This is a genomic window from Alteromonas sp. Cnat2-8, assembly GCF_022348355.1.
Classification (GTDB): Bacteria; Pseudomonadota; Gammaproteobacteria; order Enterobacterales; family Alteromonadaceae; genus Alteromonas; species Alteromonas macleodii.
This window is the reverse complement of record NZ_JAKREX010000008.1, coordinates 57672-168831: the sequence shown is the minus strand read 5'-3', so window position 1 is coordinate 168831 and position 111160 is coordinate 57672. Positions and strand designations below refer to the sequence as shown.

At 44.7% G+C, this 111160-nt stretch carries 100 protein-coding genes (1 of these 100 running past the window's edge); 37 read left to right on the top strand and 63 right to left on the bottom strand.

Annotated features, from left to right (window positions below; translation table 11 throughout):
- Nucleotides 1-513 precede the first annotated feature (513 nt).
- Nucleotides 514-978, top strand: a complete 465-nt coding sequence (locus MHN00_RS19810) for an RNA-binding protein (protein ID WP_014950707.1) — start codon at nt 514-516, stop codon at nt 976-978.
- Between the two features lie 79 nt (nt 979-1057).
- Here MHN00_RS19810 and MHN00_RS19805 read toward each other — a convergent pair whose 3' ends face one another.
- A complete protein-coding gene (locus tag MHN00_RS19805) occupies nt 1058-2371 on the bottom strand; it encodes a DUF5610 domain-containing protein (RefSeq protein WP_239302155.1) in 1314 nt (437 codons plus the stop codon).
- A gap of 175 nt (nt 2372-2546) precedes the next feature.
- On the opposite strand from MHN00_RS19805, the gene trmA reads away from it, so the two are divergent.
- On the top strand, nt 2547-3644 hold the full coding sequence (trmA, locus tag MHN00_RS19800; protein WP_239302154.1) for a tRNA (uridine(54)-C5)-methyltransferase TrmA: 1098 nt from the start codon (nt 2547-2549) through the stop codon (nt 3642-3644).
- 120 nt (nt 3645-3764) lie between these two features.
- Here trmA and fabR read toward each other — a convergent pair whose 3' ends face one another.
- Nucleotides 3765-4361 carry an HTH-type transcriptional repressor FabR gene (gene fabR, locus MHN00_RS19795; RefSeq protein WP_014977408.1) on the bottom strand — a complete coding sequence of 199 codons (597 nt, stop codon included), beginning with the start codon at nt 4359-4361 and terminating at the stop codon, nt 3765-3767.
- A 341-nt stretch (nt 4362-4702) separates the two neighbouring features.
- On the opposite strand from fabR, the gene MHN00_RS19790 reads away from it, so the two are divergent.
- Both MHN00_RS19790 and sthA read left to right on the top strand, forming a co-directional pair.
- Nucleotides 4703-5830: a fatty acid desaturase gene (locus MHN00_RS19790; RefSeq protein ID WP_014950711.1), complete on the top strand. Its 1128-nt coding sequence runs from the start codon at nt 4703-4705 to the stop codon at nt 5828-5830.
- 179 nt (nt 5831-6009) lie between these two features.
- On the top strand, nt 6010-7431 hold the full coding sequence (sthA, locus tag MHN00_RS19785; protein WP_014950712.1) for a Si-specific NAD(P)(+) transhydrogenase: 1422 nt from the start codon (nt 6010-6012) through the stop codon (nt 7429-7431).
- 56 nt (nt 7432-7487) lie between these two features.
- On the opposite strand, the gene MHN00_RS19780 is transcribed toward sthA, so the two are convergent.
- Nucleotides 7488-7793, bottom strand: coding sequence for a hypothetical protein (locus MHN00_RS19780; protein ID WP_014950713.1), 306 nt, complete (start codon nt 7791-7793; stop codon nt 7488-7490).
- Nucleotides 7794-7907: 114 nt separating this feature from the next.
- Between MHN00_RS19780 and MHN00_RS19775 the strand changes: the two genes are divergently transcribed.
- Nucleotides 7908-8486: a uracil-DNA glycosylase family protein gene (locus MHN00_RS19775; protein WP_239302153.1), complete on the top strand. Its 579-nt coding sequence runs from the start codon at nt 7908-7910 to the stop codon at nt 8484-8486.
- Here the strand turns inward: MHN00_RS19775 and MHN00_RS19770 are convergent.
- A complete protein-coding gene (locus MHN00_RS19770) occupies nt 8483-10708 on the bottom strand; it encodes an EAL domain-containing protein (protein ID WP_014950715.1) in 2226 nt (741 codons plus the stop codon). The genes MHN00_RS19775 and MHN00_RS19770 overlap by 4 nt on opposite strands.
- 202 nt (nt 10709-10910) lie before the next feature.
- Between MHN00_RS19770 and MHN00_RS19765 the strand changes: the two genes are divergently transcribed.
- A complete protein-coding gene (locus tag MHN00_RS19765; protein WP_239302152.1) occupies nt 10911-11747 on the top strand; it encodes a TIGR03899 family protein in 837 nt (278 codons plus the stop codon).
- Here the strand turns inward: MHN00_RS19765 and MHN00_RS19760 are convergent.
- The 10 genes from MHN00_RS19760 to dusA form a co-directional block, all read right to left on the bottom strand.
- On the bottom strand, nt 11744-12490 hold the full coding sequence (locus MHN00_RS19760) for a phosphoadenylyl-sulfate reductase (protein WP_239302151.1): 747 nt from the start codon (nt 12488-12490) through the stop codon (nt 11744-11746). The two genes, MHN00_RS19765 and MHN00_RS19760, sit on opposite strands and share 4 nt — an antisense overlap.
- Nucleotides 12480-14201 carry an assimilatory sulfite reductase (NADPH) hemoprotein subunit gene (gene cysI, locus MHN00_RS19755; protein WP_039227383.1) on the bottom strand — a complete coding sequence of 574 codons (1722 nt, stop codon included), beginning with the start codon at nt 14199-14201 and terminating at the stop codon, nt 12480-12482. Before cysI ends, MHN00_RS19760 begins: the two co-directional genes overlap by 11 nt.
- Nucleotides 14201-16024 carry an assimilatory sulfite reductase (NADPH) flavoprotein subunit gene (locus MHN00_RS19750; protein ID WP_014950719.1) on the bottom strand — a complete coding sequence of 608 codons (1824 nt, stop codon included), beginning with the start codon at nt 16022-16024 and terminating at the stop codon, nt 14201-14203. Before MHN00_RS19750 ends, cysI begins: the two co-directional genes overlap by 1 nt.
- Before the next feature lie 199 nt (nt 16025-16223).
- Nucleotides 16224-16979 (bottom strand): TIGR04219 family outer membrane beta-barrel protein, encoded by a 756-nt coding sequence (locus MHN00_RS19745; RefSeq protein ID WP_014950720.1) that lies wholly within the window; start codon nt 16977-16979, stop codon nt 16224-16226.
- Between the two features lie 3 nt (nt 16980-16982).
- Nucleotides 16983-17975, bottom strand: a complete 993-nt coding sequence (locus MHN00_RS19740; protein ID WP_014950721.1) for a DUF2333 family protein — start codon at nt 17973-17975, stop codon at nt 16983-16985.
- Between the two features lie 154 nt (nt 17976-18129).
- The gene (locus MHN00_RS19735) at nt 18130-18492 is read right to left on the bottom strand and encodes a hypothetical protein (RefSeq protein ID WP_156078831.1); all 363 of its coding nucleotides are present in this window, start codon (nt 18490-18492) and stop codon (nt 18130-18132) included.
- Complete coding sequence (locus MHN00_RS19730; protein ID WP_014950723.1) at nt 18492-18692, bottom strand: PspC domain-containing protein; 201 nt, start codon at nt 18690-18692, stop codon at nt 18492-18494. The genes MHN00_RS19735 and MHN00_RS19730 overlap by 1 nt, the downstream gene beginning before the upstream one ends.
- 61 nt (nt 18693-18753) lie before the next feature.
- Complete coding sequence (gene pspA / locus MHN00_RS19725; protein ID WP_014950724.1) at nt 18754-19422, bottom strand: phage shock protein PspA; 669 nt, start codon at nt 19420-19422, stop codon at nt 18754-18756.
- A 332-nt stretch (nt 19423-19754) separates the two neighbouring features.
- Nucleotides 19755-20042, bottom strand: a complete 288-nt coding sequence (locus MHN00_RS19720; RefSeq protein WP_239302150.1) for a hypothetical protein — start codon at nt 20040-20042, stop codon at nt 19755-19757.
- A gap of 192 nt (nt 20043-20234) precedes the next feature.
- Nucleotides 20235-21269, bottom strand: a complete 1035-nt coding sequence (gene dusA, locus MHN00_RS19715; protein ID WP_156078832.1) for a tRNA dihydrouridine(20/20a) synthase DusA — start codon at nt 21267-21269, stop codon at nt 20235-20237.
- A 354-nt stretch (nt 21270-21623) separates the two neighbouring features.
- Here dusA and MHN00_RS19710 point away from each other — a divergent pair, with 354 nt between their 5' ends.
- From MHN00_RS19710 to MHN00_RS19695, 4 genes are read left to right on the top strand one after another with little or no spacing between them, the layout of a single operon-like run.
- Nucleotides 21624-22175 (top strand): hypothetical protein, encoded by a 552-nt coding sequence (locus MHN00_RS19710; protein ID WP_014950727.1) that lies wholly within the window; start codon nt 21624-21626, stop codon nt 22173-22175.
- A gap of 3 nt (nt 22176-22178) precedes the next feature.
- Nucleotides 22179-23945 carry an OmpA family protein gene (locus tag MHN00_RS19705; RefSeq protein ID WP_239302149.1) on the top strand — a complete coding sequence of 589 codons (1767 nt, stop codon included), beginning with the start codon at nt 22179-22181 and terminating at the stop codon, nt 23943-23945.
- 12 nt (nt 23946-23957) lie between these two features.
- Entirely contained in the window at nt 23958-24443 is a 486-nt protein-coding gene (locus MHN00_RS19700) for a Rab family GTPase (protein WP_014950729.1), read from the top strand.
- 9 nt (nt 24444-24452) lie between these two features.
- Nucleotides 24453-26573 carry an EAL domain-containing protein gene (locus tag MHN00_RS19695; protein WP_014950730.1) on the top strand — a complete coding sequence of 707 codons (2121 nt, stop codon included), beginning with the start codon at nt 24453-24455 and terminating at the stop codon, nt 26571-26573.
- 77 nt (nt 26574-26650) lie between these two features.
- On the opposite strand, the gene fghA is transcribed toward MHN00_RS19695, so the two are convergent.
- Nucleotides 26651-27493, bottom strand: coding sequence for an S-formylglutathione hydrolase (fghA, locus tag MHN00_RS19690; RefSeq protein ID WP_014950731.1), 843 nt, complete (start codon nt 27491-27493; stop codon nt 26651-26653).
- Nucleotides 27494-27606: 113 nt separating this feature from the next.
- Between fghA and MHN00_RS19685 the strand changes: the two genes are divergently transcribed.
- Genes MHN00_RS19685 through MHN00_RS19675 form a run of 3 tightly spaced genes read left to right on the top strand, consistent with a single transcriptional unit; the run spans nt 27607 to nt 30752 of the window.
- On the top strand, nt 27607-28521 hold the full coding sequence (locus MHN00_RS19685) for an acyltransferase (protein WP_039227390.1): 915 nt from the start codon (nt 27607-27609) through the stop codon (nt 28519-28521).
- Entirely contained in the window at nt 28518-29411 is an 894-nt protein-coding gene (locus tag MHN00_RS19680) for an acyltransferase (protein WP_239302148.1), read from the top strand. The genes MHN00_RS19685 and MHN00_RS19680 overlap by 4 nt, the downstream gene beginning before the upstream one ends.
- Before the next feature lie 3 nt (nt 29412-29414).
- Nucleotides 29415-30752 (top strand): mechanosensitive ion channel domain-containing protein, encoded by a 1338-nt coding sequence (locus MHN00_RS19675; protein WP_239302147.1) that lies wholly within the window; start codon nt 29415-29417, stop codon nt 30750-30752.
- Nucleotides 30753-30827: 75 nt separating this feature from the next.
- Here the strand turns inward: MHN00_RS19675 and MHN00_RS19670 are convergent, their stop codons facing one another.
- The gene (locus MHN00_RS19670; RefSeq protein WP_014977423.1) at nt 30828-31019 is read right to left on the bottom strand and encodes a hypothetical protein; all 192 of its coding nucleotides are present in this window, start codon (nt 31017-31019) and stop codon (nt 30828-30830) included.
- A gap of 346 nt (nt 31020-31365) precedes the next feature.
- Between MHN00_RS19670 and MHN00_RS19665 the strand changes: the two genes are divergently transcribed.
- Nucleotides 31366-32196: a DUF2884 family protein gene (locus MHN00_RS19665; RefSeq protein WP_014950736.1), complete on the top strand. Its 831-nt coding sequence runs from the start codon at nt 31366-31368 to the stop codon at nt 32194-32196.
- A 166-nt stretch (nt 32197-32362) separates the two neighbouring features.
- The gene (locus MHN00_RS19660) at nt 32363-33175 is read left to right on the top strand and encodes an NAD-dependent epimerase/dehydratase family protein (protein ID WP_239302145.1); all 813 of its coding nucleotides are present in this window, start codon (nt 32363-32365) and stop codon (nt 33173-33175) included.
- 114 nt (nt 33176-33289) lie between these two features.
- Here the strand turns inward: MHN00_RS19660 and MHN00_RS19655 are convergent, their stop codons facing one another.
- The 3 genes from MHN00_RS19655 to MHN00_RS19645 all read right to left on the bottom strand — a co-directional run bounded on the left by MHN00_RS19655 (nt 33290) and on the right by MHN00_RS19645 (nt 36133).
- Entirely contained in the window at nt 33290-34711 is a 1422-nt protein-coding gene (locus MHN00_RS19655; protein ID WP_014950738.1) for a sodium-dependent transporter, read from the bottom strand.
- A gap of 311 nt (nt 34712-35022) precedes the next feature.
- Nucleotides 35023-35748 (bottom strand): SDR family NAD(P)-dependent oxidoreductase, encoded by a 726-nt coding sequence (locus tag MHN00_RS19650; RefSeq protein WP_014950739.1) that lies wholly within the window; start codon nt 35746-35748, stop codon nt 35023-35025.
- Nucleotides 35738-36133, bottom strand: a complete 396-nt coding sequence (locus MHN00_RS19645) for a DUF393 domain-containing protein (RefSeq protein WP_014977428.1) — start codon at nt 36131-36133, stop codon at nt 35738-35740. The genes MHN00_RS19650 and MHN00_RS19645 overlap by 11 nt, the downstream gene beginning before the upstream one ends.
- 224 nt (nt 36134-36357) lie before the next feature.
- Between MHN00_RS19645 and msrA the strand changes: the two genes are divergently transcribed.
- The gene (gene msrA, locus MHN00_RS19640; protein ID WP_239302143.1) at nt 36358-36903 is read left to right on the top strand and encodes a peptide-methionine (S)-S-oxide reductase MsrA; all 546 of its coding nucleotides are present in this window, start codon (nt 36358-36360) and stop codon (nt 36901-36903) included.
- 101 nt (nt 36904-37004) lie between these two features.
- Here msrA and MHN00_RS19635 read toward each other — a convergent pair whose 3' ends face one another.
- Nucleotides 37005-38126, bottom strand: coding sequence for a hypothetical protein (locus MHN00_RS19635; protein WP_239302141.1), 1122 nt, complete (start codon nt 38124-38126; stop codon nt 37005-37007).
- 271 nt (nt 38127-38397) lie between these two features.
- Here MHN00_RS19635 and MHN00_RS19630 point away from each other — a divergent pair, with 271 nt between their 5' ends.
- The 5 genes from MHN00_RS19630 to MHN00_RS19610 all read left to right on the top strand — a co-directional run bounded on the left by MHN00_RS19630 (nt 38398) and on the right by MHN00_RS19610 (nt 43778).
- Nucleotides 38398-40263 (top strand): alkaline phosphatase family protein, encoded by a 1866-nt coding sequence (locus MHN00_RS19630; RefSeq protein ID WP_239302139.1) that lies wholly within the window; start codon nt 38398-38400, stop codon nt 40261-40263.
- A gap of 17 nt (nt 40264-40280) precedes the next feature.
- Nucleotides 40281-40817 (top strand): flavodoxin FldB, encoded by a 537-nt coding sequence (fldB, locus tag MHN00_RS19625; RefSeq protein ID WP_014950744.1) that lies wholly within the window; start codon nt 40281-40283, stop codon nt 40815-40817.
- 25 nt (nt 40818-40842) lie between these two features.
- On the top strand, nt 40843-41631 hold the full coding sequence (locus MHN00_RS19620; RefSeq protein WP_014950745.1) for a CLCA_X family protein: 789 nt from the start codon (nt 40843-40845) through the stop codon (nt 41629-41631).
- Between the two features lie 142 nt (nt 41632-41773).
- The gene (locus MHN00_RS19615; protein ID WP_014950746.1) at nt 41774-42184 is read left to right on the top strand and encodes a biopolymer transporter ExbD; all 411 of its coding nucleotides are present in this window, start codon (nt 41774-41776) and stop codon (nt 42182-42184) included.
- Nucleotides 42185-42365: 181 nt separating this feature from the next.
- Nucleotides 42366-43778, top strand: a complete 1413-nt coding sequence (locus MHN00_RS19610; protein WP_014977432.1) for a collagen-binding domain-containing protein — start codon at nt 42366-42368, stop codon at nt 43776-43778.
- Nucleotides 43779-43817: 39 nt separating this feature from the next.
- Here MHN00_RS19610 and MHN00_RS19605 read toward each other — a convergent pair whose 3' ends face one another.
- From MHN00_RS19605 to MHN00_RS19570, 8 genes are all read right to left on the bottom strand, one after another.
- Nucleotides 43818-46241 carry a cellulose synthase subunit BcsC-related outer membrane protein gene (locus tag MHN00_RS19605; RefSeq protein ID WP_239302137.1) on the bottom strand — a complete coding sequence of 808 codons (2424 nt, stop codon included), beginning with the start codon at nt 46239-46241 and terminating at the stop codon, nt 43818-43820.
- Nucleotides 46238-47308: a glycosyl hydrolase family 8 gene (locus tag MHN00_RS19600; protein ID WP_230633762.1), complete on the bottom strand. Its 1071-nt coding sequence runs from the start codon at nt 47306-47308 to the stop codon at nt 46238-46240. Before MHN00_RS19600 ends, MHN00_RS19605 begins: the two co-directional genes overlap by 4 nt.
- A gap of 29 nt (nt 47309-47337) precedes the next feature.
- Nucleotides 47338-49614 carry a cellulose biosynthesis cyclic di-GMP-binding regulatory protein BcsB gene (locus tag MHN00_RS19595; protein WP_239302135.1) on the bottom strand — a complete coding sequence of 759 codons (2277 nt, stop codon included), beginning with the start codon at nt 49612-49614 and terminating at the stop codon, nt 47338-47340.
- The gene (gene bcsA, locus MHN00_RS19590) at nt 49611-51836 is read right to left on the bottom strand and encodes a UDP-forming cellulose synthase catalytic subunit (protein WP_014950751.1); all 2226 of its coding nucleotides are present in this window, start codon (nt 51834-51836) and stop codon (nt 49611-49613) included. Before bcsA ends, MHN00_RS19595 begins: the two co-directional genes overlap by 4 nt.
- Complete coding sequence (locus tag MHN00_RS19585; protein ID WP_014950752.1) at nt 51814-52386, bottom strand: hypothetical protein; 573 nt, start codon at nt 52384-52386, stop codon at nt 51814-51816. The genes bcsA and MHN00_RS19585 overlap by 23 nt, the downstream gene beginning before the upstream one ends.
- 294 nt (nt 52387-52680) lie before the next feature.
- Nucleotides 52681-53169, bottom strand: coding sequence for a YgjV family protein (locus MHN00_RS19580; protein ID WP_014977436.1), 489 nt, complete (start codon nt 53167-53169; stop codon nt 52681-52683).
- Between the two features lie 13 nt (nt 53170-53182).
- Entirely contained in the window at nt 53183-54001 is an 819-nt protein-coding gene (locus MHN00_RS19575) for a methyltransferase (protein ID WP_239302133.1), read from the bottom strand.
- 140 nt (nt 54002-54141) lie between these two features.
- Nucleotides 54142-54765, bottom strand: coding sequence for an NAD(P)H-binding protein (locus tag MHN00_RS19570; protein WP_014950755.1), 624 nt, complete (start codon nt 54763-54765; stop codon nt 54142-54144).
- 70 nt (nt 54766-54835) lie between these two features.
- Between MHN00_RS19570 and MHN00_RS19565 the strand changes: the two genes are divergently transcribed.
- Complete coding sequence (locus tag MHN00_RS19565; RefSeq protein WP_239302131.1) at nt 54836-57049, top strand: S9 family peptidase; 2214 nt, start codon at nt 54836-54838, stop codon at nt 57047-57049.
- 235 nt (nt 57050-57284) lie between these two features.
- Here MHN00_RS19565 and MHN00_RS19560 read toward each other — a convergent pair whose 3' ends face one another.
- Both MHN00_RS19560 and MHN00_RS19555 read right to left on the bottom strand, forming a co-directional pair.
- A complete protein-coding gene (locus tag MHN00_RS19560; RefSeq protein WP_014950757.1) occupies nt 57285-57659 on the bottom strand; it encodes a PH domain-containing protein in 375 nt (124 codons plus the stop codon).
- Nucleotides 57660-57670: 11 nt separating this feature from the next.
- On the bottom strand, nt 57671-60649 hold the full coding sequence (locus MHN00_RS19555) for a bifunctional diguanylate cyclase/phosphodiesterase (protein WP_239302129.1): 2979 nt from the start codon (nt 60647-60649) through the stop codon (nt 57671-57673).
- Nucleotides 60650-60844: 195 nt separating this feature from the next.
- Between MHN00_RS19555 and MHN00_RS19550 the strand changes: the two genes are divergently transcribed.
- The 4 genes from MHN00_RS19550 (at nt 60845) to MHN00_RS19535 (ending at nt 65767) form a co-directional block, all read left to right on the top strand.
- Nucleotides 60845-61885 carry a serine/threonine dehydratase gene (locus MHN00_RS19550; protein WP_014980344.1) on the top strand — a complete coding sequence of 347 codons (1041 nt, stop codon included), beginning with the start codon at nt 60845-60847 and terminating at the stop codon, nt 61883-61885.
- A gap of 97 nt (nt 61886-61982) precedes the next feature.
- Nucleotides 61983-63683, top strand: coding sequence for an amidohydrolase (locus MHN00_RS19545; RefSeq protein WP_239302127.1), 1701 nt, complete (start codon nt 61983-61985; stop codon nt 63681-63683).
- The gene (locus MHN00_RS19540; RefSeq protein ID WP_239302125.1) at nt 63680-65122 is read left to right on the top strand and encodes an APC family permease; all 1443 of its coding nucleotides are present in this window, start codon (nt 63680-63682) and stop codon (nt 65120-65122) included. Before MHN00_RS19545 ends, MHN00_RS19540 begins: the two co-directional genes overlap by 4 nt.
- 3 nt (nt 65123-65125) lie before the next feature.
- Complete coding sequence (locus MHN00_RS19535) at nt 65126-65767, top strand: MBL fold metallo-hydrolase (RefSeq protein ID WP_239302123.1); 642 nt, start codon at nt 65126-65128, stop codon at nt 65765-65767.
- Between the two features lie 122 nt (nt 65768-65889).
- On the opposite strand, the gene MHN00_RS19530 is transcribed toward MHN00_RS19535, so the two are convergent.
- On the bottom strand, nt 65890-66405 hold the full coding sequence (locus tag MHN00_RS19530) for a lactoylglutathione lyase family protein (RefSeq protein ID WP_014950763.1): 516 nt from the start codon (nt 66403-66405) through the stop codon (nt 65890-65892).
- Nucleotides 66406-66572: 167 nt separating this feature from the next.
- On the opposite strand from MHN00_RS19530, the gene MHN00_RS19525 reads away from it, so the two are divergent.
- Nucleotides 66573-67571, top strand: a complete 999-nt coding sequence (locus tag MHN00_RS19525; RefSeq protein ID WP_239302121.1) for a LysR family transcriptional regulator — start codon at nt 66573-66575, stop codon at nt 67569-67571.
- 237 nt (nt 67572-67808) lie between these two features.
- On the opposite strand, the gene MHN00_RS19520 is transcribed toward MHN00_RS19525, so the two are convergent.
- Nucleotides 67809-68642, bottom strand: a complete 834-nt coding sequence (locus MHN00_RS19520; protein WP_069944984.1) for a class II glutamine amidotransferase — start codon at nt 68640-68642, stop codon at nt 67809-67811.
- A 435-nt stretch (nt 68643-69077) separates the two neighbouring features.
- Between MHN00_RS19520 and MHN00_RS19515 the strand changes: the two genes are divergently transcribed.
- Nucleotides 69078-69938 carry a hypothetical protein gene (locus MHN00_RS19515; RefSeq protein WP_239302119.1) on the top strand — a complete coding sequence of 287 codons (861 nt, stop codon included), beginning with the start codon at nt 69078-69080 and terminating at the stop codon, nt 69936-69938.
- A gap of 18 nt (nt 69939-69956) precedes the next feature.
- Here MHN00_RS19515 and MHN00_RS19510 read toward each other — a convergent pair whose 3' ends face one another.
- The 4 genes from MHN00_RS19510 to MHN00_RS19495 all read right to left on the bottom strand — a co-directional run bounded on the left by MHN00_RS19510 (nt 69957) and on the right by MHN00_RS19495 (nt 73097).
- The gene (locus MHN00_RS19510; RefSeq protein ID WP_239302118.1) at nt 69957-71048 is read right to left on the bottom strand and encodes a hypothetical protein; all 1092 of its coding nucleotides are present in this window, start codon (nt 71046-71048) and stop codon (nt 69957-69959) included.
- Nucleotides 71049-71221: 173 nt separating this feature from the next.
- Complete coding sequence (yiaA, locus tag MHN00_RS19505) at nt 71222-71692, bottom strand: inner membrane protein YiaA (RefSeq protein ID WP_239302117.1); 471 nt, start codon at nt 71690-71692, stop codon at nt 71222-71224.
- Nucleotides 71676-72512 (bottom strand): DUF2145 domain-containing protein, encoded by an 837-nt coding sequence (locus MHN00_RS19500; RefSeq protein WP_239302116.1) that lies wholly within the window; start codon nt 72510-72512, stop codon nt 71676-71678. Before MHN00_RS19500 ends, yiaA begins: the two co-directional genes overlap by 17 nt.
- Nucleotides 72513-72686: 174 nt before the next feature.
- Nucleotides 72687-73097: a hypothetical protein gene (locus MHN00_RS19495; protein WP_101565926.1), complete on the bottom strand. Its 411-nt coding sequence runs from the start codon at nt 73095-73097 to the stop codon at nt 72687-72689.
- A gap of 131 nt (nt 73098-73228) precedes the next feature.
- Between MHN00_RS19495 and MHN00_RS19490 the strand changes: the two genes are divergently transcribed.
- Nucleotides 73229-73963: a helix-turn-helix domain-containing protein gene (locus MHN00_RS19490; RefSeq protein WP_239240230.1), complete on the top strand. Its 735-nt coding sequence runs from the start codon at nt 73229-73231 to the stop codon at nt 73961-73963.
- A gap of 127 nt (nt 73964-74090) precedes the next feature.
- Here MHN00_RS19490 and MHN00_RS19485 read toward each other — a convergent pair whose 3' ends face one another.
- The 9 genes from MHN00_RS19485 to rutA form a co-directional block, all read right to left on the bottom strand.
- On the bottom strand, nt 74091-75593 hold the full coding sequence (locus MHN00_RS19485; protein WP_239302115.1) for an NCS1 family nucleobase:cation symporter-1: 1503 nt from the start codon (nt 75591-75593) through the stop codon (nt 74091-74093).
- Between the two features lie 345 nt (nt 75594-75938).
- Nucleotides 75939-78257, bottom strand: coding sequence for a TonB-dependent receptor (locus tag MHN00_RS19480; RefSeq protein WP_239302114.1), 2319 nt, complete (start codon nt 78255-78257; stop codon nt 75939-75941).
- A 311-nt stretch (nt 78258-78568) separates the two neighbouring features.
- Entirely contained in the window at nt 78569-80059 is a 1491-nt protein-coding gene (locus MHN00_RS19475; protein ID WP_239302113.1) for a CoA-acylating methylmalonate-semialdehyde dehydrogenase, read from the bottom strand.
- Between the two features lie 19 nt (nt 80060-80078).
- Nucleotides 80079-80609: a flavin reductase gene (locus tag MHN00_RS19470; protein WP_239302112.1), complete on the bottom strand. Its 531-nt coding sequence runs from the start codon at nt 80607-80609 to the stop codon at nt 80079-80081.
- A 22-nt stretch (nt 80610-80631) separates the two neighbouring features.
- Nucleotides 80632-81252 carry a malonic semialdehyde reductase gene (locus MHN00_RS19465; RefSeq protein WP_239302111.1) on the bottom strand — a complete coding sequence of 207 codons (621 nt, stop codon included), beginning with the start codon at nt 81250-81252 and terminating at the stop codon, nt 80632-80634.
- A gap of 176 nt (nt 81253-81428) precedes the next feature.
- Nucleotides 81429-82265 (bottom strand): pyrimidine utilization protein D, encoded by an 837-nt coding sequence (gene rutD, locus MHN00_RS19460; protein ID WP_239302110.1) that lies wholly within the window; start codon nt 82263-82265, stop codon nt 81429-81431.
- Nucleotides 82266-82323: 58 nt separating this feature from the next.
- A complete protein-coding gene (gene rutC, locus MHN00_RS19455; RefSeq protein WP_014950778.1) occupies nt 82324-82707 on the bottom strand; it encodes a pyrimidine utilization protein C in 384 nt (127 codons plus the stop codon).
- A gap of 131 nt (nt 82708-82838) precedes the next feature.
- The gene (rutB, locus tag MHN00_RS19450) at nt 82839-83573 is read right to left on the bottom strand and encodes a pyrimidine utilization protein B (protein ID WP_239302108.1); all 735 of its coding nucleotides are present in this window, start codon (nt 83571-83573) and stop codon (nt 82839-82841) included.
- Complete coding sequence (rutA, locus tag MHN00_RS19445) at nt 83573-84661, bottom strand: pyrimidine utilization protein A (protein WP_014950780.1); 1089 nt, start codon at nt 84659-84661, stop codon at nt 83573-83575. The genes rutB and rutA overlap by 1 nt, the downstream gene beginning before the upstream one ends.
- Before the next feature lie 309 nt (nt 84662-84970).
- On the opposite strand from rutA, the gene rutR reads away from it, so the two are divergent.
- The gene (gene rutR / locus MHN00_RS19440; protein WP_014950781.1) at nt 84971-85645 is read left to right on the top strand and encodes an HTH-type transcriptional regulator RutR; all 675 of its coding nucleotides are present in this window, start codon (nt 84971-84973) and stop codon (nt 85643-85645) included.
- Nucleotides 85646-85732: 87 nt separating this feature from the next.
- On the opposite strand, the gene MHN00_RS19435 is transcribed toward rutR, so the two are convergent.
- Nucleotides 85733-86404, bottom strand: a complete 672-nt coding sequence (locus MHN00_RS19435) for a Crp/Fnr family transcriptional regulator (RefSeq protein WP_014977456.1) — start codon at nt 86402-86404, stop codon at nt 85733-85735.
- A gap of 87 nt (nt 86405-86491) precedes the next feature.
- On the opposite strand from MHN00_RS19435, the gene MHN00_RS19430 reads away from it, so the two are divergent.
- Entirely contained in the window at nt 86492-87397 is a 906-nt protein-coding gene (locus MHN00_RS19430; protein WP_075177923.1) for a sterol desaturase family protein, read from the top strand.
- Nucleotides 87398-87466: 69 nt separating this feature from the next.
- Complete coding sequence (locus MHN00_RS19425) at nt 87467-87706, top strand: VF530 family protein (RefSeq protein WP_014950784.1); 240 nt, start codon at nt 87467-87469, stop codon at nt 87704-87706.
- A gap of 74 nt (nt 87707-87780) precedes the next feature.
- On the opposite strand, the gene MHN00_RS19420 is transcribed toward MHN00_RS19425, so the two are convergent.
- Nucleotides 87781-89121 carry a gluconate:H+ symporter gene (locus MHN00_RS19420; protein WP_239302106.1) on the bottom strand — a complete coding sequence of 447 codons (1341 nt, stop codon included), beginning with the start codon at nt 89119-89121 and terminating at the stop codon, nt 87781-87783.
- Nucleotides 89122-89381: 260 nt separating this feature from the next.
- Here MHN00_RS19420 and MHN00_RS19415 point away from each other — a divergent pair, with 260 nt between their 5' ends.
- A complete protein-coding gene (locus MHN00_RS19415) occupies nt 89382-89900 on the top strand; it encodes a gluconokinase (RefSeq protein WP_039216382.1) in 519 nt (172 codons plus the stop codon).
- 68 nt (nt 89901-89968) lie between these two features.
- A complete protein-coding gene (locus MHN00_RS19410; RefSeq protein WP_239302104.1) occupies nt 89969-90976 on the top strand; it encodes a LacI family DNA-binding transcriptional regulator in 1008 nt (335 codons plus the stop codon).
- Between the two features lie 178 nt (nt 90977-91154).
- Here the strand turns inward: MHN00_RS19410 and MHN00_RS19405 are convergent, their stop codons facing one another.
- The 13 genes from MHN00_RS19405 to MHN00_RS19345 all read right to left on the bottom strand — a co-directional run bounded on the left by MHN00_RS19405 (nt 91155) and on the right by MHN00_RS19345 (nt 103748).
- Nucleotides 91155-92045, bottom strand: coding sequence for an MBL fold metallo-hydrolase (locus tag MHN00_RS19405; RefSeq protein WP_014950788.1), 891 nt, complete (start codon nt 92043-92045; stop codon nt 91155-91157).
- A 63-nt stretch (nt 92046-92108) separates the two neighbouring features.
- A complete protein-coding gene (locus MHN00_RS19400) occupies nt 92109-92357 on the bottom strand; it encodes a DUF1653 domain-containing protein (protein ID WP_168534390.1) in 249 nt (82 codons plus the stop codon).
- A 218-nt stretch (nt 92358-92575) separates the two neighbouring features.
- Complete coding sequence (gene dinB / locus MHN00_RS19395) at nt 92576-93649, bottom strand: DNA polymerase IV (protein ID WP_014950790.1); 1074 nt, start codon at nt 93647-93649, stop codon at nt 92576-92578.
- Between the two features lie 273 nt (nt 93650-93922).
- A complete protein-coding gene (nqrM, locus tag MHN00_RS19390; RefSeq protein ID WP_014950791.1) occupies nt 93923-94156 on the bottom strand; it encodes a (Na+)-NQR maturation NqrM in 234 nt (77 codons plus the stop codon).
- A 9-nt stretch (nt 94157-94165) separates the two neighbouring features.
- Nucleotides 94166-95191 carry an FAD:protein FMN transferase gene (locus tag MHN00_RS19385; RefSeq protein WP_014950792.1) on the bottom strand — a complete coding sequence of 342 codons (1026 nt, stop codon included), beginning with the start codon at nt 95189-95191 and terminating at the stop codon, nt 94166-94168.
- A 137-nt stretch (nt 95192-95328) separates the two neighbouring features.
- Complete coding sequence (gene nqrF, locus MHN00_RS19380) at nt 95329-96561, bottom strand: NADH:ubiquinone reductase (Na(+)-transporting) subunit F (RefSeq protein ID WP_014950793.1); 1233 nt, start codon at nt 96559-96561, stop codon at nt 95329-95331.
- 20 nt (nt 96562-96581) lie between these two features.
- Entirely contained in the window at nt 96582-97190 is a 609-nt protein-coding gene (gene nqrE / locus MHN00_RS19375; protein ID WP_014950794.1) for an NADH:ubiquinone reductase (Na(+)-transporting) subunit E, read from the bottom strand.
- Nucleotides 97191-97193: 3 nt separating this feature from the next.
- On the bottom strand, nt 97194-97826 hold the full coding sequence (locus MHN00_RS19370; RefSeq protein ID WP_014950795.1) for an NADH:ubiquinone reductase (Na(+)-transporting) subunit D: 633 nt from the start codon (nt 97824-97826) through the stop codon (nt 97194-97196).
- A gap of 10 nt (nt 97827-97836) precedes the next feature.
- Complete coding sequence (locus tag MHN00_RS19365) at nt 97837-98601, bottom strand: Na(+)-translocating NADH-quinone reductase subunit C (RefSeq protein WP_014950796.1); 765 nt, start codon at nt 98599-98601, stop codon at nt 97837-97839.
- Nucleotides 98591-99793: an NADH:ubiquinone reductase (Na(+)-transporting) subunit B gene (locus MHN00_RS19360; RefSeq protein WP_239302102.1), complete on the bottom strand. Its 1203-nt coding sequence runs from the start codon at nt 99791-99793 to the stop codon at nt 98591-98593. Before MHN00_RS19360 ends, MHN00_RS19365 begins: the two co-directional genes overlap by 11 nt.
- 3 nt (nt 99794-99796) lie before the next feature.
- The gene (locus tag MHN00_RS19355; RefSeq protein ID WP_239240204.1) at nt 99797-101137 is read right to left on the bottom strand and encodes a Na(+)-translocating NADH-quinone reductase subunit A; all 1341 of its coding nucleotides are present in this window, start codon (nt 101135-101137) and stop codon (nt 99797-99799) included.
- Between the two features lie 512 nt (nt 101138-101649).
- Nucleotides 101650-102828: an enoyl-ACP reductase FabV gene (fabV, locus tag MHN00_RS19350; protein ID WP_014950799.1), complete on the bottom strand. Its 1179-nt coding sequence runs from the start codon at nt 102826-102828 to the stop codon at nt 101650-101652.
- A 299-nt stretch (nt 102829-103127) separates the two neighbouring features.
- Nucleotides 103128-103748, bottom strand: a complete 621-nt coding sequence (locus MHN00_RS19345; protein WP_014950800.1) for an FKBP-type peptidyl-prolyl cis-trans isomerase — start codon at nt 103746-103748, stop codon at nt 103128-103130.
- A gap of 233 nt (nt 103749-103981) precedes the next feature.
- Between MHN00_RS19345 and ppc the strand changes: the two genes are divergently transcribed.
- On the top strand, nt 103982-106603 hold the full coding sequence (gene ppc / locus MHN00_RS19340) for a phosphoenolpyruvate carboxylase (RefSeq protein ID WP_039216389.1): 2622 nt from the start codon (nt 103982-103984) through the stop codon (nt 106601-106603).
- 63 nt (nt 106604-106666) lie between these two features.
- Here the strand turns inward: ppc and MHN00_RS19335 are convergent, their stop codons facing one another.
- Nucleotides 106667-107698 (bottom strand): alpha/beta fold hydrolase, encoded by a 1032-nt coding sequence (locus tag MHN00_RS19335; RefSeq protein WP_239302100.1) that lies wholly within the window; start codon nt 107696-107698, stop codon nt 106667-106669.
- 133 nt (nt 107699-107831) lie between these two features.
- On the opposite strand from MHN00_RS19335, the gene MHN00_RS19330 reads away from it, so the two are divergent.
- The gene (locus MHN00_RS19330) at nt 107832-108644 is read left to right on the top strand and encodes a hypothetical protein (protein WP_239302099.1); all 813 of its coding nucleotides are present in this window, start codon (nt 107832-107834) and stop codon (nt 108642-108644) included.
- 259 nt (nt 108645-108903) lie between these two features.
- On the opposite strand, the gene mdh is transcribed toward MHN00_RS19330, so the two are convergent.
- Nucleotides 108904-109842 carry a malate dehydrogenase gene (gene mdh / locus MHN00_RS19325; protein WP_014950802.1) on the bottom strand — a complete coding sequence of 313 codons (939 nt, stop codon included), beginning with the start codon at nt 109840-109842 and terminating at the stop codon, nt 108904-108906.
- Between the two features lie 236 nt (nt 109843-110078).
- Between mdh and argR the strand changes: the two genes are divergently transcribed.
- A complete protein-coding gene (argR, locus tag MHN00_RS19320; protein ID WP_025253953.1) occupies nt 110079-110543 on the top strand; it encodes a transcriptional regulator ArgR in 465 nt (154 codons plus the stop codon).
- An 84-nt stretch (nt 110544-110627) separates the two neighbouring features.
- Here argR and MHN00_RS19315 read toward each other — a convergent pair whose 3' ends face one another.
- A protein-coding gene (locus tag MHN00_RS19315) for a type 1 glutamine amidotransferase domain-containing protein (protein ID WP_202941856.1) crosses the window boundary here: on the bottom strand, nt 110628-111160 show its 3' portion. 151 nt of this gene lie beyond the right edge of the window; only the last 533 of its 684 coding nucleotides appear in the window; its start codon lies beyond the right edge, outside the window; the stop codon is at nt 110628-110630.

Below are 111160 nucleotides of genomic sequence, written 5' to 3'. Positions count from 1 at the left end.
GCCAGCGTTCAATCTGAGCCATGATCAAACTCTTCAATTAAATATATCGAAATATGAATCGTCGTTGTGACACTCTTAACGAGTGCCCACACAGATTGTCTTGTCTAAATTTTTAAAGAACATTCACCAGAAGCCGTTGCTTCTTAGTGACCCACCCTGTTCGAGTGAGGTGCGCATTTTACATCGTTTGTTTTCGATGTCAACCATGTTTTTAAACTTTTTATTTGTTTGAAAACTTGGTTTCGCACTTGTTGCTGAGTTGGCTTTGTTTTTCTCGAAGCCCCCTCAGAACGTGGAGCGCATTATAGATACCTCTTGTGAAAGATCAACACTTAAATTGGATTTTTTTGCTTTTTAAGCCACTTTTGGTGTTAACCGCTCATTTCTGCATCATTTCTAGCGACTCAATCCATCTTTAGACTAGTTTTTTCACATTTTATTGTTCAATTTGTTACAAATGAGTAAACTATATACAGCCTCCAACACCATAATAAACAATAGAAAGGTAGGTATATGAAAGTAGGCTTTATTCAATGCGCTGTTATTAGCGCTATTTTTGCAATTGCAGGTTACTTGTTATTTTCTTCTGCTAGTTTAAACGTCCATGTTCCACTGACCGTCTCAGCAGCTCTGCTGATCAGCGGTATCGTTACTCCTTGGCTAGCGTCTCTTATTCAAAGTCCATCTTCCTCAGATGCCAGAGCACATTCTAATGACGGATCAGTAGAAACTTTATATGTGGGTAATTTGCCTTATAGAGCAAACGAGAACGCAGTAAAGGAATACTTCAGTAGCTTTATTGAAGTACAGTCGGTTCGCTTAATGAAGGATCGTAAAACTGGAAAAAGAAAAGGATACGGTTTTATCGAAGTTGTAACTGACGACTTAAACAGCGTAATCGATAAAACTAACGACTCAATCTTCCAGGAACGAACCCTAAAAGTTCGCCCTGCAAAGGACAAAGTCGAACACGCATAATTTTGTGAGTACGGTTTATAGGCTATAAAAAAGCCCGGTTAGCTTTCGCTACCGGGCTTTTATATTAGTAAATAGTTAGTTATTCACTTGTCTCAGCAGATTGAGGAAGTCCATTAAGTAACGTTTGATTAAAAGCGTGAAACCTATTTATAGCAGATACAAGATCTGGCACCTGCACGTCTTTGATCTCATTAATCAACCCACCTATTAAGGTATTATAGTCTTCGTTACTTTCTAACGTACTTTCGGCATTAGCAAAAGTATCCATCATCTTTTCTAGATATTGCGCTATAGGGCTAACCACATTTCCAAACTTCGAATTATCGCTTTTGTCTTCATTGTAATGTTGGATGTTCTCATACGTCTTTAGTACTTCGGTCTGTGTTGTTCTATTTAACTGTAACGCGTAGCCAACTAACTCTTTATCGTCAAAGCCTAAACTTAACGCTTCTTCAAATGCTTTGTCGATGTCACCACTGTAAAAGGTGTCGGCGAGATCCTGAACTTGACCAACCAAATCAGCTATCGACTCTAACTCATCTTCATCAAGCTCGCCTTTCAATGAAAAGCTAATACCGCTTCGCTCATAGTATTGGTACGAAGTTTGTTGTTGGTATGACGCTGAAAAATTGTTTTCGCCTTGCTCGCCACTACCGCCTGATTGCTCCTGAGATGCCTGCGCTTGGAAATTAAGTTGTTGAGACGCTTGGAACGAGCGAAGACTCTCAAAACTAAAACTCACTTCGTCGCCATCTTTAGTTCGAATCAGCAAGCTTCCGCTTTTCTCATCCGATGCAGCTACCGCGTTTAAGGACGAAAGCGTTACAGCGTTCGGCTGCTGGCGACCAAATATGTCAGTTTCCAGATCGTTTATTCCTGTATCGATGAGATCGCGGCTTTTTGTCATCCCTTGCTCAATCTCTTCATTCATAAAACCAGCGAGGTCTTTTTCAGCCATAGCGAATCCACGGCTTACGCCTTCTCTCGCTTGGCTAAATAAGCCATTAAGCTTTTCTTCGCTGGCACCACCGTTTGCCGCACCTCTAATGACGCCACCTACGAACTTAAGTACGTTTCTGGCAACTTTTTCAAAGTCGAACAAACTGTTCGACTTATCTTCAATGGTTTTCTCTTTGGCTTCTTGTGGCTTTTGGCCATCTATAACTAACGCTTGGTTAAGACTACTACTTACCACACGTAAGCCGATGCTAGTTTGGCTACTGGAAACAGATACTGATGCCGCTTGTTGTTTAGAAAACTCAGCCGCTTGCTGCAATCCGTCTTGCTGTAACTGCTTTTTCAACATTTCGTTCGGGTGAACTGATGCCTTTTGATCTGCTTTTTGATCGACCTTCTGGTCGCCCATAAAAGCCTTAATTTGACCCACGTTCATAATTTGATCCTCACTATCCTCAATCTTATTATCGGCAAAGAATCAGTATTGTTTAATTTTAATACAGCTTTTTTACTAGTTCGTTCCTAATAATAATGCAGAAGTAGATAGAGCTTGTTGCAGTTATTTTATAAGGGACTACAATTCGCGACCTCAATATTGAATGGAGAATTTTATGACCGCGACCGAACAACAACGCTATCAAGCTCAGTTGGACGAAAAAGTAGAACGTCTTACTGCGTTACTTTCTCCGTTCAATGCGCCTGACTTAACCGTATTTCCATCGCAACCAACGCACTACCGTATGCGCGCCGAATTTAGAGTATGGCATGAAGGCGATGATTTGTTTCACATCATGTTCAACCAGGAAACAAAAGAAAAGTACCGCGTAGATAGCTTTCCTCCTGCTTGTAAAGCAATAAACGATGCTATGGCGCTGTTGCTTGAAGAAGTAAGACCAAATGAAGTGCTAAGAAAGAAGCTTTTTCAAATCGATTATCTTTCTGCACTATCTGGCGAGCTTGTCATCAGCCTTTTATACCATCGTCAACTAGATGAGAAGTGGCAAGAGGCTGCAAAAGAATTAAAGGCGAAACTCGAGGCTCACTTTCCGATAGTAAACATCATCGGCCGTGCGAGAAAACAAAAGCTTATTATCGACAACGATTTTGTTATTGAGCGCTTACCCGTTAATGGCAAAGAATTCATATTTAAGCATATCGAAAATAGCTTCACTCAGCCCAATGCCGAAGTGAACTGTAGCATGATTGAATGGGCACTAGATTGCGTAAAGCCGCTCTCTGGCGATTTACTGGAGATGTATTGCGGTGCAGGTAACTTCTCACTGCCGCTAGCGCTTCACTTCGATAATGTTGTGGGGACCGAAATAGCCAAGCCCTCTGTACAAGCTGCGCAGTTTAATATTGAACAAAATCAGCTTAATAATGTGAAGATCGTAAGACTCGCCGCTGAAGAATTCACTCAGGCTATGAAAGGTGAACGTACGTTTAGTCGCTTAGAAGGCATTGATCTAAGTACATATAATTTCACAACTGTATTGGTCGATCCACCAAGAGCTGGGTTGGATGAAGACTCGCTTAGAATGATTCAGGATTACGATAATATCGTGTATATCTCGTGTAACCCTGAAACGTTGGCGCAAAATCTTGAGCTTTTAAGTGAAACTCACGACGTTGCTCAATCAGCACTATTCGATCAATTCCCGTTTACTCATCACATTGAGGCTGGCGTTTTACTTACACGCAAAAGCTAGTTTTGGTACAAATTGACAAGGCCTTTGGAGTCACAAAGGCCTATGAAGACGTATTAAAATAAGGTGGCTTTGATTAGAGCAAACGATGTGGACTTAAAAGGCCAATCGCCACTAATTCAATTATACGCTTTTTTGCGTTGCACCTACTTGAACGAAGCGAAGCTGTGCTTTCACTCTCTCACCAATTTCGCGGCGAAGCTTATCATCAGCTTCTAGTGCTTCAGCACCTGCACTGAATACGAGCCTAACCATAGCATCAGCTTGAAGCTGCGCGCATGCGTATTCTACGCCCTGCTGTTCAATAATGTAGTCGGTCAACTCGTCGATGAAGTGTTGAATCTCTCTAAATACTGCCAACCGATAAGCCGACGACGTACCAGTATGCTCGCGTAATAATAAACGAAATACGTTTGTATTTGCCGCAATAAATTCCATGAAGGTTTCAACAGAAGTATGTATTACGCCACCTCCAGAGGCTATACGCCGCCTTGCCTGACGCATAAGCTGCCGCAATGCTAAACCGGCTTCATCCACCAGCGTTAAACCTAATTCGTCCATATCTTTGAAGTGTCGATAAAAAGACGTAGGTGCTATACCTGCCTCTCGGGCAACTTCACGCAAGCTGATTGCCGATAAGCTGCGGTTTTCATCGAGCAAAGAAAACGCAGCATGAATGATATTTTGGCGGGTTTTTAATTTCTGTTCTTGTCGACTCACATTCGCACCATAGGTTGATTAGCTCTGAACGGCTTGATGATTTTTAGCGCTTGGGGTTGAAGCCCTTACGTCATCTGTATAGCCATTAACGCAATCAAACTTCGTACATCAAAGACTAGCATGTGTAGTTTATCGCAACACACACCAGTGGGGAAAGAGAAACAGAATCATCTCTTTTATAAACAAGCATTAAGCAGAAAAAGCCACAATTAACGAGCGCTTCAGCGTAGCTTTACTATAATTAAACTTTACACATGTAAGCAGAACTAATCTGGGTTTTGCTTGCCTGAAGCCTCGTAAAACGATAAATTAGCGAACAGTTGTAAGCCAAGTTGTATAAAATGAAAAAACCTCCTCTTATCCTTACTAATGTGCTGGTATTTATTATATCTGGCGCAATTGCGTTTATTGGTGTGCCGCTATGGGTGGCGTATCAAGGCATCGATTGGGCAGAAATCGGTGCGGCTATATTTCTATTTTACTTTACCGGTATGTCTATAACTGCCGGCTACCACCGCTTATGGTCGCATAAAACTTACGACGCCAATGTGGTTGTTCGTGTGATCCTTGCGATTGGTGGCGCTATGGCGCTGCAAAATAGTATTTTGCACTGGTCGTCAGATCATCGCGTTCATCATCGTCATGTTGATGATAACGACAAAGACCCCTACTCTGCGAAGAAAGGGCTTTGGTTTGCGCATATCGGCTGGATGTTGCGTGAGTATCAGGCCAAACGTTACGATGACTACAGTAACTGTAAAGATCTTCAAAAAGATAAAGTGGTGATGTGGCAGCATAACTACTATTTGCCCATCGTGCTGGCGGCCAACTTTGGTATCACAGGTCTTCTGGGCTATTTAAATGGTGACGTATTAGGCATGATCTTGGTAGCCGGTGTACTTCGCTTGGTGCTAGTGCATCACGTAACCTTCTTTATCAATTCTCTTGCTCATTTTTGGGGTAGCCAACCTTACACCGATAAGAACACAGCACGAGATAACGGTATTCTTGCGTTTTTTACCTTTGGTGAAGGTTATCACAATTACCATCACATCTTTGAGTACGACTATCGTAATGGCATTCGCTGGTATCAGTTTGATCCTACAAAATGGCTTATTAAGGGATTATCACTGGTAGGACTGACATCCAACCTTCGCAAAGTGCCAGAAGAGCGCATCGAGAAAGCGTTAGCAGCAATGCAGCTGCAAAGAGCAAGTGAAAAAGTATCGCTACTGCCTAATGCTGAAGAAATGATGCATACCATTCAAGAAGAATACGACTTGTTAATGCAGCGCATGAGTGAATACTACGCCACGAAAAAACGTGTTATGCGCGTTAAACAACGCACCCTAAAGCGCAGTATCGAAGGGCTTGAGCTTGCATACAAGTACAAAGAGCTGAAACACGCATTTGCTGTACAGAAAGAGAAATGGACACAGTTACATAGTTTGTCATTGCAAATGGCGTAAATTAACGCCCTCTTTTATACGTTTGAACGCTAAAAACCACATAAGTGTCTGCTTATGTGGTTTTTTTTTATTCTATAGTTGGATAAGGTCGTTATACTAAAACCAGAATCATTCATTTTGTATTACGGCTAACCTAGTGGTGACATCGCATTACAAAAGTAACAACATGGGAAAGTAAGATGGCAACGAAGCAAAAAACCAAAGCCCCGTCGTATCATTACGACGCTATCGTTATTGGCACAGGTCCTGGTGGAGAAGGCGTTGCAATGCAGCTTGCCAAAGCCGGAAAAAAAGTGGCGGTTGTTGAGCGCTACGAGGCAGTGGGAGGGGGCTGTACCCATTGGGGAACCATTCCATCGAAAGCGCTTCGTCACTCAGTAAGTCGTCTTATTGAATATAACTCTTCTCCCTTGTTTGCCGACAACCACTTAAGTAAGAGTCTTACGTTTTCTGACATCATGCGCCATGCTAGCGGTGTGGTAAAAAGCCAAACTCGACTTCGCTCTTCTTTCTACGACAGAAATCGTGTGACGCTATTTCACGGCGAAGCCAGTTTCGTAGATGCGCATACGTTAGAGATAACCCGTAAAGATGGCTCTAAAGATACTGTCACTGCAGGCCAAATTGCTATTGCCACAGGGTCGCGTCCTTATTGTCCTAAAGACATCGACTTTAATCACCCGCGTATTTATAACTCAGACACTATCCTATCTTTAGATCACGATCCCAAATCAATAATTATCTATGGCGCTGGGGTCATTGGCTCTGAATATGCCAGTATTTTCAGAGGACTAGGCGTAAAAGTTGACCTCGTTAACATGCGCGATCGCTTACTGTCATTTCTTGATGACGAGATATCAGACGCACTCAGTTATCACCTGTGGAACAATGGCGTACTCATCCGGCACAATGAGGCCTATTCTTCGGTTGAAGCTACCGATGACTCGGTTATTTTAAACTTAGAGTCGGGCAAGCGTATGCGCGCAGATTGTCTCTTGTTTGCTAACGGAAGAACGGGTAATACAGATACACTTAAACTCGAGAATATTGGTTTAAAAGCCGATGGCAGAGGCCAACTCAAGGTTAACGAAAATTATCAAACTGACGTAGACAATGTATTTGCAGTCGGCGATGTCATTGGCTATCCAAGTTTAGCATCTGCGGCTTATAACCAAGGTCGCTTTGCCGCTGAAGCTATGCTTGGCATAAAAACACATTCGGCATTGGTAGAAGATATTCCGTCAGGCATATACACCATCCCAGAAATAAGTTCTGTTGGTAAAACAGAGCAAGAGCTTACTGCAGCAAAAGTGCCTTATGAAGTGGGAAGAGCTCAGTTCAAACATTTGGCCAGAGCCCAAATCGCGTCAACGCAGACAGGAAGTCTGAAAATCTTGTTTCATCGCGAAACTAAAGAAATCTTGGGCATTCATTGTTTCGGTGAACGTGCCTCCGAGATTGTTCACATCGGCCAAGCGATCATGCAGCAAAAGGGCGAAGGCAATACCATAGATTACTTCGTTAACACTACGTTTAACTATCCAACCATGGCAGAAGCTTATCGAGTTGCTGCTATTAATGGACTTAATAGAATTTTCTAACGGACACAAAAAAGCCGGCGAGATTGTCGCCGGCTTAATATGCGTTAACTAAGAAATTAGTTACGGTTCGCAGCAAGCGCGTTAAGCGAATCTTTATGTGCTACGATGTCGATGTGCATATTTTCTTGATCGAACGTCATTGTTGCAATGGCGTAGTCACCCTGACTATCGCTTGCAATGTCGATCAACTTTGCTTGTGCATCACGGAAACGAATGTTATTGCCGATTTTGTCAGACATACATTGGTTATTCATTTCGAATGTTTTCGCATCCATGCAATCGAAAAGCTGGTTATCACCAGATTCCGCATGCGCAATACCAAAGGCCGCTGATAGAGCTAGGGTTAGTACTACTTTACGCATGTTTCTTCTCCTGTGTTACAGTCTACTACTGTCACTATTAAACATACTGTATATACATAAGATAGTCAAACTGAGATCATAGTTTTGTGACAAAAGTATGACAAAGAGAAATATTTGGAGAAAAATGTGAAAGGCCACGATGCACTGGTGGTTAAAGCGAGAAATTGTAGACTGTGTGCCCCTCACCTACCGCATCAACCCAACCCCATATTTAGCACTGCACCATCAACTAAAGTGCTTATTATTGGGCAAGCACCGGGGTTGAAAGCTCATGAACGCAACATTGCGTTTGATGATCCCAGCGGAGATCGGTTACGCGATTGGTTGTCTGTCTCGAGAGAGACCTTTTATAACCCTAGCTTAATTTCGGTGCTGCCAATGGGCTTCTGCTTTCCAGGTTATAAAAATGGAGCCGATGCCCCGCCAAGAAAAGAATGTGCTCCCGCTTGGCATAATGACTTTCTTCTTCATTTAAAACCTAAAGTAACGCTTTACGTGGGACGTTACTCGCAACAGTATTATTTACCGCAACACAAAACGTTAACTGAAGCTGTACGCAGTCCGACTGAAACACATTTCGTACTGCCCCACCCGTCAGGAAGAAACAACAGGTGGCTCGCTAAAAACCCTTGGTTTGAATTAGATATCCTTCCCAAGTTGCGAGACACTGTCGAATCTGTATTAAAAGTTTAGTCGTGCTCTTCAAGAAACGCTAAAAGCGCATCGAACGGCATAGGCTTCGCGTACAAGTAGCCCTGTGCTTCGTCACATCCAAGCTTTATCATGTAACTCGCCTGCTCTCTTTTTTCTACGCCTTCGGCGATAGTCAATAAGCCTAGCTTGTTACCCAAAGTCACAATGGTCTCAGCAAGCACTGCGCTTGCACCCGGTTTAATGTCTTTGACAAAAGAACGATCGACCTTCAATCGATCTAACGGAAGCTGCTGTAGATAACTCATGGAGGAAAAGCCTGTTCCAAAGTCATCAATGGCTATTTTCACCCCAAATTCTTTTAACGAACGCAATGCATCTATTACAATTTGCGGCTCATCCATCACCACGCTTTCTGTTATTTCTAGCTCTAACAGGCTTGGGTCGCAGTTGGCGTTAGATAGTGCCTGCTTAACTTTTTCTACAAATAACCTGTCACGGAACTGCGGAATAGAGATGTTAACGGCAACTCTTAGATGGCCGTAGCCTTTTTCTTTCAATTCCTGGAGACGACGGCATGATTCTTCTAATACCCATTCACCGATATCAACGATAAGGCCTGAATACTCAGCTAGTGGCACAAATACGGCGGGAGAAATATATCCCCCTTCACCATTGGGCCAGCGTAGTAAGCCTTCCATGCCAACAACTTTTTCATTCAGTAAGTCCACTTGCGGCTGAAACCACAGTTCCAGCTTTCTTGCTGCAAAGTCACTTCGGAGTTGGCGAATCATATCTAGGCGCCAAGTCGTCTGATCTTCAATATCTTTGGCGTAATATTCGAAGTTATCTGTTAGATTTTTCTTAGCACGGTTTAACGCAATATTCGTGCGCTTTAAAATCTCAATGCCGATGTGACGTTTATTGTCTAACTTGCACAATCCAAGTGTTATATTCACCGGAAGGGTGTGATCACCTACCTGAAATGAAGATTGGAAAATGTTGTTAATGGACTTGGGGCATACCAAATCGTCAGGACCAATAAGACCAAATACATCAGCACCTATGCGGCCTTTTTTCACTATGCTGTCGAAAGAAGATTGAAAGCGATCGCTAATAGCTCGCAACAATTCGTTGCCAACTTCTTGCCCTAAACCATCATTTATATCGGAAAAGTGATTTACGTCGATAAGGGCTACGCTATAGTTTTCTCCGGCAAACAAATGAGGTTTATCGAGCATATTGATAAACTCATTGCGGTTTGGCAGACGGGTTAACCAGTCTCTGAACGCCGCATTTCTCAATTCATGGAAAAGATTAACGTTTTCGTATCCCACTGAAATACTGGATAGAAAAACCTCAAGCAAGTGCTTGTCTAGCTCACTAATCTCGTGGGTTTGTCGAACAAATACGGCAGCTTCAAAACCAGCGCGGCTGATATACAGCACAGAGCAACTGGGCTCAAAAATGTGCTTTTTAAGACGTAGGCACCGACTAATGTTTTCTTCAATTTCAAGGTTTTTAAGCGTGAACACAGGCTGGTTTATAAATTTCGCATACTCACCCGCAGCGCCAAGCACGTAAACCTCTTCGTCCTCTCGATCTAGCAAAGAACCCGCTCTCGCGCATAATAAACCTTCGGAGTCTAAACCAATAAGCGAACTGATTTGGGTAACTACACCTTCGCAAAACTCTTTCACCGAATGTTCTTCAAACAAGTTGGCTGAAGAGGTGATTATTTTTTCTAAACCAGCACGGCTTTGACTAATCGTTACAATTTGCTGATAAGAGCGTAGTGAGGAAATGATAGTAGTTAGTAATTTGGCGCGAGTAAGTTCTGTTTTGGTTTTATAGTCATTGATATCGTAAACTTTAATGACTTGCTCTTCAGGCGCGTAGCCGGGCTGGCCCGTACGTAAGATAATTCGAGGTTCTACTAACTTCATGTCCTCGCGGATGTATTTAACAACATCAAAACCCGCGTCATCAGTCTCCATAACGACATCAAGTAAAATTATGGCAATGCTGTTGCCATATTCGTGCAGCATTTCTTTGGCTTGTTTTGCTGAATAAGCGTGGATGAAGTTTAATTTGCGATCGTTTACGATGAGATCAGATAGCGCGAGACGCGTTACGGTGTGAATCTCTTCATCGTCATCGACAATAAGAATGTTCCAGTCTTTGCCCAATAAGGTTTGCTCTTCAACTGAACCATCATCATCTAAAAAAATTAATTCGTCGTTATCGTAATCCATTGCCGACATTACCGCTCATTTCCTCGATACAAACAAAACAAGAATGCGCTACTCATTGTATTAAGGCAACGATTACATTGATAAATGGGTTACGCAATGCAATAGTGCTCTCATGTTACATTCGATCATTTAAGCATTTATGAAGATTACATCCCAGCACTTTTCCCCTGAGGTAAAAAAACCACAGGAAACGGAAGAGAAGACTGTAAAGGTGACAGCCGAATCGCCTGCGGCTGAAAAAGCGACCAGCAACGCAGTGAAAACCGATGCTAGTCGCCAACGCATGCTTTCCTGGTTTGCCAGAGTGGGTATAAGCCCCTCTATGATGTCCCCTGATCCTAAAAAGCAAAAGCATGCACTAGAAAGAAGAAAACAAATATTAGAAACCCAAAAAGCGAGCAATCTTCAAGCTGTATTAAATATAGCATTAAATGTGACGATCAACGAACAAACTAGTGATAATCTTGATCCCGACTGGTTTTTCGCATTTAGTACCATGGCTGAGGAAATTTACAGCCCGCCCATGCAGGAATTATGGGGAAAGATTTTTGCCGTTGAGGTGGCTCGCCCGGGCAGTTTTTCCCTTCGTACATTGCAGCTATTAAAGACGCTAACGCATAGGGATGCACAAGTATTCAATAAGGCTGTGAATGTTGCGAGTAGAAGAAATAACGATGCGGTCCCGCGTATTCTTGTGGGGTATCACAAACGCAAAGGCTTGCTTTCACTATTGAGACGCCCTGTTCCTGAGCAAATTAACTTAGCCAACGTAGGGTTGAGTTACCCTGATCTGTTGTCTTTGCAAGAGATGAAGTTGATTTATACCAGCGAAATTGAAAGCGCCGAATACGATGAAGGTCAGCAAGTAACCTGGCGATGCGTAAATGAAAATATTTCATTAACCAGTAAAACGTCGGGGGTTGCTTTGGTGTATTACAAGTTCACTTCGGTCGGCAGTGAGCTGTATAAATTAGTGACTAAGTCGCCTAATGAAGTGTATTTAACCAGCATTAAGTCGGTGTTAGGCGAGGTATTTAACGTAAGTTAAATACCGTCACCAAACTCGTGCAATCCACACTCACGTTTCAAACCAAAGAAGCGCGTGTCTTGCTCACTCATTCCTTCTTGGAGCGACTGCGTGGTATGCCAATCACCGATGGATACATACCCTTGCTCCCAAAGCGGATGATAAGACAAGTCGTTATCTTTCAGGTAGTAATGTAAGTCTTTGTTGCTCCAATCAATGATCGGGTAAAGTTTAAACTGCTGCCCTACTTTTTGTAGAACTGGAAGCTTTCCCCTGGTATCTGATTGGCTTCTACGCAAACCTGCAAACCACGTACCTGCTTTCAGGTCACGTAAGGCGCGCTGCATTGGCTCAACTTTGTTCATCTTATTGTATTTCTCAATACCTTCGATGCCTTGTTCCCAAAGTCTGCCAAAGCGCGCTTCCTGCCACGCAGAAGACATCTCTGCGCTGTACACATGCAAATTTAAATTGAGCTTTTCTACAATTTCATCAATAAACTTATATGTCTCAGGAAAAAGATAGCCTGTGTCGGTAAGCACAACAGGAATATCCGGTTGTGCTTGGGTAAGCATATGCAGCATAACCGCCGATTGTGCTCCAAAGCTTGAAGACACAATATGAGTATCAGGCAAGTTGTCCAGCGCCCAAGCTACTCGCTCCTGCGCTGTCATTTTCTCTAACGTTTCATTGATATCAGCAAGGGCTTCCTTACTGATATCAAGCGTTAGTGGTTGCTGCTTAATCGCTGTATTATTCGTCATAGAAATCCCGTGCGGAGTCTACTACTGGTTTTACAACACCAGCGCGAACAACATAATCACCAAAGGCTTCACCCGCTTCACGATCTTTGGCCCACTGGCCAAACAGTGAATCTAGTTCTGCCATGATTTCCTGTTCGCTTATGTTTTCTCGATACATACGTGGAATACGTGTACCTTCTCGGTTTCCACCCAAATGCAAATTGTATTTGCCTGGGCCCTTACCTACTAAGCCAACCTCAGACAACATCGCGCGACCACAGCCATTCGGGCAGCCTGTTACACGGAAGATTACGCTGTCTTCTTCCAATCCGTGTTTGGCAAGCAAACCTTCTAATTCCGTAACGGCATCTGGCAAGTAGCGCTCAGCTTCTGCCATGGCTAACGGACAGGTTGGCAATGCAACACAGGCCATTGAGTCAAGTCGCTGGTTAGAAATCGATGGCGCTATTAAGCCATGTTCGCGGGCTAATGCTTCAATTTTGTCTTTGTCTTGCGGCGCTACACCGGCAATGATCAAATTCTGGTTTGCCGTTAAGCGGAAATCACCTTTGTGGATCTTCGCAATTTCGGCACAGCCTGTTTTTAGCGTTTTACCTGGGTAATCTAAAATACGGCCATTCTCAATAAATACGGTCAGGTGATATTTGCCGTCAATACCTTCAACCCAGCCAAAGCGATCGCCACGTCCCGTAAATTCATACGCACGGCTGTCTTGGAAAGTCACGCCTGCGCGTTTTTCAACTTCAGCCTTAAAGTTGTCTACCCCAACACGCTCTAACGTATATTTGGTTTTCGCGTTCTTACGATTAACACGGTTCCCCCAATCACGCTGAGTTGTTACAACCGCTGCGGCAACGTCTAGCGTGTTTTCAAGCGGAATAAATCCGAAATCAGAGGCTTTACGCGGGTACGTGCTCTTGTCGCCGTGAGTCATTGCAAGACCACCACCGACAAGTACGTTAAAGCCAACTAGCTGTCCATTTTCAGCAATCGCAACAAAGTTAAGATCATTCGCGTGAACATCTACATCGTTTTGCGGAGGAATCACCACCGTCGTTTTAAACTTACGCGGTAAATAGTTATCACCCAAAATAGGCTCTACAGGCTTTTCAGTCGTTTCGACTTTTTCACCGTCTAACCAAATTTCAGCATACGCGCGGGTTTTAGGTAGTAAGTGTTCACTTATTTTCTTCGCCCATTCAAATGCCTGAAGGTGAAGCTCAGATTCAACCGGATTTGACGTACATAGTACGTTTCGGTTTACATCGCCTGCCGTAGCAATAGAGTCAATGCCTACCTTGTTTAGCATTTGGTGCATGGACTTAATCTTAGGCTTTAACACACCGTGAAACTGGAAAGTTTGACGGGTTGTTAAACGAATGCTGCCGTACATGGTGTGATCGGCTGCAAACTTATCAATCGCTAACCATTGGTCAGGCGTAATAACACCACCAGGTAAACGGGCACGCAACATCACATTGTGAAGCGGCTCAAGTTTCTGCTTTGCACGCTCAGCGCGAATATCACGATCGTCTTGTTGGTACATACCGTGAAAGCGAATAAGCTGGAAATTATCAGCGGTGAAACCACCAGTAAGATCATCTTTAAGATCGGTAGTGATGGTGCCACGCAAATTATTACTTTCACGCTTTAAACGCTCGTTGTCAGCCAGTTTGCCCTCAACGATAAATGGTGATTTTTCGTTACTCATTAATAGACATCCTTCTGATAACGTTTCGCTTTACGTAACTCTACAACATAGGCTTTTGCATCGGCTTCAGATTTACCGCCGTGCTCTTGCACAATACTAATTAGGGCGTTCTCTACATCTTTCGCCATATGCATTGCATCGCCACACACATAGAAGTGTGCGCCCTGCTCTAGCCATTCATACACCTCTTTACCGTTTTCTAGTAAACGGTGCTGAACATATACTTTTTCTTCTTGGTCACGAGAAAATGCCAGCGTAATTTTGTCTAGCAGGCCTTCTTTAACGTAGCCTTGCCATTCCACTTGATATAGAAAATCTTGCGTGAAATGTGGGTTGCCAAAGAACAACCAGTTTTTGCCTTCTGCGCCTTGTACGTCACGCTCTTGCATGAACGATCTAAACGGTGCAATACCCGTACCCGGGCCGACCATGATCACTGGCGTATTTGGATCAGCGGGCAAACGGAAGTTATCGTTACTTTCTACGAACACTTCTACGTCGCCATTTTCTTCTAGATATTCACACAAAAAGCCAGATGCGCCGCCTTGATGACGATGTCCAAACGCTTCATAGTCAACGTGAGCTACGGTTAAATGTACTTCTTCTTCCACTTCGGCTTGGCTTGATGCTATCGAGTACAAGCGAGGCGTTAGCGGTCGTAAAGCATCTACAAGCTGCTGTTCAGACAACTTACCCGGATGGTCGCGCACAATATCAATAATTTGACGTTCGGCCATGTAGGTACGCAGCTGCGCTTTATCTTCCATCAATGTAGCCAATGATTCAGAGCCTGTCGCCTCTTGATATGACTTAATGAAATTAGGGTAACTTAAGGTTAATTCAAGCTTCGACGTTAATGCTTCGGTGAGTGACATGGTCGCGTCAGCCACAGACACTTCTGTATTGCCGTTTAGTGATAAGATACTAATAAGCTCCGACACTAGAGATGCTGCATTTTTAAACCATACACCAAGCGCATCACCTGGCTTATAGGTAATTCCGCTATCTTCAAGGCTTATTTCAATATGGCGTATATCTTTAACAGAATCACGACCTGTGATTTTTTGTGCGTCAATTAAGGTCGCTTTAAACGGCGCTTTCTTGGTGTAAGTTTGCGCTGCTACACCCTGCACTGCCGCGCCAGTTTGCGCCGCTACCGCTGCTTGCGGAGCTGCACTAAAATCGTCTTTTAGCGAGTCGATGAGCTTGCTCAGCCATGCTTCGGCTTCCGCTTCATAATCAACGTCGCAGTCCAGACGCTCTACAATAGCTTTACCGCCAAGCTTACCTAAGCGTTCATCAAAGTCTTTACCCGTTTGGCAGAAAAACTCGTAACTACTGTCACCTAAACCCAAAACTGCGTATTTGGTATCAGCAAGCTTCGGGGCTTTTTTGCCAGCCAAGAATTCATGTAGCTCAATAGCATCGTCTGGTGCATCACCTTCACCATGGGTACTAACAAATACCGCAACGTGAGTTTCTGCTTTCAAGTTACGTGGCTTGTAATCTGCCATGCTAACCAGCTTGCTATTAAAGCCCGCTTCTTCTGCTTTCGCTTGACACTGCGCTGCAACACCTTTTGCATTACCGGTTTGTGAACCGTACAAAATAGTAAGCGTTGGCGCGTCACCCGCTACTGCAGGAGTGCCTTGCATCATTGGTGCAACCGAACCACCTTGTGCAGCAGCCATGCCCGCAGCATAACCACTTACCCAAGTAAGTTGATCACGATTTAAGCCTGCAATGGCTTGCGTTATTGCATTCCACTGCTGTTCGTTTAATACCGCGCCTGGCGCTGAGTTCGAATTAGAATCTTGTGACATAGTCTTTTAGCCTTTTATCAATGGCGCTAAGGCTAACGGCTTTCTTCAAGAAGAGAAAAGAATAAATGAAACTTTTTTATTACTGAAAGTGCTAATGACTGTGCGAATAGGTAATAACACAATTGAATTTGGGCGAGAAGCAACAAAAAAGGGCGAGGCTGCAATCGCAGCCTCGCCCTTTAAAATCCGTATTTGAGGCTTAGAAGTGAAGTTCTAGCCCTGCGAATACACCATCGAATTCCATATCAGCGTACACATCATCAAGGTCTTCAATATCTACCGTTACATTTCTGTAACCCACCTGAAGCGTCATATCAACCGCTAAACTTTCAATAAACGAGTACTGAATTGCAGCTTGATAATCACTAAGCTCATGGTCGTCGAACGACAAATAGCTTCCTTCAAAGTATGCTGATAAACCAGTAAACGGTAAACCTAGCTGAACCTTCGAGTAGGCCATTGGAACAATACCAGAGAACTCTGCAGATCCGCTTGTGTCACTCGCTCTATCCACAACGAACAGTGCGCCGTCGATGTACTTTGCATTAACACCTAAGTCAAAGCTCACTAGATCGTTATCGAATAACTCGTAGTACAAAATGAAATCTGTAGCATCAAGCTCTACATCTGTATTAACCGTGGTGCTTTCAGTAAATAACTCACCGTCGAAAGTGAATTCAGACTGAAGCGTTGTGGTGCCCGAGTTATCTAATGTCGTGTGATTTACTTTTACATTAGGTAAAAACGGTACAGGATGCTCAAAGGCAATGTATAGCGCCGTATTGGTCTCATCATCAAAGTTAAAGTCAGCGGTGTTGTTGCTATCAGCAAAACCGCCCTGCGTGTCGGTTTGCCATACTTGGGCTCCAACATATACGCCTGCGATAGTGTCTGCATGAGATGAAACTGAAACTAATGCGCATCCCAATGCGGCAGCTATAAGACCCTTTTTCATTAATTATCCTTGATTAAGAAGTTCTGAAAGTTCAATTAAAGCAGCGTTTGCACGAGAAATATAGTTTGCCATTACCAAAGAATGGTTCGCTAACATGCCAAATCCACTACCATTTAAAATCATTGGACTGAATACCGACTGCTGTGTCGCTTCCAGTTCACGAATAATTTGCTGAAGACTAACCAATGCATTCTTATCTTCCAATACGTCGTAAAATTCAATTTCCACGGCTTTTAGAAAGTGAAGTAAAGCCCACGTAGCACCGCGTGCCTCATAGAAATTATCGTCTAGTTTCCACCAACTCGTTTTAACTACACGCTGGCTGGCTACAGGAGAAGACTGCTTCGCATTCGAGTCACCCGCCAGATCAGTGTTCAATCTAGCCGATCCTACGCTGGCACTAAGTCTTTGTGAATAACTGCCCAACCGTTTTTCTACCTGTTTCAACCATTCGCGCAAGTTGTCTGCGCGAGTATAAAACTGACTGTCGGTGTTTCGGGTATTCGCTAGCTCGTCACGGTATTTTTTTAGAAGCTCTATACCGTCAGAGTAACTCGATTCAGAAGAAGGCAACGCCCAGCTTTTGTGATCCATATTAAACTTAGGGTGAGCTTTTGTAAGGTATGGATTTTCAATAGATTGGGATTGAGAGCGGCTGAAGTCTTTACGCATAGAGAGTGCAAGGTCTCGCACCATTTCCAGCGCACCGAATTCCCATGCGGGCATGTTATCTAAAAAGATGCCAGGAGGCGTAATGTCGTTAGAAAGATATCCACCAGGCTTATCAAGTAAGGTTTCCGACACATCAATCATGGTTGTTGTTAATGTGTAACCCGCAATATTAGTTGGATTCTCAACAGGCGAGTTTTGCTTTAAACGTTGTCTAACATCAAACGTGTCTGGGGATAGGCTCCAATACCATCCTATTAGCCAGAAAAGTAAAACTATCACTACAGCGACAATCGCTATCCGTTTTGAGTTAATAGATTGTCTCATATAACACCAACCTTCCTTTTAAATAACAAATAGCCGACGGAGGTCAGCTATTTGTAGTCTTAATACTATGTGAAAAATGCGAAACCTTTGTGACGGTCGTCTTTATATCACCATCTTTTACTACGTTAACACAACTTAAATAAAATTATGATGATTATACATCATGGTGCATATTTCGGTCATTTTGCTGCTTATAAGCGGCAGAGTTTCGATTTTTCAAAGCATATAGCGCTATCGCGATAAGTATAATTGGCCAAAATGCACTTACTCCCACCACTAATAATGCTAAAAATCCTGCGCCTAGCGCTAAAAGAATTGTGCCCATAACGCTTACAGCAACAACAAAACCAACGATAGCGAGGACTACGCCGACTAGCGATAACACTGCTACGTTTTCCCAAGGACTTAGCAATTCATCTGACATGATTAAGTGCATACCCAACCAGCTATCTACTAAGCTGCCTAAACAATTCACCAAAATAATGGCGATGACCAATGCAATCAGAAAGTTTTTCATTACACTAATCTCGGTAATAAGATAACGGCTGCAATATAAGCCACTAGCGTAATAGGTGTAGCGATGAACAAGCCTGCTACAGCTGCCGCTCTAACCCATACTGCATCTATATCAAAATAACGTGCAACTCCTGCACACACACCTGAAATGATTCCAGAATCAAGGTCTCTATAAATTCGTTTTTGTGATGGTACTTTCATCATCTTCTCCAAAAATGCTTACTTCGATATCTACAATGCGGGCTGCGGCTCTCAAGGTCGCCTACGCGACCTTCTTCTTCTTAAGTTCAGCCAATTCCTTTTCGATAGCTTCATCTGCTTCCATTGCATCGAACTCGGCCTGCAGTGACGTTGCTTCATTCGACTTTGTTAGGTCGTACGCATCAACTTGCGCTTCTAGATGATCAATGCGCTGCTCGTAACTCTCAAAGCGCATCATGGCATCATCAATTTTTCCTTCGTGATCAGCTTGCTTCACTTTTAAGCGTGTTTGCGCTGAATGCTTGCGTTGAACCAGCGTTTTTTGCTTGGCTTTTGCTTCGGCTAACTTACTGTTCAGACGCGCAGTATCGCCTTGGATTTTTTCGATACTTTCTGCAATATGCGCTTCTTGTTCTTCAAGAGAAGCTAGCTTTGCAACATACTTTTGTTTTTCGATTAGTGCGGCTTTAGCCAATGACTCTTTGTCATTATTCATTGCGATCTGTGCTTTGTGCTGCCACCCTTCCACTTCTTTGTTTGCTGATGCCATATGGCGTGCAAGGGTTTTCTGCTGAGCAATAAAGCGCGCTGCATCAGTGCGAACCTCAACTAAGGTTTCTTCCATTTCTTGAATAATCAAACGAATGATTTTTTCAGGATCTTCCGCTTTATCTAACATTGCGTTGATGTTTGCTTGAACAATATCGTTAATGCGCGAAAACATACCCATGATTATTTCTCCGTTAAAAGTAGTGTTGTGGTTTCCAGCACTTATTCTTAGTTACGCTGACCGCTGGTTACCGCTGACTGAGTTCTCCTCAACACTCTAACTATTACAATCACCGTGCCATTTATTTAAAGCACTGTTTTCAAAGGACTTTAATTTAATTCCGGAAATCACCAACTGTTCAACAAGCGACCAAATACAATTTTTTAGCGTATTTAACCAATAGATTTGTTAATTTGACCAACCCTGTTTTTTGCGTTTTTAATGTCTAAGTCACTGTGCTACACGCACAAAAAAAGCGCCTTTCGGCGCTTTTGCTATATACCAATATCGAATTAGTCGGCATCTTGTTCTGTAGAACTACCTTCAGACGGGGTAGCAACAACTAAATCAGTCACGCTGACCTTACTACTTCCGCGCATTTCTTGTGGGCTTAGCTCAAAGTGATACGTTGCGTTTGCTACTGCTTGGTACACGTCAGCCTTAATTTCCTGTGATGTGGTAGCCACTGCGTTTGAAACCACATTAGTTAAAAACGTTTGAAGCACTGACTCTTCTGCATTTGCTACGCTGCTTGCCATGCTTGCTGTCAGTAAAGTTGCTGCGATTAGTGAAGTTTTCATAATTTCCCTCTGAAGTTAGTCAGTGCAACAACAAGCCGTTGTTGCGATACTTAGAGGATTGCGAGAGCTGTGCCAACTCCTTTAAAAACACTTAAGGCATTGATATATATAAATTTAAATAAAAAAGCTCGCGAGACAGCGAGCTTTTAAGAATTGAACAAATATTAAACTTTGGTCAAAATTACTAAATCGTTAGTCTTTTTGACTATTAAACGCAGCGACTTCCTTTTGTGCACTTTCTACAGCGTCTAGCGCATTTAGCAGCAGATTGGGATCTGGATTTTTTCCTGTTCCATTTTGGCTTAAGTATCTACGCCAAATACGTCCACCCGCTTGCCCTTGATAAAGACCCAAAATATGCCGAGCTGCATGCCAGGGTTTGAAATAGGGATCGTCTTGGCGCTCAATATACTGCTGCATTTTCAGCACAATTTCTCGGCGTGATATACTCTGAGCTTCAGTATCTCCGAAAATCTCTTTATCTACGGTAGCCATAATGTAAGGATTGGCGTAAACCTCACGCCCTACCATAACGCCATCAACAAGTTCTAGCTGTTGCTGGGTTTCTTCTAGCGTTTTAACCCCACCATTTATGCTAATAGATAATTCAGGGCGAGCCTGTTTCAGTCTATGAACCCGCGGATAGTTTAACGGCGGAATTTCGCGATTTTCTTTTGGGCTCAATCCCTGTAGCCACGCTTTCCTTGCGTGAACAATAAAGGTATCGCATCCGGCATCTGCCACGGTATCGATGAAACGAGCGAAGTCTTCATCTTCGTCCATATCATCAATGCCAATACGGCACTTTACCGTAACGGGAATATCTACCGCAGCCTGCATGGCTTTGACACAACTTGCTACCACCTCTGGCTGGGCCATCAAGCAGGCACCGAAGCTACCGTTCTTAACTCGATCACTCGGACAACCTACGTTTATGTTAATTTCATCATAACCGCGCGCTTGTGATAGCTCAGCACACTTGGCCATGTCAGACGGATCGCTTCCGCCCAGTTGAACAGCAACAGGGTGTTCCTCTTGGTTGTAACCCAGATAGTCACCCTTGCCGTAAATGATCGCGCCTGTGGTTACCATTTCTGTATAGAGAAGTGTGTGCTTAGACATTAATCGTAAAAAGTAGCGACAATGGCGGTCTGTCCAATCCAGCATTGGAGCGACAGAGAATTTACGATTTAGCGGAGTGATAGACACGACAGGAACCTCAGACACAGTTATTACTTATATACCTCGCGTACGCGCGAGCGGCGTATAGTACCTATGTTCAATAAAAAAACAATGTCGCTTGCCATTATTTGATAGGCCTATTCCAGCCTTAAAAAACAGCTCAAATCGTAGAACGCATAAGTAAATCTTCATAGATTATTCAACTTACTGAAAAGATGGCGTTTTTTGTATAAGGATTTTTGTAGGTATTTGCCACTATTATGCTTTTAGCGTATTTCAAAGTTCACGATTAGCGGCTATTGTATAAAGTAATAATCATAATTATTAGCACAGACAAAAATGTGATTGCAGCTCATTAGCGTGTTCAACGCAAAGAACTGCGCCTTCCGGAGACATTTTATGGCGGACAAGAAGCCGAAGGATCAGCAAGCGCAAGACGTAACTCAAACTGAAGGCGCGCCCAAACCAGCAGACGAACTTGCTCAACTTAGAGAAATTTTGTTTGGTCAAACAAACCGTGCATTCCGTGCAGATCTTTCTGCGTTGGAGTCACGGGTCAACGACAGCTTCTCTAAACTGAATACGCATCTTGATAATCAGTTTAACGATATACGTAAGCTTATTGACCAACAGATCACAGAATTATCGAATCAGTTGGCCAGTGCTAACGACAACCACAGTAACGTGCAAGAGCAACTTCAAAACACCACTGACAAATTGCAAAGTGAATTGGAGATAGCGGAAACTGCTGCAAAGAATGACAACGATGCATTGGAAGCTCATGTGGTTAAAGAACTAGAGTCGCTTGATAATTTATTTAGTAAGCGTCACCAAGAGCTGCTAGAGAAGCTTCAGCAGGTAACCAGTGAGCTTTCAGAAAGTAAAACCGATAGAAAAACGTTGGCAAACTTACTTTCGACTATGGCCACCAACCTCGCTACAGATCATTAATTAATGACTGAAAAAGTGCCGCCGTCGGAGCTATCTGACAACTCTCTAGACAAAGTCAGAGAGCTACTCATTGGAAGGGACGATAAGTTCGTTCAAGAAAAGTTGAATCGCGATGCAAAAGGCATCGTGACAAACGTCGTTTCTGAAGCGCTCTTTGAACGCGAAACAAAGGACGGCTCGGTTAACAAAGTACTTGTTCCTCTTGTAGAGAAGTCGCTTCACCGCTCTATAGAAGCTAATAGCGACAAGATTGTTGGTACACTTTATCCCTTGGTTGGCACGCTTGTAAGAAAGGCGGTATCTTCATTTCTTGTTGAGTTTGTCGAGCGCACTAACGCGCTTATCGAAAACAGCTTAAGTCCCAAAAGCGTATCTTGGCGATTCAAAGCTTGGCAGTCCGGAGTCAGGTATTCTGAATTTGTCGCATCTCAAATTTACCAATACCAAGTCCAACAGCTGCTGGTCATTCATCGAGAGACCGGCACGCTACTTCACAGCATTTCTTCAGATCCTGATAAAGAAAAAGACGCAGACTTAATTTCGTCAATGCTAGTGGCCATTAATGACTTTGTGGCAGATGCGTTTGGCGTTACCAGTACCGAGTCAGAAAACGAGCTCGGCGAAATAAAAACGGAAGACTTTACGCTGCTAATAAAAATTGGGCCACAAGCGCTGCTTGTTGCTGCGGTTACGGGCAGTATTCCTCCAGAGGTACGCGGAAAACTTCAACAGGCGTTGGAAGACTTTCATCAGTTCTATCAACAACCGTTGCTCACTTATGAAGGTGACAATGCGCCCTTCGACGGTTGCGAAACCATTCTTTCAGACTGCTTAATAAGCGAAAGAAAAGAGGGGGAAGGAAAAAAATCAAACCGATTAATAGGTGCGCTAGTGCTTCTGGTGATTTTTTTCGCACTTGCAGTGCTGTCTTTTATGCGTTTGTCGCTAAGCATCTTAAAAAGCGACTTGCACGAGCTTCCCCCTCCACCTGGCATCATAGTAACTGATACTTATGTTTCCAATGGGAATGTGCACGCTAAAGTCCTTCGCGACCCAGTCGCTACCAGCATCGAACAATGGTTTAGCGATAATAACATCGATGCAGAAAGAGTTACTGTTATTGAAGAACCCTTTGTTTCTTTAAAACCAAGTGTGGTTGAACGCAAACTTGAAAAGCTCGTGAGCGACTATCCACTCAGCGAATCAGAAAGCCTATTAATTAAAAAAGGTGATGACCATAGCTTTGTTATTTCAGGAACCGTATTCACCCCAACCGCAATTAACTTTACTCAGCAAATAAACGCTATTCCTGGTATTTCGACAGTTAACGTTGATACCACCGCGCTAAACGTCAAAGCAGCCTATCAAATTGACAATGCTGAGCTCCAGAAGGCCGCATTGAACCGACTAGTTAATAAGGTTTCCTCACAAAATGTACTTTTTGCTACTAACCAAGAAGCGCTTTCTGAAGTACAGTTAGCAAAATTAGAACCTCTGGCAAACGACATAAAACAATTGTTAACCCTTGCTGACAAGACAAAAACTGTTGTCAGTATTGTTGTGATGGGTGCCAGTGATAATTCAGGCTCAAGCGCACGAAATCGCGCATTGAGTCAAAAACGAGCAGATAATGTTGTGAATTCATTAATTTCACTTGGCGTAGAAAGTGATATTCTTATACCTGTAAGCTTAGGAGAGCTACCATTGCAGAAAGCATCAATGGGGCGTTCAGTCATGTTAAACGTTTTAATATCCAGTGGGCAGCAGTAAGGAAGCTTTGCAGTGATACAGAAAAAAGTATGTATTTTAGGGCCCACTGGTGTTGGCAAAACAAGCCTGATAAAACAGTTCGTTGAAGGTATTTTCTCCGAAAAATACAAGACCACTATTGGCGTAAAAATAGACAAGAAACAAGTCAATAAAGACGGACGCGGCGTTCAGCTTCTACTTTGGGATTTAGAAGGTATCGACAGATACTGTGGCTTCAACCCTCGCTACCTTCGCGGCGCAAGCGCCTACATTATTGTAGTTGACCAAACTCGGTCTCAATCCTTGCTTGAAGGCATGGAAATTCTAGAACTCGCACGCGAACACTACCCCGATATCCCCGCATTTTTTGTTGTAAATAAAACCGATCTCCCCACAAGTTGGCACTGGAGTGAGGAAGAACTCAATTCTTACGCTCAAAAATTCGCTTCACTAACGAAGACCAGCGCAAAGACCGGTGAAAATGTAGAGAATTTATTCAGTACAATTGCGTTTTGGTAGGAGATTGCCATGGATATTCATTTATTAAATGCATTAGGCATTACTAACTGCGCGCTATTTAGGTGTAACTCCGAAAGCGACATTGAATGCTTAACGCCAGAACTTCCATGGCTAGCAAATGTTGTGACGATTGACGAAAACAACAAACTGCAAAAGAAGCATATCCCCTCCATTTTTTTAGACGACTTTTTTCTCGATGCCGACGAGGTATGGAAAGGCGAAACGTCATTTACACTTTCATCTGGCTTTTGGACGGAGCACAATGAGAGCCAAGTACTTCGCTTAGAAGCATTGGCAATCAATAGCGAATCGGGTTCTCGCTATCTGGTCGTTAAAAACGTAGAAGAGCAATTTGACGAAAAACGTAAAACGCTGCAAGCCGCGCGGGAATTATTGCTAAGCCATCACGAAATTGTAGGTCAGCATGAGTATATTAGGCACAAATTAAATGGTGTTTTACGCAAGAACACCCGACTTCAAAAGCTCGTTCCGCCCATTCAGCAAGCTATTCACAACCTGGAAACCGGCGTTGTCATTTTAGACGACAAAGGCGGATTGATATTGGACAACAAAGCGTCTCATAGATTGCTGCTGTGTAATAGCACAACGCCAAGCTCTATTCGCGTCAACGAGCTTCTTACTGATATTGATGCGCCGGCAACGTTTCTTCCCGCACTGGTGCAGCGAAAAGCCCCCTGGCAAGGGGAGCTTTATTGGCAACCTGTTGACGATTATGGTGTGTGGCTTCAGGTTACCATTCACCCTGTATTACAAGGGGATGAGTTAACCCATTGGGTTTACCTACTTACCGATATTACCCATATCCACAATAAAGAAGAGAGCGTATTAACTGCCAGTGGAATGGACTCGTTAACAAAGGTAGCCAATCGCAATTTGTTTACCGATACAGTAAGAAGACTGGTTCAGGAAGAAATCGCATTCAAGTTGTTCATCATAGATATATGCGACTTTAAGAAGATAAATGAATCACTTAGCTATCAGTCGGGTGACGAGATCCTTAAATCGTTCGCACTGCGACTGCAGACCTTTGTCGGCAACAGCGGGTTTATAGCGAGAATAGGCAGCAATGAGTTTGCATTGGTGAAACGTGAAGATACCTTTAACGAACTTATCAGTGCCGAGTATATTGAGCAGCTAGTCAAAAAGCTCACTCAAACCTATACCGTTCTCAATGGCAGCGAGCCGAATTTAGGCATAAATATTGGCGAAGCGAACTTTCCCCGACACTGCCCGTCAACCGAATCACTTCTACAGTGTGCTGACATCGCCTTGCAGGCCGCTAAATACCAAGGTCGCAATGTGGTACTTACCTACAGTGAAGAACTACACAAACAACATCATGCAATTAGCGAGCTTGAGAGTCAGCTACGTTCTGCCATCGAAAACAATGAACTCAAACTCTTTTTGCAGCCTATTGTCGATTTAGAGACTGGCAAAATTGTTAAATGCGAGGCATTGGCAAGATGGATAACGCCGGAAGGTAAGTTTATTTCCCCAGAAGTGTTCATTCCTCTTGCTGAAAAAAGTGAACTCATTTTCCCTTTCGGCGAGTGGCTTATCAATGAAGCTTGTGATGCTATAGAAGCGTTAAAGGCTTCTAATTTAGACATTAGGTTGGCCATTAATATCTCTGGCCGCCAAGTGTCAGATTTAGCACTACTAAACCAAATTAAAAACGCATTGGAAGATCACCAACTCCCCGGCTCAAACTTATCTATCGAGTTAACCGAAAGCGTGTTTGTGGAAAGCTTGGATACCGTTTCAGTATTACTCAACGAGCTTCGAGCAATGGGGATCACCGTGTCGATTGACGATTTCGGTACAGGTTTTAGTTCACTGGTGTATCTGAAGAAACTGCCTATCGATGAGCTTAAGATTGACCGTTCCTTTGTCAGTGAACTTGAGAAAAACACCGACGACCAAGCTATCGTTCAGGCTATTCTTGGACTGGCGAGCAACTTAAACATTAAGATTATTGCAGAAGGTATTGAAACCCAACAGCAGCAACAGTTTTTGCAAAATCATCGGTGTGCTTATGGTCAGGGTTACTTATATCAGCGCCCCGTTGCCATACCTGAATTTATAACTTTAGCGCAAAAGCTAAAGTAAGCTTAAGCAAAGCTTCATCAGCCATAAACAAAAAAGCCGGAGTACGATCCGGCTTTTTTACAGCTTGTATTTTACGCTTAAATTAGCCCCATGTGTCCTGCATGGAACTCCAAGTGCTCTTCAATAAATGATGCAATAAAGAAGTAACTATGATCGTAACCTTCATGCATGTTAAGCGTAAGTTGCGTATCTGACTGTTGCGCAGCATGAACAAGTGACTGAGGTTTCAGCTGCTCGTGCAAGAACTCATCTTTTGTCCCTTGCTCTACTAGCAGAGGTACACTGTGTGTTTTGCTTGCTAATAGCAACGAGGCGTCGTAATCCTGCCATGCTGCCTTGTCATCGCCTAAGTATCGACCTAAGGCTTTCTCGCCCCACGGACAATCTGAAGGATTTGAGATAGGGCTAAAGGCCGATACCGATACAAACTTATTAGGATTACGCATGCCAATAACTAAAGCACCGTGTCCGCCCATTGAGTGACCGCTAATAGCGCGCTCTTTGGTTACAGGGAACTCGCTTTCAATAAGCGCAGGTAGCTCGTTCACAATATAGCTATACATTTTGTAATGCTTATCCCACGGCGCCTGCGTAGCGTCAACGTAGAAGCCTGCCCCAAGGCCAAAGTCATAAGATCCTTCTTCGTCGTCAGGAACGTTCTCGCCACGGGGGGATGTATCGGGCGCAACAATAGCCATACCTAATTCCGCCGCTAGCTTCATTGCACCGGCTTTTTGCATAAAGTTCTGGTCGGTACATGTCAGCCCTGACAGCCAGTAAAGCACGGGCACTGGCTTTTCTTTCGAGGCGAAAGGGGGAAGAAAAATTGCGAAGGTCATATCGCATTGTGTTGTTTCAGCTTTATGGGTATAGCGTAAATGCCGTCCCCCGAATGCTCTATTTTCGCCAATAAGCTCCATTTCAGCTCCTTAAATACGTAAATTTGCACCTTTATTGTGGAATCAGTAAAGGCTCTATCGGATTTTAGATCAAGTTCGTTTACACTAAGCGCCTAATTTTTGAGGTAAGTACAATGGTAAAAGCACTGTTGCATCATATTGTTGGCACTATTTCGGTCATCTGCTATTTCGTCAATACGGTAGTGTGGTCAACGCCTATTTTCATATTGGCTATTTTTAAACTTATACCTATTGCGCCGTGGCGACGATTCATTTCTTATTTACTCGACGCATGCGCGACTGCGTGGATCGGCGTTAATAACCTGAATCAGCGCATCAGCGGACGCACCAAATGGCAAATAAACGGACTAGAAAAACTCACTCGAGATGATTGGTATCTCGTTGTTGCTAACCATCAATCTTGGGTCGATATCTTAGTTCTTCAACGTGTATTTAACCGAAGAATCCCATTTTTGAAATTTTTCCTCAAAAAAGAGCTTATCTATGTTCCTATTTTAGGTCTGGCTTGGTGGGCACTCGATTTTCCATTTATGCGCCGGTATTCCAAATCATTTTTGGCTAAAAACCCGCATTTGAAAGGAAAGGATATGGAAACCACGCGCCAAGCGTGTGAGAAATTTAGAAATAAGCCTGTAAGTATTATGAATTTTGTTGAAGGCACCCGCTTTACGCAAGCCAAGCACGACAAGCAGGCCTCGCCTTTCGCTCATTTACTTAAACCTAAAGCAGGCGGCATAGCATTCGTTTTGTCTGCGATGGGCGATCATTTGCATAAGCTTATTGATGTCACAATTGATTATCCGAACGGCGTACCGTCTTTCTGGGACTTCGTTAGTGGTAAGGTTCGTGATATTCGAGTGAATATCAACGTAATGCCCATCAAAGACATTATGGAAAACGGCATTTTCAGCGACAATTATTTTGATGATCCGCAAGTTCGAGCCCGTTTTCAGACGTGGTTGAATGAACGCTGGCATGCCAAAGATCAACTTTTAGATTCACTAAACGCAACACAGAAACCATTATGATTCGCGCAGTACTCGCTCCTTTTATTTTCGTATTACATACTTCACTACAAATCCTCAATCTTGCGTTGTGGGGAGGCTTAATTATCTTACTGGGCTTGGTAAAACTTATTATGCCCAACGGAAAGATAAGAACAGCATGGAATAAAGTGATGCACGGGCTAATGTTTAACTTCGGACGGGTCAGCGTTCTCATGATACGCTTGTTCAACCGCGTCGATATTGAGTGTTCGGTACACGGCGAACTGTCAAAAGACCGTTGGTATCTGATTATTGCCAATCATTTAAGCTACCTCGACATTATTCTGCTCATTGAATTCGCAACGAACCGCATTCCTGCACCCAAATTTTTCCTTAAGAAAGAGCTTATTTGGCTGCCATTTGTCGGACTGGGTGCCTGGGCGCTTGATATGCCGTTCATGCACAGATACACCCGTGCGTATTTAGAAAAGCACCCAGAGAAAAAAGGAAAGGATCTCGAAACCACCAAAGCGTATTGTGAGAAGTTTAGAACGGTGCCCACAACGGTCATTAACTTTGTAGAGGGAACTCGATTTACTTCATTGAAGCATCTGTCAAAGCAAAGTCCCTATGAAAACCTCCTGCCCCCCAAAGCCGGCGGCGTTTCCTTTACGCTCTCAGCTATGGGCGAATTATTTACCAACGTGTTAGATATCTCGCTGCTTTACCCGGAAAATAAGCGTCATCCTATGATGGCAATGCTTAGCGGTCAGATGACAAAAATCGTGATCGATGTGAACGTTACGCCGGTACCTGAATTACAACAGCATTCAGAACGCACTGAGTCTGAGTTTCGTCTTTATTTCCAAAACTGGTTGAACGGTCTATGGGAAAATAAAGACAACCGTATAAAGAAAATGTTGGAGTCGTAATTAATGGAAGTCAGTGCTTCAGTACGCGATAACTTTATTCACATAGTTAATGATATTTTCCCGAATCTTACTATTGAAGATCCGCTGTATAACGTCATCGCACTAAGTAGTATTTTAGTGGTGTCGGCGGTAATCTATATTATCGCAAGGCTATTGGTGCGCCCCCAGATAGCCAGTTGGGTATACAAATCCAATAACCTCTGGGACAACGCCTTGCAGCAGCACGGATTTTTCCGTCGCTTAATGCACCTGTTTCCTGCCCTGTTTATTTACTTAACCACACCGGTACTTATTAGCGATGAAGCCGTGATGCACGGTATGGTGATAAAGAGCGCTCAGCTATACATGTTATATAGCGGCCTTCTTGCCTTATATGCCATGTTGAGCACAGTGGAAGACGTTTATAACGCCTCAGCGCTTGCTAAACGCGCACCTATCACTGGCTTTATTCAAGTTACCAAATTGGCATTTGCTATTGTCACCATACTATTAAGTATCTCTTTAATTGTAGACAGAAGCCCGCTACTTATTGTGTCTGGCTTAACCGCCATTGCCGCTGTTTTACTATTGATATTCAGAGACACCATTCTGGGCTTTGTTGCCGGCATTCAAATAGCCGCTAACCGCATGTTTAATACGGGCGACTGGATTGCCATGCCTAAGTATGAAGTAGATGGTGAAATACTCGAGATAGGCCTTACCAACGTCAAAGTACAGAACTGGGATAAAACCATTTCTACGCTGCCGACTTACAGCCTTACTACAGAAGCAGTTAAGAACTGGCGCGGTATGCAAGAGTCTGGCGGACGCAGAATTAAGCGCGCCATTTATATTGATGTGCACTCTATTAAGCTTTGTGACAACGATATGCTAGAGCGCTTTTCGAAAATTCGCTATATCAACGAATATATCGATAAGAAGAAAAATGAGCTCCGCGCTTATCACCGAGATTACTCCATTGATGAGTCGGATCTGCTAAACAGCCGTCGCCTTACCAACATCGGCACTTTTAGAGCTTATTTAGAGGCATACTTGCGCAAGCACCCGGATATAAACCAAGAACTGACCCTAATGGTTAGGCAGCTACCGCCTAATGAGCTTGGTTTACCTTTAGAAATTTACTGCTTCAGTGCACAAAAGGAATGGGTGAGGTACGAAAAAGTACAGGCGGATATTTTCGACCACGTTATGGCTATGCTGGATTTGTTCGATTTACGCGCTTATCAACGTGATGGACATTTGTCGCTGCTTGCCCATCGCGAACAAAGCGCTTATAGAAACAGTCCTGAAAGCGACAATGCGCCTGAGGTTGCTCAGGAGAAGAGCGAACCTAATCGATAAGGCAGTGATGAATAAAGACTTGTTCAAGACGAAAAAAAACCGGCTGAGATAGCCGGTTTTTTTAATGCTTATCGCTTAAGCCAATGCGTAGGCCATCAGTAAGCAAAGTACTAAACCAGTAACGCCAAAAAAACCGTACTCGATTTTTTCCTGCATACCTTCAGCACCTGCTTTAGCAGTCAAAAAGCCCATAACGATGCTGCTTAGCCCTAGCGTAAAGGCAATTAGCGCAACACCAAACATAATTGCATTAATCCAATCAGCCATTGTGATAACCCCTTAAAAATATTGGCGGTATTATGCACCAATAAATAAGATTTAACCATGCTTGGATTGGCTTAAATGTACCGCTATTGGTATTAATTGATCTTAGTCAAAACTACTAATTAGTTGGTAATCTCACTAAATAGTGTATTTAGCAGAGCATAAAGAAATCATCAAATATCACTAACCATTTGAAAGATATAGACTTTAAATATTGGCAAGGCCATTGCTCTACCTTAGGTATAACAGCGAGTATCGTTAGCGTCTATCTGACAGTGACACTACAACGCATTGCAGTTTGCTTCGAGCACTTTCGTTAACGCGTCACACGTAAATTAAGGAATGAACAATGTCTAAGAAACTATTACTTTCAGTTGCCCTTACCAGTGCTTTAATGAGCGGCCACGCATTTGCGCATGACAGCAGCTTTCAAAACAACAGTTGTGACATGGAGCTTGATGGTCATATTCAATATTACCAAGGTGACCTAACGGTACAGATGGACAATGGCTCAGTGATGACGATTGACTCCCATCACAATATGACCATTAACGGCGAACCAGTATCGCTTGACAGCGAACAACAGCGCTGGGTAAGTGAATATTACAACAACATTGATATCGCCATCCCTATGACCTTGAATATCGCCAGTGAAGGGCTGCAAATTGCCAACGTGGCAGTGACTGAAGTATTTACTGAACTGTTAGGCGGCGATCAAATGGGTGACGATTTTCGTGAACTGTTCGACTCACTTGAAACCAAACTAAACACTTCATTCTATGATGACGCAGGCAATATTCGCGTTGATTCAACTAAATTCGATGAGCCAGGTTGGTTTGACGAAAGCTGGGAGCAAGAATTCGAAGCGCAAATTGAGTCTTTAATCAGTGAGTCTATGGGTAGAATACTTATTGCCGTAGGAACACAAATGTTGTGGGAAGGCGGTGATATGTCTGAGTTTGAGCAAAAGATGGAGCGCTGGGGTGAAGATTTAGAATATCGCTTAGAAAGCCAAGCGGCTGCGCTAGAAGAAAAAGGCGATGCATTGTGTAAGGTACTGAAGAAAGCGGATTATGCCGAAGGCAAAATGCAGGCATCCATATCTGGGCTAGATGACTTGAACCTGCTAGATATTGATCAAGACAACCACCATGACCACAACGACGAAATGAAAATGTAGTTGGAGCATTTAGCGAACTAAACGCGCAAAACGAAACGACTTGCAACTCTAACCACTCACCTTAGAAAACCGACTGTAACCCAGTCGGTTTTTCATTTTTACAGTTAACGACAACCGCCCTCCAATTAATGTACTCTTAAACCCTAAACAAAGGGGTATTTAATCGATGACTCAAAATGTAGTAATTAGTGGCTACGGCTGGTTAGCCAGCTATGTGGGCAAAGCACTTTCAGGCAAGGTCAATATTGTTGGCACCACTCGAAGCCAACAGAAACGTCTCGCGTTACAAGACCAAGGTATCACCGCAATTGAATATGCCCTGGGCGAAGATACATCAGCGCTTTGTAACCATTTGCCAAACGCTACCTTGTTGCTAAATATTCCCCCTGGCAGGAGAAACACAGATCTCGCGTCATACACCAACAATATGCTGCAGTTGATAGACGCAGCCATCAGCGTAAAGGTGGCGCATATCGTGTTTATCAGCACCACGTCGGTTTACGGCGATGCAACAAATGAGGTAGTGTCTGAAGTCAGCACTACACAGCCGCAAACAGCCTCGGCCAAAGCCCACGTGACTATTGAAGACTATTTATTGTCTAAGCGAGGTCAGGTTGATATCAGTATTGTTCGCCTAGCCGGTTTAGTAGGCCCAGACCGTCACCCCGCCCGCTCGTTAAGTGGAAAACAGTTAGATGCAGGAAATAAGCGAATAAACCTTGTACATGTGTACGACATTGTATCAGCGCTGACGACCATCATTTGTGGCAAGCCGCTTAACGATGTTATTCACCTTTGCAGCTTGTCTCATCCTAAGCGCGGTATTTATTACGTGGATGCAGCGAAGGCGATGGATATTGATGCTCCTCGCTTTTCTGATACTGAAGCGGAACCTGCTGGCAAAGTGATTGACGCCGCACAAAGCTGGGCAAGGCTAAATATTACACCAGAGTATAGCGACCCCTATCGCATGTTTTAGGCTTTACACTTAATGAAAATACATACTCTGACACAAACAAAAACGGCAAGCTTTAGGCTTGCCGTTTTTAAGTTGAGCTCACTGCTAGCTCACGTCATTTCTTGTAAAACCTGACTATCCGAATAGGCTCAACCCGAAGTATTTTACCGCTACCGTGTTTACAAAAATCACGAGTAAAATAAGTGGAATAAAGGTTTTCAGCGATATATCCACGTATTTTTCAAACCAGCTACCTTTGTAACCACTGCTGCCCTCTTCCAAAGAAGCATTGAAGTTTGCACTCTTCCAACGATAAATAACAAACAAACAAATTAGCAAGCCGTTTAAAGGCAAAATCGTGTCGTAGAACACATCGTAAATGACATCAAACAGTGATTTATCTGCGCCAGCGTAGTGCATAAACGACGTAAGCATATCAACTTTACCGAATGACAACGCACTTAGGATGGCTAGCAAAATCATAATACTTCCTAGCGACCCAAGCGCCCATTTACGGCTTACACCTTTTTCATCCATAAGCGCCGCAACAGGTACTTCAAAAATAGACACTAGCGACGTAATTGCCGCAAAGAACACTAATAAGAAGAACAAGCTAGCGACAATCGATGCGCCCATATATCCAATCGAATCTTGTAACGCTAGAAAGATACTAGGTAGATAAGTAAAAATCATACCCACTGACGATTCACTTAAATCATCAGGGTTAATGTCTGGGTTAAAAGAGAAGATGGCAGGAAGGATCATCAAACCGGCTGTGAACGCCACGGCCGTGTCTGTTAACGCCACCAGCTTGGCAGCGCTCGGTACATCTGCACGCTTATCAATGTAGCTACCATAGGTAATAAGAATACCCATACCCAACGATAGAGAGAAAAAGGCCTGCGATAGCGCACCATTCACCACTTCAGCAGTGATTTTTGAAAACTCAGGAACGATGTAGAACTCAACGCCAGCCATCGCATTTTCGCGGGTTAATACGAAGATAACGAGACCGATAAGCATCACGAAAAGCGCAGGCATGAGCAGCTTTGCCGCTTTTTCTATCCCTTCTTTTACACCGCCTTGAAGGATGAGGTAGACCACACCAACAACGGCCGCCATATATAAAAAGATGGCTTCTGAGTTAATAAACAGCCCAAAGGTTTCTGGGTTAGCTAACTTGTCTAGATTTCCGCTTACTGCTTCGAACAAATAGCCGAAAAGCCACACAGTAATAACCATGTAGAAAACGGCAATCATGAACGGCGTAGCAATAGCTAGCCACCCCGCGACTTTCCATTTCTTTTCATTACCGCTTATATCACTGTATGCACCAAGCGGGTCTTTTTTAGCATGGCGACCAACTGACATTTCCGCCAGCATTACCGGTAAACAAATGGCAAAAACGAAAATAGCGTACATTAAAAGAAATGCACCACCGCCATTTTTAGCTGCACCGACAGGAAACCCTACCAAATTACCTATGCCTACCGCAGAACCTGCAGCAGCCAAAATAAAACCTATGCGCGATCCGAACTGTTCTCTGGCCCCGCTCATATCCCTTCCTCTTGTTGAGTTATTGTTATAGCAGTTCGCCGTATCACGCCTTGTGATGCACAAACACGTCGTGAGCTCACAATTTATGCTGGTTGTCGGTACTTACTATTCGTAAGAATCAAGCCGAGCGAACTGGTATTATTTATTATCAGGATGGCGTTTGTTGTTATGACTCACGTGTGGCGTCAACGCGTTGTATTGCTACCTCTATGGGCTTATCAATACGCTGCACCATTCCCAAAAATAGCATGGTAACAGCAGTGAAATAAAAAGTCTTGATGTTGGACTTGCTGAAATGATGTTAGACCGTATCACCAAGTTACCACTTCGCCATTCCAGTCGATAAAATGACAAGCTTGGTCTCGATTAAGCGCCGAAAGGTGGTGAATGAGCTGTTTAGCGGTAAACTCAGGCGTGAACAATTTCTTGGCGGCGACGTTCTTTTGAAAAGGCTTAGAAAGCCCCGTATCAACCGTCCCAGGGTGATAACAAACAAGCATCACGTCTTTCAATCTGCGCTTGTATTCTACCGACGCTGTTTTAACCAACATGTTGAGCGCCGCTTTCGACGCGCGGTAGCCGTACCACCCGCCAAGTCCATTATCTGAAATACTCCCTACTCTCGCGCTTAAGCAAACAAGGGTTGAGCCTTCTTTACTCATAATATTCACCAAATGCTTGAGCCACATTGCGGGAATAATGCTGTTAGTCGAAAAATAAGCCGCTAAGGCCTGCTCGCTGACATCTTCCAAACGTTTCTCAGGATGAATGCCATCGCTTTCGCGGTGTAGAAAGCCTGTTGTGATAACTACCGTAGTTAACACAACCTGCTGTTCAGCCAGCTGTTCAACAAATTCGCTAATGTGCCTATCGTCCTGTTCGGCCAGCTGATGATAGGTAACATCCCCAGAATGATTGGTGTCAGATAAAGGGGCGCGACTAACCGCAAACACCCTAGCACCATCACTGCTATATTGCTCAATAAGCGCAGACGCAATACCGCCCGACGCGCCCACTATAAGGACGTTATTTTTCACTGGCTTCTCCTGGTATGCAGCGATCGCACTGGCGTTTTTTACCTGTTAACAGGTATGAAATAGTGTATCTATGCTTTGCGAATACATTGTAGAAAGCATCGGCTACATGACGAATAACAGGCCAGCGAAGCGGTGCATATAGCCAACCCATGCCCACGGCTTTCCATGCTTCATGAGTGACATCAAGGCCAGTTATCAACGTCCCGTCTTCACGAAGTCCGTGAATTCTTGCATTGAGTGCATGCCAATCCATGGTTGGATAACGGTTCGAAAAATCGGGGGCCTGAATATCTACCAATGTTAATTTGTTGTGCTTGTCTCTTTTTCTTAAATGACGCATTTCAGCGATACACAACGGACAATACCCGTCATAGAAAATAATCACGACTGAATACCTCTGCCAAATTTTGAACACGTTTATACGCATTCTTACCAGTTGCAAACTGCTTGAAAGAAAGCAGCTAGCCTCACATGTTAAAACCTTTCACTCAGCTCGCACATTATTCTTATTTAATATTCGTTTATACGATAAAAAAACACGCTTGGATGACTTGTGTTGTGACCTACCCGCACCCACACTACAGACAAAGATTAAGAGAGGTTTTTACTATGGCAAATTTACAAGTCGCCACGTTGGCAGGCGGATGCTTTTGGTGTATCGAATCAGCGTTTAATAGCGTTGAAGGCGTGGAAAAAGCAATTTCTGGCTATGCTGGAGGCGAAAAGGCCGATCCAACCTATGAAGAGGTATGCAAAGGAAATACTGGCCATGCTGAAGTGGTACAAGTGACGTTTGATGCCGACAGCATTAGCTACCGAGAGATACTAGAAATTTTCTTTGCGCTGCATAACCCTACACAGCTTAACAGACAGGGCAATGATGTAGGCACACAGTATCGCAGCGCGGTTTTCTATCACGACGATACACAAAAAGCTGAAGCAGAAAAAATTATCGCAGAAATCTCAGAAGAAGAGATTTGGCCCGATCCCGTAGTGACTGAAATAGTAGCAGTAAATAACTACTACGACGCCGAAGACTACCACCAAGATTACTTCAAAAATAATCCACAAAACCAATATTGCTCTATGGTGGTGGCACCTAAACTTGCGAAGTTCAAAAAAACCTTCGCTTCTCGACTTCGCAGCGACGCATAGATAAAACAGCGATATTAAGCGCGCTATCAATAGCGTTAGCCAACAATAAAAAGGGTTGCTTAAAAGCAACCCTTTGGTTTTTCAATCTATTCGTTTTCTTATTATTCAAACCAAACGCTGTTAATTTCTAGTGGAAATAATAAAGGCGCTAAGTCTTCATAACGCTTCTTATGCGCTTCACACGTCGCGTTTTTAAGGTAGTTTTTCTCCCAAGGATCGTTAATGATCCACAAGGTATTTTCAATGGTCACTAATCCTTCCATCGACGAATTATCCATTGTGTACTGTTCGCAACTCTGATCGCCGGCAACGTCGAAAGTAATAGGGATACGCTTTGTTGGCTTACTGCCACTCACATCAATTACCCACAGTTCATTGTCGTTTCTTGCTGCGCCAAACAAATAGGATGCGCCCGTTGAATGAGTATATAACGCCAGTCCATTGATAGGATGATTACCTGAAGTAAACGAAGGAAGTTGAAGGTTAGGCTCGCTCACTGTGGCAAAATCATTCGACGAGAAAAAGTCTTCATCAACAGCCAATGTAAAAATTCTTGGCTGTCCTGCTTTATCTTTCTCTAGCGCCATATATAACGTGCCGTCTTCAGCCATCGTCAACCCTTCAATGCCGTCGTTAGGAAAATTACCTACTTCAAAATCGTTGGGAAACTGAAGAGGTCGGACATCCGACATTTCAACCGAGCCATTATCTTTTCGTGTCAATTTTACCAACAAGGTAGGGTAATCTGTTGACCCTGTTTCCTCGTATTTGGATTCACAGCGAGGGCTTAATGCGCCGGTACGGGTAGCATCTTCGGTAACCGTATAAATTACGTTAGTGTCTCTGGGGTCTACGGCTAGCGCTTCTAAATCAGGTTGCTCGCTCAAATAGCTATAAAAGCAGCTTCGGCGCACGGTGTTGGAAAATGAAAAGCGTTCGCTCGATGCGCTCAGCGTTGCGGTATCTGGTGAAATGCTATGAAGTTTCAACTGTTGAGTGGTATCAGCACTAGCATCTGCGATAGTGACAAGTTGACCGTCTAGCACCACTAACCCTGAGGTTTGAGGATCAAACATAACGTTGCCTTTTTCATCAAGGATCCATTTACCCACAGTGACTTCTGTTAAGTCTTGAGGTTCAGGAGTAATAACAACGTCTTTCGGCTCGCTACAGGCGCTTATCAGTAAAGTGGTTAGCACAGCACTGGTTAAATATTTTAGCATAGTGTGAAGTCCTCTCTCCGTTTATTAAGACGAGAGCAAAAGGTAAAACTGAAAAAATTGTAAGGGAGTATATCGAGCATACCGTTTATTCACAAAAAAGAGTAAGGTTATGCGATAGACATCAGGTTTGCTGAGTACATATATGATTTGGCAACGTTAAATAGTCGTGCTGTCATCATGTTTTCAATTAATGTGCAGCATATTTAGTTAACACACTTACGTGTATTAATATTGACGAAAATTAAAGGAGAGCGTCATTTCTACGCAGCACTTGCCCCAAGTTATTGCAGGTCCAATAGTAAGAAGGGTGACATCTACAGAATGTCATATTTGGGTAGTAACCAGTAACGCCGATTCACCTGCGCTAAATCTATCTGCAAATGAAGTCGTCGTCAGCGGCAATTGTCAACGCGAAACCATACGCGTAGGTAAGTACGCATTTATACACTTGCTCTCTTTCACTTCGTCAGAGCCCTTCGAAGATACTGCGCGGATAGGTTACTCGCTATCTTTTAGCGACGATGCTCAGCAGGCTTCATGGGAAAATGAACAACGCGGGCTTCTTTACGATGGGCAGTCTTCCTTATGTTTCCACTACACCGAGACTCCCGAGACCATATTGCACGGCTCATGCCGTAAGCCTCACTTTCACAGTGATGATGCCCTAGCACAAGTAGATGTACTCCATAAAAATGCGTTCAAAAAGGAAAATGATTTTCCCGATCTCCTGTTGATGACGGGCGATCAGATTTACGCTGATGATGTCGCAGGTCCTATGCTTAAAGCCATACACAGCGTGATTGACCGTTTAGGTCTTTATCATGAAGCACTGGAAGGGGCAGTAGTAACCAACACTAATGAACTTGCCACACATGAACATGGGTATTACGAACGAGAGCAGCTTCTGCCACAAATTGCGACCAATACGGTACTGTCTTCAATATTCTTTGGTGCTAAGAAAAAACCGGTATTCACATCAGTAAACGCGCAAAACCATTTGATTGGCAGTGCGGAGATCATCGCTATGTATTTACTGGTGTGGTCCGACACGCTTTGGGCTGATATCAATATAGATAAAGATGGGATCCCCCCAAAATACCACGCTATTTTCGACAAAGAACACGAGGCGCTTAACGGCTTTGTAAAACAGCTACCGCAGGTACGTAGGGCCCTGGCACACATTCCTACCTATATGATTTTTGACGATCACGATGTTACCGACGATTGGAACTTAACCCGGGGCTGGGAACAAGAAGTCTATGGAAACCCTCTATCAAAACGCATGATCGGCAATGCGCTTATCGGCTACTTGCTTTGCCAAGGCTGGGGAAATGCTCCAAAAAAAGTAGCGCCATTAATTGCTAAAGTACAAGAATCAATGGGAGAAAGCGGTTTAAACTCGCACGATGAAATCATTGATGATCTGTTGGATTTTGATCAGTGGCATTACCGTTTAGATACCACACCACCTATTGAGGTTTTAGACACCCGCACGCAGCGTTGGCGCAGTGAATCTAATATGAATAAGCCCTCGGGGCTAATGGACTGGGAAGCACTGTGTGATTTTCAGCATTCTATAATTGGCAAAGAATCTGTCATCGTCGTCTCTGCCGCTCCCATTTATGGTGTAAAGGTTATCGAAGCCATTCAAAAGGTGTTTACGTTTTTTGGCAAGGCGCTTACTGTTGATGCTGAGAACTGGATGGCCCACAAAGGCACCGCGAACGTTATATTAAACATATTCAGGCATTACAAAACGCCCCCCGATTTCATCATTCTATCTGGCGATGTGCACTATTCCTTTGTATACGATGTACGCCTGCGCTTTAGGCGCAACAGCCCCCACATCACCCAGTTCACCTGCAGCGGATTAAAAAACGCCTTTCCGGATGGATTGATCAAATGGCTAGATAGATTAAACCGCGTGCTTTATCGCTCTAAATCGCCTCTAAACCTTTTCACAAGACGTCGAAATATGTCAGTAAAAGCGAGAGAGCCAAGTTTGGGCTATGGCGAATTATTCAACGGTTGCGCCATTGGTGTATTAAAAATTTCACAGAAAAACACCGATGTTCAGTGCAAAGCTTTGTTGAGCAACGGTAAAGAGGTAGAATTCCCAGCTTCTAAAGACGATTAGTTCAAAAGAGGTATCTAATGAGTGATAGCGCACTGTCCATCGGATTATTTTACGGCTCAACAACCTGCTATACAGAAATGGCAGCAGAAAAAATCCAAGCGCAACTCAATAGCCTTTTTGACGAAGATATTGTTGACCTTCACAACATTAAAGACGTTAACCTAACGCGCACGGCCGAATACGACATTATCATTTTTGGTATTTCAACGTGGGACTTTGGCGAGCTCCAGGAAGATTGGGAGTCTCATTGGGAAGAAGTGCACGGTTTGGATTTATCAGGGAAAACCATCGCCTTATTCGGACTTGGCGACCAACTTGGTTACGGTGAATGGTTTCAAGATGCATTAGGCATGCTTCACGATGCAATATTGCCATCAGGCTGTAAGATCGTGGGTTATTGGCCAAACGAAGGCTACGAGTTTACCGCCTCAAAAGCGTTAACCGAAGACAAAACTCAGTTTGTTGGCCTGTCTCTTGACGATGAAAACCAATACGACAAAACAGACGCGCGCATCGAAGCATGGTGCGAACAGTTATTGGTCTCGATGGCTTAACGCCTATAAATTTCGGATGTCAGTGTTGGAAAGTAAAGGCCGTATTCATCAGCAGTTTTATCGCAACGGCCCAAGCCACAGGGACGGCGCTGATGTTTCATTTCAAGATATTCGCAAACTGTTTAATTTCGCTACGATCACTGTGGGTAGATGGGTAACAGCAGAAGAACAACAGATCGCTGCCAACCTCTTTTTCGATGCGCTTTACGATCTGGTCGCGATCTTAAATATCAATGAACAGGTGTTATCGTTAAACGGATCCCTGTCACTGGCTTTTGGCAGTGGCGGTCAAAAACACAGCAGTGCCCACTACAACAGTGCGAAAAGACAGCTTGCGCTAGCAAAAAATGCAGGAGCCGGAGCGCTAGCCCACGAATGGTTTCACGCTTTCGATCATTATATTGCGCCGCGCATGTTCGACGGTATTGCTGCCGGTAGCTTTGCCACACAGGCCTGGCTCGACAATGCCCCGATGAATCCTCATCCGTTGAATCAAAAATTGAGCGATTGTTTCTCGCTATTGTTCCTAAATGATCAAAAAAGACCAAATGAGTACTTTGTGCGATCCGTAGAAGCTGATCGCGCGTTAAAAATGTATTATTATGCTATGCCTCAGGAGATGGCTGCCCGCGCATTTGAAGCCTGTATTCAAGATCACGAGATCAAAAACGCATTTTTGGTGCAGGGGACAAAAAAATCAACGGAAGCTAGACTTGGCATTTATCCTCATGGTAACTTGCGTACATCACTCAATCAGGCATTGATGTTGTATTTTTACCAATTAGGTGTCGCTATTTCACATAAACAAACCTAGTTTGTTGTTTTATTACTGTGAAACTGAGTATTTTTTCAACAACAAGTGTTAATGAGCACACTGTTTTTGTACAAAACCCTGTATATTTTTGTAACAAGCAGTATACTAAAGCGCTCGAACGTAACAGAAGAAAGAAGACGAGATGAAAAGAAAGAAGCATACCTCGGCTGAAGACGAGGCTCAGATTGATATGACCCCCATGTTGGACATCGTGTTCATCATGTTGATTTTCTTCATCGTAACGACCTCGTTCGTGAAAGAGAAAGGTTTGGACGTAAACCGTCCTGAAGATAATCAAGCGAAAAACGATAAGCCTTCAAAAGCGCTTTCTATCCGTATTGATGCTGATGGCACAATTATGATGGGCGGCCGCGAAGTTGATATTCGTCGTGTGGTTGCAAACACGCAAACATACCTAGCGGAAAACAACACGGATTCAGCTGCTATCCAGGCTCACGAAGACAGTGAGCACGGTACTGTGGTAGAAGTTATGAACCAAGTTAAAATTGCAGGTATTGATAAAGTATCTGTTTTGGTTAAAAAGAGCAGCTAAAACGCCTTTCTGACCACGCAAATTAAAGAAAGCCACCTTCGGGTGGCTTTTTTCGTATAAGACCTTATACCAAAGTATCTCTTGTGCTATCGCATGAATTTTGTTCAGATCGTACCATTCGGTGTGTCTGGAAAATCCATGTTGAAACTCGGTTCCAGACTCTGATGTCACTGGAGCCATTATGCACAAAAAAATACTCTACACTGCTGTACTTGCAGCAGTTATGTCAGCACCACAAGTGTCTGCCGCCAAAATTGAACTAAGTGAAGCGTTTGAATATAACGCATTCATCTTCGATAGCTTTACCGGCCAATCTTCCGATGTTGAAGGAAGACTAGCAGTCGGTGGCGAAATGAACGTATCCGATTTCAATGTCGGCTTACTGCTATCGCCAGATATGTCTGAGTCTGCTCTTGCCGTAGGCGGTAACCTTCATTTCACGCGCGGTGATGTTCACGGTGGTTCAACTACCGTGTCAGGTATGGTGTTTGGCTCTGAACTCACATTCGATAAAGCGGTTAACGCACAGCAGACTGTAAATCTCATTAATTCTACGGTGAAGTCTGGCGGTATCTCATCGAAAGGTGATGTCAAACTAGGTAACTCAAATGTTGTATCAGGTGATGTGCACGCCAATACTGTGAAACTTGGTGGGCCTAATAGTGTTTACGACAGTGTGAGTAACCCTACTTTATATGGCTCCCAAGTTGAAAACGGAAACGTATTTGCTGAGTCTAGCGTTGAACTTGATAGCAGCGAAGTTAACGGTACCGTAACGCTTAACGACGTTAACAATTACACCGCTATCAATGGTTCGACAGCAACATCTGTAGAACAGGGCAGCGTGAGTAAGGCTGACGTTAACAATATTGACTTTAATGCTATTGCTGCCGAAGTAACAGCGCAGTCTCAGGAGTTTGCGTCAATGTCGGTGAATGGCACAACAACATTGTCGTGCACTGACGCTAACGATTCGGATCAAGCGGTTGCTTGTACCGACGCTAGCAAGGATGTATTAAATACCATTACCTTCTCTGGCTCTGATGACATCAATATCTACAATATTGACGCTAGTTGGTTCAGCGCTGCTGATAAAGGCATTGTTTACGATTTCTCAACCACCAGCTACAACATCATCAATGTGTACGGTGAATCAGTTGAGTTATTTAACACTGGCTTCTTTAATACGGCCTTTACGCAGGAAAATGAATATTTCAGAGAAAATGGCCAGTACAGAGACAATGACAACAATGTAGGTCAGCGTCATGATGGCCTTTATACCAACAACATCTTGTTTAACTTTGTTGATGCTGATTTTCTTACACTACATAGTGTGGGTGTTAAAGGTAGTGTACTGGCGCCATATGCAGAGCTTAGTTTCTACAATGGTCATGTAGACGGTAATGTCATTGCTAATAGATTGGTCACTCCGTTGGTGCAACTGATTAATGACGACGGCGAAACCTACAATGCGCCAACAGGCCAAGTAAATAACTATCAGTTCGGCGCTATCAACGTAAGTGAACCTGCATCAATCGCTCTTTTATTTGGCGCTGGATGTTTCATGCTAGCTAGACGTAGAAAAGCGAATTAACGCTTTAAAAAGAGAGTGAATCTTCAGGCAAAAGCGGCTTTATAGTGCAAAGCCGCTTAATCTTGGCGAAGACAGCAAAAGCTCATCGCTTGTTACACCAGCACCTCGCCCTTCTCGCCACCTTATCTGAATACCCGCTTCAAATGCTTGGTACTCAACCGCAAATGCTTTTCCTATATACCCAGCCACAATCCAGTTGTGATTGATTCGATACTGACCTTCAGCCATAAAATTTCCGCTTAAACCCGTATCTGAGCTTTCACCAAGGGTCGCGTTCTCGTCTGCCGTAGGAAATGCACCTCCAATCGGAAAGCGCAGATCATCGTCTTGTTCAACACGTGAAAGCGCAAGTGAACTTCGAAGTTTAACTTGCCAGTTTAGCGCCTCAAGCGTTAACAGCTCTGAATAGCCCCCGATGCTGACAAACTGACTGGGGCTAAAGTAGCCACCATTGCCGACCGTAAAGCCGCTTAGATTTTTATCATAGCTTGTATAGCTCAAGAATGGCCCTACACGCCAATAATCAAGCATGGGAGATATCATGGTAGCAATATCGTAACTCACATCACCCCGTAGAGAGAGTGCGCTATTATCGGCAACCTGCTCGCCTTCTAAGCGACTAACCTGAGCAGTACCTGCAACGGACCAGTTGTCGGCCACTGCATGCGCTACTAACCCTCTTATGCCACTTTCTATCACGTAGCCCCAAGGTTTCGCGTGATCAGCATTGAAGGTTCCGGTTTGGCTTAATAAGCTGTCTTCTTTTGCCTTTCTAAATAAGGTTGCAGCTACCGTTGTACTGGTAAGAAATTTGGTTGCAGATATCTGCCCGGTTACTTTAGCGCCAACGGGTTGATCGAACATGGCATATTCAAGGTTAGCGTAAAAATTGAAATCAGGTGCCTGATAATGCGCTTCGGCGCGAAGCCCCTTATCTTCAAAGCCGCTTATTCCCGAAAATGCTCCACTCAATTGGTCGTTACCAAACCAGTCACCAACTTGAGGACTACCGCTGTAGAATTGCTTATAGTCGAGTGATACCTGCCACAGCCAGTTTTCATAACCGCTGCCAATACCAATATATTGCGACAGAACATCGAAATTACCGAGTCCCTCACTTCCGCTTCGACTGCGAGTATTAATACCGTAGACTGCACTTAGGCCATCTTTAGTTTGTGCTGTAACTCCCCGCGCATCGCGATTTTGATAGGCTAGCCAAAACTGTTTTCTAGGCCAGGCGTTACGTGTGGTGCGTTCTTGCAATATGCTTTTTACCGCACTGTATCTCAGCGCCAATCGGTTCAGTGTGGCTTCGTCGTCTTGATTAATTGTAACCAATTCATTGGCAATTACCGCATCGGTTGGCGTCTTCGCGAGCACTCGCTCGAACGCTGCGGTGGCGGTTGTGGTGTCTTGTATCTCTTTAGCAGCCCACCCAATTAGTGCTTGCTCATCTACACTTAACGGTCTCAAACGGGCAAGTGCTTCGCCTGACTCAATACTTTGCTTGTAGCGCCGTGTATCGTAAAACTGAGCCTGTCGGCTAGCCAGACCATCAGCACAGCGTCGAATGAAAACCTCAGTATTGACACTACATGCTAGGTCGAACGCGCTTTGCTTGGCCGTGTCGCTGCTTTGCGCGCTAAGTGACAAATACCTGCCTTCATTATCGTTCACCAAACTAAATAGCGCGTCGGCAAAGTCGTAATTTTTCAAGTCGTATTGTTGCCATGCCGCGCCCTGCAGCACTTCTTTCACGTAGCCGCTGTTATCAGATTTGAGAAATTGCTCCAGCGTTGTCGTATCGCGCAAAGACAATGCCTGCTGTAGCTTAATACCAGTGACACTGTTAAGGCCTTGTTGAGCGGATTGTTTATCGATATCCCGAACTGCCGATTGTTGAGCCTGAGAGAACTGCTGCGTTGCCATTTCTAACATGCCTTTATCAATGGCCGTCCAACCCATAAGCAAGTAAAAATCAGTTCGCTTAATTTGATTGCTCAATGCAATAAGCGTTTCTACTTTTTGCTTCGACGTATTTGCTCTGGCTTTCGGCGTTAACTGAGCAAATTGTTCGAGCGGGAGGGCTTTAGAAGCGGGCTTATCTGGCTGCTTTTTTAAAGCCTGAAGCGATTCTCTTGGCTCTGAAACTACAGGCTTGTTAGTACCTTTTAAGCGGCCGTTTATTCTGTTTAGTTCGGTTTCGACTTCTTGTGGCACCTGCCACGTAGGGTAACGAGCTTTTAAACGCGTAAACTCTTCATTGGCTTGCTGAATCTGTCGCTCATTAATATGGTACCAAAGCCCTGTTAAATCCGGCTGATCTTGTTGTGCAGGTAATATACCCAGATCTTTTTCTTTGTACCTTGTTTTAGCTTGTCCGTATGCCTGCACCGACACAAGTGACGTGGCCAAAGCGCCTAGTGCCAGATACAAAGACGTGCGAGTAAACCGAGTTTTCACGATGCGTTATCCAAAACTGCTAGCATAGAAAGCAGCGTTAAACTTGCCGAGTAATAATCCATGTTTCGATTGATCTCAGGCCACTCTGGCCTTTGCTTTTCTTCTGATTTCATCAAGCTGTTTACGGCCATCTGCACTGAACGCATTCCCTTAGACATTTCGTACTCAGCGGTTTCCTCGTTTAACAGGTTGATGGTAGCTGGCGTAGGCGTTATCGCCCACCATGCATAGTAGGGGGAAAGTAGCTTCTCAGTTAACCTAGCGTTTTGGCGAAAACGTGGGGACCATGCTAGCTGAAGCGGTATACGGATCGCATTAAAACCAAACTCAGGCGATATCACATTATCTAAACTTAACGCACCAATCTTACTGTTATCGGACTCAGTACTATTAGGGGTGAAACGCACCCAATCACTGGGCAATTGGTAGGTAGAAAACTGCATATTCGACAGCAAGATCAAGCCCGACTCGAACAGGCTTTCCCAACGTGACGGAGTATCCGACAGCGAAGACAGGTCAGTTATGGCGGGAAAAACCCAATAGGACAGATTTAGCTGAAGGCTGCTATTTCCTGTTTGGTCAGATGCAAATCCGTATTCCCCTGGCAAGAGCACTACACTGTTATTATTCACCACCAGAAGTTTCTGCTCTACAGCACGTACAATATTCCTGGCGTCCTCCTCATACTTACCAACGCCCCACTTTTCACTTGCACGCAATAATGCCCACGCAATAAGAATCTCACCATCAGAGGCATTATTAGGGTCATCGATACAAGAAGATGAATTATCCACACAAGGTCGGTAGCGCCAGCTAAATAGCCCGTCTTCGCGCATGAGCGTACGTTGGGTCCAGTGCCATAATGCATCAAAGGTGTCTTTGTCGTTGGCGGCGACGGCAAAGAGCATACCGTATCCTTGCCCTTCGCTGTGAGACACATCATCATTTCCTGTGTCTACCACGCGCCCGCCGTCAACAAACAATGCCTTATACGCTATGTACTGAGACTTGAATTCGCTATCTTCCTTGGTAGAGCACGACGCCAACAGGAACAAAAAACCTATCACTAGCGTCGCTTTTGTAGCGTAATGCAGCTTTACCATGAGTCTTGCACTTGTTTATTTCTGCGTTTAAGCAACAGATAAATAAGTAGGCTCACAACAAATACAACCAATATAAAGCCTATTAACCAATACCACGGGTTGTTAGACAGCCATAGTCGTAAATGCAGCCAGCTGTCGTCGGCTTCACCCACTTCATATTTATCGCTTACCTGCATGATGAGTGATGGCGAAAGACCATCTTTCCATGCGAAGAAATCCCCTGCCATCTGCCCCCACATCGACAAACTAACCAGATCCTCGACTCTAGCTTGAAGAAGTTCCGGCGTCTGCGCTGCAACAATGAACAAGGTATCGGTTTGTGATGAAACAGGGTGTGCCTGTGCAGTAAGTACTGCTTGCTCACCTAAGTCACTTTCTTGAACGGTATGACCGTCTATGCGCATTTCTTTGAAAGACTGATCGTCAGTCAGGTTTCTTACGCGATTGTACAGATTGTTCTGTAACCGATAAGACCAGCGTTTCGTTGCCTCAATGGCCGTACTGAATTCAGACTGCTCAATATTCGTTAAGCTTTCAGGGGTACCTAGAACAATCACAGAACCTTCGGTTGTAATGTCGTTTCCAGTTGCTATTTTCACGTTCAATAAAGGCACTTGGGCTACTTGCGCTAATTTCGCTGAAAGGGTTAACGCTGTATCTAAATAGTCATCTGACGGAATAGCAATGGTTGACGATGGTGCTGACTTAAAGCGCGCAAACGGGTAAGCCGTTTCTGAAAGCAAGACGAGATTAGGTTGAACTGCCACGTTTCCTGCATCAGGTAGCTTTATTGCCGAAGAATCATCAAGCTGGAACACGAGGTGGGAACCAGGAATATCATCACAAGGCACACCTGCTAACGGCGCTCTCATGGTTACCGCAAAGTCTAAATTATTCGTCCCGCCTTTGAAGAACCGTGCAGGTATTCTTAACTGATAGTCTCGGTAGGATTGTCCGTTAATATTATTAAGAGACAAACCGTGTACAAGTTCGTCATTCACGCTTACATTCATAACCGAACCTGGCCCAAAACCTGCGCCATACCCGAAGTCTAAGAGCAAGCTCACGCTCGCGTTTTCAGGTACATAAAAATCTGCAGGCAATCTGAATGACACCCGTTTGGTGAAGTTCCCCTCATCCCTAAACTGCGTGGTCGCCACACCAAAGTCTTGGAATGTGTAGTGATTGTCTGGGTTCAGAATGCGATGACGCTGCAGCGTTTCCGCCTGCATTTGTGACTGTGAAAGTACGGTGACTTGTGAAATAGGGTTAATCGCATCGTCCATTACCGCCAAGGCTTTCGCTGCCTCAAGTACTTCATCTTGCGTAGTTCCGCTGACAATAAGGCGGTAACTAGCCGGTACAATAACGTTGCTGTCCTTAACAAACGCAGGTGTGCGCTGTGCTTTTAGAAACGCGCCATCAATGTCGTTAATCACTTCGTCAGATAATACCGGTGATAACGCGTCGACTGTACCAACTAGAATGTGAACAGGCTGTTTTTGCTTGGCTTTGAGATACCAGGCAGCACGCTCGTAGCGAGCAACATTTTGGTCGTTCCAAAAACTATTTTCTGTGTCTTCTAGCTGGGGCAAAACGTAACCATCATCAAAGCTGTCATGCTCGATAATAAGCGGCTGATATTGATTCCTAAGAGACAGTGCTTGAGCAACAATGGGAAGTGTCTGATATTTAATTTGATCATCAGCTTCTCGCGCCGTGTAAAGCTGAACGTTTCGCTGTCCGCCAATTCCTGGATTAAAGAATCCGCTCAGCTCATCTAACGTGAAGCGCTTTTCATTCACCGACGTCGCAATTTTTAGCGTTGAGTTGTATGCATTAATTTCGCTCCACAATTCAGGCGCACTGCCGTCAACACATTGCTCGGCATAGTGCTGACTTACCGCTAGTGTCAAAGAGTTAAACCCGGCTCGCCACAATGAAGTAGGGATCGCAATTTCAGATACAAGAGAAGGTCTGTCTGGGTCGAACGCAATCTGTCCAATGGTCGCATTATTAAATCTTACATACAGCTGAGAACGCTTTTTGATTAACGCCTGCGAGCTGACCACTTCTAATGTAAGTAGCGCGCTGTCCACATCAGTTACTGAACTAAGGGGAATTGGAATATCAATGGAGGCAGATTTTCCCTGCAAGCGCACGGTACTTTCACCGCCAAAAAAGTCGGTTAATCGATACGTGTCAGTTTGCGCCGCTAGGGTAAAAGGCATGCACAAACATATGATGAACATAAGAAATTTTTTTATCATTGATTTTCCTTTGCCGGTTTAGCAAGCAAACCTAATTTCCCGGCGAATTTCCCCATTAATACAAGCATATGCAATAAAACAGGCTTTAACCCAACTTTCAACACATGTTTTGCACCGAACCAATATGAGATAGCCCTTGTTCTTCTTCGTTGAAACGACATCCAGCGCAGACTATCACACAGTGAATAGGCGACGACTTCGTTTTCTTGTTCTTCGGTTTGAGGCATAAAGCGTACTCGAAGAATTTTTGACCTATTGTCGTAATGCAGAACGCTAATTGGCAAATGAACGTTCTTATTCAGTGCGTGACTCCACGATGTGAGCGTGGCATTTTCAGGTACTAACGCTCCCTCACCTTTCAAGCGTAACCGAGCTCCACCTAGCGAAAGATCGACCAAATCTCCAACCCAAGCTTCATCACTTGTAGTCTTAATAACGACACTGTTGGTAGCTGGTAGGCGTGCCTGACTACGCACCTGTTTCCGCTCTAATAACACACTAAGAACAGACAACAATAGAATCAAATTAAATACATTCCACAACATGACCACCACAGTAAGTTCGCGTGTAAGAGGCTCTGTTATGAACTTATAGACACCGCTCCCTAATGCGAATGTGATTACCAATATTAGCCAGTAAAACACGCTCGATAGTGGCGATACAAAGGTTCTGTCAAGACTCTCTCCTTTTGGTGTTACAACAAATGAAGGTGCCCGCGGCTTTAAGAAAACCTTGATTAATGCGTTTAGCGTAAATGCGCACTGTAGTATTTCATATAACTCTGACACTAAGGGCCATCGGGTTCGCCCAAAGAGCATGGTGGATATCATGTATGTGGCAATAACGTGAGGCAGGGTGAAGGCAAAAATTTCCAGCATCGATGCATGGTAAACCTGAAGCCCAAAGACCAAATACGCCAGTGGCATAAGCAAAAAGATGATGCGAGCAAACGGAAACAGCCAAAACATGATTGAACTCATGTAGCCCACTCGCTGATACCATTTTAGTCCTTGCGCTTTAAAAGGCTTTTTAAGTAGTAAAATCTGCGTCATGCCTTGTGCCCAGCGCATACGCTGCTGAATAAACGCATCAAAAGTTTCTGGCGCAAGGCCGCTTACCATAGGTCTGTCCACATATACAGACTCGTAGCCCATTTTGTGAAGATCTAACGCGGTTTCTGCATCTTCAGTGATAGAGTCGCCGGAAATGCCCCCCACCAAATCGAGGTGCTTTCTTCTCATCAATGCGGCTGATCCACAGAAGAAGGAACTCCCCCAGTAGTCTAAGCCTTTCTGTATAGTGCCGTAAAACATGTCGTTTTCTGAAGGCATGCGAGTAAACGCAGAGAAGTAGTTACGCTCAACAGGATCTGGGTTAGCCATAAAATGAGGGGTTTGAACGAGAAAGACCTTCTCGTTTTTAAGCATCCACGGCACGGTTCTATCAAGAAAATCCGAAGTAGGAACATGATCAGCATCCAAGATAACAATCAAATCACCCGTGGTATTTTGTATTGCACTGTTCACATTACCCGCCTTGGCAAACTCATTTTTTGCTCGAGTGTGATAGGTAATATCCAAGCGTTTGCACAGTGCTTGCAAATCTTGTCGCCGCTGTTTTGCAGTGGCCGCTGACACAGGGTTTTCAGCGTTAATTTTCTGGTCGGTTCCGCCGTCGTCAAGCAAATGAATACGAAGCTTTTCTTTAGGGTAATCGAGCATTTTTGCAGCGCGGATAGTAACTTCTAATATCCCTTCATCTTCGTTATAACTCGGGATCATGACGTCTACACTGGGCAGAGTTGATTTATCTACCCCTTCCAGGGACAAAAGCGGTCGACTGAGCGGAAACGCGTTAACGATCGCCCCTAACACTGAAGTGATCCCCGCATAAATTTCAGCGCCAAATAATAGCCAGACGGCAATCATTGAAAGAAAATCTGAGTAGGTTAGCGTGTAAATACCACGCCACAGCAAATACCTGACGCTAAGCGCAATGGCTAGCACCAGAGCTAAAATGCGGAATAAATGCTGGTATTTTTGCGTGTGCCGCGCTTCTTTGCTGCACAAGGATATTGCAATGAGGATAACGATTGAAGAGAGAAGCTGGCCCAATGCATCCATGGGTGCCAGCAGTAGCACCCCAAGAATAAAGGATGCTACTAACAGAACAATAATGAACTGAGAGGTGTAGTGTTGTCTACGAGTTTGCGAATAGTCCAAGTTTGCGATCCAATACGTGTATTTGCGTTACACTTGCATAGTTCGCCCTGTTAATTAACGTAATTTTACCGTCCGACATTTCAATCTCGTGATTACTTTTATAAAACAAACGAGAAATGTCATCTCTCTGCTTTTTATTGCTTTTAGACGCTAACAACCACGCCGGATACGTTGCCATTCCAAATGCAGCTACAACAATAAGGCCATAGAACAATACTGGCGACATTGTTGGCGCTATGTACAGGGAAAATAAAAACATAGCCATACTTGCAACGGTAAATATACCAGTAATTTTGCGAAAACGTATAACTTTCATAAGTTTATTTTCTGCATCAAGCAGCATCGAAAGACGCTTCTTCCACAGCTGCTCTGTCTCTAAACTCGTGCGTTCTTCAACCAGTTGAGGTTTTTTAAAAGCAGGGTTGGTATTTTTAAACTGTTGAGCAAGCTCAAACACGTTTACCGCAGCGCCTTCATTAATAGCGCTCTGAAACGATTGTTCAAGCGTAGGTGATTGGTCAAATTGTTGTGAGTTATCTACTAATTTCACTGCGCACACTCCCCTCATTACTACACACTGAGTCTACTTCCGTACATTCAGAGGAAAAATTGCTGAAACCATACTTACTGATTAATAATGATACGCTTACATACGCAAATTGATATTGAACTTTAGCTCATTGAACTTTGGTATAAGTCATGTAGGGCAAGGCCTACAAGGGTGTGCAGACTATATGAAAAGCCATATAGCAGGTAGCGTAAGTCGCAGAAAAGCAGCCCGACTAAACGGGATTAAAGTGGGCAAATTAGACTAATTGATAAGGTGAGTTTTATTGCTAAAGCGTTAGGGCTTGCGCAGCTTACTTAAAATACTGATCAAGTTACTTACATTGAATACCGTTCCAAAAATACTGCCCACGGAAATGGCATATAACAACCCCAAAGTTTCAGCAACAAGAAAAACCTTTCTAATAGTGTGCGTATTGCGGATAACCAAAGATCCCACTGTAAAAATAAGTGAAGACGCATAGGCAATGAAGATTATCCAGCTGTGCTCTAGCACAAACCACTCATAAGCGAGGAAGCCTAGATTCACCGCAACAAAGAAAAATAAAATGGCATTGCTTCTATGTTTAATGGCAATAAAGTTACGAACGCTGGCAAGCAGTGTTCCAATGCCTGCGGCCATGGCATCTAGCATAAAAAAATGCACGCTAAGTGCACTTAAGGCAAACGCAGAAATAAGCAGATACTTGTCTACGTTAGTTTGGCGATACCCAATAAAATTTAAAACAACGGCTATTGCGCCAAAGCCTTCTGCAACTATGTTCATTAATATAAGCTCATTAAAATTTAAGGTAGAAAGGCTGACAAAGGGCTTTGTATTCACTGGTATATTCGCCCTTTTGATCCCTAATTATCAGCTCATTTTTGATTGCATTTTTCGCTATTAAGCTCGGCCATTCCCGATGTGCAGTAACGTTTTTAAGATTATCACTTGCGCCCTCCATTACTTTTTTAAAGTGGAACGCGCAAAGATAAGGCGATTTGTTAGATGTATGCTTTACATAAAGAATATCTGCCAGCGATAGGCCATAACCTTCAGCCGTTTCGATAACCGAGGCTTCCATCGACGCTGGGTACACACAGTACATTTGCCCTTGTTCTATTAACAACGTGCTGCTTGCACTAAAAAGTTCATCTGAGCCCAATGCAGACGTTTGCCTTGCCACCGAGCGAGATTGGCTTTGCTTGCTGTACGCATTTGAAAGTGTAGCTGGCGTGTCAAAGTAAGGTGGATTAGAAATCACTAGGTCATACAAGTGGGGGGAGGTGTAGCCAGTTACATCACAGCAGTAAATAAACAGCTGTTTGGCCCATTTTGCATTTTTAAAGTTGGTAGCGGCCTGCGCTGCGGCTTGCTCATCTATTTCTATCGCGTCAATTCTGGCTGCGCCATTATCGAACGAGCTGATGTCAATTGAACTGCTTTGAACATTCTGCTCTTCACCGTTCGGATTGCAAAAGTGCGCTGCTTTTTGGGCCATCATCAACGCTAAAATGCCACTGCCGGTGCCGATATCCAAGATGCGTGGGGCATGGCTGAGGTTTGCGCGAAACTGTGCCCAACTTCCTAAAATCAGACTGTCGGTATTCACTTTCATCGCGCATTTGTCCTGTGCTACGGTGAATTGTTTACAGCGGAACATAAGGAAGTCGTATTACCTAGTGCGTTAAAAGGCGCGCATTCTATATCAAGTCGGGTTGTGCTTCACGTTAAGGTTGTGACATTTACTGTGAGCGCTTATTTCCAGCGCTGCAGCGACATCATATTTCTGGCCACGTCAACGGCATGAACGGGTCGGTATTTCTTTAACGGGCCTTTCATTATGCTTTGCCATATGGGCGCCGTTTTCTGCGCTATATCTTCTAGCGTCCGCGACTCGTCGCGATTGCCTAACAATAACGAAGGGCGTACGGCAGAGGCATGGGGTAACTGAGGCATTCGCATAATCGCGTTTTCTAGCTCGCCTTTTACTCGTAAATAAAAGTTACTGCTTTTAGCATCAGCGCCTACCGATGATATCCATACAAAACTGTCCGCGCGCTGAGCTCGGGTTAACTGTGCGGCAACATGAACATATTCAAAATCAACGCGGCGAAACGCTTGTTTCGATCCCGCCTTTTTAAGCGTGGTGCCCAGACAACAGTACACATGATTTACGCTAAAGTAGCCTTGATAGTCCTGTAGATTGTCGAAGTCGATAACTACAGGTTTTAGGCGATTGTGAGGGTCGTTAAACATACTGGAGGAGAGCGGTTTTCTGACTAAGCAGGTTACCTCATTGTACCGTCTATCCTGTAACAGCATATTTACAAGCGTTCGTCCCACTAAACCTGTCGCTCCTAGCACCATTGCGGATTTCATATGTCGCACCTTGTATCATAAATTGATATAACTACAATCAAACCTTCGACAGTCAAATATGCAGATAAAAATGAAAAAAGCCCTTTTAATTGGAGCCGCTATGCTCTCTACTGCTTTAAACGCTGAAACGCTCACTATTGAGCGTATTTTCTCTTCTCCTTCACTCGATGGCAACGCACCCCGTTCGTTAAAAGTATCACCTGACGGTCAACGGGTAACATTTCTTAAAGGTAAGCAAACCGACTACGAGCGCCTAGATCTATGGGAATACCATATTGAAAGTGGCCAAACTCGCATGCTTTTCGACTCAAACGACTTACAAAGCGGCGAAGAAGTGCTTTCTGATGAAGAGAAAGCGCGACGCGAGCGTATGCGTTTATCTGGCAGCGGTATTGTAAGCTACCAGTGGTCGGACGATGGTAAAGCATTACTTTTCCCATTAGGTGGCGATGTGTTTTATCACAAGCTGGGCGAAAAAGGGGCGAAGCAACTTTTAGATACTGACGCTTTTGAAACTGATATTAAATTATCACCAAAAGGTAACTACATCTCTTTTATTCGCGACCAGAACCTTTATGTAAAACACATTGAATCGGGTAAAGAAACGGCAATTACCAAAGAAGGTGGCGACAACATTAAATTTGGTATGGCCGAATTTGTGGCGCAAGAAGAAATGGGCCGTATGACCGGATACTGGTGGTCGCCAGATGAGACTAAAATTGCCTTTACCAAGGTTGATGAAAGCCCGGTAGATGTGATCACGCGTTCTGAAATCTATGCTGACGACATCAAGCTTATCGAACAAAAATACCCGAAAGCGGGCACGCCAAACGTCTTGGTGGAACTTGCTATTCAAAACATCGACTCAGGTGATCGCACTTGGGTGGATTTAGGTGAAGATAAAGACATTTATTTTGCTCGCGGTAAGTGGATGCCAAATAGCACTACCTTTACCTACCAGTGGCAGACACGCGACCAGCAAACACTGGAGCTTCGCGCGTTCGACCTTAACAGCAAAAAAGAAAACGTATTGCTTACAGAAACAAGCGATACCTGGGTAAACCTGCACAACGACCTTTATTTCCTAAAAGAAAAAGGCCAATTCATCTGGGCATCTGAGCGCGACGGTTTTAAACACCTTTACCTATTTAACAACAGCGGCAAGCTGGTTAAGCAATTAACCAAAGGCGACTGGGTAGTGGACAGCGTTGAAGCTATTGATACCGCAAACAGCCGTTTGTACTTCTCTGGCCGCAAAGACACACCACTAGAAAGTCATGTTTACAGCGTGCCTTTAGATGGCGGTGAGATTTCGCGTATTACTGAACTAGGCGCGTATCACAGCGCAGCGTTTAGCAAAGATGCCTCTATCTTTATTGACCGTTTCTCAACGATTAACTCTCCTGCACAAGTTAGCCTAAATAGCGCCACTGGCGAGCGAATTACCTGGCTTGAAGAAAACAAAGTTGAAGAAGGCCACCCTCTGCACGCTTACATGGATAGCTGGACAGCACCTGAGTTTGGTGACATCACCACAAAGGATGGCGCAACCCTTAAATATCGAATTTACACGCCTGATAGTGCCAAGCAAAACCCTAAACAGAAGCACCCTGTTATTGTTTACCTTTACGGCGGTCCGCACGCACAAGTTGTAACAAACAGCTGGGCGGGTAACCGTGGTTTGCTTTTCCAACACTGGGTTGACCAAGGCTATGTGGTATTTACGCTAGATAACCGCGGCTCTAACTATCGCGGTAAAGGCTTTGAAGATCCTATTTATAAAAAAATGGGCTTTATTGAAGTAGACGATCAGGTTGCTGGCGTAGAGTTCTTGCGCACACTTCCTTTCGTTGATGCTGAGCGTATTGGTGTCCACGGTCACAGCTATGGCGGCTACATGACGCTAATGACCATGTTCAAAGCGGGCGATTATTTTGCAGCGGGTGTGTCAGGTGCGCCGGTAACTGACTGGCGCCTATATGACACCCACTACACTGAACGCTACATGGGCAACCCGAATACGGATGACGATGCTTACACTGCGTCTTCAGTATTCCCCTACGCAAAAGACCTGAAAGGCGATCTTTTGATTTACCACGGCATGGCAGATGACAACGTGTTGTTTACCCATTCAACGATGCTCTACAAGCACCTTCAAGACTTGGCAATTCCATTTGAAACTATGGATTACCCGGGCAAGAAGCACAGCATCCGTGGTAAGCAAACGGGCATTCACTTATACAAAACTATTACTAACTTCTTTAACCGTAACTTGAAAGACTAATACGGTTAGAGCCTGGGGCCTGTTGACTCTACTGTACATACAAATTCAACAAGCCCTAGAAATGAGTGAAAAGCAAAAAGCGATGCTTATGAAGGCATCGCTTTTTTGTTTGGTCACTTTAATTAACGCTTATTTTGTACATGTTTGCGTTGTAGCGCTTTCTGCACCTGTAGGGTGATTAGACTTTCTTCACTTGCTACTTACAAGCATCAATCAAATATTACAAATGCAGAAACTAGCTAAACATCTGGGTTGCTAGGTTTTGCTGTACCGCCTGAGCAGACGATGCACTTAGTTCAATCTCAATAGGATCGGCTTTGCCCGACAGCCAAATTTTAAGCTCGGCGTCAGTATCAAAATGCCCTGCCGTCTCAACGATAAACTGAGTAATAGATTTGTAAGGAATGGAGTGATAGTTCACTTTACGCCCGGTAAGGCCTTGCTTATCAATAAGGATTAGGCGCTTGTTCGTGAATACACTTAAATCGCGCACTAGCTTAAACGCAGAGGTAACAGTTTCGTTAGCAGCAAGTATAGGCGTAAGCTCTTCTTGAACGTCTGAAGCGCTAGTCTCGCTTGCATTACCCATGATGGTATCAAATAAACCCATGACATTTCCTTTTAGGCAGAGGCAAGTTTAACTCGCCATTGAACTCTATGCGCCAGCGGCTTGGGTTTATCTAAAGCAAAGCCTTGACCGAAATCTACTTTAAGCTCTCGTAACACTTCGGCGGTCGCGTTATCGACCACAAACTCGGCTACGGTCTGTTTACCCATACTGTGCGCAATATTATTTATCGCTGTTACTGTAGCATGATCGATAGGATCGTGAACGATATTTCGCACAAAGGAGCCGTCGATCTTAACGTAATCAACATCAAGGTTTTTAAGATAAGTGAATGAAGACATACCTGCACCAAAGTCATCTAAAGCAAAGCTACACCCCAAATCGCGTAGTGTAGAAATGAAGTGTTTTGCAGCGCTTAAGTTAGTTACCGCTGTTGTTTCTGTAATCTCAAAACAAATTTTCTCAGCAGGTACAGAAGTACTTTGCATGCGCTTGGCTATGTTGTGCAGCGCCATTTCATCACCCAGTGTAATACCAGATAAATTAATTGCGACTTTGCCTACGTTATCGATGTGAGCAGGGTTACTTTCTAAGGTTTTAAGGGTGTTATCTACCACCCACATATCCACTTTGTTCATTAAACCGTGACGCTCTGCTAACGGGATAAAAAGCCCCGGGCTTATAAGGCCACTGTCTTTTGCATTTAGACGAAGCAAAATCTCGTAATGCTGAAGTTGGGCGGCCTTTTCTTGATTGGGCACGTTAAGCGGCATGATTGCTTGGCTATACAACTCAAACCCGTCGTTTTGTAGTGCGTGGTGCAAGGCATGTAGCACCTGGTTTTCACTGTCATCAATGGCCATCTGTGAGTCGTTATCATGAAATACAAAGTAACGGTTTCGACCCAGGTGTTTAGCTTTGTAACATGCGTTGTCGGCCGCTTTAATTAACGCTTCTGCGCTTTGTGTACTCTCGTTTATTTCGATAACGCCAATGCTTGCCCCCACAAAAAACAATTTGTCATCATACACAAAACGGTAGTTTGAAATTGCCACTAAAAGTTTATCTAATCGCTTCGTGACTTCATCTAGGCTCTGGTTGCGAAATATAATACAAAACTCATCTCCCCCTATTCGGGCAAGCAAGTCCTGCCCATTCACGTATTGCCTAAATATGGTAGAGATCTCTTTTAGTAGCTTATCACCTGCTGGGTGACCACAGCTGTCGTTAACTAATTTGAACCTATCCATATCGATAAAGCACATTACGCTTTGCTTGTGATAAGCGCGAGACGAATTGATGTTTGCCACTTTTTTAAAACCAACTTGGCTCAAAGCTGCGCTATTGCCATGCGGAACAAAGTCATTATGTGTTTCATCAAGGATCTCTCGCAGTTTTTCATCAAATGCGTAACGATTAAACAGCCCGGTTAACTGGTCATGATTAGCTTGAAAATACACTTCTTCCTGCAGCGCCAGCTCCTTGGTCACATCACGCGCTATGCCTTCAATAGCCACCAGTACGCCTTGTTCGTCAACAATGGGGGTGTCTGAAAACTCAATCGCTAACGGTGTACCCACTTTGCCTTGATAATGCACAATATAAGGCTCGGGCTTTTCACCACGGGCAATGGTTTGACGTATCTCAAACGTCTCGTCAGGTACTTGGCGAACGTACCTCGACTCGTTTGCACAGAAGTCTTCTGCGCTAAACCCTAAAATCTTTTCAATACCTGCGCTCACATACATAAAGTTGTGCTCAACGGTCTTGGTGTAAACAAAGTGGCGGTGCATGCCGTCAACTAAGCGGCGATACTTTTCTTCGCTACGCTTTAAATCATGCTGGGCGCGAAAACGTTCGGTCACGTCTCTTACGGTCACCGCAATATTGTCACCAGCTTTTACCACCTGAACTTTTATCCATTGAGGCGCAATCTTATCACTATGAATGGCAAGGTGAGCTTCATAAGGCACGCCAAGTTCAGCAACGTTTTTGGCGTTTTTAAATTCATTGCTTAAGCCTAAATATCGCGTTTGCTCGGCTAAGCTCATGGACCGCAATACATCACATGCACCGCGAAATAGATAGCGACTGTATGAGTTTGCTTCTACTAGAGAAAAGTCGTCATCTGTTGGCTGATAAATAAGAAGCGCATCAAGGGAGGCTTCGCTAGCGGTGAGGTAACGCTGCTGACTCAAAGACAAATTAACCGCGCCTTTAAGCTGCTTGTGCAGCACATAGCTAACTAGCGCTGACATCAACAGTCCAATCATAATAATTAACAAGCCTGCGTTATATGGGCTTAGCTGAGACTGCATGGAAAGGTAAAAATCGCGTTCTAAAAAACTGAACGGCAAAAGCGACACAATGGTGCCATCGTTGACTAACTCACCGCTTTGAAAAAGCGTTGCACTGTCGGCGTTAAGCTGAAAGTTAAACTGTGGGCCTACTAACTCGCCTAACATCACGGTTAATATGGTTTGTACGTCGAACCCCGCCACCAGAAATCCGTGCTCAGGCTCTTGAGGGCTTATGGCCCTGCCCACAATGATAAAGTGATGTTGAGCAGCATCTGAATACAAAAGCGTGCTTTCCAAATCCTCGGACAAACGCGATATGTTTAAGCCCAACGCATCCATAGGATGGCCAATGAGGCTGTTGTCTATACGGGTTTTGATACCGGAAGATGGTGTTGCCACCCACGCTATCTCACCGCTCGCATCGACAAATACCAACGATGAAAAGCCTCGCTGCATGCCCATCAATGACAGGGCTTGCGCATTAAACCAGTCTACTTGGTTTGGCTCAAAGGTGGGCCAGTTTCGCATCAGGTTGTGCAGCGCTTGAATACGTTCGCTTGAGAAAACTTCAAGACTAATTTTTACCTGCTCGGCAACCGACTGCGCCTTAGAAATACGTGCTGCGCGTTCATCGTTTTGAATAAAAACACCAGCAGAAACAAATAAAAAGGTGAGAAAAAGAAACAAAACCGTAGGTAAGGCGTAAATACGATGGTTGTGTTTGCTTAACATGTGCCTGTCTCCGGTAACTAGCGCCGGTATACTAAAGTAGAATTATTAAATAAATATGAATTGTCTTATGTGGTATAGGCTCTGGCGTTATCTAATAGTATCTGGCACTGTAAGGCTTCCGATTTTCTTTTAGTGCGTAAAGGCCCTTGTCGGCGCTACCCCATAAAAAAACCAAAATGAAAAGAGCGTTACTTAATGAGTATTTCCCCAAATTTCGAAGACATTAAACAAGCCTATGAACGTATAAAAGGCGACGTAAAGAAAACGCCGATTGTTGAATCTTCGTTGCTCAACAAATGGATGGGCAACCGCATTCTGTTTAAAGCGGAGTGCTTACAGACCATCGGGGCATTCAAAATTCGCGGCGCCATGAATTTTTTAGCCCGGTTGAAAGAGGAAGGTCGTTTACCGAAACATGTGGTCGCCAATAGTTCTGGAAATCATGCTCAGGCAGTAGCCTATGCAGCAGCTCACTTTGGTATTAAGGCCACTATTTTTGCGAGCGAGACCATTTCGCCAATAAAAGCTGCCGCTACGCAAAGCTATGGTGCTGAATTAAAACTATTTCCTACCCGTCCAGAAGCAGATGCGGCTGTCGAGCAAGCCTCAAAAGCACCAGACACGGTCTGGATACCGCCGTTTAACCACAAAGATATTGTGGCAGGACAAGGCACGGCAACGTTAGAAGCGCTTAACGAAATTGGTGAGGTGGATGCTGTTTTTGCGCCGTGTGGTGGCGGAGGGTTATTGTCGGGCTCATTACTGGCAACTCGCGCACTACAGCCAAATGCATTGGTCATTGGCGCTGAGCCCGCCGAAGCGAATGATGCCTCTATGTCGTTGCAAGCTGGTGAGATCATTGCTTTAGACTATGCTCCAAATACCTTAGCAGACGGTGCAGCCACACCTTCTGTTGGCGATGTAACGTTTCCTATACTTCAAGAAATAGATGATTTCTACGAAGTAGATGAGCTGCAAATTGCTTATTGGACCCAATGGCTACATCATTTACTAAAGCTTCATATTGAGCCCACGTGCGCGATGACCATGGCTGCAGTAGCGGCTTGGGCTGCCAACACTCCACCTGGGCAAACCGCTCTTGTTATATTGAGTGGTGGCAACATTAGCCAGTCGAGTATGGCTAAGATTTGGGAGAGAGATTTTTTGCTGCAGCCTCCCATTCTTGACCTTGATGACGAAGACGAATTTGAAGACACCGAGCGTGTCGAGGCATAGCGTTGCGTTAGTGCGTAGCTATTGAAACTCGAGCAGCTCGGTATACAAACTAAAAAAACAAAGAATAAAACAGAAATAAAAAAGGCAGAAACTCACTATGAACTCTACATTGTCGGCACTGACATTTAAAAAGCACTCGCTTTCAAAATTGCTAAGCGCAATGTTTGCAACAGCGGCAACGTTAGGCGCTATAACCACCACGCTTACGGTGGATGCTGCAACGCTTGTTGAGAACGTAAAAGGCTATACGTTAAATGAAACTGGCAAACTCATTTCGTTTAAAAACCTTGTCATTGATGAAGGCAAAGTAGTTGCATTAGATATCGACAAAGGCAACACGCCTGTCGATAGCACTATTGATGGCAAAGGCAAAGTCATGCTACCCGGGCTTATCGACGCTCACGGGCATTTGCTTGGCTTAGGCGCAAACTTGTTGGAAGTCGATTTGCGAGAAAGTAGCAGTGCACAAGACGCGGCCAAAACAGTTGCCGAATACGCCTTTGCAAATGGACAACAAGCTTGGATTACCGGGCGCGGTTGGAACCAGGAATTATGGTCTGACAGAGCGTTTCCAACAGCGGCTGATCTAGATAAAGTCATTTCTGACCGACCTGTGGCACTAGCTCGCGTAGACAGCCACGCTACCTGGGTGAACAGTAAAGCGATGGAAATTGCGGGTATAACTAAAGACACCCCATCGCCTGCAGGTGGCGAAATCATTAAAGACGCTGACGGTAATCCTACCGGTGTTTTCATTGATAATGCATCGCAATTAATTGAAGCGCATTTGCCCAAAGCAAGCAGCGCTATTTACGAGCAGCAATTACATGCAGCAGGTGAGCACTTACTAGCAAATGGTGTTACGTCAATGCACGATGCTGGCATAGACAGAGACGTTTACGATTTCTATTTAAAAGAAGCGGTAGAAGGTGACTTGCCTGTGCGTATTTATGCCATGGTGAGCGCGACAGACCCTGACCTCAGCACCATGTTAGGCAATGGCGCTATCCGCGATAAAGACGACTTTTTATATATTCGTTCAGTTAAAGCTTATGGCGATGGCGCACTAGGTAGCCGAGGCGCAGCATTGCTTGAACCTTATTCAGATGCACCGCATCAACATGGTTTGCTGTTAACTCAACCAGAAGATATGACCCAACTGTTTACTACGGTAATTGGTGCGGGCTTCCAGCTAAACTACCATGCCATTGGTGATAAGGCTAACCATGTCGCACTGAACGAGTTTGAAACCACGTTTAAGAGTATTGGCGGCAGCGAACTGCGCAACCGTATTGAGCATGCACAGGTGATTGCGCCTGACGACCTAGCCCGCTTTGCTTCGCTAAAGGTCTTACCTTCCATGCAGCCTACTCACGCCACCAGCGATAAGAACATGGCGGAAGATCGCCTTGGCAAAGATCGTATGAAAGGCGCTTACGCGTGGAAAACGCTACTCGATTCGGGCATTGCACTGCCCTTAGGCTCTGATTTCCCTGTTGAGCTTGCTAACCCATTTTACGGGCTTCACGCTGCGGTTACGCGACAAGACAGAAATAATCAACCCGTAAAAGGTTGGTACGCCCACGAAGCATTAACCATTGAACAAGCCTTTAAAGGGTTTACGTTAGATGCAGCCTACGCAGGGCACATGGAAGATACCTTAGGCACACTAACGCCTGGAAAATGGGCAGACTTTATCTTGGTCGACCAAGATATTTTTACCATTGATGCCAAAGACATTTGGAAAACCGAAGTACACGCTACTTATGTGGCTGGAGAAGAAGTTTTTTCTAAATGAGTAGCAAAAACAAAAGCCTGTTAACCAAAGGGATTGGCGGCATTGGCGCTGCCCTTTTGGTGTTAAATGGCCTTATTGGGGCGGGCATTTTTGCTCTGCCCGCTAAAATGGCCGCTGAGCTCGGCGCTTTCAGCCCTTACATCTTTTTGATTTTTGGCGCGCTAATGCTGGCCATTGTGTGGTGTTTTGGGCAGCTAGCGACGCTGTACCAAGAAACCGGTGGACCTGTGGTGTACGCCCAGAAAGGCTTTGGTGACGCAGCGGCGTTTCAAACTGGCTTTATTTACTACTTGGCTCGCGCAACTGCGATTGCCGCCAACATGCACGTGTTATTGCTGTACGCCGGTTATGTGTGGCCCGAACTGAATGCGGGAATAGGCAAGTCATTCGCCATTATCGCGCTTACCGCAGCACTAATCGTAGTGAATATTGTTGGCCTTAAGGCCGCCATGCGCTCGCTTGATACTATCTCGGTGTTAAAACTGCTGCCTTTCGTGGCGCTTATTGGAGTTGGCTACTGGCAGCTCGACTTTTCTGCTGCATTTACAAGTACATCGACATCCGTTGTGCCTGCATTTGACACCATCTCTGCTGGTGCCCTACTTACGCTTTACGCTTTTATTGGTTTTGAAACGGTAGTGGTCACGAGCGGCGAGACCAGTTCGCCGAAAAAGACCATACCTCGGGCTTTAATGCTTACAGTTTCAGGTATCGCCATATTTTACTTTTGCGTGCAGTGGCTTTATTGGCACACTGTAGGGCCTGCAAAGCCGGATAGCGCACCACTTATTGCACTCGCCAATATGATATTTGGCGAAACTGGGGCGCTTATAATGACGCTAACCGCCGTGGTGTCGGTTGCCGGTAACTTACTGGCAAATATGATTTCTACGTCTCGGCTGACGTTTTCTATGGCCCAGCAGTCACTTATTCCAGGTAAACTCGGACAGAAGTTAGGCGAGATTCATGCGCCCTTTGCTACCCCAGCAGTTTCCATATTAATACTGGGAATGTTTGCCGGTACTATGGCACTTAGCGGTAGCTTTGTGTGGTTAGCTATTTCCAGTGTGCTTGCCCGGCTTGTGGTTTACGCCGTGTGTGTAGTGGTGTTGATGAAAGCTCAGCGGGCGTCTTTACAGAGGGCATTTTTACAGGGGACTCGCTTGCAGGAAACTTCCTTGCAGAGCGCTTCTTCACAAAGCAGCATGCAGCAAGATAATTCTGAGAATGACGCTTATTTTAACGGCTCTGCAGGCGCATTTGCCAGCCCTGTAAACCTGTTTCGACGTCTGATACCCTTTGTCGCACTAGCGGTTTGCGCATGGTCTATTGCACAGTCGTCAACCAACGCGTGGCTATTTTTACTGGGTGAATTAGTGGTTGGCGCACTGCTTTATTTTTTTTATTTCGCTCCAAGCAACAAAGAATCAAAAGGTTAAACCGTGGAAATTCAAGTTATACCCGTTACGCCCTTTGCCCAAAACTGTTCATTAATTTGGGACTCATCCACTAACAAAGGCGCGTTTGTCGACCCGGGCGGCGACATTGAAAAGTTGATTGAAGCTGCATCGAATAAAGGCGTGAGTATAGAAAAAATCATACTCACTCATGGGCACTTAGATCATGTAGGCGGCACTGTCGCCATTGCTGAACATTACGGTGTACCTATTGTTGGGCCGCATATTGGCGATAAATTCTGGCTAGATGCACTTATGCAGCAAAGCCAGATGTTTGGCTTTCCACCCGCCCAGCCTTTTGCTCCCAACGAGTGGTTAAACGACAACGATACCATTTCAGTGGGCAATTTTACGCTAGAGGTGCTGCATTGCCCGGGTCATACACCTGGTCATGTGGTGCTGGTAGAACGCTCAAGTAATCGCGTTATTGTGGGTGATGTAATTTTCGCAGGCTCTATTGGCAGAACTGATTTCCCACAAGGTAATCATCAGCAATTAATCGACTCGATTAAACAGAAAATTATGGTGCTGCCGGATGATATGACGATTTACCCGGGTCATGGACCAACCACTACGGTTGCAACCGAAAAGGCCACGAATCCTTATGTATCTGGCAGGTTCGGTTAGCCTAATTAAAAATAAAAAGGCGAGGTACGTTTAATTGCTATTAACGCCCTCGCCTTCTTGCTTATTTAACGCCTGCTACCTACAAGCTTGAAGCGATAAGTAACAGACCTTACAAACAATGCTTATTCGTAAGCGCCGCTTGCATAATGCAACTCATAGCTGTGGCTATAAATTTCAAGGATGTTGCCAAACGGGTCTTCCATGTAAATCATGCGGTAAGGCTTTTCACCCGGATAGTAATAACGCGGCGCCTTCATTCGCTTTTTACCACCAGCAGCGACAATCTTTTCAGCCAAGCCTTCAACATCTGGGTCTTGAACACAGAAATGAAAGATACCGGTTTTCCAATATTCAAAGTTGTTTTCTGGGTTCTCTTGGTTGCTGAACTCAAAAATTTCAACGCCGACACGATCCCCTGTTGATAGATGCGCAATGCGGAATTTTCCCCAACCTGGACCAAATACATCGGTACACATTTCGCCAATCGCCGAGTCATCTTCAACAATCTCTGTTGGCTTCATGATGAGGTACCAGCCAAGTACTTCGGTATAAAATTTCACGGCAGCTTCTAAGTCAGGTACTGAAATTCCAATATGAGAAAACGTACGTGGATACGGTGTTTTTACTGCTTCAGTCATCACTTACTCCTATGTAGTGCAAGTTATCAAAGTGGCTTAAGCGGCCGCCTCATCAAGAAGGCCAACTCGAACACCGCTTAAGTGAATGTGCATACATAATAGCTAGACAAAGATGAAACATGAAATTATGATATTTTCTAAATTTAATAAATTTAAATTATACCCGAATGATAAATCCTACTTGGCTAGACACCTTCATCACGTTAGTAGAAACGGGGAACTTTACGCGCACCGCAGAGCAACGGTTTATGACGCAGCCGGGCGTAAGTCAGCACCTTAAGAAACTGGAAGAGGCATGTCAGTGTGAACTAGTCATCCGTTTAGGCAAGGGGATTCAGCTAACTGAACAGGGCCAGCGTGTGTACCACTATGCCAAGGAGCAGCAGGAAAAAGAGCAAGATTTTATTGCCAGCTTAAAGTTTGACGCCCCTTTTGAAGGTAAGTGTGTAGTGGCCTGCTCAGGCGCGATTGCTCAGCGTATTTATCCTGCTCTGCTGGCACTACAAAAACAGCATAGCGCGCTTAATATTCACGTGGAAGTCGCACCTCGTCGTACTATTTTGTCAGGCATTGCGAACAATACGCTGGAGCTTGGCATTGTGACAAACCAGCCAGAGAGCGAAGATATACATAGTGAGTATTTAGGCGAAGAAGCATTGGGGCTTATTCTACCGCGAAGCCTACCTTATGCGCTTGCTGCGCAGGTTCCTGGGTTATCTGAAAACGCGCAGGGTTTTAATTCGGATTCGGTAGCAAAAGTAGCAAGCGTATCTGGAAAAGCAAAGAGTAAAACTGATGATGGTAGAACATTAAAAGCCGTCATCAAGCATCTAGGGCTTATTAATCACCCTGATGCTATGCACTACTTGCAGCGCTATTTTAACGATTGCGGAGAAGCTGAGTTAGCTAACGTTAATCCGAATAAGCTACCTCATACCGGCTACATCAACCAACTTTCGCAAATTCTATTGCCCGTAAGCGAAGGGTTGGGTTACACCGTGCTGCCCACCAGCACACTAGACTTTGTGTCTTTTGCCGACAAACTTACCGTCTACAAAGCTAAAAATGAAGTAACCGAGCCCCTATACAGTGTTCAAACACCCCACAGCGCCCTACCCGCCCGCTACCAAGTAGTAAAACAAGCCATCACGCAAGTATTGGGTTAAAAATGGGGTCAGAGTACATTATCGATCTAGCCAACCTGAATATTGGGGTCAGAGTACATTATTACGCTTAGTTACCAACTAAGCGCCGGGCTTTTTGATAGCGAGGCTATTAAAGTTACTCTGACCCCATAGTTCGAGTTATGGGGTCAGAGTACATTATTACGCTGGGTTACTAACTCAGCGCCGAGCTTTTTGAGAGCGGGGCAATTAAAGTTACTCTGACCCCATAATTCGTGATTAGTCGTGAAGCGATGGATCTGGTGCAACCATTTCAGCTTCTTTTTTGTGTTCAGGGACATCCACTTTACCCGAGGCTATGACTTCGCCTTCCTGCCATAGCTTCCACTCACCCCGTTCGTAGATATCCCACTGTTCATCGTTTGTTAGCGGTTCAGTAGCAATAATGCTCACTACATCTTTTGGCGTGGTTTCAGCTGCAAAATCAATTTCCACCTCTACATCACTCAAACAAGCGGGGCCAAAAGGTGCTCTGCGGGTAATGCTAGCTAACTTTGTACTACAGAAGGTAAATAACCAGTCGCCATTGCTCAGTAAGCAATTGAATACACCTTGCTGAGCGTACTCCTTTGCAAGTGAAACTAACGTTTCAGCTAACTGCTCAGGCATAGCGTCTCGAGGGAGGTTTTGCCTAACGTTATTCATAATATCGCAGAAAAGCTCTTCGCTATCGGTATCCCCAACTGCTTCGTAAACACCCGTCCGGCGCGAGAAATTAGGTAGTTGTCCGTTGTGCGCAAACACCCAGTATCGCCCCCACAGTTCGCGAGTAAAGGGATGCGTGTTAGCTAAGTTAATGTTACCCACATTAGCCTGACGAATATGGCAAATCGCATTCTTGCTTTTTATAGGCAACTTCGAAACAAAGTCTGCGATGGGTGATGTGGCGCAAGGCTCGGGATCGTGAAACATACGCACGCCCTTCCCTTCATAAAAAGCAACTCCCCAGCCGTCTTTATGCGGCCCTGTTTCACCACCGCGGCGAGTCAGCCCGGTAAAACTAAAACATAGGTCAGTAGGAGTGTTCGCACTCATGCCTAAAAGTTCACACACAACGTTTGTTACCTATAGCAGTTATTTCATTAAGTATGTCGAGGATACGCAAGCACTCGAGCCGAATCAATTCGACATTGGTCCGTAATAAAGGAGAAGCGGCAGACTTTACAACTCATTCACCTTTTTAAAGCCAATGACCTTCATACCACTTTATTTTAATTGAATTGCATAAAAACGTCCGTTTTATGTTTACCTCCCCTTTCATTTATAATTAATAATAATGATAATCAATTACAAACAAACTATTCTTTCATATATATGATGCGCTACCACTCTTTCTCGATTTATTCGCACTTCGTCATTGTTATGTGTTCAGTGTTATTACCCTACACTTCTTTTGCTAACGAGGTTTCGCCTTCAACTCATATCGCTAATACTGGGAACTACGAGGTAAATCAAACCTTTAAGCATTTATTAAACGAACACCAAATAGTGGCAATTGGTGATATACACGGCTCCGCGGCACCGACCGAGCTCTTAATCAACGCTCTGTCTGATCGTGATATCTTTGAGAGTGTCGACGTTATTGTGACTGAGTTTGGTAATAGCCATTACCAAGCTGAGATGGATGATTATTTGCTTAATCCCAAAACAAAGGTTTCACTGCAAGAATTAGAGCCTTTGTGGCAGGACAGTATTTATTTTATGGCGTGGCAATATGAGCATTACCGCCATTTTGTGCAGGCACTAAGGTTACTCAATGCATCGTCAAACCATAAAGTTCGCATAGCTCTAGCCGAACCAGAGTTTAAATGGGAAGGATTGAGCAAAGAACAATGGCAGTCTCTCACCAAAACACGCATTGTGAACTATGAGAAAACTGTGAAGCTGGTCGCTGAACAAAACGATAAAGCGATACTCCTGTTTGGCGCAATGCATACATTAAAGCAGCCGGTGTCGTTAAAGCGGGGTGAAGCAATCAATGAGTTTGTGCCCTTTATTTCTAAGCTTAACGACCTTAATATTGCGACAATATGGCCCCATTTTTCTACATCGACAATACCTGATATTTCTACTCCCACGCTTGTTTTGCTTAACGAAAAGAGTGAATTAAATTCCCCTTTATCCAGCGTTTCAGCACGATTTGCAGACGGCACGAATCAAAAGCTTTCAGACGTTGCTGACGCATACTATTACCCAGGCCCTTTGGACCGACATGCGCCAGTGCCTTCACATATTAAACGAGACAGCCAGTGGCACCACGAGATGAATCGACGCGCCGCAATAGTTAACGAGCGAGTCTCAGCACAAATCGCTAAGCAATTAGCTGAATGGCAAGCCGAAACCAACTAGCATTGTGAGATTATGGGGTCAGAGTACTTTTTTAGTAATGTACTCTGACCCCATTTGTTCTGTGTTAAGCTGACAAATCCCATGTAATGCTGACGGGTCGTCGACACTGAGATAAAGTGTGTCCATCGGCTCAATAAAAGTCGCTAAACCAGAGTAATACTTTTGTTCTGAAACAAAAGTAAGTTTAACGTTTGCGTTGCCTCTACCGAAATGGAACTGTTCTTTTGTTGAAGCAGCCGTCCAACTGCCTGTTTCTACTTGTTTAATATTGGAAAGTGGAATAACAGTCATTCCCCACCACGAATTATTCACCATAAGCTTATCTTTTATAAGGTAAACAGAGTAATGCTTGCTGACTCTGTAGTTAGCAATAAACATCACTATGAGGTAAAAAACCAAGGTTGCCACGACAATGGCAACCGTTTCACTCCAAAGTGCAATGGCGAGATAACTTGCATACGTCGCAACTACAAGCGCTACACAAACCAGTGACACATGCCACCACTGTGCGGACCATAAATGCAGATTGGCTATGGCGGGAACATGGTTTCTACTAAAACGAGGTATGGCGTAGTACCAACTGGCGGGCTCATGAGCAAACATAAGTGCCAACTCTAACTTCTTTGCTTCTTTCGACCCTTTTTCATAAATGTTATCGCCTTCATATTGTTCCAGCATGTGAATTCGCGGATCGCCAGAGAGCTTTCGAGCCCCCCACAACGCTTTAACTATCGTTACCAGAAGGAGAATTTCTATCACCATCAATACGGCAATAATCGGATATTTAAGATAGGTAATGAATTCAAAGTAATAGGCTAACTTCTCTGGATAGTTATAGCGTGCGACCAAACTACTTAAAGAAAAAACTAGCAATAATTTCCACAGAGCCTGATTGCCAATTTGAATAATCCAGAAATAGTAAAGTGCAGGCAAAAAGACAAAATATGCCAACGTAACAAGCAAGGTATTTCGCCACTGTGCGTTAGCCCAAATACTTTCAAAGGAGAGGATTATGTCAGGAAGTGTTTCAGGTAAAAATAACGTTCCTACATAAAAGCAGGCAGCAGCAACTATTAGAAAAGCTATTCGGTATTTAACGGGTTTGCGCATAATTCATCCCTGATGCGTTGAACAAGCTGGCTGAATGCTTAACCAGCGTTACACCTACCATACTGAAAATGCGCCGAAACCAAAAGCGTAAATCGTAAAACTAATGGGGTCAGAGTACATTACTTAGAGATGTATTCCGACCCCATTAATTTAATGTACTCTGACCCCATTTTTTAAGCGGCTTTCACTTTGGGAGAGTCTTCGTGCTCAGTAGCGCTGCTTTGAGTATCGCTTTTTGTGTTGCGTGACTCATCTGCAGTTTGGCTATCGCGTACGTTCTTCTGCACCGTAATAGCGGCAAAGAGGCTTAGAGTGAAGGCCATGCCGAAGAAGCCTTTTTCACTTAATAAAAGCTCAGCATTTAATAAGCCAATTACCAACAATACGATGGCTGATGCAGTAGCTACAGCTGATGCAAGGAAGTATGCTTCGGTCGCTGGCACACCTTCCATTTTATCGCGTACCGTTTTTTGTAAGCTCACTACAGAAAACAAGCCAAATAACATAATAGTGAAGTAATAACCTTTTTCATTTAGCGCCATTGGGGCATTGTAAAGGCCGATAAAATAAGCGCCTACACCCACAATTAGGGCTGCCAGTGATGCTATTCGAAATGCTTTCGTTGGTTTATTCTGAATCTGCATTGTTAAATTCCTCGATAATAGTTGTCTCACCGTTGCTCGCAAAAATAACTGCCTTTTCCGATAAATCGTATTTCTGCATGTAACGAGCAAGGCTTCCAAATGTAGTTGTTTCCACCTTACGACCGTGATCGGACAGCGTCACGCCGTCGCTGAACATACTCGCCAAGCCAAGTTTGGCGCGGCTCATGTTTACTTTTTGCGGCGTAAAATATGCCTTTGCATTAGCTTTTAGCTGGGCTATATCTGTGGTGGAGTACACCGCAGCATTCAGCACATCTAGGGTGTACTCGGTACAGTTTTGTCGTTCACTGTTGAATGGGTTAGCAACCACTGAATAGCGTGGGTTATGCAACAATTTTGCTCTATCTTCGCTGTACATACTTATAAGCGCTTGCTGCACGGCAACCGATGGGATAATCAGACCAGCCTCGAGCGCATAAGCACTCCAGAAAAAATCTACAGGATAATCGGTAACTAGATGACTCACGTCTTGTTCATCAGCATCCTGATACAAATTATGGATTGCATAGCCTTTGGCTGTCTCTCCATTATCTAGCTGAATGCTTGAGTAGATAGCAATAGCTGTGTGCGTAAAGCGAATGCCCTCCGGCATGTCTTCAATCGGTCTGCCTCGCCTTGCAATAATGAAGGCACGAGCTCCTTGGCTTGCCGCATACTTTTCTACTTCTTTAGAAAAAATGGCAATGGCTTCTGGTGAAAACGAAGGTTTTCCGTGCTGCTGACTACCTGCCAAAGCGTGATTAGTGTTGGCAGTAAGTAGTACCAAAGCCACAGCCATTGAATACAAAAATGTTTTCATACTCTTCCCTGCTTAAATTCTCTCGACTTGCACTGAATAAGAGCCACCTAAAGCGCTCGCTATTTATTATAAAGCGCTAGATGCACAACGCTTCGCTGTAGCAGTTTTTTACCAAGCTACAGCCACTTTTATAGCGTCCAATCGCGCTTCAAAGTTCGAGCAATTAATTAACCGTTAGCGTTTAGTTGTGGTAGTAGTTGTCGTAGTCGTTGTTGTGTTAGTGGTCGCAACGACTTTGTTTGGCGCAGGATCTGCAGTAATGATTGTTTCGGTAATCACTAACGGCTGGTTATTATCAACGGAGGAATGATGACTAGCTCCGTGAATACTGCGGCTACTCTCGTCAATCACACTTTCAGCAACTGCGCTACCTGCCACTACAGCACTGCCGGTTAGTATCACCGGAACAGCGACTACGGCACTCGCTACTGACGCCGTCGTTGCTAGGCCTTCAGATGCAGCAAGCGCGCTATGTTTACTGGCTTTGCCACTGTGGTCGATGGAATCATCTGCCATTACAGAATGGGTAAGAAGCGCACTACTTAATAGTGCAGTTAACATCAATGTTGAACGCGAATTTTTCATATCACTTGCTCCTAGTATGTAAAGGCGAGATGTGCCTGAACATGTTCTACACTAGAACCAAGAATAAATTTCGTAAACCACAATCGCTGATGTAGTATTAAATTACACCACAAGTATAAATATTTAATACCATGAGCCAAATTAACCTTGTTTACGACACGCTTAAACAATGTTTACGAGAGCAGCGATTTACCTACAAACAGATCGCACAGAAACTGAACGTAAGCGAGGCCAGCGTAAAACGAAATTTCTCTTTACAGGCTTTTAGCCTCGATAAACTGGAACAGATTTGTGAATGTCTAAATTTGTCATTAAGCGACCTTTTTAGCCTGTCGCAAAAGCAGCAGGAAAAAATATCACAGCTGTCTGAGAAGCAAGAAATGGAGCTACTTGCCAATCCCAAACTACTGCTCGCAGCAGTTTGCGTGCGCGATGGTTGGCGATTCTCGGAAATCATCAAGCACTACAATATTTCTGAGGTCGAGGGCATTAAGCTAATGACAACCTTAGACAAACTTAAGCTTATAGAGCTGTTACCAAACAACCGCTACAAGCTGCTTATTGCCCAGAACTTTCGCTGGATCCCTGGCGGCCCGCTAGAGAAATTTATGGAACAGGAAGTAATGGTGAAGTTTATGGATCCAAAGAAAAACGAGCCATGGATGTTCCGTTTCTATTTACGCGGCCGCTATTCTCAGACCTCGGTTTCGATTATTCAGCGCCGTCTTGAACAACTGCGACAAGAAGCAGCAAAACTCAGCAGCGAAGATAATGCCCTACCAATTGAAGAACGCCAGCACATTGGTCTTTTAATGGCGATGCGGCCTTGGGAACCCTCGCTTTTTGAAAATATGAAGCGAAAATAACCCTGTCGAAGTATATTTGGGGGGTCGGAGTACATTTCGTAGAAAAGTACTCCGACCCCATTAGTCTACTACACAGAAAATTACTCTGACCCCATTTTTTGTTACTCAGAAATGTACTCTGACCCCATTATTGGGAGGCGCTTTTTGCCTGCATGGTGACGGGTGCTCTGTTGGAGAGCAGCAGATAAACCATGCTGGCGATGATTAACCCTACAAACCATGCGTAGGCGTAAAGCGTATCGAAAACGGCTGGCACGCTTTCTACAAACCCTGCCGCGTGCATAAAGCCAGGAATATTAGGCAAAATACCAATAACAAGTGCAGTCACCCCCGCCATGTTCCAACCGTTGTTCGCGCCATATTCGCCACTGTGTTGAAATAGCGCATCTATGTTTAATGTCGATTTTCTTAAGATAAAATAGTCGGCAATTAGAATACCCGCAATAGGCCCAAGAAGCGCAGAATATCCCGTAAGCCAAGTAAATAAATAGCCACCCGCGGTTTCAAGCAGCTTCCAAGGGAAGATAGCGACGCCGATACCAGCGGTTATATAGCCGCCCATTTTGAAGCTTATTTTTGAAGGCGCCATATTCGAAAAACCATAGGCTGGGGCTACCATGTTAGCGGCTAAATTTGTGGTTAACGTTGCAAGTGCTAATGCTGCAAGCGCCAGCACTACACCCATGCCTCCCATTCGACCGGCAAGTGCCACAGGGTCCCATATGGCCTCACCATAAATGGTGACCGTTGCTGACGTTACCGCTACACCGATAAAGGCAAATAGCGCCATGGGTAATGGCAAGCCAATGGCTTGGCCTAACATTTGGTCTTTTTGTGATTTTGCAAAACGCGTGAAATCGGGAATGTTCAACGCCATGGTTGCCCAGAAGCCCACCATAGAGGTTAAGCCCGCGAAGAAGGCTGTCCAAAACTGCCCTTCTTTGGCTCCACCTTCAACAAACTGAGACGGCGTTGACAACATTTCGCCAAACCCACCAGCATTAACATATGCCCAACCAAGAAGCGCTAGGCCCATTAAGATCAAAAATGGTGCAGCAAAAGTTTCAAGCCAACGAATAGATTCGGTACCGTGTTTTATAAAAACCAAGTGCATCGCCCAGAAAGCGAAGAAGCACAGAGTTTGTGTGATATCGATACCTAAAAATGGTAGTGCCTGCCCCACAAAAGCGTCGCCGCTCACGCTATTTAAAATAACGTAAATGGCACTGCCGCCTACCCATGTGTTAATTCCAAACCAGCCACATGCAACAAGCCCTCGGGCCAAAGCAGGAATTTTCGCGCCTTTGGTGCCAAATGCGCTACGTAATAATACGGGAAAAGGTAAGCCGTATTTTGCACCTGCATGACCAATTAGCATCATAGGTACAAGCACGATGATGTTGCCCAACAGTACGGTGACAACCGCTTGATACCAATTCATGCCTTCTGATACCAGGCCGGCAGATAAGAGGTAAGTAGGTACACAAACCACCATCGCAATCCATAATGCTGCATAGTCTTTCCACACCCAGGTTCTGGTTTCCGCGTTGGTTGGCGCTAAATCTTCATTCCATAAATCGCCATCGTAATGGGAAGGTTTTGTCATGGTCTGATTGTTGGTGTTATCCACGATCTATTTCCTTATTGGGTTTGCTATTACTTGTTGCTTCTTTTTACACAGCGTCATGCTCGGCAAAGCGGTAGGTTAAAAAATGCATCAGCGCTCTCAACGGCGTAACGATTAGATTAGAGGCTCGCTGCTAACCTTTATTGGGGCCTGCTGATCTTTGGTGTACAACAAAGGTCAACAGCCCCTAGCAAAAAAGAAAAGCAAAAATACTGCCGCTTCGCGCGCTTTGTTAACGCAAAACCTAAATACCGTTTTGCTACGTCGGTATTTAGGTTAGCGACGCACGTTTCTTTTTAGAAGTGGGTAATACGCTTTATATTGTTAAACAAAGCGCAACTACGCTAATTAGAAATTACGTCTTACCGTTACGCCATACGTCCTAGGCTTCGCATAGGAAATCTGGCTGGTTCCATAAAAACCTGTTACGTCAAAGCCAATAAGTTCATGGTCTGAGTCAAACAGGTTATCTACATAAGCCGCTATTAGCCACTTGTCCTCAGCGTCTACCCAGGTTAAACGAGTATCAGCCGTGGCATAGCTATCAATTTCATGAGCGGTAAAATTCCGCGCATTGTGAAAGGTTTCCGACTGATAATTGGCTGACAGTTGGGCTGCCATATTGCCGTCGAAGGCGTCCCAGTTATAGCGAAGCATGGCAGATGCTTGATACTCTGGGGTAAATGGCGGCGTTGTATCAGCAAAGTACCCAGAAGCCACTTCTAAGTCTTCAACCACTGCATCGGTATATGAAAAGTTAACCATAACATCTAGACTGTCTGTCGGGGTTAAGAACACTTCTAATTCAACGCCGCTAAATGAGGCTTCTCCGTTTGATACCACTCCCGCATTATTCACCCACGAAAACGACTGGTAATCGCTGTAGTCATAATAAAAAACATTGGCATTAAAAACGCCGCTTCCCTGCATAAAACTGTGCTTTAAACCCGCTTCATACGCAGTAAGTTCTTCAGGTTCGTATAAGCTGAAACCTCCTTGAAGCGGGGCATTGAAACTCCCAGCTTTTACGCCCCGATTGATGCCTGCATAGTACAAGCTATTACCCACACTGTATTCCAGCTGTAGCTTGGCCGACCACAGATTTTGATCGTTAGAATCGACCAAAGTCTCTAAAGATGTTGTTGTGGTGTCAATTTCGATAACTCGGTCGTTAGTATTCTCGTTTTGATACACATTACCCACAAAGTCTTTGTCTTCTCGGGTGTAACGTAACCCACCAACCAGAACAAGGTCGTCGGTCAAACTATAGTCTATTTGCCCAAATACAGAGTATGACTCGGTTTCAAGAGACACCAAGGTGTTATTTTCTTCACCGCCTAAGAAAAAGGTGGTGGGTGAACCCGCCAAGCCTTGGCTATAGTCCGTATCGATAGAGAGGTAATAAAGCCCCCCAACCCACTTTAAGTCTGCGGATTCACCTGAGAAGCGAAACTCTTGGCTGAACTGCTCTATGGTGCTGTTAGATTGAAAAATAAGTTCGGGTGACGCTGTTTGGTCGGAGTCGAGGCCAACGGTACGTTTAAACTCTTTGTAATCAGACATGGCGAAGAAATCGAAGCTTTCAAATGCATAGTCTAGTGTTGCCGCAAGCCCTTTTGACTTGATCTTGTTTTGATCGTCAAAGGCAAAGTCTTTATTTACTTTATTGCCCGACCCATCAGGGTCGAAGTTACCATTGAAATCGCCGCCTTGCACAGGACGGAAAGGATCGCCATTGAAGTTGCCGTCTACGCACACGCCCGCTTGAATAGTGTCACAGCCAAGCGGGTCGTCAGCAGCATAAATAACGTCAATCACATTGCCGTCGGCATCTTTTATCTCGGTGGTGTTCACCACCTGATACGGGCCTTCACTTTTGGTTGTATCTGACCAGTTACCGCTTAGTAGCAGCGAGCCTTCTTCGCCAATGTCAAACAGCAACTGGGCACGAAACGCTTTAGTATCATCGTTGTACCCATCTTCCCCGCCTCCCACAGAGCCTAAACGGATATCGGGTGCAGCACCGTCTTCATAAATATTCTCTAGTATCTCACCTTGTTGATTGGTAAACCCAGAAAAGCGACCATAAATGCCGTCTGCTAGTTCGCCTGATATCGCCCCTTCGAAGCGGTATTGTTCGAAACGTGCGGCAGTAAATTCCGCGTAGCCTTCTGTATCTGCAGTGGGCTTGGCGGTGATCGTATTAACCAGTCCGCCTGTGGCATTTCTTCCGAATAATGTTCCCTGTGGGCCTTTAAGAATTTCGATGCGAGCCACATCGAATAAACCAAAGGTTTGTGCTTGGGTACTGGCTAAATAGCCACCGTCAACGTATACGGCCACCGGCGCTTCCGCCAAGTCAGCGTAATCGTTTTGCACCACGCCTCGAATATTGAAGATAGCACGCTGACCACCGATATCACCGGCCAACGATACGCCAGGGGTAAACGCGATAAGCTCAGTGCTGCTTTCAAGGCCAAGTGCCTCTAATTGTTCACCAGAAAACGCGGTAATAGCGATCCCTACATCGCTTATATTCTCGTTGCGCTTTTGCGCGGTAACTTCAATACTTTCCCAAACATTCTCTGCAGCAAAGGCCGCTGGCGTACTTAACGCCATAGCTACGGTTAACGCCAGCAGACGCTTGTGTGTGTTTAACGTATGCATGTTTTACTCTCGTTTATAGTTCTTTTTAACAAGCCTTGCGGCGGTGTTGTCCCGATATTTTTATAAGAGTAACGGTCGACGTGAACTGCATATCGATTGCCACTGGGGTGCAAACCTAAGGCAGGACTGGAGAGGAACTGCCAAAGGCTTGCGGTTTTAAATTGTTATTATTGATGGCTCATGGCTGAGCCTAAATCTCTGTTCTTTTACCTGCTGCGAGCAACTATTTGCCATACAGGCTTAATAGTTACCGTGCGTGGGCAAAGTTTTTATGGTCATTTATGGTTAATCAAGGTCAGTACGCCATGACATTAACTTGGAAATGAAAAGCTCACTCCTTCTCGAATGCCGCTTGAAGGCCAACGTTGAGTAATGGTTTTGCGTTTGGTGTAAAAGCGAACGCCATCCGGGCCGTATGCGTGAAGGTCACCAAAGAGTGAGCGCTTCCAACCACCAAAGCTGTGATAAGACACGGGCACTGGCAGCGGTACGTTTATGCCTACCATGCCCACTTGGATATTGTCTGAGAAGTAGCGGGCAGCCTCGCCATCTCGGGTGAAAATACACGTACCATTGCCGTATTCATGGCTGTCAATGAGCTGCATAGCTTGTTCCATGCTCTTAACGCGCATAACTTGTAGTACAGGGCCAAAAATCTCAGCTTTGTAGCTGGCCATTTCCGGCGTAACCTTGTCGATAAGTGTTGCACCTAAGAAGAACCCCGTCTCGTAGCCTTTTACGCTAGGGTTTCTGCCATCAACGACTACATCAGCCCCTTGCTCAGCCGCACTGGTTATGTAGCCTTCTACTTTCTCTTTGTGCTGAAGTGTAATAAGCGGTCCGAAATCGTTAGTCGCATCGTCAAAAGCCCCTACTTTTAAGCTTTCCATGGCTGATTGCATTTTATCTACAATTTCATCCGCCACTTTGTCGCCTACGGCAACCACGACAGACAACGCCATGCAGCGCTCGCCTGACGAGCCAAAAGCAGCACCTAAAAGCTGATTCACTGCGTTGTCGATGTCGGCATCGGGCATCACAATAGCGTGGTTTTTAGCGCCACCTAATGCTTGGCAGCGCTTGCCATTAGCATTGGCTTTCGAATAGATGTATTCGGCGATGGGCGTTGAACCCACAAAACTCACTGCTTTAATGCGCTCGTCATCTAGTATTTGATCAACCGCTTCTTTGTCGCCATTTATAACGTTAAAAACGCCGTCGGGTAGCCCTGCTTCTTTAAGTAGCTTTGCTAGGAAAATAGCGCAGCTTGGATCTCGCTCAGAGGGTTTTAAAACAAAGGTGTTGCCGCATACAATGGCAAGCGGAAACATCCAAAGGGGCACCATGGCCGGAAAGTTAAATGGTGTAATTCCCGCCACTACGCCAAGAGGCTGAAACTCGCTCCATGAATCTATACTTGGCCCAACATTTTTACTGTGCTCGCCCTTTAACAACTGGGGTGCACCGCAGGCAAACTCAACATTTTCGATACCGCGCTGTAATTCGCCTGCCGCGTCGTGGCTTATCTTGCCGTGCTCCGCACCAATTAACGCAATAATTTCATCGGCATGTTCTTCTAGTAAGCTTTTAAATTTGAACATAACGCGAGCACGCTTACTCACTGGCGTATTGCGCCACTCAACAAACGCATTTTGCGCGCTGACGATAGCATCGTTTACCGTCGCTTTTGACGCCAGTAAAACCAGCTTCTCTGCTTCCCCCGTTGCAGGGTTATAAACATCTTGCATGCGCCCCTTTGGGGTACAGGTTTCACCGTTAATAAAGTGGCCTACTACTTTCATTATCTGTCTAATCCTTTAGTTATACGTCTTTACAAGCGCTGTGATAGCCGCGCTGATAATATAAAAGGGCGTCGGCTTCTGGATCTTGCTTGATATCCACTACCTGGCAAAAAATAACGTCGTGAGTGGCCACACTTTTCACGTCTGTAATAATGCAATCGAAGCTAACTGCAGCATCGGCAAGTCTTGGGCAGCCGGTCGTCGATTCAACCCAATCACCAATTTCAAAGCGTTCGTTCATGGGCGCTTTGCCACCAAATGTGTTTGAAATTAACTGATGCTGTGAAGTAAGGGTGTTGATAACCAAATGCCTGCTGTTTTTAAAAACCTGATGTACAGACGCACCGCGATTTAAACAAACCAGCAGCGTTGCAGGGTTATCGCTTACGCTACATACGGCGGTCGCCGTAAAGCCTGCATGCCCTTCTGGGCCAGTGGTTGTAACGACGTTTACCGCTGCCGCTAAACTCGACATACCTTCTCGATAAGCTTCGGGAGTTACCGCGGGTAGCACTTCTGTTACTGCGTTTTTTATTGCTGTAATAGTCATACAAATATCCTTTAAGTTGGCGTTACACGATTTGGCAGGCTTGCTCGAAACTTAAACGAGGTAAGCGTTTATGTACTTTCTCTTTATCGCCGTAGCCAATGTTCAGTAAGAAATTCACCTTCCACGTGCTATCTGAAAAGAAAGTCTCGTTGAGTAATGTGGGGTTGAAACCAGACATGGCGCCAGCGTCAAGGCCTAAGGCACGAACGGCGCTTATTAAGTAAGCCCCCTGCATAGAGCTATTGCGCATGGCAGTCTCATAGGCCGCTTCTGGGCTTGAAGTAAACCAGCTTTTCGCATCTGCATAAGGGAATAAGGTAGGAAGCTCTTCGTAGAACTCTTCGTCGTAGGCCACTATAACCGTACAGGGTGCGGTCATGGTTTGCTCAACATTACCGCTTGAAAGGCAAGGTTTGAGCTTCTCTCTCCCTTCATCTGAGGTAATAAAAACAAATCGCGCTGGGCTACAATTCGCCGATGTCGAGCCCACTTTTACTAAATCGTACAGCTGTTTCAACACGGCTTCTGAAATAGGTTTGTCGTGCCATTTGGTGTGGGTATGCGCATCGGTAAAGAGTTGGGCTAGTCCAGCCTCGTCAAGCGGGCTAGTTGTTTTAAACTCTGTATTTTGTGTATCAGTCATTTTAAATTCATTCCAGTTTTATCAAATCTTTTAAACACTGCACTATGTTCTCGGTTTTTGCGCTTAGCCCATTTTTAGCTGCTTTCGCGTTGACGCTGTACTTGCAGCTTGCTTAGAAAGCTTTCGCCTCATAAACTTAAAAACACCCCAAAGCCTGATGCAGTGTCATGTTCACGTTAGGCCACTTGCCCTAAATAGCTGCGCAGCAGTTCATTAAACGCAATTGTGTTTGTAATGCTTGATGCATGCCCGCCGTATTCCATGACCGACAATTCGGCGTTGGGCATAGCTTCAGCCAACATCTGTGAACGCTGCCACGGCACCAAGGTGTCGTCTTTGTTGGCAAGCGCTAACGTTGGTGTGGTGATGGCGTACAAACTCTTATCAATATTGAACGTACTAAGGGCACCAATGCGGGCGAGCAAGTTTTCCTCGTTAGGGAAATGGTTGAGTAAGTGCGCCTCTTCCTCTGCCAAGTGGGCAGCATTCGCGGCTATCCAATCAGGCGGAAACAGCAGCAGCGCCTGAAGTTGCAAATACATGTCCTTTCTGCCTGCCGCCAATAACGCTTTGCGTATATTAAAGCAGCGCAATGTGTGCGGATTTGGACTGCTCCACGCATTTACCAGCACTAAACTTTGTAAAAGCTTAGGTTTAGACAAAGCAAGCTCAAGCCCCACCAAACCACCCAGCGCGTGACCGACGAAATGGCACGCTTGCACTTCAAGTTTTCTAAGAAGTGCAGCGAGTTCATCCGCCATATGTGAAATGCTGTAATTCGCTGGCAAGTCACCCACACTTTTGTTGGTGCCATAGTGATCGTAAGTGATCACTCTGTAGTCTTGGGCAAAGTCACCCAGTTGCGGCTGCCAAAATTTAGCTGCCCCGCCTAGCCCCGAACTAAACACAATCGTGGGGGCGTCGGGCGACGTCAGACCGTGTATTTCGTAATGTAACTTGTTACGCATTTCGCCGTTCATGTGGTCGTAGCTTGCCTGCACTTCAGAATGCATAAAGCTCACCTATATAAAACCAGTGGGCGCAGTTCGCGGGAAGTCCAAACATAATCGCTTACCCAATGTGTGCTACAGACGCAATTTCAATTAAGGCTTCAGGCTTTACCAGCCCAACCTTAATGCAGTAGCGCGCTGGCTTTTCACCTGGAAAGTACTCGGCGTATACTTTGTTTACCGCGGCGTAGTCATCCCAATCGGTAATAAAAATTGAGTTGAAGGTGACGTCATCCATAGTGCCGCCCGCTTCTTCGATGACACTTTTAATGGTTTCTAGAACGTGGCGAGTTTGTGCTTCGGCGTCACCCACATGGACTACGTCGTTGTTTTCGTCAAACGGTAAGGTACCTGACACATACAGAATATTGTCAGCCATAGAGCCTGGAACAAAAGGAGCTATAGGTGTTGATGTACCTGCTGGAATAATGGCTTTCTTTGGCATGTTCTTATCCTTGTCGTTGCGCTTTCTATGCTTTGCTGCCTAGCGCCTATAAATGATTTACTTCAATTCGTGCTAACTGATTTATCGTGTTGTTTTTGTCTGCGTGGCTAGTAGATGCTAAGAAGAAATGCCTAACTCGCCTCTTCAAACACTTCACAAAACTGCGCGGTGGTAGACACCCACCCGAAAAACGTCTGAATGTTGAAAAGTGAGGCCTCGTGAATATCTGGCGGGCCAGCTTGATATGCCGCATCGGCCAGCACCACACCAAAATATTCCAGGTGAAAGCCATCGCGCAGCGTCGACTCCACACACACGTTAGTGGCAATGCCGGTAAACACTAAGTTGCGAATACCGCGGGCTCGCAGCATGCTGTCTAGATTAGTGTTATAAAAACCGCTGTAACGGGTTTTCGGTATAACGATGTCGCCATCTTGAGGCTTTAGCGTATCGACAAGCGCGTAATCCCATGTCCCCTTGGCGAGCAAACTGCCCTTAAGCTCTGGTTGTTTACGCATGGTTTTAAGGGCATTAGATTTGTACCAGTTCGGCGAACCGGGGCCGCCGGCCTCTTTGTAGTCGGCATCCCATCCATTTTGTAAGAACACCACAGGCATGCCTGCAGCCCGCGCTGTTTCAAGCACTTTAGTGGTGTTTTCAATGACTGGCGCCGTAGTAGACACATCAAAACCCGCCTTGTCTAAGTAGCCGTTTTTACTGGCATAAGCGTTTTGCAAATCCACCACAATAACGGCAGTTTCCGCAGGGTTTAACGTCAACGGTTCGGGCTTAGCTGGTAGTACGGGCTGCCCCGTCTGGCGCGCTTGAAAGCACCCTGAGACCTCAAATATTTCACCGGCTGACATTAGGCGGCTCCCGATGTGCTAAGCAAATGCTGACGGGATTTCATTAGCGGCTGAATTTTAGTGCCGAAATCATCCATGCCTTTAAGGAAGTCATCGAAGGTCAGCAATACACCTTCACAGCCCGGCACTGTGGCTATTTCATCAAGCATAGAGGCCACCGACTCATAGGAACCCACCAGCGTCCCCATGTTCAGGTTTACTGCTGAGGTTGGGTTGGTCATATCGCGGATATTCGTGTCTTTACCCGATTTCTTATCAGCAGCTCCTTGCGTTGCCATCCAGTCCAGCGCTGACTGATCTTTGCCGTCTTTATAGCTTTCCCATTTCGCCATGGCGGCTTCATCCGTCTCATCGGCAATAACCATGATAAGTACCGCTGAACCTACGCTGCGACCGTGTTTTTCAGCCGCTTCAGTTAAGCGCGCTGCGGTTGGTGCAAAAGCGGTAGGTGTATTTACGCCTTTACCAAAGCAGAAATTATAGTCGGCATGACGGGCAGAGAAATCCATGCCTGCTGCGCTTTGACCGGCACAGATAAGTGGAATTTTTCGCTGTGGCTTGGGCAACATTCGGCAATCATCCATTTGGAAATGCTCGCCTTTAAAATCGCTTTTTCCGGTTTCCCATAATTCTTTGACTACCTGAATGTATTCATCCAAATACTCATAGCGGTTACCGAAAAATTCATCGCCCGGCCACATACCCATTTGCGAGTATTCAGGGCGTTGCCAGCCAGTGACTAGGTTTACGCCAAAACGTCCGTTGGAGATAGAGTCGATGGTACTGGCCATGCGCGCCATGATTGCAGGCGGCAAGACTAGTGTGGCAGCCGTGGCATATAGTTGAATTTTTGAGGTAACAGCAGCAAGGCCTGCCATTAACGTAAACGACTCTAAGTTGTAGTCCCAAAATTCGGTTTCACCGCCAAACCCTCGCAGTTTGATCATAGAGAGCGCAAAATCCATATCGTACTTTTCAGCCTTCATTACAATCTCTTTGTTGAGATCGAAGGAAGGTTTGAACTGAGGCGAATTTTTCGAAATTAGCCAGCCGTTGTTCCCAATCGGAATAAATACACCTATATCCATGTTGTACCTCTGCTTGTATGCGTTTTAAGCGGTTTATCCCGCTTTTTTTAAGGTTGCCGAATTCAAAACATTGAAGTGGCGGTATACTTAGTGAACAGCATAAAGCAGGCCAATTTATTTAACCCATAAATTTCAGTCACTTACAAAATTCGACAACCCAAATTGGACTTATTGGTTCAATTTGGAACACCAAGTCCAGTGCAATTGAACTTAATTGGTGCATATTTGTGCAAATGGGTTTATAGCGACGAGAACTCCACGTAAACTAAGCGCCTGATCACGGAAATTCCGGTAAAGAAGAGACAAGTAGTGAGTAAATCTGAAGGTCAAACAATTACGAAATCAGCGAGAGCATTTAGCCCGACCACGCAAAAGCGAAGAGAAAAAGCGTTATTAGAAAAGCGTACTCGCATTATGGATGCTGCCCTTTCCTTGTTCTCAAAGAACGGCGTGAGTGGCACCACTGTAGAGCAAGTATCGGAACTAGCGAATGTCTCAAAAAGTAATTTACTGTATTACTTTAAAAGTAAAGAGGGTTTGTACTTATCGGTTATTACCCACCTTTTAGATGTGTGGTTAACGCCCCTTCAGAGCTTTTCAGCAGAACAAGACCCTATAGAAACCCTGAGCGACTACATTAAAGTAAAACTTGAAATGTCGAGGGACAATCCAGCTGAATCTAAGCTTTTTTGTATGGAGGTGGTACAAGGTGCCCCTCTTTTAATAAAGGAATTAGAAACGCCGCTCAAAACACTGCTGGACGCGAAAAGCGCCGTCATTATCGAATGGATTGAAGCGGGTAAGCTAAAGCCTGTTGACCCTATACACTTGATATTCAGCATTTGGGCCATTACTCAGCATTACGCCGATTTCAGCGTGCAGATCAAAGCCGTAACCGGTAAAGATTTAAGCGATCCCGCTTTCTTCGAGAGCACGCTAAGCAACATTCAGCACATTATTTTAGGCGGGCTAAAGCCAGCGTAATACTTGATGCATGAGTTGCCATGGGCGTGGAATAAATTTGAGGGAGGGTCTTTTGGCGCTCTCGCATGTGGAGGACATTAACCACTCTTACAATGGTAATAGTGACGAACTTTCTTTCAAAAAACCTTCCAGTCGCTCGACCTGGGTAATTGCCACGCCCCCGTAGCGCTTTTCAATCAACTTTAAATCATACAGCTTCGTTAATGATTTATGTGCGGTAAGTACGGTAACGCCCAATCTTTCAGCATAATCGCTTTGCCTTAACGGTATAAAGACGTGCTTAGAGGTAAGATACGATTGATAAATTAGCTTAGCTAACTGGACGTGAGTGGGTAAGCGTCGAATATCATCCAACCTTTCCAGCGCCGAGTGAAGCTTTATTGCCAGTGACCGGGTGATGAATTCAGCAATCGCTGGATGTTGGCTTGTCAGAGAACGAAAAGCAGGTTCAGGTATTTGTAATACCTTACATTCCGTTAGCGCTTCAGCGTGATGCGTTCTTGCAAGTGATGCATACAATGTGAACTCGCCAAACGTATCTCCTCGTTGCAATACAGTAGTAATTTGATAACTGCCGTCCAGGCCATAATTACCAATCTTTACTTCTCCTGATACCACAACAGACAGCCCTTTGTTTTTACTTCCCCTATCGTGAATTGTCGAGGTAGCCGCATAGGTTCTTAGCGTTCCAAAAGGCAAACAAAGCTCGACGTAGTCGTCAGGCATAATGGTTTGCTGCTTGCCGTGAATGTAAGACATGACATTCAAATCTATACAAGTATATATTCTTACATGTTAACGCAATGTAAATTCATTCTCAACAATCTCTTGGTAGGAGTCATTACAATGGGTTATCAATGGGCAATTTTAGCGGTTTTTATCATGTTTGCTTTGCTGGAAGCGAAGAATGGTAAGCTATTTAAAAAAGCGACAGAAGTAAGCGATGATGGAAAAGTAGAGCTGATAGGTACGTTACTCTTATTTATTGTAACCCAGCCACTGGTTCTATTTTGTTCTGCAACAATGATGGCACTAGCATTTCCCCAATATCAGGGAATACTTGTAGATTCCCCTATTCTCTTGCACATAGCGCTACTTTTGATTTTCGATGACATGATGCAATATTGGTGGCATAGGCTCTCACATTCCACCCGATTTCTTTACAACTTACATAGAGCCCACCATAACGCTAAGTACATGAGCGTTCGCATTATTTACAGAAATAACTTTTTCTATTACCTGTTTATGCCTTCGCTATGGTTTTCCGGCGCGCTAATCTACCTAGGATTGGGTTGGACCTATGCCTTTTACTTGGTGGTTAAACTTACCGTTATCACCGGCGCCCACGCGGAGTGGAAATGGGACAAAACACTGTACAGTATTCGGTGGTTACATCCTGTGGCCTGGGTAATTGAACGCACGATATCAACGCCTTCTACACATAGTGCGCATCATGGGTTAAAAGCCGATGATGGCGTGACCAACTACAAAGGTAACTATGGAAACCTGTTGTTCTTCTGGGATGTACTATTTGGAACCGCTAAGATCACCAGGCAATATCCTGCACAATACGGTATTGAGGGTATGTTTTACGCCAACTGGAAAGAACAGCTTATTTGGCCGCTTTATAAAACGCCGCGAAAGCCTAAAGCAGTGCAAAGTCCATCGACGAAAGTGAACGATGCTAGCCAATCTTTGATACCGAACACAAAACAAATACCTACGGGTGAAACAATTGAAAGTAAAGCCTAGCGCATTGATACGCAGCAAGTGGGTTCGTGCTAGAATAGGGTCTTAATTTAGAACAAGCAGCGGCACTTTATGAATCAACAACCTAATAACCCCTTACATGGCTTAACGCTAGAGAAAATCGTCACGCAACTTCACGAGCGTTACGGATGGGATGGATTGTATTACCGCATCAAAGTGAACTGCTTCAATAATGATCCTTCGATTAAATCGTCACTTAAGTTTCTTAGAAAAACCCAATGGGCGCGAGATAAAGTAGAGCAGCTTTATATACAGACGTTTAGTAATAATGCCTCAAATGGTGAATCTTAAAGCCATTTGAGCTGTAAAAACTTGAAACCGGTTTCCACAAAAACAATTCAAGTTGGTCTGAGCCGCTTGGGACATTAAACAAATAAACCAAGCATTAGTACGAGAAAAAGCCCAATAAAACCTATTAGGGTTGCCATACACGTCCAAGACAAAAACGTGTCTTTCACAGAAATATCAAAATAACGGTTTACGATCCAAAACCCCGTATCGTTCACGTGAGACATGGCCGTAGCGCCTGCCGCTATAGCAATTGTCATCAGGGCGAGTACTGATGGTGAAAACGCCAGTTCCTGCACTACAGGGCCCATTAAACCTGCAGCCGTTAACATGGCCACCGTTGCCGAGCCCTGAATAATTCTGACTGAAATTGCGATAAGAAACCCGGCTGCCAGTGGTGGGAGCGGCGATAATGCGACAACATCAGCGAAAGCCTGCCCCGCCCCAGAATCGATGAGCACTTGTTTAAACATGCCACCCGCGCCTGTCACCAGTATGACTAAGGCAACCGGCTCTAACCCTCTTGATGCAATGTTTCTAATTTGTTCGCTTGATAAGCCTTGCTTCTTCCCTAGCACTTTAAAACAAGCAATGGTTGCAATGGTCAGGGCGATAAAGGGATGCCCAATAAATAGCAACGCCTCCTTCAAGACACCTTCGGAAAGCGTGAACTTTGCCAACGTACCCACCAGAATAGCCACTAGCGGAAATGTCAGTAGCGCCGCAACTGAACCAAAGCTGGGGAGTTCCTTTGGCTTTTTATGTGAAGCTTCAATGATATGGTTTGGGACAGGTACGTGCAGGCGTTTCGCTAAAAATGTTGCGTAAATTGGGCCGGCTAAACAGGCGCAAGGAATACCAACGATAAAGCCAAACAAAATGACTAAGCCGATATCCGCCCCTAAAATTGAAGCTACCGCTACAGGTCCTGGTGTTGGAGGAATAAAAGCGTGAGTGACAGCGAGTCCTGCTGTGAGCGGGATTCCGTAATAAATAAGCGACTTTCCTGATTTCTTTGCTAACGAATAAATAAGAGGCATTAATATGATAAGCCCCACTTCAAAGAAGACAGGTATAGCAACAAGAAACCCCGTTAACACAACCGCCCACTGACTATTCTTATCACCAAATTTATTGTTGATAGTTTGCGAAAGCCTATCAATGCCGCCGGATTCTTCTAAGAATTGCCCGAACATAGCACCAAGGCCAACAATGGTCGCTACAAATCCCAGCGTGTTGCCCATGCCTGACTGCATGGAAGCCAGTACGTCGGCCGCTTGCATTCCCGTACCCAGGCCAACAAACGCTGCTGCCACAAGGATAGCGATAAAAGCATGAACTTTTCTAACTACAACTAAATATGTGAGAAGCACAATGCTACAAATGGCGACAAAAAGAAGGGAAAAAGTATCGGTCATACGTGCTCTCTGGTACCTGTTAGTGACATTGTCTTCATGTCGACGAAGCCATAATACGGAAATCACCCGCTACCTTTACAAGCTAAGTTGAAAAACCCAGCCAATGTTAAATATTTATTAATACAAGATAGCTATCTGGTAACACTATTATAATCACCCCTTGAACGCAACCGGTTTCCAAACTAATATTTATGAGTAAGATGGAGACCAAATAACTCGCTCTTGATGTACTCCTGAATTTTAATGTGAGAGATAAGCTTATGACCCATTGCCATGTATTTTTCGTTTCGGGAGTTTCAGGGACGGGAAAATCGACATTGAGCCAGCATTTAGCCCAACGTTTTGACATGCCTTTCGAAGAAGGAGATCGTTACCATAGCGAGGCAAACGTAGAGAAAATGTCTTCAGGTATACCTCTGCAGGATGCAGACAGATGGGAGTGGTTAATTACGTTAAACATGATTGCCAAGCAACACATTCACGCCGGCCGGAACGTGGTTATAAGCTGTTCAGCGCTGCGCTCAGCCTATCGTGACGTGCTAACCAAAGATATCGCGCCTCACTGCCACTTTATTTACCTTCATGCGTCACAGTCTGTGCTTAGTGCGCGATTAAAACAACGGGAGCATTTTTTTAACGGTGATGCTATGCTCGAAAGCCAGTTTGCAGCCTTGGAGCTGCCTTCTAAAGACAACGCATTCATTATTGATGTTACACAAACTTTCGAGTGTGTTTCTCAGCAGGCAGAAGACTTTATACGCCCTTTGATATCGAATTAAACATCACGACATTAACACTCACTTCCGCGCGGATTAGCGGACCTAGCAGCACATAAAAAGATCGAAGAATGAGTAAGGTAAAAAAGTCACGCACAAAAATATCAGACGTAGCCAATCATTTGGGGGTTCACAAAACTACCGTATCTCGTGCGCTTAATAATTCTAGTGGCATTTCTAAATCACTCGCCCTTAAGATCAAAAATGCAGCGCGAGAGCTAAACTATATTCCGAACCGTGCCGCCCAATCTTTATGCTCAGACAATAATAGAACCATCGCGTTATTGCTTCCGTCTTTTGGAAACAATGTGTTTAACGATGTGATGTTAGGCGTGAAGGCCGTTGCCGACAAAGCCAATTATGCACTGATGATTGGCGACTCGACCTATACCGAGCTTGGCGAGGAGCGTACTGTCGAATCTTACATTCAACAGAACGTGAGTGGATTCATTCTTACTTCTACGCGCCACACTGAAGAAACGAGAAAAATGCTGCTAGCCACAGGGACGCCTGTGGCCGAAATTATGGATATTTCTAGTGAGCCTTTTGATATTAACTACGGGGTAAATAACGAATTAGCAGCCCAGTCTATGACCCAGCATCTTATCGACAAAGGGCGCCGCAACATTGCTTTTTGCTCATTGTATTTAGATTGGCGTGCAATATTGAGAAAGCAGGGCTGGGCAACCGCACTGGACAATGCTGAGTTGTCCGCCGAGCGATATGTTTCCTCTAGAGCCGACGCCACATTTCAAGCTGGTGCTGAGCTTCTTTCAGAAGCACTGCATAAATGGCCGGATACTGATGCGCTATTTTTTGTGAGTGACGAGCTTGCTGCTGGCGCGGTGATGGAATGTAATAGACGAGGTATCAAGCCTGGTAAGGATATCGATATCTGCGGTTTCAACGACTTGAGTTTTGCGCGCTCAATATACCCTGCCCTAACAACCGTATCAGTCCCGCGCCGTAAGATGGCAGAAATGGCAGTTGAATCGTTGATATCGCTAATTGAGGGCGAAGACGTTGAACAAGCGAGCCAAGTTCTACCCTTTGAGCTTAAAATACGAGAAACCGCTTAGTAGACGTTTGGCAGCTTTAGCCCCTAGACTTGGTGCTCGTAAACCTGCGTTTCCTAACCTATTGCCTTTGAAGTTAGTCCTCAAAAACCCAGTGATAGTGCCATTTTAACGAAATTGCAGGGTCGTAAAGAAAACTCCCCTGCACACTCGCTCGATATTAAAGTGTAACCATTACTATTTAAGCATCAGTATAGAGTGTAGTTATCCACTTCTCTTCATTGATGAAATTCCAGCTCCAGTCTGCCCACTTATCGTCTAAGCCCATCGCTTTAACTTCATCGAGGGTTTTGCCGTCTTGCTTAAGTGCCTTAACGTAGCTGAACGTTTCAGAGATCATAGCTAAAAATGCGCTGTATTCTTGCTTGTTACTGATGTCGCCGTGGCCAGGAATAATAACGGTTTCATCGTCTATTTTAGCAAGCAGCTGTTTTACTGAGTCCATATAGCCTTCCACATTACCGCCAGCACCTTGGTCGATGTAAGGAAAGCGACCATTAAAGAACAAGTCGCCGGTGTGCATAACGTTGGGTTGCTCGAACCACACTACGCTATCGCCGTCGGTGTGGCCTACTGCTAAGTGCATGACGTGAAGGGTTTCACCATTGAAGTAAATTTTTATTCCGTCTTCATAGGTGATAGTTGGCAGCGCTTCCGGTTTTATCTTTTCATCGTTAGCTAGGCGAACACGCACATTTTCGTGTGCCAGAATGGTCGCGCCTTTATGGCTGTGGAAAAACGCATTAGAGCCTGTGTGATCGCCGTGATAGTGCGTGTTTATCACATACTTTGGCTTGTCACTCCCGAGCTCACCAAGCTGGGCCGCTATCTTTTCTGCAAGCGGCGCAAATTGATCGTCGATGATCAAAACACCGTCTTCCCCAGCAGATACGCCGATATTTCCACCTGCACCTGTAAGCATGTGCACTGAGCCTTTTATCGCTGTCGCTTTAACTTCGACATCGGCAAATCTATCTTGTGCATTTGCGGGATTAATCGTTGAATAAACCAAAGGGCTCGCAGCAATAAACGCAGCCAAAATGTGTGCGCTAAAACGAGGTGCAGTTTTCATTATTATTTCCTTGTAAGAAGCCTGTTTATTAAAGACCTCTTACACTATGACCTAATTTCACAATTAGATCATTTTTTCATCATCTGGAATATTGCCAACATAGGCAAAACGGGGGAGTGTTTCTCCGTCTTTTTCAACCAACTCAACAAACATATCTAGTGGACGAACCCAAAGCGCTTTTTCGCCGTAGCATGGGCGGTAAACCACTAGCTTACTTTCATCTTCTGAATGCGTCGCCACTTCGTATACATCGTATAAATTACCTTTGTAATGCTTGTAGCGACCTGGGGTTTTAAGTTCTTTCGAGTCCATAACGTCCTTCATTAAAGTGGAAAAAATAGTAAGGGTTAGCCAATCGCTTTCATTTGCCAAAGATTAAATGGTCTTAGAAACTAAACTCTGTTGGATTGGCCTTTTATCGGGTAATACAAAAGCGTCAGTCTATCGCATAGTATCAGTGCGTTAAGTATAACAAGTGGTTAGATTGAGGCTACTGCATGTTAGTACTTAAAAAGTACTGAGCTTATTGGCTAAATCGGTTCAAAAGGCAACACCAATTGCTGTGTTGATTGGTCGGCAGCAAGGCCTATGTGAACGCCAACAAGACGAATCCCCCGCCCTGTTGCTCGTTCGAAGGCTTCCTGCATTAACGTGCGAAAATACGCTTCATCAAGCGTGGCACAGCGGTGCTCTACCGTAGTTAGTTGGAAGTCGTTAAACTTAAGCTTAACGCCCTGCGTGCGAATACGTACCGGCTTACCAGTACGCTTCTTGTGATTTTCCATTCGCTCTTGAAGCTTTTCAAATAAATGCGGCAAAAAATCTATGCATTGCTCGAAGGTATGAATGTCTTCGCTTAGCGTGCGCTCTACGCCGATAGACTTTCGCTCACGAGATACCGATAGTTCACGTTCATCAATACCGTGAGCTCGCTCCCACAGTACACTGCCAAATTTACCCAGCTCTTTTTGAATGCGCTCAAAAGGGTATTGGCGAACATCGTCGCAGGTATTAAGCCCCATACGCTGAAGCTTTTGCATGGTGACTTTGCCTACGCCCGGTATTTTCTTTAGTGGCATTTCGCGTACAAACTCATCGAGCTTATCAGGAGTAATAACACAAATTCCATCGGGCTTATTTTCATCGCTCGCCACTTTTGCCACAAACTTACAAGGCGCAACACCTGCTGAAGCTGTAAGCCCAAGTTCATTTTTAATGCGTTCACGTATTTCTTCAGCAATTAACGTGGCGCTGCCACCGCAAAATTCACTGTTAGTCACGTCTAGGTAGGCTTCATCTAATGATAAAGGCTCAATGAGGTCGGTATAATCAGCAAATATCTTACGTATTTTTTGCGACTCGGCAGCGTACACATCCATGCGCCCTTTTACGAGGGTCAAGTTTGGGCATAGCTTTAAAGCATACGCTGTAGCCATAGCTGAGCGCACACCAAATTTTCGGGCGGGATAGTTACAGGTAGAAATAACCCCTCGACGGTCGGCACTGCCGCCTATCGCAATGGGAATATCGCGCAAGGCTGGGTTGTCGCGCATTTCAACTGCGGCGTAAAAACAATCCATGTCGACGTGGATAATTTTTCGCATTACCTGCCTTTGTTCTATAGCTATAAACACAAAACTGTACAAAAATACAGTATATTATTATTAGTGCTGAATTACACTATTTCGTTGTGATCTCCCAAAAAATTGATGGCTCGGCTAGCTACATTTCAGCCAAGTCACAGTGTGAGCGAATTCATCGAAACAACTTCAATAGAGCTCAATATTAAAGAACGTAACAGATATACCCACAAAAAAAGCGCTGTCGATTAGTATCAAACAGCGCTTTTAAACCTTAAACCAACGATGGGTTAAGCATTACAAAATTTGGTTCTGCTTCCACTCGTTTAGTTTTTTCTGGCGGGCTTCTTCTTTTTCCATGCGCGACTTTTTACGGTCACACGGTTCTGGACAGTCACAGGCTTTTTCAATACCTAGTGCACCTAAGCCACCACAGCTTCCAGAGATTGATTTTTTCTGAAAAAGGTAACCTACGGCCATAGCCAGTACCATTGTTAGAAAGAAACCAAAAGCAAGAATGAATGTAGACATTGCTACCCCCTAATTATGAACTGTGACCAGTTTATCAAATTCTGGCGATGCATACTCTTCAAATCCGTCTTCTGTGCGACGAATGAGGAATACAGCGAGTTGTTCTTGCTCAGCAACCGCTATCGCTTGTTCCCATCCCATTACATTAAACGCCGTAGCCAAACCATCAGACGTCATTGAAGAAGGATGAATTACCGTAACCGAAACCAGGTTATGTGAGATAGGTTTGCCCGTTGTGGGGTCGATTAGATGCGAATAACGAACGCCGTCTTCTTCGTAATAGTTGCGATAGTCACCTGATGTAGCAACCGCGTTTTCTCCTATTGAGACAACTTTTTGAACAGCACGTTCAGTGGTAACTGGCTTTTCAATGGCAATCAGCCACTCACTGCCGTCGCCTCGTTCACCTTTCACACGCATTTCACCACCTATTTCTACAAGGTAGTTTTCAATGTTGTGGTTTTCAAGGATCTCCGCCACTTCATCAACGCCAAAGCCTTTTGCAATAGTCGACAGGTCGACATAAAGCATTGGGTGACTTTTCTTCAAGCCTGTAGGCGTGGTTGACAGCTTCTTATAACCCACATATTCGCGAATATCGTCGATGTCTGTCTGGCTTGGTACTTTTTCAGGGCGCTTAGTTGGGCCAAACCCCCATAAATTAACCAATGGACCAACGGTAACATCAAGTACTCCGCCACTAAGGTTAGCCAAGCGTAGTGCCTCGTTAACCACGGTTAGCGTATCTGGCGATACGGCGAAATTGTCGGTGTAGCGGTATTGATTGAACCTTGATAGTTCTGACGTTGGGTCGTAAGTAGACATCATCTTGTTAACTTCAACAAGACGGGCATCTATTTCAGCTTGTAAGCCTTCTACCGGTGTCTCCGCTACAAGGTACTTAACGTTGTAGGTTGTGCCCATTGTCTGCCCTTGCAGGTGTACTACAGGCGTTTTTTCGTCGCTACAGCTTGCGAGAAGTAGAATACCTACCGCAACAAAGGCGAGGAAAATTCGAATAGCAAATCGAATCACGATGTTGTCCTTAGCTAATATGCACATTATTCAATCGCTATTATGTGCATTCTGCGTTTTGCTTCAACGAAAAAGGGGCTTACGCCCCTTTTAATATGCTTAATAACTTTTAAGCGAGTAGCTCTTAAATTAAACGCCTAGCCACCGAAGTCATCTAGCATGATGTTTTCGTCCTCGACACCTAAATCTTTAAGCATGTTGATTACGGCCGCGTTCATCATAGGTGGTCCACACATGTAGAACTCACAGTCTTCTGGTGCAGGGTGATCTTTCAAGTAGTTCTCAAGAAGTACTTGGTGGATAAACCCAGTGTAACCTTCCCAGTTGTCCTCTGGCTGAGGATCAGAAAGTGCTACATGCCACTCAAAGTTATCGTTTTCTGCTGCTAGCTCGTCGAAGTCTTCTGTATAGAACATTTCACGAAGTGAACGTGCACCGTACCAGAAGCTCATCTTACGCTTAGACTTAAGGCGACGAAGCTGATCGAAGATGTGAGAACGCATTGGGGCCATACCTGCACCACCACCTACGAATACCATTTCGTTTTCAGTTTCTTTCGCGAAGAATTCACCGAATGGACCAGAGATAGTCGCTTTGTCACCTTCTTTCAGGCTCCAAATGTACGATGACATTTTACCCGCAGGTAGGCTTAAGTTATTAGGTGGCGGCGTAGCGATACGCACGTTCAACATAATAATGCCTTCTTCTTCTGGGTAGTTCGCCATTGAGTAAGCACGAATAGTCTCTTCGTCTACTTTAGACTCGATGTCGAAGAAGCCAAAACGCTCCCAGTCACCGCGGTATTCTTCAGGAATATCGAACTCTTTGTACTTAACGTGGTGCGCTGGCGCTTCAATCTGAATATAACCACCTGCACGGAAAGGTACACTTTCACCGTTTGGAATTTTAAGCTTAAGTTCTTTGATAAAGGTTGCTTTGTTATCGTTAGAGATAACTTCACAATCCCACTTCTTAACACCAAATACCGACTCTTCCAGCTCAATTTCCATGTCCTGCTTGATAGCAACCTGACATGAAAGACGGCAGCCTTCGCGCGCTTCACCTTTAGTGATGTGGTCTAGTTCAGTTGGAAGGATTTCACCACCACCTGAGTGTACATCTACACGACACTGGCCACATGAGCCACCGCCACCACACGCAGACGATACGAAGTAACCTGCGTCAGCTAGTGCACCAAGAAGTTTGCCACCCGGTGCAGTTTTGATTGCCTTGTCTGGGTCACCATTGATAGTGATCGTTACATCACCACTTGGTACCAATTTAGACTTGGCAAACATAATGATAAATACTAGCGCCAATACGATGGCAATAAACATGCCGACGCCAAGAAATATTTCTACGTTATTCATTTATATGCTCCCGAGCTCTATTACAGCTGAATACCAGTGAATGACTGGAAGCCAAGTGCCATTAGGCCAGCGATCATGAATACAGAACCAAGACCACGAACACCATCAGGCATATCAGCATACTTCAGCTTTTCACGTACTGCCGCTAGCAATACAATTGCTAGTGCCCAGCCCATACCACTACCAACGCCGTAAACGATGCTTTCAGTGAAGTTGTATTCACGCTGTACCGCAAACGCCACACCACCGAAGATTGCACAGTTAACGGTAATTAGCGGAAGGAAGATACCTAGTGCGTTGTAAAGCGCAGGGAAGAACTTGTCTAAGCTCATCTCTAGAATCTGTACCAACGCCGCGATAACACCGATAAACGTTAGGAAGTTAAGGAAGCTTAGGTCAGCTTCTGGGAAACCTGCCCATGCTAGTGCGCCTGGAGCAAGAATGTTTACATAAATAACTTGGTTAACGGGTACAGAGATACCTAGTACCACGATAACTGCAACACCAAGACCCATAGCAGTTTTAACTTTCTTAGATACCGCTAGGAATGTACACATACCTAAGAAAAGTGATAACGCCATGTTCTCAACGAAAATTGAGCGAACAAATAACGACAAATAATGTTCCATGACTTACTCCTTAGGCTCTACTTGCTCTGGACGGATAGTACGGATAAACCAAATCATACCGCCGATTAAGAAGAATGAGCTGAATGGTAGGATTAACAAACCGTTACCCTGATACCAGCCACCGTTTTGAACCAGTGGAAGGATTTCGAAACCTAAAATAGTACCGAAACCAAATAGCTCTTTAATTGTACCAATAACAATTAGAATGAAAGAGTAACCCAAGCCGTTACCAATACCATCAAGGAAGCTCATCAGAGGTGGGCTCTTCATGGCGTAAGCTTCAGCACGACCCATTACGATACAGTTAGTAATAATCAGACCAACGAATACCGACAGCTGCTTCGATATTTCATACGAATACGCTTTCAGAATTTGGTCAACAACGATTACCAACGACGCAATGATAGTCATCTGGATAATAATTCGAACGCTAGATGGGATCTGGTTACGAATTAGTGAAATAAACAAGTTTGAGAACGCTACAACGCTTGTAAGCGCAAGCGACATTACCAATGCTGTTTCCAGCTTAGTGGTAATTGCCAGTGCTGAACAGATACCCAATACCTGTAGGGCGATCGGGTTGTTGTCCAGGATTGGCCCAAAGAGGGCCTTTTTCATTTCTTTAGTATCTGCCATGAGACTTCCCTTATGAACGCCATGCTTGGTTCTTCAGGAACTGGCCGAAGCCTTGCTCGCCTACCCAGTAACGAATAGTGTTTTCAACACCGTTGCTGGTTAGGGTTGCACCTGAAAGCGCATCGATAGTGTGAGGATTGCTAGGGTTAGCATTTTTCACTACGCGAATAGCAACTTCGCCATTCTCGTAAAGCTCTTTGCCGTCCCATTTGTCCTGCCAAGCAGGGTTTTGCACTTCACCACCTAGTCCTGGCGTTTCTTTTTGCTGATAGTAAATAAGCTCGCGAACCGTTTGGCCGTCTGCGTCTACCGCTAAGAAACCGTACATAAGATCCCAAAGGCCGCTGCCGTGAACAGGAAGGATGATACGAGATACATCACCTGCGTCGTCGCGAACTAAGTAAACACTTGCCACGTTAGGGCGACGTTGGAAACCAACATTGCTGTTAGTTACCTTTGTGCTGTACTCAGTTTCTTTGGCTGCTTTATACATATCGTAATCTGGCTTAGGCGCTTCTACGAAAGTACCTTCGTCAAGATTAACAAAACGCTGTTCTACTCGCTCGCTGTACGTGCTTTCAATTGCGCTATTGCTCATGCCCATTTCATAAAGGCCTGCAGCATTAAGAATGTTGCTCTTTTTATCTAGAGCTGCGTTTGTTTGTTGTAGAGAGCGAAGGCCAACAGCCGCGCCAGACACAACAATTGAACAAACTAAACATACGGCAACAACAATACCTACCGTTTTGCCTAAAGATTCTTTCTTAGCCGACACGTGCTACCCTCCGCTTGATATTGCTTTGTGCGACGAAATAGTCGAACAGTGGCGCCCACAAGTTAGCAAATAGAATTGCTAGCATTACACCTTCAGGGAAGGCTGGGTTAAGGACGCGGATTAGTACCGTCATAAAGCCAATGAAGATACCGTAAGCCCACTTACCTTGGTTTGTGAACGACGCAGATACTGGGTCTGTCGCCATAAAGAACATACCAAAAGCAAGACCACCAACAACAAAGTGCCAATGAGCAGGCATTGCAAACATAGGGTTCGTGTCGCTGCCAATTAGGTTAAGTAGCGATGCGAAGAACGCCACACCAATTGCCACACCAGCAACAATACGCCAGCTTGCTATACGCATGTACATGATGAACAAGCCACCAAGAATAATAGCAAGGGTAGACACCTCACCCGCTGAACCTGAGATAGTACCGATGAAGCTGTTCATCCACTGATCCATGTTCGCGTAATCAAGGTTGCCAGAAGCCGCTTGGCTTAGAGACGTTGCACCAGAATAGCCATCTGCCGCTACCCATACTTGGTCACCTGAAATTTGTGCAGGATACGCAAAGTAAAGGAATGCACGACCAGATAATGCTGGGTTAAGGAAGTTACGACCTGTACCACCGAATACTTCTTTAGCAATTACAACACCGAAGGTAATACCTAGTGCAACTTGCCATAGAGGAATAGTAGCTGGAAGTGTTAGTGCGAACAGTACCGATGTAACGAAGAAACCTTCGTTAACTTCGTGCTTGCGCACAGACGCGAACAATACTTCCCAGAAACCACCTACCGCGAACGTTACCGCGTAGATTGGCAACCAGAAACATGCGCCATAGAAGAATAGACCTAGTGTGCCCGCATTTGCCAAGTCACCGCCAAGGGCAGCGAATAGGCCTGCTTGCCACGTATCAGGTAGTGTTCCTGCGCCAGCAGCAATTGCTTCTTGCGCTTGGAAACCAATGTTATACATACCAAAGAACATAGCTGGGAATGTTGCCATCCATACCATGATCATGATGCGCTTAAGGTCAATGCTGTCACGCACGTGCGTGTTAGCTTTATTTACTTTACCTGGGGTGTAGAAAATGGTCGCCGCAGCTTCGTAAAGCGCATACCACTTTTCATGCTTACCACCTGGTTCGAAGTTTGGTTCGATCTTTTCTAAATACGCTTTTAAACCCATGACTTAACCCTCTTTCTCTATCGTGGTCAAACAGTCGCGTAAGATAGGAGCGTAGTTATATTTGCCAGGGCATACATAAGTACACAATGCCAAATCTTCTTCGTCCAACTCTAAGCAACCCAACGTCTGAGCACCGTCAGTATCACCAGAAATCAGGTCCCTAAGCAGAAGCGTAGGAATGATATCTAGGGGCATAACGCGTTCGTAATTACCAATTGGAACCATAGAACGTTCAGAACCATTGGTAGTTGTTGTCATATCAAATTTCTTGCTGCCACTTAGGTGACCTAAGTAAGCACGAGTCACTGAGTGTTGGTTTGAACCAGGTAGGATCCAACCGAACAATTTCTTCTCGCGACCTTCTTTTAGTAGTGAAACTTGGGTGTGGAAACGACCAAGGAAGCCGTGAACGCCCATCGCTGTCGTACCGCTAAGTACAGAACCAGAGATAACACGTACTTCACCGTCTACTTGCTCGCTAGCAGTAAGCTCGGTCAAGTCTGCGCCCATTACGGTGCGCACTAGGCGTGGGTTAGTTGCCGCAGGACCTGCAAGTGAAATAACACGACGGTTATCTAGCTCGCCAGAGGTCAGCAATGCACCAATTGCCATAACGTCTTGGTAGTTGATGTGCCAAACCGTTTTGTTCATGCCAGCAGAATCAAGGAAGTGGATGTGAGTACCCGGTAGGCCCGCAGGGTGAGGACCGCCAAATTCTTCAACATCAACTGCCGCATCGCCAGTAGCAACAGATGCACCTGCCGCTTTACAAACGTAAGTCTTGCCACCGCTCAATTGCGTTAATGCTTTAAGACCATTTACGAAATCGTCTTGGCGCTCAGCAATAATCACTGCAGGATCTGCTGCTAGTGGATTGGTATCCATTGCTGTAACGAAAATTGAACTTGGAACAGAGTCTAGCTTAGGAGATTTGCTAAATGGACGTGTACGGAACGCTGTCCACATGCCTGACTCTACAAGGATTGACTGAAGCTGCTCGCGTGAAGCGCTCGCGATCTGGTCAGCTGCAATTTTATCAAAAGTTACAGCATCGCTGCCGTTCACTTTGATAACTACAGACTGAAGAACACGTTTTGCACCACGGTTAACCTCTACCACTTCACCCGCTGCTGGGGCAGTGAATTTAACGCCAGGGTTCTTTTTGTCTTCAAAAAGCACCTGACCTTTCTTCACTACATCGCCAACTTGGACGTGCATGGTAGGGCGCATACCCACATATTCTTCTCCCAGAATGGCAACGCGCGTTGCAGCAGATGCATCAGCAATCTCCTGCTTTGGCGCTCCCTCAATTGGGAGGTCGAGACCTTTCTTGATTTTTATCATATGTAATCGCACTACTCTAATAGAAATACCCTTTTGCATGACCGCAGAAAACCTGCCTGTCAGCATGCAAAAGCGCACTATTAACAGGTGTAGAACACCTTTTCGTTGTTGATTGATGGAACTTGCTGCAATTGCTACGGTCAGCCTGTTATGAAGCCGTAACGCATAATTCCTTTTGCGGACGCTTAATTCGCCCTTTCTTTATAGACCACCAGCAGAAATTTACACTTATTATTGTTGTTGTGTAGCTGCAATCGCTACTGCTGTTTTGGTAGAGGCAGAAAAGACCCCTACTTAATTTCGGGATTTTAGCATTAACCCATACGTTTGTGCCACGCTATTTCAAGATAAAGGCAAATTTTTCTACAATTTAATGTAAACCTTTGGTCTTATTCATTTACATTTTGCGAATCCATACGCCGTATCAACTTGTAATCAGGTACAAAAAAGCCGTCAAATCAGACGGCTTTTGCGCATATAAGCATTAGGTTAATTAATGGTAAGTTTAGGTTTTACCAATTAACCATTGGGTCAACTTCACTGTCGTAATCAACACTTGAAATATCAAAACCGAACAGTTTTAAGAACTCATGGTTGTAACCTTTGTAGTCACTTAAGTCATGAAAGTTCTCTTGTGTCACTTGATCCCATAGCGCCTTAATTTTCGCTTGAGTAGCATCGTTAGTTTCTTTGCCATCCATGCGATAGCGATTTGCTTCATCTAACGTTGGTGTATTGCCGAACAGGCACTGTGTGAACAAGCCATGAATCTGCTCAATACACCCTTCGTGGGTGCCTTCCTCTTTCATCACTTTGTAAATAAGTGAAATATACAGAGGCATTACAGGAATGGCTGAGCTTGCCTGCGTTACTAGTGCTTTCAACGAGCTCACATTGGCTTGCACAAGCAAATCACTGTTTTTACCAATAATGGCTGCGGCAGCGCGATCTAGGTCTTCTTTCGCTTTACCAATCGTCGCTTGACCATAAATAGGCCATGTTAGTTCTTTACCGATATAGGTATATGCGGTGGTTTTACAGCCTTCAGCAAGCACATCGGCTTCACGTAAAAAGTCCATCCAACGTTCCCAATCTTCACCGCCCATCACTTTGATGGTGTTAAGGATTTCTTCGTCGTTGGCTGGCTCTAGCGATACTTCATGCACTTTGTCTTTATCAGTATCGTAGGTTTTCGTAGTGTACGCCTGCCCTACAGGCTTAAGCGTAGATTTATACGTTACGCCTGTTTCTGGGTCGGTTCTACGCGGGGATGCAAGGCTATAAATGACCAAATCAACCTTGCCCATTTCAGCTTTGATTTTTTCGATGGTTTCATTTTTGATTTCATCGGAAAACGCATCGCCATTAATAGTTTCTGCATACAAGCCTTTTGCTTTGGCTTTTTCGTGGAATGCAGCGGTGTTGTACCAACCGGCAGTACCCGTTTTACGTTCCGTTGGTGCTTTTTCAAAACACACACCCAGCGTTTTAGCGCCATAGCCGAACGCAGAAGTAATGCGTGATGCTAGGCCGTATCCCGTAGAGCTACCAATAACCAATACATTTTTAGGGCCTTCGCCTAAGTCGCCTTTTGCTTCTACATAAGCAATTTGTTCGTCAACCGCCGTTGCACAGCCAACAGGGTGCGCGTTTGTACAAATGAAGCCTCTCACTTTAGGCTTGATAACCATAATAATTTTCCTTATTTGAGCGTGGGGCTATTGTAATGCCGAAGCCACTGATAACAACTCGGAGCAGATGAAACCTAGCATATCGCAAACGCAAGGCGACACCAATGAAACAACGTGCCAAATTTAGGTTTGCTTTGTATTTACGAGAAAAGACAGAGAAGAAAAGAGATAGGAAAAAGAAACATTAGGCCATATCGCTAAATTTAACGAAGTGCGAGCTAGTTTTTAAAACGTTATGAACTATGAATAAGAAAAGATGGAACACAGGTGTACAGAACTGCACACCTGTGAACAACACATTAACCTAGAACGTCTAGAAGCTCTACGTCAAAGATAAGCGTGCTGTATGGTGCAATAGCTGCACCCGCACCTTGCTCACCGTAAGCAAGATCATGTGGCACGTATAAACGGTACTTAGCACCTACTTTCATAAGTTGAAGTGCTTCAGTCCAACCTTTAATAACGCCGCCTACTGGGAATTCAGCTGGCTGGCCGCGCTCGTAAGAGCTGTCAAAAGTGGTACCGTTGATAAGTGTACCGTGGTAGTGAACACGTACAGTGCTAGCCGCAACTGGTGTTTCACCGTCACCTTCAGCAATAACTTCATACTGAAGACCAGATTCAGTAACGGTTACTTCGTCACGCTTCGCATTTTCTTCAAGGTACTTTGTGCCTTCTTCAATAACCGCTTTGCTAGCTTCTTCTTTAGCCGCTTGCATACGCTTGTGAATTTCGCCGAACGCATCACGTAGTGTGTCGTTATCAACCTGAGGCGCTTGACCTGCGAAGGCGTCTTTTAGGCCAGCTACAACAGCGTCAATCGCTAGTCCGTCAAACGGATTTGATTGTAATTGTTGACCCATTTGAAAACCAATGCCGTAACTTGCTTGGGTTTCTACTGTATTGAATGTATCAGTCACAAGAACTCCTGAAATTAAATTACAAATGCAGTACAAATTTCAAACAAACCGCATAACGCGAGAATGTTTCTGCATTTTCCGGTGCAAGAGTGTATCACACCACAAAATATCTTGCTTTGAGCAATGTTAACTAGGGTGCAAAAGTATCAAAATGTTGTAAATTATAACCGAAAGTGGTTAGACAAGTCGCAAAGGACACAGTATGGTTAGGCCCATATATTTAGGAGGAAAGCATGCAAACACACTACGATGCTGAACTGAAAGATACCGTTCGATACCTTGGTAAAACCCTTGGTGAAACAATCAAAAATCAATTAGGTCAGGAGTGGCTAGACCGTATTGAAAAGATTCGAAAAGGCGGCCGAGCTTCTTATCAGGGAGACGCTACTTGTAGCGAAGAACTGAAAGAAACTTTCAAAACAATGTCTGACAGCGATTTGCTTACTGTTGGCCGTGCCTTCGCACAATTCTTGAACTTAGGTAATATTGCCGAGCAAGAATACAACGCAGCAATGAATGTTGATGCATCGATAGATGCACTGTTCAAACACCTAGATAAAGCTGAGTTAACCGCAGAGAAAGTTCAAGATGCGGTTGCTAAGCTAAACATCGATCTTGTACTGACCGCGCATCCTACTGAAGTTACGCGCCGTACACTTATCCACAAACATAAAGAATTGGCGAACTGCCTTCAGGCCATTCACCAAGAATCGCTTAATGACGTTGAGCGTAAAAAAATTGAAACCCGCATTGCCGACCTTATTGCACAGGCTTGGCACACTGAAGAAATTCGTTCTGTACGCCCTACACCTGTTGATGAGGCGCGCTGGGGCTTCTCGGTTATTGAAAACTCATTGTGGGAAGCGGTACCTGATTTCATGCGCGAGCTTGACGGCCGTTTAAATGAAGATTATGAGGTTTCACTGCCGCTAGATGCTTCTCCTGTTCAATTTAGTTCTTGGATGGGCGGCGACAGAGACGGTAACCCATTTGTAACGTCAAAAGTGACTGAGCAAGTACTCTTACTTGCCAGAAAGCGTGCAGCCAAACTTTTCGCTATTGATCTTGATCGCTTACAAGTTGAGCTTTCAATGTACGACTGCAACGACGCGTTACGCGAAAAAGTCGGCGACGCCAACGAGCCATACCGCGCCCTTCTTCGTCCACTCGTTGACAAGTTCATCGCAACCCGCGATGGCATTAGCGACTACTTAGCAGGTAAGAACCCAGATACTTCAAACTGGATAGAAAGCGACGATGAGCTAATCGAGCCGTTAATGCTTTGCTACCAGTCATTGTTAGACTGCGGTATGCAGGTCGTGGCAAACGGACTGTTACTAGACACTATTCGCCGTGCTCGAGTATTCGGTATTCACCTTCTGCGCCTTGATGTACGTCAGGACTCTGAGCGTCACGCAGACGTCTTTAGCGAACTCACTCGCTATCTTGGTCTTGGTGATTATGCTCAGTGGAGCGAAGCCGACAAGCAAGCTTTCTTATTACGCGAGCTTGGCTCAAAACGCCCGCTTTTCCCTGCGCAATGGGACGCGTCTGACGACGTGAAAGAAGTGCTTGATACCTGTAAGGTAATTGCGAAGCACAGCAAGCACGGCTTTGGTATTTATATCATCTCTATGGCCAGTGAGCCGTCAGATGTCATGGCCGTACAGCTTCTACTTCAAGAAAGTGGTGTAGATTGGCCTATGCCAGTGGCACCATTGTTCGAAACGCTAGACGATTTGAACAACTCACCTGACGTAATGCGCAAACTTCTGTCTATCGACTGGTATCGCGGTTACGTTAAAGGCCGTCAATTCGTTATGATCGGTTACTCTGATTCAGCGAAAGACGCTGGTGCATTGGCTGCTGGCTGGGCACAGTATCAGTCGCAAGAAGCATTGGTTGCCATTGCTGATGAGTTTGACGTAAGCCTGACCCTATTCCACGGACGTGGCGGTACAATTGGCCGCGGTGGATTGCCAGCACACGCGGCTATTTACTCACAACCTCCTGGCTCACTAGAAGGCGGTTTCCGCGTAACAGAACAAGGCGAAACTATTCGCTATAAATTCGGTATGCCTAAGCTGGCTAAACGCAGCTTGGGTATTTACGCTAGCGCTATAATTGAAGCCATGTTATTCCCGCCTCCGGCACCAAAAGAAGAGTGGCGAGAGCTTATAACTGCAATGGCAGCCCAAGGTCGCGATAACTACCGTGCAACCGTGCGTCACGATAAAGAGTTCGTACCTTACTTCCGTGTTGCAACGCCAGAGCAAGAGTTAGGCAAACTCCCACTAGGTAGCCGACCTGCGAAGCGTAAGCCTCAAGGCGGTATTGAGAGCCTACGTGCGATTCCATGGATATTTGCTTGGGCACAAACCCGTTTGGTACTGCCAAGCTGGCTAGGCGTTATGCGTGCTATTGATAGCGTGAAGACCCCTGAGAATGAGAAAGTCGTTAACGAGATGTTCAGCGAATGGCCATTCTACCGTTCACGTCTTTCTATGCTAGACATGGTGTTCCATAAAGCTGACCCACGTATTAGCGAAGCTTATGACGAGCGCTTGGTACCAAAAGAGCTTAAACACTTTGGTGAAGCATTACGTAGCGAGCTTAAAGAAAGCATCTCGTCACTCTTGGCTATCACAGGCGATGACGACATTATGAAGAACGACCCGCAGGGTAAAGAGTCGATGGAGATCCGTGCAGGATACCTTCAGCCACTTCATTACCTGCAAATTGAGCTTCTAGATCGTATCCGTAAAGCCGGTGACGATGCACAGAACACCAGCCTAGAACGCGCCATGATGGTAACTATTGCTGGTATTGCCATTGGTATGCGTAACACAGGTTAAGTACGCTAACCCTTTAAATTAAAGAGGCCCGCTTCGTATTTCGTTGCGGGCTTTTTTATTGCGTTACTGAAAGTGCACCGCTAACCAACTATTGATTTCGCTTTCAACTTCATCGCGATAGAAAGTTAAACTATGATCGCCGTTTTCGTAAACAACCAGCTTATGCGAGTGGTTATTGTCTTTTAGATGCTGTGCCGCATTAAGCGAATGGGAAACATCAACGCGAATATCTGCACTTCCGTGCACTAGCAAAATAGGTACATTCGGATTTAGCTCATCAATCCATTTTACCGCTGAGCGTTCATCAAGGGCTTTTGTTTGGTTTTGCTCCATATTCGGAACAAGTTTATTAAGCAGCGCCTGCATGTCTGGACGGCGCGCCACAGTTGTATGCAAATCAGACGGGCCTGCTACAATCACTGCGCTGGCAATGTCACTTATGTTCTTTCGAAGCGCCTGCCATGTCATCATGCCGCCACGACTCACGCCATATAAGGCAATCTTGTTAGAGTCGACATTAGGTAACTGCTTGGCTATTTCAATCAGTCGCAAAACGTCGTTTACATCATCGCCGCCAAATTCATCTTTACCTTGGCTAAATTTAGCACCGCGGTAGTTACTCGCTAAGACAATATAACCCTGCTGCGCAAGCGGCATTAGACGCTCAACCACGGCTATGCGCGTTACATTATGTTTATGGTTACCACCACGATTATAAATAATCACGGGGAGTTTTTTGTCACCAACATGCTTTGGCGACACCATAACACCTGAAATTTTCAATCCATCCGACTCGTATTCAATCCACTGGGCACTTGTATCCTTCATGAGTGCATTGAACTTTTTAGGATTGACCGCTTTTTGCCATCGATCCACAAACGCAACTTTTTGATTATTACTTTGCACATGTGCTAACCATGCCTTGTAATCGGTAAAGGGAAGTGCATCGCCTTTGAGCGTTAATGCTTCAGGCAACTGAGCAAACGCAGTGTCTGCCAATGACGCCGTATTGCTTGTTGCCGCAACCGTATTGGCGTTAATGCATAAACTAAAAAATGTGATGGAAAGTAAACTAGCGCATTTAAAAAAAGTCATAACACATCCTTGTTTAATTCGAACAAAAAGAGCTTCAAGTCACTAGTAAATAACGAATGTATTTGTGACTCAACAAAATACGCATATAGTTAGTAACAAAATTTGTACCCCATACATTTTAAGGGAATAAAAAGTGCGAACATTTTTACTACTAACCTTTTCTACTTTGCTTTTGCTTTCGTTTAATAAGCTCTCTTTCGCAAGCACAATGGAATTACCCCCGGGTTTGTGGGAAGGCATAAGTCAAGATGAAACGACATTTAGGTTGCTTCAAATACAAGAAAGTGGCGAACACAGCTTTTTTGAAATCGCCATCCCAGGAGGCTTCAAAAAAATGCGTCGCACACCGTTTACCAATGACGACATCACTTGCATAGAAAACCGGTGCACAATTAAAACAACGATCGAAGGTGATGTTACACGCACGCTTACTCTTTCGCCTCACTTAGATAACGCTTTTAACGTATTAGAGTCGAGCTATAAGGACAAAGAAAGTTATATTTCTCAGACTTATCAAATCGTTAAACAGGAAGCAAAGTCAACGCCGAGAAAGTTTTTAGAAAACCGCAAGCAGATACTATCTAATGCAAAGCAGCATATCGCTAATCATCCTTTTGGCACTTGGATTGGTGTTATGCAGTATTTAGATAGACCCGAATTAGCTTTACTCGAATTGTACGAAAGCGAACAAGGCTCACTGCGCGTTTATAGAAAAGGGGAAGACGCATTTAGGGAAGTCCAATCACCATTTACTGCTGACGATGTAAGCATAGATGCTCGAGTCATCGAAATTGAAGCTTCTCACACAACTTTCGCTTCAAAGATTATCCTATTCGTTCTTACGGACAACATGATTTCCGGCTATACATACGCATTACACAAAGGCTACCCAGTCGCGATGGGCCCAATAAAGTTGTTTAGAATAGATCCATTACAGACACAGTAGGTCAATTAGGAAATAAACTTCTTGCTAGCTATGGATGGAATGCTTAATTGGCGGTACTTTAATAAATAGGCGCTTCTGTGCCCAGGATGCCGCGACAAAGCCTACAAAGACGCAACAAAAAAGGCTGGATACGTAAGGTCGTAACAGACTGTCTGCAGCATGCAGCCAAGCCTCCATGGATGGAATCTCGGCGTGTCTGTGTAGGCCTTACGTATCCAGCCTTTTCAAGCGGATGCAAATGCATCCGCTTTTAGCGCTATTAGCCGTTTACGAAGTCAACGCCTAGCTTGATGTCGCCACGTAGGCCTTCAAGCATGTCGTTTTTCGCTTTTTCTTCAAATGCGCTTAGCTCGCCGTATGGCAAGATTTCTTCAACACCGTTTGCGCCTAGGCGAACTGGGTGTGCGAAGAATGCTGCGTCATCGCTGTCGTCAGTTTGTACGTAAGTGTACTCAACCACGTTCTCACCTTGCATTGCTGCAACTAGAGATAAACAGAAGCGCGCTGCTGCTTGACCCATAGATAGGGTTGCAGAACCGCCGCCCGCTTTTGCTTCAACAACTTCAGTACCCGCGTTTTGGATACGAGTAGTTAGGCTAGCAACTTCTTCGTCTGTGAACTCTACGCCTTCAACTTGTGAAAGTAGAGGAAGGATAGTTGTACCAGAGTGACCGCCGATTACCGGTACGTGCACAGAAGATACGTCTACACCTTTAAGTTCAGCAACAAAGGTTTCAGCACGGATAACGTCTAGTGTCGTTACACCGAAAAGCTTGTTCTTGTCGTAAACGCCTTTTGCTTTTAGCGTTTCAGCTGCAATAGCAACAGTAGTGTTAACTGGGTTAGTGATGATACCAACACACGCGTTCGGGCAGTTATCAGCTACACCTTCGATTAGGTTTTTAACAATGCCGGCGTTGATGTTGAACAGATCAGAACGATCCATACCTGGCTTACGAGGCATACCCGCTGGAATTAGAACAACGTCTGCTCCAGTTAGTGCATCAGCTAGGTCATCTTTACCGTGACCGGTTACTTTTACCGCAGTGGGGATGTGGCTCAAATCAACGGCAACACCAGGAACAACTGGCGCTACGTCGTAAAGCGCTAAATCTGAACCTGCTGGCAATTGTGTTTTCAACAACAAAGACAGCGCCTGACCAATACCACCGGCAGCACCTAACACGGCTACTTTCATACCATTTCTCCTATGGGATTACTTCACGTATTTAAACGGAACGTCACACTAATGCAACGCGGGGGAAAACTCAATCACCGGATCGTCTTATTAACGTTATTTATGGCGATTTTATCTCGATATTCATTATCATGAATGATTATGCAAAGAAATTGCGCAAAGTCTACCTGTACGGCACAATATACGCATACTAAATATAATTCCTAACGATAATCCTTAAAAAGAAAAGAGCGCTAATGGCAAACGCAAAACAAGAGCAACTCATCAAAGCTTTTAAAGAAATTCTTAAAGCAGAAAGTTATGGTTCGCAAGGCGAGATTGTTGATGCTTTAAAAGCACAAGGTTTCGACAACATCAGCCAATCTAAAATCTCTAGAATGCTAAGCAAATTCGGCGCGGTACGCACGCGAAATGCCCGAGGTGATATGGTGTATTGCTTGCCTCCAGAGCTAGGTATGCCTACGGCTAAAAGCCCTCTTAAACAGCTGGTACTGGATATCGTTCACAACAATGTAATGGTAATCATAAGAACCAGCCCTGGTGCTGCGCAGCTTATTGCGCGCTTGCTTGACTCATTGAGTAAAAAGGACGGGGTTTTGGGCACCATTGCAGGTGACGACACTATTTTCATCGCGCCAGCGGATGTAACAAGAATTGAAGAGCTAAGGCAACGCGTTGAAGATTTATTCGAAAATGTCTAGGTAGTTCGTCAAGAACTCGGTAACCGAAAACAAGAAACCGCATACATGATGCGGTTTCCAACTAGCTCCTAAGCGAATGCTTCCTTAAGACAGTAATTTGATAAGCGCATCTGCAGTTGGGCGTGATGACGGTGGGTTCTGTCCTGTCACCAGTAAACCATCAGTACACACTTTTACGGCGAAATCGTCTGCACTTTCATATTTACCGCCCTTTTTCACTAGCTCGTCTTCAACTAGGTATGGAACAACATCGGTAAGCTCCATTGCTGCTTCTTCGCTATTGGAGAAGCCTGTCACAGCTTTTCCGTCCACCAAGTACTTGCCATCTGGAGTTTTCACATCTTTAAGCACAATTGGCGCATGACACACGGCACCAACAGGTTTGTTTGCTGCAATAGTGTCTTCAATTAGCTTGATAGAATGCGCGTTATCCGATAAATCCCAAAGCGGGCCGTGCCCTCCTGGATAAAACACCGCATCGAACTCGTCGGCTCTTACATCTTCTAGTGGAATTGTTGACGCTACAGCACTGCGTGCAACTTCATCTTTTGTGTAACGGATAGCGTCATCTGTCATGGCGTCATCCGCTAGACTGTTGGGGTCAATTGGCACTTGGC

Bases quoted from the DNA above. Each gene is read 5' to 3' on its own strand.
- MHN00_RS19670 (WP_014977423.1), bottom strand. From the start codon at position 31,019: ATGGCTGATTGGATTAATGCAATTATGTTTGGTGTTGCGCTAATTGCC.
- MHN00_RS19540 (WP_239302125.1), top strand. From the start codon at position 63,680: ATGAGTAGCAAAAACAAAAGCCTGTTAACCAAAGGGATTGGCGGCATT.
- MHN00_RS19580 (WP_014977436.1), bottom strand. From the start codon at position 53,169: ATGAACATAGTTGCAGAAGGCTTTGGCGCAATAGCCGTTGTTTTAAAT.
- MHN00_RS19810 (WP_014950707.1), top strand. From the start codon at position 514: ATGAAAGTAGGCTTTATTCAATGCGCTGTTATTAGCGCTATTTTTGCA.
- MHN00_RS19595 (WP_239302135.1), bottom strand. From the start codon at position 49,614: ATGATAAAAAAATTTCTTATGTTCATCATATGTTTGTGCATGCCTTTT.
- dinB (WP_014950790.1), bottom strand. From the start codon at position 93,649: ATGCGAAAAATTATCCACGTCGACATGGATTGTTTTTACGCCGCAGTT.
- fabV (WP_014950799.1), bottom strand. From the start codon at position 102,828: ATGGTTATCAAGCCTAAAGTGAGAGGCTTCATTTGTACAAACGCGCAC.
- MHN00_RS19495 (WP_101565926.1), bottom strand. From the start codon at position 73,097: ATGAAAAATTCGCGTTCAACATTGATGTTAACTGCACTATTAAGTAGT.
- MHN00_RS19435 (WP_014977456.1), bottom strand. From the start codon at position 86,404: ATGTCTTACATTCACGGCAAGCAGCAAACCATTATGCCTGACGACTAC.
- pspA (WP_014950724.1), bottom strand. From the start codon at position 19,422: ATGGGTATGTTTTCGCGCATTAACGATATTGTTCAAGCAAACATCAAC.
- nqrM (WP_014950791.1), bottom strand. From the start codon at position 94,156: ATGTCTACATTCATTCTTGCTTTTGGTTTCTTTCTAACAATGGTACTG.
- MHN00_RS19705 (WP_239302149.1), top strand. From the start codon at position 22,179: ATGACTGAAAAAGTGCCGCCGTCGGAGCTATCTGACAACTCTCTAGAC.
- MHN00_RS19465 (WP_239302111.1), bottom strand. From the start codon at position 81,252: ATGACTGATACACAAAATACAGAGTTTAAAACAACTAGCCCGCTTGAC.
- MHN00_RS19550 (WP_014980344.1), top strand. From the start codon at position 60,845: ATGAGTATTTCCCCAAATTTCGAAGACATTAAACAAGCCTATGAACGT.
- nqrF (WP_014950793.1), bottom strand. From the start codon at position 96,561: ATGAATAACGTAGAAATATTTCTTGGCGTCGGCATGTTTATTGCCATC.
- msrA (WP_239302143.1), top strand. From the start codon at position 36,358: ATGGCAAATTTACAAGTCGCCACGTTGGCAGGCGGATGCTTTTGGTGT.
- MHN00_RS19805 (WP_239302155.1), bottom strand. From the start codon at position 2,371: ATGAACGTGGGTCAAATTAAGGCTTTTATGGGCGACCAGAAGGTCGAT.
- MHN00_RS19355 (WP_239240204.1), bottom strand. From the start codon at position 101,137: ATGATAAAAATCAAGAAAGGTCTCGACCTCCCAATTGAGGGAGCGCCA.
- MHN00_RS19335 (WP_239302100.1), bottom strand. From the start codon at position 107,698: ATGACTTTTTTTAAATGCGCTAGTTTACTTTCCATCACATTTTTTAGT.
- fghA (WP_014950731.1), bottom strand. From the start codon at position 27,493: ATGGAGCTTATTGGCGAAAATAGAGCATTCGGGGGACGGCATTTACGC.
- MHN00_RS19750 (WP_014950719.1), bottom strand. From the start codon at position 16,024: ATGTCACAAGATTCTAATTCGAACTCAGCGCCAGGCGCGGTATTAAAC.
- MHN00_RS19730 (WP_014950723.1), bottom strand. From the start codon at position 18,692: ATGAAAGTACCATCACAAAAACGAATTTATAGAGACCTTGATTCTGGA.
- MHN00_RS19695 (WP_014950730.1), top strand. From the start codon at position 24,453: ATGGATATTCATTTATTAAATGCATTAGGCATTACTAACTGCGCGCTA.
- argR (WP_025253953.1), top strand. From the start codon at position 110,079: ATGGCAAACGCAAAACAAGAGCAACTCATCAAAGCTTTTAAAGAAATT.
- MHN00_RS19405 (WP_014950788.1), bottom strand. From the start codon at position 92,045: ATGAAAACTGCACCTCGTTTTAGCGCACACATTTTGGCTGCGTTTATT.
- MHN00_RS19530 (WP_014950763.1), bottom strand. From the start codon at position 66,405: ATGACTGAAGCAGTAAAAACACCGTATCCACGTACGTTTTCTCATATT.
- MHN00_RS19490 (WP_239240230.1), top strand. From the start codon at position 73,229: ATGAGCCAAATTAACCTTGTTTACGACACGCTTAAACAATGTTTACGA.
- MHN00_RS19565 (WP_239302131.1), top strand. From the start codon at position 54,836: ATGAAAAAAGCCCTTTTAATTGGAGCCGCTATGCTCTCTACTGCTTTA.
- MHN00_RS19420 (WP_239302106.1), bottom strand. From the start codon at position 89,121: ATGACCGATACTTTTTCCCTTCTTTTTGTCGCCATTTGTAGCATTGTG.
- MHN00_RS19770 (WP_014950715.1), bottom strand. From the start codon at position 10,708: ATGTCGGCAATGGATTACGATAACGACGAATTAATTTTTTTAGATGAT.
- MHN00_RS19665 (WP_014950736.1), top strand. From the start codon at position 31,366: ATGTCTAAGAAACTATTACTTTCAGTTGCCCTTACCAGTGCTTTAATG.
- MHN00_RS19660 (WP_239302145.1), top strand. From the start codon at position 32,363: ATGACTCAAAATGTAGTAATTAGTGGCTACGGCTGGTTAGCCAGCTAT.
- trmA (WP_239302154.1), top strand. From the start codon at position 2,547: ATGACCGCGACCGAACAACAACGCTATCAAGCTCAGTTGGACGAAAAA.
- MHN00_RS19735 (WP_156078831.1), bottom strand. From the start codon at position 18,492: ATGAAAAACTTTCTGATTGCATTGGTCATCGCCATTATTTTGGTGAAT.
- MHN00_RS19720 (WP_239302150.1), bottom strand. From the start codon at position 20,042: ATGAAAACTTCACTAATCGCAGCAACTTTACTGACAGCAAGCATGGCA.
- rutD (WP_239302110.1), bottom strand. From the start codon at position 82,265: ATGCATTCTGAAGTGCAGGCAAGCTACGACCACATGAACGGCGAAATG.
- MHN00_RS19760 (WP_239302151.1), bottom strand. From the start codon at position 12,490: ATGACGAATAATACAGCGATTAAGCAGCAACCACTAACGCTTGATATC.
- nqrE (WP_014950794.1), bottom strand. From the start codon at position 97,190: ATGGAACATTATTTGTCGTTATTTGTTCGCTCAATTTTCGTTGAGAAC.
- MHN00_RS19525 (WP_239302121.1), top strand. From the start codon at position 66,573: ATGATAAATCCTACTTGGCTAGACACCTTCATCACGTTAGTAGAAACG.
- MHN00_RS19545 (WP_239302127.1), top strand. From the start codon at position 61,983: ATGAACTCTACATTGTCGGCACTGACATTTAAAAAGCACTCGCTTTCA.
- cysI (WP_039227383.1), bottom strand. From the start codon at position 14,201: ATGAGTAACGAAAAATCACCATTTATCGTTGAGGGCAAACTGGCTGAC.
- MHN00_RS19415 (WP_039216382.1), top strand. From the start codon at position 89,382: ATGACCCATTGCCATGTATTTTTCGTTTCGGGAGTTTCAGGGACGGGA.
- mdh (WP_014950802.1), bottom strand. From the start codon at position 109,842: ATGAAAGTAGCCGTGTTAGGTGCTGCCGGTGGTATTGGTCAGGCGCTG.
- MHN00_RS19510 (WP_239302118.1), bottom strand. From the start codon at position 71,048: ATGCGCAAACCCGTTAAATACCGAATAGCTTTTCTAATAGTTGCTGCT.
- MHN00_RS19740 (WP_014950721.1), bottom strand. From the start codon at position 17,975: ATGAGACAATCTATTAACTCAAAACGGATAGCGATTGTCGCTGTAGTG.
- rutB (WP_239302108.1), bottom strand. From the start codon at position 83,573: ATGTCAGCCGGTGAAATATTTGAGGTCTCAGGGTGCTTTCAAGCGCGC.
- MHN00_RS19410 (WP_239302104.1), top strand. From the start codon at position 89,969: ATGAGTAAGGTAAAAAAGTCACGCACAAAAATATCAGACGTAGCCAAT.
- rutA (WP_014950780.1), bottom strand. From the start codon at position 84,661: ATGGATATAGGTGTATTTATTCCGATTGGGAACAACGGCTGGCTAATT.
- MHN00_RS19480 (WP_239302114.1), bottom strand. From the start codon at position 78,257: ATGCATACGTTAAACACACACAAGCGTCTGCTGGCGTTAACCGTAGCT.
- MHN00_RS19655 (WP_014950738.1), bottom strand. From the start codon at position 34,711: ATGAGCGGGGCCAGAGAACAGTTCGGATCGCGCATAGGTTTTATTTTG.
- MHN00_RS19500 (WP_239302116.1), bottom strand. From the start codon at position 72,512: ATGAAAACATTTTTGTATTCAATGGCTGTGGCTTTGGTACTACTTACT.
- MHN00_RS19400 (WP_168534390.1), bottom strand. From the start codon at position 92,357: ATGGACTCGAAAGAACTTAAAACCCCAGGTCGCTACAAGCATTACAAA.
- MHN00_RS19780 (WP_014950713.1), bottom strand. From the start codon at position 7,793: ATGCGTAAAGTAGTACTAACCCTAGCTCTATCAGCGGCCTTTGGTATT.
- MHN00_RS19685 (WP_039227390.1), top strand. From the start codon at position 27,607: ATGGTAAAAGCACTGTTGCATCATATTGTTGGCACTATTTCGGTCATC.
- MHN00_RS19710 (WP_014950727.1), top strand. From the start codon at position 21,624: ATGGCGGACAAGAAGCCGAAGGATCAGCAAGCGCAAGACGTAACTCAA.
- MHN00_RS19790 (WP_014950711.1), top strand. From the start codon at position 4,703: ATGAAAAAACCTCCTCTTATCCTTACTAATGTGCTGGTATTTATTATA.
- MHN00_RS19475 (WP_239302113.1), bottom strand. From the start codon at position 80,059: ATGAAAGTAGTAGGCCACTTTATTAACGGTGAAACCTGTACCCCAAAG.
- MHN00_RS19360 (WP_239302102.1), bottom strand. From the start codon at position 99,793: ATGGGTTTAAAAGCGTATTTAGAAAAGATCGAACCAAACTTCGAACCA.
- MHN00_RS19430 (WP_075177923.1), top strand. From the start codon at position 86,492: ATGGGTTATCAATGGGCAATTTTAGCGGTTTTTATCATGTTTGCTTTG.
- MHN00_RS19570 (WP_014950755.1), bottom strand. From the start codon at position 54,765: ATGAAATCCGCAATGGTGCTAGGAGCGACAGGTTTAGTGGGACGAACG.
- MHN00_RS19575 (WP_239302133.1), bottom strand. From the start codon at position 54,001: ATGAAAGTGAATACCGACAGTCTGATTTTAGGAAGTTGGGCACAGTTT.
- rutC (WP_014950778.1), bottom strand. From the start codon at position 82,707: ATGCCAAAGAAAGCCATTATTCCAGCAGGTACATCAACACCTATAGCT.
- sthA (WP_014950712.1), top strand. From the start codon at position 6,010: ATGGCAACGAAGCAAAAAACCAAAGCCCCGTCGTATCATTACGACGCT.
- MHN00_RS19425 (WP_014950784.1), top strand. From the start codon at position 87,467: ATGAATCAACAACCTAATAACCCCTTACATGGCTTAACGCTAGAGAAA.
- MHN00_RS19675 (WP_239302147.1), top strand. From the start codon at position 29,415: ATGGAAGTCAGTGCTTCAGTACGCGATAACTTTATTCACATAGTTAAT.
- MHN00_RS19555 (WP_239302129.1), bottom strand. From the start codon at position 60,649: ATGTTAAGCAAACACAACCATCGTATTTACGCCTTACCTACGGTTTTG.
- MHN00_RS19745 (WP_014950720.1), bottom strand. From the start codon at position 16,979: ATGAAAAAGGGTCTTATAGCTGCCGCATTGGGATGCGCATTAGTTTCA.
- MHN00_RS19470 (WP_239302112.1), bottom strand. From the start codon at position 80,609: ATGACTATTACAGCAATAAAAAACGCAGTAACAGAAGTGCTACCCGCG.
- MHN00_RS19615 (WP_014950746.1), top strand. From the start codon at position 41,774: ATGAAAAGAAAGAAGCATACCTCGGCTGAAGACGAGGCTCAGATTGAT.
- MHN00_RS19680 (WP_239302148.1), top strand. From the start codon at position 28,518: ATGATTCGCGCAGTACTCGCTCCTTTTATTTTCGTATTACATACTTCA.
- MHN00_RS19610 (WP_014977432.1), top strand. From the start codon at position 42,366: ATGCACAAAAAAATACTCTACACTGCTGTACTTGCAGCAGTTATGTCA.
- yiaA (WP_239302117.1), bottom strand. From the start codon at position 71,692: ATGCAGATTCAGAATAAACCAACGAAAGCATTTCGAATAGCATCACTG.
- MHN00_RS19370 (WP_014950795.1), bottom strand. From the start codon at position 97,826: ATGGCAGATACTAAAGAAATGAAAAAGGCCCTCTTTGGGCCAATCCTG.
- ppc (WP_039216389.1), top strand. From the start codon at position 103,982: ATGCAAACACACTACGATGCTGAACTGAAAGATACCGTTCGATACCTT.
- MHN00_RS19635 (WP_239302141.1), bottom strand. From the start codon at position 38,126: ATGCTAAAATATTTAACCAGTGCTGTGCTAACCACTTTACTGATAAGC.
- fldB (WP_014950744.1), top strand. From the start codon at position 40,281: ATGAGTGATAGCGCACTGTCCATCGGATTATTTTACGGCTCAACAACC.
- MHN00_RS19560 (WP_014950757.1), bottom strand. From the start codon at position 57,659: ATGGGTTTATTTGATACCATCATGGGTAATGCAAGCGAGACTAGCGCT.